Annotated in this window: 92 protein-coding genes, 4 tRNA genes, 1 other RNA gene and 1 other annotated feature; of the genes, 28 read left to right on the top strand and 69 right to left on the bottom strand. The window is 66.5% G+C overall.

The genetic code is table 11. From position 1 onward, the window contains the following. Positions 1-529 precede the first annotated feature (529 nt). Together G481_RS0114110 and G481_RS0114105 are read right to left on the bottom strand one after the other, a co-directional pair. A complete protein-coding gene (locus tag G481_RS0114110; protein ID WP_028030619.1) occupies positions 530-1,576 on the bottom strand; it encodes a DUF7146 domain-containing protein in 1,047 nt (348 codons plus the stop codon). Then, on the bottom strand, positions 1,576-5,895 hold the full coding sequence (locus tag G481_RS0114105; protein WP_028030618.1) for a strawberry notch family protein: 4,320 nt from the start codon (positions 5,893-5,895) through the stop codon (positions 1,576-1,578). The genes G481_RS0114110 and G481_RS0114105 overlap by 1 nt, the downstream gene beginning before the upstream one ends. A 235-nt stretch (positions 5,896-6,130) precedes the next feature. Here G481_RS0114105 and G481_RS0114100 point away from each other — a divergent pair, with 235 nt between their 5' ends. After that, on the top strand, positions 6,131-7,675 hold the full coding sequence (locus tag G481_RS0114100) for a Fic family protein (RefSeq protein WP_028030617.1): 1,545 nt from the start codon (positions 6,131-6,133) through the stop codon (positions 7,673-7,675). A gap of 11 nt (positions 7,676-7,686) precedes the next feature. On the opposite strand, the gene G481_RS0114095 is transcribed toward G481_RS0114100, so the two are convergent. The 23 genes from G481_RS0114095 to iscR form a co-directional block, all read right to left on the bottom strand. Then, positions 7,687-8,331 carry a hypothetical protein gene (locus tag G481_RS0114095; protein WP_028030616.1) on the bottom strand — a complete coding sequence of 215 codons (645 nt, stop codon included), beginning with the start codon at positions 8,329-8,331 and terminating at the stop codon, positions 7,687-7,689. Beyond that, the gene (locus G481_RS0114090; protein WP_028030615.1) at positions 8,324-8,740 is read right to left on the bottom strand and encodes a hypothetical protein; all 417 of its coding nucleotides are present in this window, start codon (positions 8,738-8,740) and stop codon (positions 8,324-8,326) included. Before G481_RS0114090 ends, G481_RS0114095 begins: the two co-directional genes overlap by 8 nt. A gap of 65 nt (positions 8,741-8,805) precedes the next feature. Beyond that, the gene (locus tag G481_RS0114085) at positions 8,806-9,354 is read right to left on the bottom strand and encodes a hypothetical protein (protein ID WP_028030614.1); all 549 of its coding nucleotides are present in this window, start codon (positions 9,352-9,354) and stop codon (positions 8,806-8,808) included. Between the two features lie 200 nt (positions 9,355-9,554). Continuing rightward, positions 9,555-9,719 carry a hypothetical protein gene (locus G481_RS26375; RefSeq protein ID WP_009573755.1) on the bottom strand — a complete coding sequence of 55 codons (165 nt, stop codon included), beginning with the start codon at positions 9,717-9,719 and terminating at the stop codon, positions 9,555-9,557. Positions 9,720-10,117: 398 nt separating this feature from the next. Beyond that, positions 10,118-10,441, bottom strand: coding sequence for a hypothetical protein (locus G481_RS0114075; protein ID WP_028030613.1), 324 nt, complete (start codon positions 10,439-10,441; stop codon positions 10,118-10,120). A gap of 65 nt (positions 10,442-10,506) precedes the next feature. Then, the gene (locus G481_RS0114070; RefSeq protein WP_028030612.1) at positions 10,507-10,728 is read right to left on the bottom strand and encodes a hypothetical protein; all 222 of its coding nucleotides are present in this window, start codon (positions 10,726-10,728) and stop codon (positions 10,507-10,509) included. A gap of 59 nt (positions 10,729-10,787) precedes the next feature. Beyond that, positions 10,788-12,917, bottom strand: coding sequence for a ParB/RepB/Spo0J family partition protein (locus tag G481_RS0114065; protein WP_028030611.1), 2,130 nt, complete (start codon positions 12,915-12,917; stop codon positions 10,788-10,790). Between the two features lie 116 nt (positions 12,918-13,033). Then, positions 13,034-13,510, bottom strand: a complete 477-nt coding sequence (locus G481_RS0114060) for a JAB domain-containing protein (protein WP_051294538.1) — start codon at positions 13,508-13,510, stop codon at positions 13,034-13,036. A gap of 122 nt (positions 13,511-13,632) precedes the next feature. After that, positions 13,633-14,028: a DUF2958 domain-containing protein gene (locus G481_RS0114055; RefSeq protein WP_028030609.1), complete on the bottom strand. Its 396-nt coding sequence runs from the start codon at positions 14,026-14,028 to the stop codon at positions 13,633-13,635. Continuing rightward, positions 14,025-14,987 carry an ArdC family protein gene (locus tag G481_RS0114050; RefSeq protein ID WP_028030608.1) on the bottom strand — a complete coding sequence of 321 codons (963 nt, stop codon included), beginning with the start codon at positions 14,985-14,987 and terminating at the stop codon, positions 14,025-14,027. The genes G481_RS0114055 and G481_RS0114050 overlap by 4 nt, the downstream gene beginning before the upstream one ends. Before the next feature lie 444 nt (positions 14,988-15,431). Then, a tRNA-Arg gene (locus G481_RS0114045) sits at positions 15,432-15,508 on the bottom strand. A gap of 224 nt (positions 15,509-15,732) precedes the next feature. Further along, a complete protein-coding gene (locus G481_RS0114040; RefSeq protein ID WP_028030607.1) occupies positions 15,733-16,953 on the bottom strand; it encodes a cysteine desulfurase in 1,221 nt (406 codons plus the stop codon). A gap of 145 nt (positions 16,954-17,098) precedes the next feature. Next, complete coding sequence (locus G481_RS0114030) at positions 17,099-17,524, bottom strand: YIP1 family protein (RefSeq protein ID WP_028030606.1); 426 nt, start codon at positions 17,522-17,524, stop codon at positions 17,099-17,101. Next, complete coding sequence (locus G481_RS0114025) at positions 17,521-18,021, bottom strand: hypothetical protein (protein WP_028030605.1); 501 nt, start codon at positions 18,019-18,021, stop codon at positions 17,521-17,523. The genes G481_RS0114030 and G481_RS0114025 overlap by 4 nt, the downstream gene beginning before the upstream one ends. 177 nt (positions 18,022-18,198) lie before the next feature. After that, positions 18,199-19,491 (bottom strand): Fe-S cluster assembly protein SufD, encoded by a 1,293-nt coding sequence (sufD, locus tag G481_RS0114020; protein WP_028030604.1) that lies wholly within the window; start codon positions 19,489-19,491, stop codon positions 18,199-18,201. Continuing rightward, positions 19,491-20,246 carry a Fe-S cluster assembly ATPase SufC gene (gene sufC / locus G481_RS0114015; RefSeq protein ID WP_028030603.1) on the bottom strand — a complete coding sequence of 252 codons (756 nt, stop codon included), beginning with the start codon at positions 20,244-20,246 and terminating at the stop codon, positions 19,491-19,493. The genes sufD and sufC overlap by 1 nt, the downstream gene beginning before the upstream one ends. A 131-nt stretch (positions 20,247-20,377) precedes the next feature. After that, positions 20,378-20,875 carry a hypothetical protein gene (locus tag G481_RS0114010; RefSeq protein WP_028030602.1) on the bottom strand — a complete coding sequence of 166 codons (498 nt, stop codon included), beginning with the start codon at positions 20,873-20,875 and terminating at the stop codon, positions 20,378-20,380. Between the two features lie 126 nt (positions 20,876-21,001). Then, positions 21,002-21,661 (bottom strand): hypothetical protein, encoded by a 660-nt coding sequence (locus G481_RS23840; RefSeq protein ID WP_342666588.1) that lies wholly within the window; start codon positions 21,659-21,661, stop codon positions 21,002-21,004. Further along, the gene (locus G481_RS0114000; protein WP_028030601.1) at positions 21,654-21,965 is read right to left on the bottom strand and encodes a heavy metal-binding domain-containing protein; all 312 of its coding nucleotides are present in this window, start codon (positions 21,963-21,965) and stop codon (positions 21,654-21,656) included. Before G481_RS0114000 ends, G481_RS23840 begins: the two co-directional genes overlap by 8 nt. 1 nt (position 21,966) lies before the next feature. Further along, positions 21,967-22,347 (bottom strand): hypothetical protein, encoded by a 381-nt coding sequence (locus G481_RS0113995; RefSeq protein WP_028030600.1) that lies wholly within the window; start codon positions 22,345-22,347, stop codon positions 21,967-21,969. Further along, positions 22,340-23,866, bottom strand: coding sequence for a Fe-S cluster assembly protein SufB (sufB, locus tag G481_RS0113990; protein WP_035026124.1), 1,527 nt, complete (start codon positions 23,864-23,866; stop codon positions 22,340-22,342). The genes G481_RS0113995 and sufB overlap by 8 nt, the downstream gene beginning before the upstream one ends. 35 nt (positions 23,867-23,901) lie before the next feature. Next, positions 23,902-24,954, bottom strand: coding sequence for a cysteine desulfurase family protein (locus G481_RS0113985; RefSeq protein ID WP_028030598.1), 1,053 nt, complete (start codon positions 24,952-24,954; stop codon positions 23,902-23,904). 113 nt (positions 24,955-25,067) lie between these two features. Then, on the bottom strand, positions 25,068-25,529 hold the full coding sequence (gene iscR, locus G481_RS0113980) for a Fe-S cluster assembly transcriptional regulator IscR (RefSeq protein WP_028030597.1): 462 nt from the start codon (positions 25,527-25,529) through the stop codon (positions 25,068-25,070). A 179-nt stretch (positions 25,530-25,708) separates the two neighbouring features. Between iscR and G481_RS0113975 the strand changes: the two genes are divergently transcribed. The 5 genes from G481_RS0113975 to G481_RS0113955 are packed head-to-tail and all read left to right on the top strand — an operon-like array spanning position 25,709 to position 28,719. Beyond that, positions 25,709-26,368 carry an alpha/beta hydrolase gene (locus G481_RS0113975; RefSeq protein ID WP_028030596.1) on the top strand — a complete coding sequence of 220 codons (660 nt, stop codon included), beginning with the start codon at positions 25,709-25,711 and terminating at the stop codon, positions 26,366-26,368. A 1-nt stretch (position 26,369) separates the two neighbouring features. Next, entirely contained in the window at positions 26,370-26,597 is a 228-nt protein-coding gene (locus tag G481_RS23835; protein ID WP_035026101.1) for a hypothetical protein, read from the top strand. Further along, positions 26,594-27,184, top strand: a complete 591-nt coding sequence (locus G481_RS0113965; protein ID WP_028030595.1) for an HD domain-containing protein — start codon at positions 26,594-26,596, stop codon at positions 27,182-27,184. The genes G481_RS23835 and G481_RS0113965 overlap by 4 nt, the downstream gene beginning before the upstream one ends. A gap of 55 nt (positions 27,185-27,239) precedes the next feature. After that, the gene (gene ppk2, locus G481_RS0113960) at positions 27,240-28,109 is read left to right on the top strand and encodes a polyphosphate kinase 2 (RefSeq protein ID WP_028030594.1); all 870 of its coding nucleotides are present in this window, start codon (positions 27,240-27,242) and stop codon (positions 28,107-28,109) included. Then, a complete protein-coding gene (locus G481_RS0113955) occupies positions 28,102-28,719 on the top strand; it encodes a TetR/AcrR family transcriptional regulator (protein ID WP_028030593.1) in 618 nt (205 codons plus the stop codon). Before ppk2 ends, G481_RS0113955 begins: the two co-directional genes overlap by 8 nt. A gap of 237 nt (positions 28,720-28,956) precedes the next feature. On the opposite strand, the gene hisA is transcribed toward G481_RS0113955, so the two are convergent. Further along, positions 28,957-29,676 carry a 1-(5-phosphoribosyl)-5-[(5-phosphoribosylamino)methylideneamino]imidazole-4-carboxamide isomerase gene (gene hisA / locus G481_RS0113950; RefSeq protein ID WP_028030592.1) on the bottom strand — a complete coding sequence of 240 codons (720 nt, stop codon included), beginning with the start codon at positions 29,674-29,676 and terminating at the stop codon, positions 28,957-28,959. Between the two features lie 171 nt (positions 29,677-29,847). Here hisA and G481_RS0113945 point away from each other — a divergent pair, with 171 nt between their 5' ends. Both G481_RS0113945 and G481_RS0113940 read left to right on the top strand, forming a co-directional pair. After that, positions 29,848-30,234, top strand: a complete 387-nt coding sequence (locus G481_RS0113945; RefSeq protein ID WP_035026088.1) for a DUF2147 domain-containing protein — start codon at positions 29,848-29,850, stop codon at positions 30,232-30,234. A 75-nt stretch (positions 30,235-30,309) separates the two neighbouring features. Continuing rightward, the gene (locus tag G481_RS0113940) at positions 30,310-31,179 is read left to right on the top strand and encodes a DMT family transporter (protein ID WP_028030590.1); all 870 of its coding nucleotides are present in this window, start codon (positions 30,310-30,312) and stop codon (positions 31,177-31,179) included. 79 nt (positions 31,180-31,258) lie between these two features. On the opposite strand, the gene hisH is transcribed toward G481_RS0113940, so the two are convergent. Both hisH and hisB read right to left on the bottom strand, forming a co-directional pair. Beyond that, complete coding sequence (hisH, locus tag G481_RS0113935; protein ID WP_028030589.1) at positions 31,259-31,897, bottom strand: imidazole glycerol phosphate synthase subunit HisH; 639 nt, start codon at positions 31,895-31,897, stop codon at positions 31,259-31,261. A gap of 78 nt (positions 31,898-31,975) precedes the next feature. Next, positions 31,976-32,563 carry an imidazoleglycerol-phosphate dehydratase HisB gene (gene hisB, locus G481_RS0113930; RefSeq protein WP_028030588.1) on the bottom strand — a complete coding sequence of 196 codons (588 nt, stop codon included), beginning with the start codon at positions 32,561-32,563 and terminating at the stop codon, positions 31,976-31,978. Between the two features lie 113 nt (positions 32,564-32,676). On the opposite strand from hisB, the gene G481_RS0113925 reads away from it, so the two are divergent. Next, the gene (locus G481_RS0113925) at positions 32,677-33,960 is read left to right on the top strand and encodes a helix-turn-helix domain-containing protein (RefSeq protein WP_028030587.1); all 1,284 of its coding nucleotides are present in this window, start codon (positions 32,677-32,679) and stop codon (positions 33,958-33,960) included. Positions 33,961-34,044: 84 nt separating this feature from the next. Here the strand turns inward: G481_RS0113925 and hemE are convergent, their stop codons facing one another. Continuing rightward, positions 34,045-35,073, bottom strand: a complete 1,029-nt coding sequence (gene hemE, locus G481_RS0113920; protein WP_028030586.1) for a uroporphyrinogen decarboxylase — start codon at positions 35,071-35,073, stop codon at positions 34,045-34,047. A 128-nt stretch (positions 35,074-35,201) separates the two neighbouring features. Between hemE and hemC the strand changes: the two genes are divergently transcribed. Then, positions 35,202-36,149 carry a hydroxymethylbilane synthase gene (gene hemC / locus G481_RS0113915; protein ID WP_028030585.1) on the top strand — a complete coding sequence of 316 codons (948 nt, stop codon included), beginning with the start codon at positions 35,202-35,204 and terminating at the stop codon, positions 36,147-36,149. Positions 36,150-36,478: 329 nt separating this feature from the next. Here the strand turns inward: hemC and G481_RS26715 are convergent, their stop codons facing one another. Both G481_RS26715 and G481_RS0113905 read right to left on the bottom strand, forming a co-directional pair. Then, the gene (locus G481_RS26715) at positions 36,479-37,156 is read right to left on the bottom strand and encodes a thioesterase family protein (protein WP_425402464.1); all 678 of its coding nucleotides are present in this window, start codon (positions 37,154-37,156) and stop codon (positions 36,479-36,481) included. A gap of 575 nt (positions 37,157-37,731) precedes the next feature. Then, a complete protein-coding gene (locus G481_RS0113905; RefSeq protein ID WP_028030583.1) occupies positions 37,732-38,520 on the bottom strand; it encodes an SseB family protein in 789 nt (262 codons plus the stop codon). Positions 38,521-38,729: 209 nt separating this feature from the next. Between G481_RS0113905 and G481_RS0113900 the strand changes: the two genes are divergently transcribed. Further along, positions 38,730-39,383 (top strand): ABC transporter ATP-binding protein, encoded by a 654-nt coding sequence (locus G481_RS0113900; protein ID WP_028030582.1) that lies wholly within the window; start codon positions 38,730-38,732, stop codon positions 39,381-39,383. Then, a complete protein-coding gene (locus G481_RS0113895; RefSeq protein ID WP_028030581.1) occupies positions 39,367-41,037 on the top strand; it encodes a KpsE/RkpR family capsule polysaccharide export protein in 1,671 nt (556 codons plus the stop codon). The genes G481_RS0113900 and G481_RS0113895 overlap by 17 nt, the downstream gene beginning before the upstream one ends. Before the next feature lie 194 nt (positions 41,038-41,231). Here the strand turns inward: G481_RS0113895 and G481_RS0113890 are convergent, their stop codons facing one another. Then, the gene (locus tag G481_RS0113890) at positions 41,232-41,486 is read right to left on the bottom strand and encodes a DUF2312 domain-containing protein (RefSeq protein WP_028030580.1); all 255 of its coding nucleotides are present in this window, start codon (positions 41,484-41,486) and stop codon (positions 41,232-41,234) included. 171 nt (positions 41,487-41,657) lie between these two features. Here G481_RS0113890 and G481_RS0113885 point away from each other — a divergent pair, with 171 nt between their 5' ends. Further along, positions 41,658-41,873 carry a hypothetical protein gene (locus G481_RS0113885; RefSeq protein WP_028030579.1) on the top strand — a complete coding sequence of 72 codons (216 nt, stop codon included), beginning with the start codon at positions 41,658-41,660 and terminating at the stop codon, positions 41,871-41,873. Between the two features lie 383 nt (positions 41,874-42,256). Here the strand turns inward: G481_RS0113885 and G481_RS0113880 are convergent, their stop codons facing one another. The 3 genes from G481_RS0113880 to G481_RS0113870 form a co-directional block, all read right to left on the bottom strand. Then, positions 42,257-44,344, bottom strand: coding sequence for a 3-hydroxyacyl-CoA dehydrogenase NAD-binding domain-containing protein (locus tag G481_RS0113880; RefSeq protein ID WP_028030578.1), 2,088 nt, complete (start codon positions 44,342-44,344; stop codon positions 42,257-42,259). A 72-nt stretch (positions 44,345-44,416) separates the two neighbouring features. Further along, positions 44,417-44,581 carry a hypothetical protein gene (locus G481_RS25935; protein ID WP_154664615.1) on the bottom strand — a complete coding sequence of 55 codons (165 nt, stop codon included), beginning with the start codon at positions 44,579-44,581 and terminating at the stop codon, positions 44,417-44,419. 75 nt (positions 44,582-44,656) lie between these two features. Further along, on the bottom strand, positions 44,657-44,974 hold the full coding sequence (locus tag G481_RS0113870) for a TraR/DksA family transcriptional regulator (protein WP_028030577.1): 318 nt from the start codon (positions 44,972-44,974) through the stop codon (positions 44,657-44,659). A 152-nt stretch (positions 44,975-45,126) separates the two neighbouring features. On the opposite strand from G481_RS0113870, the gene G481_RS0113865 reads away from it, so the two are divergent. The 4 genes from G481_RS0113865 (at position 45,127) to G481_RS0113850 (ending at position 47,378) form a co-directional block, all read left to right on the top strand. Beyond that, positions 45,127-45,990: an MBL fold metallo-hydrolase gene (locus tag G481_RS0113865; protein ID WP_035026119.1), complete on the top strand. Its 864-nt coding sequence runs from the start codon at positions 45,127-45,129 to the stop codon at positions 45,988-45,990. Between the two features lie 75 nt (positions 45,991-46,065). After that, positions 46,066-46,500, top strand: coding sequence for a YeeE/YedE family protein (locus tag G481_RS0113860; RefSeq protein ID WP_035026086.1), 435 nt, complete (start codon positions 46,066-46,068; stop codon positions 46,498-46,500). Position 46,501: 1 nt separating this feature from the next. After that, the gene (locus G481_RS0113855; RefSeq protein ID WP_028030574.1) at positions 46,502-46,936 is read left to right on the top strand and encodes a DUF6691 family protein; all 435 of its coding nucleotides are present in this window, start codon (positions 46,502-46,504) and stop codon (positions 46,934-46,936) included. 10 nt (positions 46,937-46,946) lie between these two features. Then, complete coding sequence (locus G481_RS0113850) at positions 46,947-47,378, top strand: protein tyrosine phosphatase family protein (protein ID WP_028030573.1); 432 nt, start codon at positions 46,947-46,949, stop codon at positions 47,376-47,378. On the opposite strand, the gene G481_RS25930 is transcribed toward G481_RS0113850, so the two are convergent. From G481_RS25930 to G481_RS0113805, 8 genes are all read right to left on the bottom strand, one after another. After that, positions 47,366-47,887, bottom strand: coding sequence for a hypothetical protein (locus tag G481_RS25930; RefSeq protein WP_154664614.1), 522 nt, complete (start codon positions 47,885-47,887; stop codon positions 47,366-47,368). The genes G481_RS0113850 and G481_RS25930 overlap by 13 nt on opposite strands. A gap of 1,261 nt (positions 47,888-49,148) precedes the next feature. Continuing rightward, positions 49,149-49,225, bottom strand: a tRNA-Asp gene (locus G481_RS0113835). Between the two features lie 216 nt (positions 49,226-49,441). Continuing rightward, positions 49,442-49,518, bottom strand: a tRNA-Asp gene (locus G481_RS0113830). 296 nt (positions 49,519-49,814) lie between these two features. After that, entirely contained in the window at positions 49,815-50,888 is a 1,074-nt protein-coding gene (locus G481_RS0113825) for an ABC transporter ATP-binding protein (protein ID WP_028030571.1), read from the bottom strand. A gap of 59 nt (positions 50,889-50,947) precedes the next feature. Continuing rightward, positions 50,948-51,757, bottom strand: a complete 810-nt coding sequence (locus tag G481_RS0113820) for an ABC transporter permease (RefSeq protein WP_028030570.1) — start codon at positions 51,755-51,757, stop codon at positions 50,948-50,950. Further along, a complete protein-coding gene (locus G481_RS0113815) occupies positions 51,754-52,641 on the bottom strand; it encodes an ABC transporter permease (RefSeq protein WP_028030569.1) in 888 nt (295 codons plus the stop codon). The genes G481_RS0113820 and G481_RS0113815 overlap by 4 nt, the downstream gene beginning before the upstream one ends. Positions 52,642-52,709: 68 nt before the next feature. After that, complete coding sequence (locus tag G481_RS0113810) at positions 52,710-52,970, bottom strand: hypothetical protein (RefSeq protein WP_028030568.1); 261 nt, start codon at positions 52,968-52,970, stop codon at positions 52,710-52,712. 106 nt (positions 52,971-53,076) lie between these two features. Further along, on the bottom strand, positions 53,077-54,462 hold the full coding sequence (locus tag G481_RS0113805; protein ID WP_035026083.1) for an aminotransferase-like domain-containing protein: 1,386 nt from the start codon (positions 54,460-54,462) through the stop codon (positions 53,077-53,079). A 90-nt stretch (positions 54,463-54,552) separates the two neighbouring features. Between G481_RS0113805 and G481_RS0113800 the strand changes: the two genes are divergently transcribed. Continuing rightward, the gene (locus G481_RS0113800; RefSeq protein WP_342666587.1) at positions 54,553-54,774 is read left to right on the top strand and encodes a DUF1127 domain-containing protein; all 222 of its coding nucleotides are present in this window, start codon (positions 54,553-54,555) and stop codon (positions 54,772-54,774) included. 257 nt (positions 54,775-55,031) lie between these two features. On the opposite strand, the gene rpsI is transcribed toward G481_RS0113800, so the two are convergent. From rpsI to G481_RS0113785, 3 genes are all read right to left on the bottom strand, one after another. Next, positions 55,032-55,517 carry a 30S ribosomal protein S9 gene (gene rpsI / locus G481_RS0113795; protein WP_035026079.1) on the bottom strand — a complete coding sequence of 162 codons (486 nt, stop codon included), beginning with the start codon at positions 55,515-55,517 and terminating at the stop codon, positions 55,032-55,034. 2 nt (positions 55,518-55,519) lie between these two features. After that, positions 55,520-55,984, bottom strand: a complete 465-nt coding sequence (gene rplM, locus G481_RS0113790; protein WP_028030564.1) for a 50S ribosomal protein L13 — start codon at positions 55,982-55,984, stop codon at positions 55,520-55,522. A 309-nt stretch (positions 55,985-56,293) separates the two neighbouring features. After that, positions 56,294-56,692: a hypothetical protein gene (locus G481_RS0113785; protein ID WP_028030563.1), complete on the bottom strand. Its 399-nt coding sequence runs from the start codon at positions 56,690-56,692 to the stop codon at positions 56,294-56,296. A gap of 46 nt (positions 56,693-56,738) precedes the next feature. Here G481_RS0113785 and hisF point away from each other — a divergent pair, with 46 nt between their 5' ends. After that, positions 56,739-57,500, top strand: coding sequence for an imidazole glycerol phosphate synthase subunit HisF (hisF, locus tag G481_RS0113780; protein WP_028030562.1), 762 nt, complete (start codon positions 56,739-56,741; stop codon positions 57,498-57,500). Further along, positions 57,497-57,817 (top strand): phosphoribosyl-ATP diphosphatase, encoded by a 321-nt coding sequence (locus tag G481_RS0113775; RefSeq protein ID WP_028030561.1) that lies wholly within the window; start codon positions 57,497-57,499, stop codon positions 57,815-57,817. Before hisF ends, G481_RS0113775 begins: the two co-directional genes overlap by 4 nt. Positions 57,818-57,955: 138 nt before the next feature. On the opposite strand, the gene G481_RS0113770 is transcribed toward G481_RS0113775, so the two are convergent. The 7 genes from G481_RS0113770 to G481_RS0113740 all read right to left on the bottom strand — a co-directional run bounded on the left by G481_RS0113770 (position 57,956) and on the right by G481_RS0113740 (position 69,158). After that, entirely contained in the window at positions 57,956-59,698 is a 1,743-nt protein-coding gene (locus G481_RS0113770; protein WP_028030560.1) for an ABC transporter ATP-binding protein, read from the bottom strand. A 229-nt stretch (positions 59,699-59,927) separates the two neighbouring features. Beyond that, positions 59,928-60,998, bottom strand: coding sequence for a DUF2235 domain-containing protein (locus G481_RS23825; RefSeq protein ID WP_051294536.1), 1,071 nt, complete (start codon positions 60,996-60,998; stop codon positions 59,928-59,930). Continuing rightward, complete coding sequence (locus G481_RS0113760; RefSeq protein ID WP_211235209.1) at positions 60,995-63,265, bottom strand: xanthine dehydrogenase family protein molybdopterin-binding subunit; 2,271 nt, start codon at positions 63,263-63,265, stop codon at positions 60,995-60,997. Before G481_RS0113760 ends, G481_RS23825 begins: the two co-directional genes overlap by 4 nt. A 103-nt stretch (positions 63,266-63,368) precedes the next feature. Continuing rightward, positions 63,369-64,574, bottom strand: coding sequence for an efflux RND transporter periplasmic adaptor subunit (locus G481_RS0113755; protein WP_028030558.1), 1,206 nt, complete (start codon positions 64,572-64,574; stop codon positions 63,369-63,371). 4 nt (positions 64,575-64,578) lie between these two features. Further along, a complete protein-coding gene (locus tag G481_RS0113750; protein WP_028030557.1) occupies positions 64,579-66,942 on the bottom strand; it encodes an ABC transporter permease in 2,364 nt (787 codons plus the stop codon). Continuing rightward, a complete protein-coding gene (locus G481_RS0113745) occupies positions 66,942-67,685 on the bottom strand; it encodes an ABC transporter ATP-binding protein (RefSeq protein WP_084450926.1) in 744 nt (247 codons plus the stop codon). Before G481_RS0113745 ends, G481_RS0113750 begins: the two co-directional genes overlap by 1 nt. A 132-nt stretch (positions 67,686-67,817) precedes the next feature. Further along, the gene (locus tag G481_RS0113740; RefSeq protein WP_028030555.1) at positions 67,818-69,158 is read right to left on the bottom strand and encodes a ferredoxin reductase family protein; all 1,341 of its coding nucleotides are present in this window, start codon (positions 69,156-69,158) and stop codon (positions 67,818-67,820) included. Positions 69,159-69,367: 209 nt separating this feature from the next. After that, positions 69,368-69,420 (top strand) — a sequence feature (sul1 is cis-regulatory element that is thought to sense ions involved in sulfur or methionine metabolism; They are found in Alphaproteobacteria). Between the two features lie 56 nt (positions 69,421-69,476). Between G481_RS0113740 and G481_RS0113735 the strand changes: the two genes are divergently transcribed. Then, positions 69,477-70,967 (top strand): SulP family inorganic anion transporter, encoded by a 1,491-nt coding sequence (locus G481_RS0113735; protein WP_028030554.1) that lies wholly within the window; start codon positions 69,477-69,479, stop codon positions 70,965-70,967. Positions 70,968-70,997: 30 nt separating this feature from the next. On the opposite strand, the gene G481_RS0113730 is transcribed toward G481_RS0113735, so the two are convergent. From G481_RS0113730 to G481_RS0113675, 12 genes are all read right to left on the bottom strand, one after another. Continuing rightward, positions 70,998-72,854 carry an SLC13 family permease gene (locus G481_RS0113730; RefSeq protein WP_028030553.1) on the bottom strand — a complete coding sequence of 619 codons (1,857 nt, stop codon included), beginning with the start codon at positions 72,852-72,854 and terminating at the stop codon, positions 70,998-71,000. 203 nt (positions 72,855-73,057) lie between these two features. Further along, complete coding sequence (locus tag G481_RS0113725) at positions 73,058-73,981, bottom strand: dihydrodipicolinate synthase family protein (RefSeq protein ID WP_028030552.1); 924 nt, start codon at positions 73,979-73,981, stop codon at positions 73,058-73,060. After that, positions 73,978-74,646: an aspartate/glutamate racemase family protein gene (locus G481_RS0113720; RefSeq protein ID WP_028030551.1), complete on the bottom strand. Its 669-nt coding sequence runs from the start codon at positions 74,644-74,646 to the stop codon at positions 73,978-73,980. The genes G481_RS0113725 and G481_RS0113720 overlap by 4 nt, the downstream gene beginning before the upstream one ends. After that, on the bottom strand, positions 74,643-76,070 hold the full coding sequence (locus G481_RS0113715; RefSeq protein WP_245594971.1) for an amidohydrolase family protein: 1,428 nt from the start codon (positions 76,068-76,070) through the stop codon (positions 74,643-74,645). Before G481_RS0113715 ends, G481_RS0113720 begins: the two co-directional genes overlap by 4 nt. Next, positions 76,070-77,503 (bottom strand): ABC transporter substrate-binding protein, encoded by a 1,434-nt coding sequence (locus tag G481_RS0113710; RefSeq protein WP_028030549.1) that lies wholly within the window; start codon positions 77,501-77,503, stop codon positions 76,070-76,072. The genes G481_RS0113715 and G481_RS0113710 overlap by 1 nt, the downstream gene beginning before the upstream one ends. After that, positions 77,500-78,519, bottom strand: a complete 1,020-nt coding sequence (locus tag G481_RS0113705; protein ID WP_028030548.1) for an ABC transporter ATP-binding protein — start codon at positions 78,517-78,519, stop codon at positions 77,500-77,502. Before G481_RS0113705 ends, G481_RS0113710 begins: the two co-directional genes overlap by 4 nt. Continuing rightward, positions 78,516-79,499: an ABC transporter ATP-binding protein gene (locus G481_RS0113700; protein ID WP_028030547.1), complete on the bottom strand. Its 984-nt coding sequence runs from the start codon at positions 79,497-79,499 to the stop codon at positions 78,516-78,518. The genes G481_RS0113705 and G481_RS0113700 overlap by 4 nt, the downstream gene beginning before the upstream one ends. Next, complete coding sequence (locus G481_RS0113695; protein WP_028030546.1) at positions 79,496-80,371, bottom strand: ABC transporter permease; 876 nt, start codon at positions 80,369-80,371, stop codon at positions 79,496-79,498. The genes G481_RS0113700 and G481_RS0113695 overlap by 4 nt, the downstream gene beginning before the upstream one ends. Further along, positions 80,372-81,337, bottom strand: a complete 966-nt coding sequence (locus G481_RS0113690; RefSeq protein ID WP_028030545.1) for an ABC transporter permease — start codon at positions 81,335-81,337, stop codon at positions 80,372-80,374. A gap of 56 nt (positions 81,338-81,393) precedes the next feature. Next, positions 81,394-82,953 carry an ABC transporter substrate-binding protein gene (locus G481_RS0113685; RefSeq protein WP_084450924.1) on the bottom strand — a complete coding sequence of 520 codons (1,560 nt, stop codon included), beginning with the start codon at positions 82,951-82,953 and terminating at the stop codon, positions 81,394-81,396. 53 nt (positions 82,954-83,006) lie between these two features. Continuing rightward, positions 83,007-83,402, bottom strand: coding sequence for a VOC family protein (locus G481_RS0113680; protein ID WP_028030543.1), 396 nt, complete (start codon positions 83,400-83,402; stop codon positions 83,007-83,009). A gap of 84 nt (positions 83,403-83,486) precedes the next feature. Beyond that, positions 83,487-84,140: a GntR family transcriptional regulator gene (locus G481_RS0113675; protein ID WP_028030542.1), complete on the bottom strand. Its 654-nt coding sequence runs from the start codon at positions 84,138-84,140 to the stop codon at positions 83,487-83,489. A gap of 136 nt (positions 84,141-84,276) precedes the next feature. Here G481_RS0113675 and hydA point away from each other — a divergent pair, with 136 nt between their 5' ends. After that, positions 84,277-85,689 carry a dihydropyrimidinase gene (gene hydA / locus G481_RS0113670; protein WP_035026072.1) on the top strand — a complete coding sequence of 471 codons (1,413 nt, stop codon included), beginning with the start codon at positions 84,277-84,279 and terminating at the stop codon, positions 85,687-85,689. Between the two features lie 323 nt (positions 85,690-86,012). On the opposite strand, the gene G481_RS0113665 is transcribed toward hydA, so the two are convergent. Continuing rightward, a complete protein-coding gene (locus G481_RS0113665; protein ID WP_028030540.1) occupies positions 86,013-86,456 on the bottom strand; it encodes an MmcB family DNA repair protein in 444 nt (147 codons plus the stop codon). A gap of 85 nt (positions 86,457-86,541) precedes the next feature. Between G481_RS0113665 and ssrS the strand changes: the two genes are divergently transcribed. The 4 genes from ssrS to G481_RS0113650 all read left to right on the top strand — a co-directional run bounded on the left by ssrS (position 86,542) and on the right by G481_RS0113650 (position 89,706). Further along, a non-coding RNA gene (gene ssrS / locus G481_RS25470) (6S RNA) lies at positions 86,542-86,698 on the top strand. Between the two features lie 296 nt (positions 86,699-86,994). Beyond that, positions 86,995-88,593, top strand: coding sequence for a peptide chain release factor 3 (locus tag G481_RS0113660; RefSeq protein WP_028030539.1), 1,599 nt, complete (start codon positions 86,995-86,997; stop codon positions 88,591-88,593). Further along, positions 88,590-89,066 carry a DUF6869 domain-containing protein gene (locus tag G481_RS0113655; RefSeq protein WP_028030538.1) on the top strand — a complete coding sequence of 159 codons (477 nt, stop codon included), beginning with the start codon at positions 88,590-88,592 and terminating at the stop codon, positions 89,064-89,066. Before G481_RS0113660 ends, G481_RS0113655 begins: the two co-directional genes overlap by 4 nt. A 10-nt stretch (positions 89,067-89,076) precedes the next feature. Continuing rightward, positions 89,077-89,706, top strand: coding sequence for a hypothetical protein (locus G481_RS0113650; protein ID WP_028030537.1), 630 nt, complete (start codon positions 89,077-89,079; stop codon positions 89,704-89,706). Positions 89,707-89,805: 99 nt separating this feature from the next. On the opposite strand, the gene G481_RS0113645 is transcribed toward G481_RS0113650, so the two are convergent. Further along, on the bottom strand, positions 89,806-91,116 hold the full coding sequence (locus G481_RS0113645; RefSeq protein ID WP_051294534.1) for a tetratricopeptide repeat protein: 1,311 nt from the start codon (positions 91,114-91,116) through the stop codon (positions 89,806-89,808). A 140-nt stretch (positions 91,117-91,256) separates the two neighbouring features. Here G481_RS0113645 and G481_RS0113640 point away from each other — a divergent pair. Then, positions 91,257-91,332 (top strand) — tRNA-Ile (locus G481_RS0113640). 499 nt (positions 91,333-91,831) lie between these two features. Here G481_RS0113640 and G481_RS25925 read toward each other — a convergent pair. After that, positions 91,832-92,143: a hypothetical protein gene (locus tag G481_RS25925; RefSeq protein WP_154664612.1), complete on the bottom strand. Its 312-nt coding sequence runs from the start codon at positions 92,141-92,143 to the stop codon at positions 91,832-91,834. Positions 92,144-92,209: 66 nt separating this feature from the next. On the opposite strand from G481_RS25925, the gene G481_RS25465 reads away from it, so the two are divergent. Beyond that, positions 92,210-92,731 carry an AAA family ATPase gene (locus G481_RS25465; RefSeq protein WP_084450922.1) on the top strand — a complete coding sequence of 174 codons (522 nt, stop codon included), beginning with the start codon at positions 92,210-92,212 and terminating at the stop codon, positions 92,729-92,731. On the opposite strand, the gene G481_RS0113625 is transcribed toward G481_RS25465, so the two are convergent. Continuing rightward, on the bottom strand, positions 92,695-92,970 hold a 276-nt coding region (locus G481_RS0113625; RefSeq protein ID WP_028030534.1), incomplete at its 5' end, for an integrase core domain-containing protein. The genes G481_RS25465 and G481_RS0113625 overlap by 37 nt on opposite strands.

Below are 92,970 nucleotides of genomic sequence, written 5' to 3'. Positions count from 1 at the left end.
CTTACAACGGTGGCCCTGGCCAACAAGATGGCACGGATCTGCTGGGCCGTGATGGCACGGAAAACCGTCTACGGAGAAGCAGCCGCATAGAATACGACGCACTGGCGTCGCAACAGTTCGGAGGGTCTGCCCAAGAAGCGTGATGACTACCGGTTTTGCCGGGGATCAGGAAAACCCGTTCGCGAGACAGCGCCCAAAAGCGCGATGATTTGATAGGGACCATGATCCGCGGATATCATCAGGGCCCGCGGCCAACCGGCCGCACTACGAGGCCGGACATATGCAAGCACCCAACCGGATTCGACGCGCTTTGAGGAAAGACTTGACGAAGGGGGTGTCCACATATGCTTCGCGCTGTAAAGGCGGGCTTGCCCGCCGACGGAAATCAGTCGGGCGCCGCCATTGCCGGGCCGGAGCGTTTGTGGGCCGCTCGCCCTCTCAAGAAGGCCAAGGCGCGGTCCCCTTGCCGAGGTGCCCCAACCCCTTGCCCATGGCGGGATCGGTTATCCCCGATCAAGGCCCTCTCTGGCTATGACGCAAGCGCCATAAAGCGGCTGACGTCCTCGGGGGCGATCTGCACCCGGATCTGCGCCCGAAGCGCCTCCAGGCCGAAGTTGACGAGGTCGTCGTTGAAATCCCCCAGCATGGGCGAGAGCGTGATCGCCTCGATTCCGACCTCGATAGCCCGGTCCACCAGGCTGTCCCGCGCGGCGTCACCTGCCGGATCATTGTCGCAGACGATATAGAGCCTGCGCAGATGCGGGGAGAACTGGATGGCGGAGAGATGCCCGGCTGAAAGTGCGGAGGCCATCGGCAGGATCGGCAATGCCTGCCGCAGCGAGAGGATGGTTTCGATCCCCTCGCCCGCTGCCATGACATCCCGCACCTCGCCAAACCGGACGGCGTTTCCGAGCAGGTCTCCCATCGCCTTTCTCGGCGGATCGACAGGTGCCTTGCCGGAACCGTCGCGTTGAATCCAGGTGCGATGCGCACCAGTGATCCTGCCGTCGAGGTCAGTGACGGCGGCGATCATGGCGGGCCAGGTTTCGGTGGGACCATCGTCCTCGGGGCGCCAATAGCAGTTCGGATGAAACCGCAGATTCGCGGTTCCGCGTAAATCCGTAATGCCGCGTCCGCGTAGATACGTCTCCGCGAGGCTGCCGATCAATGGCCGGGTCATGTGCCAGAGGCGGCGCGCCGCTTCGGACGAACCGGATGGTACCGGCGGTGTTCGGAACTTGCGGGACTGTGGCTCCGGTTCGGGATGCGGCAGGCTGAGGAAGCGGCGGGCTTCCTCGGCAACATCAGCAAAATCGATAAGGCCGAGGCTTTCGCCGATCACGTCGAGCAGATCGCCATGTTCCCCGCTCTGCGCATCGGTCCATTTGCCGGCCGCGCCCTTGCCCGATTCCGGCCCGGTCAGACGGACGAACATGGAGCGGCCGGGACTGTTCTGCACATCGCCGACCTGCCAGTAATTGCCCTGTTTGCGCCCATTCGAGAGATAGTGGCGGCACACCGCCTCGGCTTGGCGACCGAGACGCTGCGCCAGTTCGGAAGCGTTGAGACGCGCCATCACGCAGCCACCCGCTCGGAGATGCGCTCGACGGGGAAGCGGTCGAGGAGCTTGGCCGTGACCTCCGGGCCCGCTGCCCCGACCGGGACGAAGAAACGCAGCTTCCAGGAGATGATCTCGCTGAAAAGACCATAGGCCCGCAGGCGCTCGCGCATGGTATCGGTGAAGCCGGTCAGTTCGATCCGGTTCGCGCCCATGACGCGCGCGCGGCGCAGTTGCAGCCCCTCGGCCAGATCGAGGATGGTGCAACCTTCGATCAGCGCGCCATAGGCCGCATCGGACGTGATGCTGCTGACACCGCTGCTCGAGGCGTTGTCGGCCCATGCGGGCGAGACCCGACGACCGATAATGCGTTCGCCCTCGTCGGTCTGGAGCCGATAGACGCGGGAGGAGTCCTGCGGCAGGCGCTTCCAGATCGGCAGCAGGAGCCCGGTCACCATATGCAGGATGCTGTCGGTGAACTCCAGCATCTCTTCCAATTCCGCCCTCCAGGCCGTGGCGAAGTCGGTCCTGTCAGCCTCGAGCCAATGGGTCTCTTCCATCGCCCGCACGGGGAAGCTCACCGCTTCCATCGGCCGGATCAGGCGGACACGGCGCTCGATCTCGCCGTCATCCAGCATCACGCTGGTTGTCGGGATCTGCACCGCGGCGCGACAGGATCGCTCGTTGATGAGCAATCTTGCGCGGGGATCATCCAGTTCCGCCAGGGCTGCATCGAGCGAGATCGGCTGATTGCGTTTGCGCGCTGTCAGGGTCAGGAGCCGGGTTTCCGCCCCCGTGCCCGGATGGGTGTGGATCAGCTGCCGGTTGGTAACGACGAAGCTCTCCGCGCGCAGCGTCTCCAGCCCCATGTCATAGGTGCCGGATGCAATGGCCCCGTCGATCCGCGCCTGCAGAAGCTGCTCGAAGGCCGAGAACAGGATGCCCTGCAACTCGATGGTGAGGGCCAGAAGACGGTTTAGGAAAGTGGTGATCGGCGGCAGATCGTCCTTGATGCCGTTCGAGTCCATCAGCTTCAGGCCGGTGGCCGTTTCAAACCGTTCGAGCGAGCAGCCCTCGACCTTGCCGCGCACGATCAGCAGATAGAGCTGGCGCAGCGCATCGCGGGCATAGGCGGATTCCAGATTGTCCTCTGGCCGGAACAGGCCCTGACCGCCGGTCTGGCGCTGACCGCGGGTGATTGCGCCCAAGGTGTCCAGACGGCGAGCGATGGTGCTCAGGAACCACTTCTCGGCCTTCACATCCGTGGCGATCGGCCGGAAGAGTGGCGGCTGCGCCTGATTGGTTCGGTTGGTGCGCCCCAACCCCTGAATGGCGGTATCGGCCTTCCAGCCCGGTTCCAGCAGGTAATGTACGCGCAGCCGCTGGTTCCGCGCCAAAAGGTCCGCGTGATAGCTGCGCCCCGTGCCCCCGGCATCCGAGAAGACCAGGATGCGCTTCTGGTCATCCATGAAGGCCGAGGTCTCCACAAGGTTCGCGGACGGTGTACGGTTTTCGACTGCAAGGCGGGCCGATGCGCCATCGCCCTTGCGCACGATGCGCCGGGACCGCCCCGTGACCTCCGCCACCACATCCGTGCCGAAGCGCTGAACGATCTGGTCGAGTGCGCCCGGGACCGGCGGAAGCGACCCGAGTTGCTCCAGCATCTCGTCGCGCCGGGCGACGGCTTCTCGGCTTTCGACCGGCTGCCCATCGCGGAACACGGGCCGCGATGAGAGATTTCCCTCGCTGTCGGTGAAGGGCTCATAGAGTTGCACCGGGAAGGAGTGCTGCAAATAGGAGCCGACATATTCCCGCGGCGTGACATCGACGGAAATATCGTTCCATTCCTCGGTCGGAATCTCCGCCAGCCGCCGTTCCATCAGCGCCTCGCCAGTCGAGACGATCTGGATGACGGCCGCATGGCCCGCTTCAAGATCGGCGTCGATCGAGCGGATCAGCGTCGGGGTTTTCATCGAGGTCAGCAAGTGGCCGAAGAAACGCTGCTTGGTGCTCTCGAAGGCCGACCGCGCGGTGGACTTGGCCTGGCGGTTCAACGTGCCTTCACTGCCGGTGATATTGGCCGCCTCCATCGCCGCGTCGAGATTGTTGTGAATGACGGCGAACGCGGCCGCGTAAGCATCATAGATGCGCCGCTGTTCATCGGTGAGTTGATGCTCGACCAACTCGTATTCCACCCCATCGTAGGAGAGCGAGCGGGCGGTATAGAGGCCGAGAGATCGCAGATCGCGGGCCAGCACTTCCATGGCCGCAACGCCACCGGCTTCGATCGCTTCGACAAACTCAGCCCGGGTCTGGAACGGGAAATCCTCACCACCCCAGAGGCCGAGGCGCTGCGCATAGGCGAGATTGTGAACTGTGGTGGCGCCGGTCGCAGAGACGTAGACCACTCGGGCATCGGGCAGCGCGTGCTGGAGCCGCAGGCCCGCCCGTCCCTGTTGCGAGGCGGCGATATCGCCGCGGTCTCCCTTGCCGCCACCGGCATTCTGCATCGCATGGCTCTCGTCGAAGATGATGGCCCCATCGAAATCGGAGCCCAACCATTCGACGATCTGCCTGACGCGCGAAACCTTCTCGCCCCGGTCATCGGAGCGTAGGGTGGCATAGGTGGTGAACAGGATGCCTTCCGACAGCGTGATCTTTGCGCCTTGAGGGAAGCGTGACAGAGGCGTGACCAGCAAGCGTTCCATGCCGAGCGCCGACCAGTCACGTTGCGCATCCTCGATCAGCTTGTCGGACTTGGAAATCCAGACCGCCTTGCGCCGACCGCGCAGCCAGTTGTCGAGAATGATAGCGGCGGACTGGCGTCCCTTGCCAGCGCCGGTTCCGTCACCGAGCATGAAGCCCCGGCGGAAACGGACAGCTCCGGCGGCATCCTCGGCGGCGGCGCGCACGTTGTCGAATTGCTCGTCCACGGCCCAGGCACCGGCGAGGTGATCGGCATGGGCTTCACCGGCATAGATCACCGTTTCAAGCTGGGCGTCCGACAGACGGGTGCGGATGTCGGACGGCAGCATGGGCCGGTAGGACGGCTTTGGCGGCGCGACCGAGGCCATGGCAGCGGATTGCACCAGCCTGGTCGGGTGCGGCTCGGCGCAGGGGATGCGCAGCGATTGCAGCGCATATTCCTCATAGATCGCGTCCGACAAGCGCGCGCCCTCGGGCGGCGCCCAGTCCATGGTCTCATAGGCAAGTTCGACGCCATCGGGATCGTGGGCGGGAGCAGCGGCAGGTCGCGCCGCTGTCGCGCGGGCCAGATAGCCCCGCACGGTTTTCGGCGCGATGGTCGAAGCGGGCACGACGATCTTCGTCAATGATACCGGCGAACGCTGCGGGACATGTGCCTCGATCCATCCGATCAGCGTGGCAACATCAGGCGCGATCCCCGGTGAGGCCGGAAAACTGGTCGGGTCGTCGGTGGGTAGCTTGTCGATCACGGTCAGTCGCGTGTCGATCGTGGTGCCGTGCTTTGCATAGACTGCGCCATCGACGGCAGCGCTGAACACCACGCGACCACGGGCCTGCAAGCGGATGAAAGCGTCCCGCCATGCCGGAGCCTCGGGGCAAAAGCCTGCGCCGGTGATCGTCACCAACCGGCCACCGGGGGCAAGACGGGCCAGTGCCGAGGCAACATGGCGGTAGGCCGCATCAGCGACGCGCCCGCTGACATTGGCCATGACCGAGAATGGCGGGTTCATCAACACCACGGAAGGCACCGCATCCGGGACCAGATGATCGTCGATCTGGGCGGCGTCGAAGCGGGTGACGGGAAAGGCCGGAAAGAGGGAAGTGAGAAGATCGGCGCGGGTCTCGGCGAGTTCGTTGAGGATCAGCGAACCGCCGACGCTCTGGGCGAGGATCGCCATGAGGCCGGTGCCCGCCGAGGGTTCCAGCACCACGTCATCAGGCCTGATCCCGGCCGCCGCCAGCGCAGCAAGGCCGAGAGGCAGAGGCGTGCTGAACTGCTGGAAGCTCTGGCTTTCTTCGGAGCGGCGGCTCTGCGTGGGCAGCAACCCAGCGATCTTCGCCAGCGGAGCGAGCCGGGAAACCGGAGAGGCGGCTTTACGGAAGAGCGTCTTTCCGTACTTGCGCAGGAACAGAACCGTGGCGACCTCGCAAGCCTCATAGGCAAACTTCCAGTCCCAGGCGCCGCTGGCGTCGGACGCACCGAAGGCGGTTTCCATCGCACAGCGCAGGATCGCGGCATCGACGCGTTGACCGCGTTCGAGATGGGGAAGAAGGAGATGGGCGGCGGCCAGGATCGCGGGTGCGGCGCCGAACGGCGTGACCGGATCGGTCACGGGAGACGAGATGTTCATGTCGGGAAACCTCAGAGAGCGGGAACGGGGAGGACCCGGACGGCGCTCTCTCTCGACCACCCGGTCTCACCCCGTCCCGGCCCCTCTCTGACTCGGCACCTCATGCTCCATCACCTCGCAGACCCGAGGGCGACAGCGCTCCGCCATCAAATTTCGCAAGACCTCATTGATTGTAATCAATATTCATGAGATATACCGACTTGAAATCAATCATCGGGACCAAGAACTGAATTTCATGGAACAGGCGCAACGGAATCCGTTTTCAGGTGCCGTAACCGTTTTTCACGAGCGCTGGCTTCCCGAGGAGGCCACACCTGCGGGCTATGCTGCGCTGATCGATGCCTATGCGCTCGCAACGCCCCTGCCCCGGACACTTTCCGCTATCGGCCCACGTCACAAAGTCTACGCGGCCGACGGCTGGCGCCTCTACACGCCCCGCCATGAACCCGAGGCGAGCCTCATCGGTCATCTGACCTTCGCGCTGCGCTACGAGGGGCTGGATCTGGCAGTTCTCAAGCGGCTGTTCAAGGCAACCGGGCCGGAGCCGATCCAGGCCATTGTCGAGGCTGCCCCGACGGGCAGCTACGCGCGCAGGATCTGGTTCCTCTACGAATGGCTCCTCGGCGAAGCATTGGATCTGCCCAACGCCACGCGCGGCAATTATGCGCCCGTGGTCGATGCCAAGCTCCAATGGGATGCAGAGGGCGCCCCCTCGCCGCGCCACCGGGTCCGCAACAACCTGCCCGGCACCCCGGATTTTTGCCCGATGATCTTCCGCACTCCGGCAATCGAGGCCTTCATCGCCCGCGATCTGGCGGCCGAGGCCCGTGCGGTGCTGGCCGAGGTGCCCGCCGATCTGCTGGCGCGCACGGCGGCCTTCCTGCTGCTCAAGGATTCACGGTCGAGTTTCCAGATCGAAGGCGAGAACCCGCCCCAGGATCGTATCCGGCGGTGGGGCCAGATCATCGGTGAAGCCGGGCGCCATCCGATCGACCGGGCAGAACTCGAACGCCTGCAACGCATCGTCATCGGCGATGCCCGCTTCGTCCATCTGGGCCTGCGGCAAGAGGGCGGCTTCATTGGCGAGCACGACCGCACGACCGGCGCCCCCCTGCCCGATCACGTCAGCGCCCGGCATGAAGACCTGCCTGCGCTGATCGCCGGGCTCGAAGCGTTCGACCGCGATATCGCCCCGGGGCTCGACCCTGTTCTGGCCGCCGCCGGCCTCGCCTTCGGCTTCGTCTATATCCACCCGTTCGAGGACGGCAACGGGCGCCTCCATCGCTACCTGATCCACCACGTGCTTGCTGCACGCGGCTTCAATCCGCCCGGGCTGGTCTTCCCGGTGTCGGCGGTGATCCTCGAACGGATCGAGGCCTACCGACAGGTGCTCGAGAGCTATTCGCGTCGACTTCTGACCCATATCAGCTGGCGCCCAACCGATCGCGGAAACGTCGAGGTGCTGAACGACACAGGCGATTTCTATCGCTTCTTCGATGCCACGCCCCATGCCGAATTCCTCTTCGCCTGCGTGGCCCAGACAATCGACCATGACCTGCCAGCAGAGACCCGGTTCCTGCGTGCCTACGACGGGTTCAAGTCCCGCGTCTCGGGCCTGATCGACATGCCCGACCGCGTGCTCGACCTGCTGTTTCGTTTCCTGCACCAGAACGGTGGCAGGCTTTCCGGACGCGCCAGAGCGAAGGAATTCGCCGCTCTGACCGACGCGGAGGCCGACCGGATCGAAGCCATCTATGCGGAGTTGCAGGACGAGTTCTGAGGCGTTGCACCTCACCCGAACCGCTGCCCCGCCTCGGTGAACGTGTAGCCGTTGGCGATGATGGCCTCATCGACAACGTCATCCGAGGACAGATAATCGTATTCGCGCTCGAGCTGGCGGTAGAGCCAGCGGGCGAGATCGCGCAACGCCTCGATCACGCCTTCCTCGGCATCGGCGGTCATGTCCTGATATGTCGGACTGTCACGCTCGACCGAGATCCCCATGCAATATTCGTGACAATAATGGCCGCGATGGCCGGCCTCGGCGCGAAGCTGGTAGAAATTGCGCCGCTGGATCGCCTGAAGGGCGTCGGCGATGCGGTGAAGCGCGGTGTCCTGAGGGGCGTATTCCCTGATCCGGCGCGGAGCGTGTTTCTGGTAGGAATACCACAATTCAAAGCAGGCACCGTCCCCCTGCGAGGAAAAGTCCCGGAACCAGATGCAGGGTTCCTGCCGTGTGCCACCGCCCATTAGCCGGACGGTGCGGGTCTTGAGGTTCAGCCCTAGGATTTCCGCGATGCGCTGGAAATCCTCATAGACGGCATCGTACCAGTCATCGTCGAAGCCACCTTCGCGATACCAGGCGCGGGCTTTGTCCCTGGCTGCATCGGAAAGCTCGTCGAGGCGATAGACAGTGATCTCGATGACCTCACTCATAGGGAGTGCCTCCCCCCAGCACGGTGGAAAGCCAGCCGTCCGTGTAGATCCAGTCCACCGTCTCGCCGACGGCGAGATCGAGGACGTGCGCTCCGCCGCCGAACCCGTCCACACGCGGCTTCGAGCAGGTGTTGGCGTATTGCATTCCCCAAAGGCCGGTCAGCCCGAACTCCTTCGCGCAGCGTTTGACGAATTGGATGACATGCTCGGGATCGCCGGTGCCATCATCGCGCATCCAGAGCTGGGTTCCGCCATGCTCGGGTTGAATGGAAAGCAGAAACCCGTCCGAAGGCGGATATTCGCCGGCATTGTCACCCGCCAGAGCGTTGTAGAGATCGAGTGCGCGGGCAGCGTTTTCGGGGGTGCCCACGTCAAGCAGGCAAGAAAAGTGCGTGAAATAGTCGGCCATGATGGTCTCCGGGCATGACATGGCCCGGCGTGACACCGAGCCGGATGGGATGGAAAGGGTGAAGCTCAGGCGGCCTGCGGCAGGCGGAGCAGATCGGCCGCGGTCTCGCGCCAGAAGGAATCGACCAACCGTGCCTCCAGCGCAGCGGCGCGGTAACGCAGCCGTCGCGCATCACCGGGCTCCGAGGCTCGGAATGCCATACCGCGCAGTCGGCTGGCCTCGGTCACAATCCTGCGTGCCTCGGCATCGGATGCGACCGGCTGTTGCCAGATGATAATGCCGGCGCGGATTTCGCCGGCGAGGACCAGGCGCTGATCGCGGTCCTGAATGAGCATGATGCGCGGCTGAAAATACGGAAAACTGTCCGGCCCCGTGCAAATTTCACCGCGCGACAGGCGCAAGGCCGCAGCCTGTATAGCCTCTTCCGGTGACGGGCATTCTCCAAGCGGGATCACGCGGTCGAAACTGTTCGCCACGTCACTGGCGTCATAGCTGGCCACGCCAAGGCACGAGATGAGTAGCGGCAGCTTTTGCGACCGATAAAGCGCGGGCAGAACATCGGCCGCCAGAATCTGGCCGATGGAACGGAAGGTTTCGGAACGGGCAAAGGTCATCGGGATCACTCCATGACGGGCGCCGGCGAGCCTCTCTCTCCAGCCCTCAACCCGTCACGGCCGAAAGGCCCGCACTCTTCCTCTCTGACCGGGATTGTTCCCGGTTCCGCTGCCGACGATGGGGGACCATCGTGAGGCACTGAAGGCCCGAAGCGCGGGTCTCCGCGCTCGGGTCGTTTGGGGTGAGGCGCTTTCGCGCCTTACTCCCATGGATCCAGTTCCAGCTTCACCATGTCTTCGTCGCCGTCGAACTCGTCGGCGGGCATGGCACCGTGGGTTCCGTCCCCGGCCTGGAACACGACGATCACGACCATCAGAGTGGTGGCGAGGCTGGCGGCGAAAGCGGTGGCATCTGCATAGGACATCGGGATTGGCTCCTGTCACTGGAGGCGGGGGACCATCCCCCGCGCGACAGGCGCCCGACGTGTCTGACCGGATCTGCACTCACCCTCGGGCGTTCGGACGTTTTTCGAATCCCCGAGGGCGGCACGTATGCGTAAGCCGACCCCTCCGGGGTTGAATGTCAAAGAGACGGATCAGACCAAGGTTAGCGAATGGAAGCGGGGGTGGTGTCTCGCATCCGACAGGCGCCGGATACCCCCTTGCAGATGCCCCGCCTGGCCAGCCCTTGCTGCCACGCTGGCATCAGGAGTGTGTTCGAGGACGGGGGTGGAAACCGATGCCGAACATGATGAGCGGCACTGTGGTGAAGCTGGAACTGGAGCCATACAAGCCGATGACAGGAAGACGGTGGCGGCTATCTTCAGACGTGGACGGGCCTGAAGTCCCAGACCCCATCGGCGATCTCGCGGGCGATCATGGCGCGCGCGGTCATCATCACGTCGTCACCGCTGGTGTCGATATGACCGTAGAACCGGGCATGGCCGCCGTTCGCGGTCCAATCGGCGTAGCTGCAATATTCGGGGGCTTCTAGACGGAAGGCGCGCATGTCGTCCGCCCAATGCGGCTTCGGCTCCACCACTACGGTGATGCCGTCGCAGGTTTCCTCCCAGGGCAGCGTGCGCTCCGAAGGCGGGTTGGCGCTGTCCTCGCGGAAGATCTGATCAGTATCGATATCTGCGGACATCGGATTTCTCCAAAGAAAAAGCCCGGTCACGAGGACCGGGCGAGTTGCGGAAACGGAAAGCGGGATCAGTAGCCGAAGCGCCAGGACGGCCATGCCTGTCCGTCATTGGCGTCGGTGACGGCCTCGGCAAGCAGGTCGCCGTCACCTTCGATCAGCGCGGAATCGCGGATCGGGGTTTCGTCGATGACGACAACATCGGCGACGATGCTGTCCTCGACCTCGACATGCACGGGGACGAGATAGGAAAAGACGATGCGCCGGTTCGGGGTTTCGGGTCTCAGGGTCATGTTGGGCTCCTGAAATTGAGGAAAAAGTGCGGGACGACCGTAGCCGCCCCGCGTGAGGATCATTCCGCAGCGACCATGCTCTGCGGGTCTTCGTCCACGGCGGCTTCGTCCTCTTCGCCGTCTCCCGCGAGGAACTCGGGCAGATCGTTGGCCTCGGCGTCGATCCCGGCATCCGCATCAACCTCGGCATCGCGAACCACCATGCGCAGCGGCTCAGGAAGCCAGCCGGTTTCAGCCAGCAGGCGCTCGGCCTCCTTCGCCATGTCACCCTTCTTCAGGTGATCGATGAGCTGGGCCGCCCGCTCGCCAACGCCCTCGCGCACTGCCTCGATGATCCGGGGCTTTGTCACACGGCCGAGATAGTTGCCGACGGTCGGCCGCCAACCCACCGCCACCATGTCGAGGCCCGTTGCCCGTGCCAGCCGGTCGGCCTGGGACAGGCGCAGGTCGAGCCCGTGCTGGCTGACGCCCATGCCGCCATAGGGGTTGGGCTTCTCGTGCAAGGCGTTGACGCCGAAGCTGATGCAATGGGCGAGCAACTCCATGCGGGTGTTGTCGTCCTGATTGACCACCCAGTCCCAGAGCGCCGCATCGTCGGCCGGGATATGATCGCCCCAGCGTTCGTGGCGGTCGGCGATGGCACGCGCCGAGACGCTTTCGCCGAGGTCATCGGCCTGCGCCGGGAAATGAACCTCCCGGACATGGGCTTCGAGGCACCCCCTGGTGGAGTGCGGAAGGAAGCAATCGGTGACCAGCCGGTGCAGCAGCGCCGTCATAGCCACATGCGGGTTGGTCGCGACGGCATCGCGGAGCGCCAGCGTGCGATGCGCGGTGAGCTCGCTGACCAGGCGGTCCGGCAGAGGCCGGATGGTTTCGACGTCCTCGTCCTCTTCGGGTTCGGTCGCCGTGCAACCCACCATGATGACCGCGCGCTGCACACCACCGGACTCGCCGCCCTCGGGAGAACACCCATCGGTACCCTGCCCTTCCTGACCTTCCATCGCCTCGTCGTCGGCACGGACATAGCCGCGCTCGACGGCGAGCTGGCCGTCATGGCGGATGCTGACGAAGACACCGGCGCGAGCCATCTGATCGGCGTCGTAGAGCATCGGTCGGGTCTCGAAGGCTTCCAGCGCATCTTCGATCTCGCCGAGCCGCGAGTCCACCTCGTCGGGCAGTTCGTCGGCCTCAGCATATTGCGCCTCCAACGCGTCGAACTCGTCGCGGAGCTTTTCGCGCTCGGCACGTTCCTCGTCGGTCAGGTCGATGGTGGTGCCGGCCAGACGGCGCATGCCCCCGGTATGGCCATAGGGGAAATCGGTCGCGACCTCGATCCACTTCCAGCCCTCGGCGGCGATGGTCTCCGCCTCGGCCTTCAGTTTCTCGCCCACCAGCCGGTCGAGCAGAACCGGGTCCTGGAGCCAACCACCATCGTCCTGCTGGAAGAGATCGCGCAGCACATAGCCGCCCGCCGCCTCATAGGCCTCAATGCCGACGAAGAGAGCCCGCTTGTCTGAGGCCCGCACCGTGGTCTCGGTCAGCATACGCCGGATCGTGTAGGGCTCCTTCTGCCAGCTGTCCTTGATCGCCGCCCAGACCTGTTCCTGCCGGGCATGGTCGTCGGAGACGGTGAAGGCCATGAGCTGTTCCAGCGTCACGCCGTCCTCCGCATAGGTCTCGAGCAGCGCCGGCGAGACCGAAACGAGGCGCAGACGCTGCTTCACCACCTTGGCGTCGACGAAGAAGGCGGCGGCGATTTCCTCCTCGCTCATGCCCTTCTCGCGCAGGACCTGGAAGGCGCGGAACTGGTCGAGCGGATGCAGTGGTGCACGCTCGATATTCTCGGCCAGCGACACCTCGTCAATCAGAATATCGTCTCCGGCCTCCGAGACGATGCAGGGCACCGGCGCAGTCTTGTTGAGGCGCTTCTGCTTGACCAAGAGTTCCAGCGCCCGGTAACGGCGGCCACCAGCCGGCACCTCGAAGAGGCCGGTTTCCTGCCCCTCGGCATCGAACTCGGGCCGGACATGCAGGGACTGGATCAGCCCGCGGCGGGCGATGGACTCGGCCAGTTCCTCGACCGAGATGCCGGCCTTCACGCGCCGGACATTGGACTGGCTGAGCACCAGCTTGTTGAAGGGGATGTCGCGCGAGGACGACAGGGTGATCTTCTGCGTGGCAGTGGCCATGTCAGGGTCTCCATGACGGACGCCGGGGAGCCTCTCTCTCCGGCAACCAGCCCGTCACGAAACCCCCACCCTCCTTTCCCTCTCCAGGCCGAGCCGCGGATGAACGCGCAGACCCATCAGAGCTCGCCGCGGGCACGCAGGCTGGTCTCCCGGCCGGCGCCGGTGATGATGTGGTCGTGCAGCACTACCCCCAGGGACGCACAGGCCGTCTGGATTTCCTTCGTCATCGCGAGGTCGGCGGCCGAGGGCTCGGGATCGCCGGCCGGATGATTGTGGACGATGATCAGCGCCGAGGCATTGAGCGCCAGGCAGCGCCGCAGCACCTCCCGGGGATAGACCGGGACATGATCGACCGTGCCGGTGGCGAGGCATTCGTCAGAGATCAGCCGGTTCCTGCGGTCGAGATAGAGGACATGGAAGCGCTCCACATCGCCCCGTATGGTCAAGGCGCAATAGTCGAGGACCGCCTGCCAGGACGTCAGGACAGGGTTCTGGTTGAGATGGCGCAGCAGGATCTGCCGGGCCTCATAGACCACGGCCTGCTCCTGGGCCGAGAACCGGAGCGGCTGTGCTTCGATGGCGGGTGTTCTCATCTTTCTTGTCATGGTGCTGTTCTCAGACGGGCAGCCGGCCGGGCGCCGAACTTTCACCGCGTCACGAGGAGAAGCGCCGCCCTCTTCCTGCGAAGCGAGCGGCGCCGAAGCTGCAGAACCCCTCAGGAACGCGGGGACTCCGTGTCGAGGCGTGTCCCGCCTGACAGGCGGCCCGAGCGATAAAGCAGGCGCTCGGCATCGCGAATGCTGCCGGCATCCCGGGCGGCCTTGGCCCAAACCGAGATCGGGAAATCCCCCGTGAACAGCAGATCCCGCTCGATACCCATGCCGAAGGGCAGCCGAATGGAGCGCAGTTCGTTGAGGCTCCAGGAGCCAAGTTCGGGGTAGCCAATGTCGGCCAGGCCAAACATGATGTCGCCGTCCTCGTCGAGCTCGGTCGCAAGCCAGACACCGGCGCCAAAGGGATTGAAGAACTTCACGACCGGAATGTGATCCTGATCGCGATCGCGTCCATTCGCCAGCAGCCGATTGCGCTGTGTAACGGTCAGGAGGATCATGCCGCGGCCCTCCCTTCCGTCGGGGTCTGCCGCTCAACATCGGTGCTGTCGCCGGGCAGATGGGCCAGCAGCCAGTCGGCCGCCTTGCTGGCCTGCGAGGCGGCGCGGACGATCGCGCGGGAATCCTCGCGCATCACCTCCAGCCAGGAGCCGATGTAATCGGCGTGGCGCACAGTCGGGACGATCCCGAGCGAGGCGCAACAGAACGCGCTCGAAATCTCGGCGATCAGTTCCTCGAAGGCGTATTTCTTCGTGCCGAAACCGCCCGAGAAGTCCCGCCCCAACCGTGAGGCATGTCCTGTCGCGTGCCCCATCTCGTGCAGTGCGGTCCGGTGCCAGTTGATCGGCTCGAAATAGGCCTGCGGAGGTGGCACCTGCACGTAATCGAGCGCGGGAACATAGAAGGCGCGGTTGCCACCGATCCGGAAGTCGATACCAGTCGCGGCGATCAGTGCCTCGACCCGCGGCTCGATCAGCCCGGGCGGCGGTGGCGGTGCCTCGACGGCGATGTCGTCGGGCAGACCCTCGCATTGCGCCGCGTTGAACACGGTAAAGCGCTTCAGGAACGGGATGCCGTTTGCATCTTCTCCGGTCTCCCGCGCGCGGCGCTTCTCGTCGTCAGGCGTGAACCGGTCGGCATAAACGACGGTTGTGCCGCGCTCGCCCTTGCGGACATTACCGCCGAGCGACAGCGCCTGGCGGAAGGTCAGCCAGTGCTGCGTTGGATAGCCCTGCTGGATGACCGCGCCCCAGAGGATCAGGACATTGAGCCCGGAATATTGCCGACCTGTGCTGGCGTTGCACGGCATGGCGAGCGGCGCTTGCGCCGCCGCCGTCCCCCAGGGCTGAACCCAGGGCAGCCGGCCTTCCTCCAGCTCGGCGATGATCTTGTCGGTGATGTCGTCATAAAGGTTCGTGCGCGGACCGCTCTTGCGGGCCGCGCGATGCTCTCTGGCCATCGGGATGATCTCCGCGACGGGCGCCGGAGGCCTCTCCTCCAGCCCTCAACCCGTCACGGAAAACCCGCCCGCACTTTCACTCTCAGGGGGCGTTTCGGGGTCTCCCCGCAGAAGGGGTAGGCCGAGATCAAGGCTCGGCCTCAGGGGAAGGCTTTCCCCATATCTGGCCTCTGTACGAGCGCGGAGCCTCACAAAGGCGGCCTATGGCTGACGTCTTCCTGCAGCTTTCAGTCGAAGATCACACGATGCGCTGGAGGCGTGCAGCCCATCATCGCGAACGCGCTGGCGGTCGAGGGGTTCGCCTGAGGTCGAGTCAAAGCAGAATCAAATCCAAGATATTGTTATAGCAAGATAAATGAGCATCTTTGCTTACGTGGACTCGCCAAGTAAGCAACATCCCTCAAAAAGAGGGAATTAATAACATTCTGATTTTAAAGGGAAAAATGGCGCACCCGAGAGGATTCGAACCTCTGGCCTCCGCCTTCGGAGGGCGGCGCTCTATCCAGCTGAGCTACGGGTGCATACCGTTCGCGATGTGCTTACGTCATGCTTACGCGCGTTTTTTGGCTTCTTAAAGAGCGAACCCGATATTCACTCAAGCCATTGTCAAATCGTTACCTTTTCCAAACACCCCTAACTTTCGCCGGACTTGACTACCGCCTTCGGAGGGCAGCACTCTATCCAGCTGAGCTACGGGTGCCTGAGCGCGTCTATAGCCGGTCAATGAACCGGCTGCAACACGCGATCATGCGAAAAGATCGTGGCACAGCTCCAAAGCTGAAACCAGAGCGTCCACCTCGTCCAGGGTGTTGTAAAGTCCAAAGGACGCCCGGCACGTCGCGCCCACGCCCATATGCGCCATGAGCGGCATGGCGCAATGCGTGCCAGCCCGCACCGCAACGCCCCGCTTGTCCAGAATGGTCGAGACATCATGCGCATGGGCGCCGCCTTGCAGGGTAAAGCTGAAGATCGCCCCCTTGCCCGCCGAATTGCCCTGCACGTTCAACCAGTTCAGCCCTGCCAGCCGCTCGCGCGCATAATCGCGCAAGGCCCGCTCATGCGCGGCGACATTGGCCATGCCAAGGCCCATCAGATACTCCAGCGCAACGCCAAAGCCGATCTGCTGGACGATGCCGGGCGTTCCGGCCTCGAACTTCATTGGCGGGTCGGCATAGGTGACGCCATCGCGCGTCACCTCGCGGATCATGTCGCCGCCGCCCAGAAAGGGGCGCATCTCGGCCTGGCGCGCGCGAGAGATCCAGATCGCGCCGGACCCCGACGGGCCATACAGCTTGTGCCCCGTCACCGCATAGAAATCGCAGCCCAGCGTCGACAGATCGACCGGCATATGCACCGCCGATTGCGACCCGTCCACCAGCACCGGCACGCCCTTGGCCCGCGCGCCTGCACAGATCGCGGCGACATCGACCACCGTGCCCAGCACGTTCGACATATGCGTGACCGCCACCAGTTTGGTGCGCGGCCCGATGGCGTCGATCACCGCCTGCGGATCCAGATCGCCGGTCTGATCGACCTCGACCCATTTCAGCACCACGCCCTGCCGCTCGCGCAGGAAATGCCAGGGCACGATGTTCGCGTGATGCTCCATCACCGACAGGACGATCTCGTCCCCAGGCTCCAGCCGCGGCGCGGCCCAGCCATAGGACACAAGGTTGATCCCCTCGGTCGAGCCGCTGGTAAAGACGATCTCATCTTCATGAGGCGCGTTCAGGAAACGCGCGACCTTGCCGCGCACCGCCTCGTATTTCTCGGTCGCAAGATTCGACAGGTAATGCAGGCCACGATGCACATTGGCATATTCCATCGAATAGGCCTCGGTCATCGCATCGATCACCACCTTGGGCTTTTGCGCGCTGGCCCCATTGTCCAGATAGACCAGCGGCTTGCCGTTCACCTGCCGCGACAGGATCGGAAAATCGCGGCGGATGGCCTGAACGTCGTACATGGCAGCCTCCTTAGCCAAGGGTCACAAAGGGCGTCAGCAGCAGCGACAGCACAAAGCCGACCACCAGCATGGCACCCAGAATTCCCAGAAATGTCAGCGGCAGCGACTGGAACCCGTGCAGCCCGGCCACCAGCCCCGTCGAAATTCAGCAGATCGCCACGACCGACCCAAGGCTGAGCAGCCCGGCCAGCGGCGGCAAGACCAGCATGGCGATCAGCTGCACGGCCTGCAACAGCACCATCAGCAACTGGATCCAGACGATGATGCGCAGCGATCCGGCAAAGCTGCCCTGCCCGCCGAACATCCGCCCGGCCTGTGCCAGCACGGCGGCCAGCAGCAGCATGGACCCCACCTGCATCAGTGCCAGCATGAAAGGCTGCGGCAAGAACTCGGCCTCAAGCCCTGCAAGCAGCGAGGCCGTATACAGCCCCAGCACCGACAGCGCCGAGACCAGGATCAACGCCAGCAGAACCGTCCGCTCCGGCAGCGACCATCCGACGATGCGCTGCGCATTGCGGCGCGGATCGCGCACCGCTTCTTCCAGCAACCCCGTCCACCAGCTTCGGTTCATTGCCCCGTCTCCTTGCGCGGCGCCTCGGCCACGACCAACGCATTGATCCACTGGAACAAGAACCCGGCCAGCACCAGCAGCCCGACCACCGTCGCCCCGGCCCCCGGCCCGACAAACCCCGCCACCAGCCCCTGAAGCAGCATCAGCGGCGAGATCACCAGCAACGACCAGAACAGCGCCAGCCGCGCCCCATACCAACTGCCCTGCCCGCCCATCGCCCGCGCCACCAGATGGCTGAGCCCGGCCAGCCCATAGGCCAGCGGCGGCACCAGAAACAGCGTGCCCATCAAGGCCCCGCCAATGCGCGCATCCAGCGGCACAGACGGGTCAAGAAACGCGGCCCGGCTCAGGCCCGGCCATTGCGCGACGAACATGATCAGGCAGGCGACCATCAGCACGACCAGCGCCCGGTCCTCGCGCTGGCCTGCGGCCAGCATCCCGCGCATCACCCCGCGCGGGTCGCGCCAGCTGGCCAGTATGCGCTGCGTCACCGACATGGACCTGCCTCCGACCGGCCGCACGGCCCCGTGCAGCCTCCCTTTGTCCCAGATACCCAAGCGCCCGAACCATCACAAGCGCCCGGACGGGGCAGCCGAAAGCCGCCTGCCCCTTTGCCTTTTTCCAAATACCCACGGCGCAGCGCCCGCCAGGGGGCGCGGCGCCAGGGCAAGGGCTCAGGCCGTCTTGTGCCGCGCCAGCCAGCTTTCGACGCGGGCGCGCACTTCCTCGGCCAGCGCCTCGTCCTCGATCTCGGCAATCGCCTCGGCCAGGAAGGCCAGCACCAGCAGCCCCTCGGCCTCGGCCTTGGGCACCCCGCGCGAGCGCAGATAGTAAAGCGCCGTCTCGTCCATCGCCCCCGAGGTCGATCCATGCGAACATTTCACGTCGTCGGCATAGATTTCCAGCTCGGGCTTGGCCAGGAAGTTGCTGTCGCCATCCAGCAAAAGGCTCTGGCTGATCTGATAGCCATCGGTCTTCTGGGCGCCGGGCTTGACCAGGATCTTGCCCTGGAACACCCCGGTCGCGCCGTTCTTCAGCACCTTCTTGTAGACCTGACGGCTTTCGCACCGCTCGGCCGCATGGGTGATGAAGACGGTATCGTCGTGATGGAAATCCCCGTCGCCCACGGCGGCGCCAGCGACATGGGCGATGGCATCATCGCCGGTCAGCTCGATCACCGCCTCGTTGCGCGTCATCCGGCCGTTCGAGGTCATGGTGAAGGACTTGAACACCGATTCCGTGCCAAGGCGCGCAAAGATATGGGTGATCGCCCGGCGCTGGTGATCGCGGCCCATGGTGCGCACATGGTGGAACCGCGCGCCATCGGCGACGTCCACCTCCAGCACCTTGTTCAGCCGCGCGGCACCGGGGCCGTTTTCCAGCAGCGTCATCTCGGCGCCCGGCTCCAGCCGGATCACATGGTGCAGCACCGCATCCGAGGTCTCGTCGCCATGCAGATAGACCAGCGAGACCGGACGCGCCGCCTTGCCGGTGACGCGGATCAGCACGCCATCCTGGGCAAAGGCGGTGTTCAGCGCGGCAAAGGGGCGCTGCACCGGGGTCTGCCCGCGGGCCTCCAGCACGCCGTAAAGATCGCGCGCCCAGTGAATGTCCACCTGCGCGGCCTCGGCCAGGCGGGTGATTTCCACGCCGGCCAGCTCGGGGCGGTCGGACTGCGCGGCATCGAATACGCCATCGACAAACACCAGCCGCACCCGCTCGATCGCCTCGAAGGGCAGCGCCTCGGGCACGCCGCTGAACAGCGCGGCGGGGGCCGGAACCGGCGCGTTGAACCCGCTCGGGTCGGTATAGCGCCAGTATTCATCGCGCTTGCCCGGCAGGCCCATGGCGGTCAGCCGCGCGCGCGCATCGTCCCGCGCGGCGGTGATCCACGTTCCCCCCGCAAGACGCGGGGCCGCGTCCAGCCGCGCCTCCAGCGCATCCTGTTTCGCTTTCGGCAGTGCCATCACTTCGCCTCCGCCAAGAGGTTGGCATAACCGTTGTGCTCGACCTCCAGCGCCAGTTCCGGCCCGCCGGTCTTGACGATGCGGCCATCGGCCATGATGTGGACGACATCCGGTTTGATATGGTCCAGCAGGCGCTGGTAGTGGGTGATCACCAGAAACGCCCGCCCTTCGGACCGCAGCGCATTGACGCCTTCGGACACCAGCTTCATCGCATCGACATCGAGGCCCGAGTCGGTCTCGTCCAGGATGCACATCTTGGGCTCCAGCATGGCCATCTGGAGGATTTCGTTGCGCTTTTTCTCGCCGCCCGAAAAGCCCACGTTGACCGGACGCTTGAGCATGTCGGCGTCGATCTTCAGCGCCTTGGCCTTTTCGCGCACCAGTTTCAGGAAATCGCCGGCCGACAGTTCCTCTTCGCCGCGCGCCTTGCGCTGTGCGTTCAGCGCGGTGCGCAGGAAGGTCATGTTGCCGACGCCGGGGATTTCCACCGGGTATTGGAACGCCAGGAACAGGCCGGCAGCGGCGCGCTCCTCGGGCTCCATGCCCAGCAGATCCTCGCCGTCCAGCGTGGCGCTGCCGTCGGTGACCTCATAGCCGTCACGGCCCGACAGCACATAGGACAGCGTGGATTTGCCCGAGCCGTTCGGGCCCATGATGGCATGAACCTTGCCGGCCTCGACGGTCAGGTCGACCCCTTTCAGGATCGGCTTGTCCTCTTCTTCCAGCTTGACGTGCAGGTTGCGGATTTCCAGCATGATGCGGTCCTTTCAGGCAATGCGGAAAGGGGCGCCAGCCTTGCGGCTGCACCCCGGATGGCGGAAAGGGGCGCCAGCCTTGCGGCTGCACCCCGATTGGTCAGGATCGGCCCCGCAGGGCCGGGACTGGATCAGTTCGGCAGAATGTCCATCGACAGCGTCATCGGCGCCGTGCTTGCAAGCACACCCTGCACCCAGTCGGGCGAGAAGAGCGATGCGAATGCCTCGGGCCAGACATGCACCGCGTTGTGCATGCCGAACACGGCGAAGGCCACGCCCATCAGTTGCAGCGCCAGCATCAGCGGCCCTTTCAGCCCCAACACCAGCCGCAGCAGCATCAGCCCCACGGCCGCCGCCAGCAGCGCAACCCATAGCTCGGTCGACCCCAGCAGGACCGGCAGCGCCCATTGCGCCCAGACCCAGGCCACGGCCCCGCTGAGCAGCGCCAGAGGCGAGGCCAGAACACTGCTGGGGGTCTGGCGCGGCTTGGCCCGGCCCAGAACGGCGCGCTTCAGCGCCGCTTGCGGCAACTGGTCGGCCATACCGATATGCAGCGTCGCATTGGTATTCCCGGTATGGGCCGCGATCCTTTCGAGCCGCGCCGCAAAGGTCTTGCGCTGATCCAGCATGTTCCGCTCCTGCCATGGGCTGCACATGCTTAGGTTGTTGATAACAACTTGGGCATTCCCATGGCGAAAGCCGGATGTTTTCGCGCCCATATGGCGCGGCGTGACGGTATGTTCCCCACATGTCGATCACAGCGGCCTCTGGTAAAGGCCCACCAGCCATTGCAGGCGGTCAGTCGGCAGCGCCATCGGCGTGACCTCGAAGCGCGCCATGCGGCCGACGATCTCGGCGGGGCGGATCAGCGTTTCCACCGAATGATAGGGCTTGCGGCCGATGTAGTCGTCAAACAGCACCGTCACCGGCCGGGTGCTGCGCAGGGCCACGGTCATCAGGCAGGCCGGGCGGAACCGGCCGTCGATCAGCACCACATCGGGCTGCGCGAACCCGTCCAGATCCCAGACCGACAGCGCATAGCCGGGCCATTTGCGAAAGGTCGCCTCGCTGGCCGGGCGGCCCCAGCCGGCGGTGGGGCCGATGTCGGCATGATGCATGCGAACGGCCGAGGCCGGTGGATTGGCCGCGAACCAGCCCTGCATCATGGCAACCCAGGCTGCATCGGATTCGACGCTGAAGATGGTCTTGCCCGGCATTTCGCCCGCCATCACGGTCGACCCGCCCGAACCATATTCCAGGATGACCGCAGCCCGCTCATAGGCCGCCCGCACAAGGGCCGCCTCGGCCTCGGGCAAGGTCAGCTCGGGCCGCTGCGGCGCTGCCCCGGCGCGTGCTGCTTCGGCCGCCGGATCGGCGGTCGGGGCAGCACGTTCAGGGGCAACGCGTTCAGCCAAGGCGCACCGCCGTGCCGCTGGCCGAGACCATCAGCATGTTGTTGATCACCTCATAGTCCAGATCGACCCCCACCACCGCATCGGCGCCCAGGCGTCGCGCCTCATCCTGCATTTCCGCCAGCGCAGTGCGCCGGGCCTTGCCCAGCTCCTGCTCATAGGCGCCGGCGCGCCCCCCCACGATGTCACGCACGCTGGCGAACAGATCGCGGAAGATATTGGCGCCCAGAATGGCCTCGCCCGTCACGATACCCAGATATTCGCGGGCAGGACGGCCTTCGACGGTGGGGGTGGTGGTGACGATCATTTCAGTTAAACTCATGCGCGGGCACACCGGCGTAGGAATACAAAACAACGAAGCCCGCAATCGTCGCGCCCAGAACCAACCAGACGATCCGCTTCTCTAGGAAACCCAACACCTGCTCCCTTCTGTAGCTTGGCCAATCTTGTGGCTGGAGATGCCGGAATTCCTCGATCACGCGTCTTTGCACCATACTGGGATGCACCGGCTGGGTCAGCACCCTCACGCCGATCGTGAGAATGAAGATCATGTTGGTAATCCCTGCCACCAACATAGGCATGTCAGTCAGCCATCGCGCCAACACCGTCAACGCGGCGCCGAGAAGGAAAGAGAGCCAAGGCGGCCCCCTCCTCAACACCGCCTCGATACTGTTGACCAGTCTAGCCAACACTGCCCTCCAGCGAAATCGCCACCAGGCTTTGCGCCTCCATGGCGAATTCCATCGGCAGGGCTTGCAGCACCTCGCGGCAGAAGCCGTTGACGACCAGCGCCACCGCCTCTTCCTCGTCCATCCCGCGCGAGCGGCAGTAGAACAGCTGATCGTCGTCCACCTTCGAGGTGGTCGCCTCGTGCTCGACGCGGCTCGAGTTGTTCTTCACCTCGATATAGGGCACCGTATGCGCCCCGCACTTGTCGCCGATCAGCAGGCTGTCGCACTGGGTATAGTTGCGGCTTTCGACCGCCTTGGGGTGCATCGACACCAGCCCGCGATAGGTGTTCTGCGCGCGCCCCGCGCTGATCCCCTTGGACACGATCCGCGACTTGGTGCGCTTGCCCAGGTGGACCATCTTGGTGCCCGTATCGGCCTGCTGGGCATTGTTCGCGATGGCGATGGAATAGAACTCGCCTTGCGAATCGTCGCCGCGCAGGATGCAGGACGGATATTTCCAGGTGATCGCCGACCCGGTTTCCACCTGGGTCCACATCACCTTGGCCCGCGCGCCCCGGCAATCGGCCCGCTTGGTGACAAAGTTGTAGATGCCGCCGCGGCCTTCCTCGTCGCCCGGATACCAGTTCTGGACGGTGGAATATTTGACCTCGGCATCGTCGAGGATGACGATTTCCACCACCGCCGCATGCAGCTGGTGCGTGTCGCGCTTGGGCGCCGTGCAGCCTTCCAGGTAGGACACATAGGCGCCCTTGTCGGCCACGATCAGCGTGCGCTCGAACTGCCCGGTGTTTTCGGCATTGATGCGGAAATAGGTCGACAGCTCCATCGGGCAGCGCACCCCTTCGGGCACATAGACGAACGAGCCATCCGAGAACACCGCACTGTTCAGCGTGGCAAAGAAGTTGTCCGACTGCGGCACGACCGAGCCAAGGTATTTCTTGACCAGATCGGGGTATTCGCGGATCGCCTCGGAGATGGAACAGAAGATGACGCCAGCCTTCTTCAGCTCGTCCTTGAAGGTGGTGCCGACCGAGACACTGTCAAAGACCGCATCCACCGCCACCTTGCGCGGCTCGCCCTCGGCACCTTCGACACCGGCCAGAAGCATCTGTTCCTTCAGCGGAATTCCCAGCTTGGCATAGGTTGCCAGCAGCTTGGGATCCACCTCGTCCAGCGACTTGGGCTTGACGGCCATGCTCTTTGGCTTGGCGTAGTAATACTGGTCCTGATAGCCGATTTCCGGGTAGTTCAGCATCGCCCAGCGGGGCTCTTCCATCTGCACCCAGCGGCGATAGGCGGCCAGGCGCCAGTCCAGCATCCACTCCGGCTCGCCGTTCTTTTCGCTGATCAGCCGGACGATGTCTTCATTCAGCCCTTTGGGGGCGAACTCCATCTCGATCTCGGTTTCCCAGCCGTATTTGTATTTACCGGCCATGGCCTGAACGGTTTCGATCGTCTCGCGGTCCACGCCCTCGCGGACTTCGATCTGGTCTTCGACTTGATCGGCCAGTGCCATCTGCATTCCCCTTCATCGCGCCGCACAGGGCGCTGTCATCCCATCCGCGCCCGTGCCCGGTCGCGGGCAGCGGCCCAGACCTCGGCAAAGCGCATCACATCTGCCTCGGCCGTGTCCGGCCCCAGCGAAACCCGCATGGCCGACGCGGCGGCCACCTCGTCCAGCCCCATGGCGCGCAGCACGCGGCTGGCGCGCACCTTGCCGCTGGAACAGGCCGAGCCCGCCGAGACGGCAAACCCCGCCAGGTCCATCTGCATCACCTGCGTCTCGCCCTTCCAGCCCGGCGTGACCAGGCACAGGGTGTTCGGAAGGCGGGGCGCGCCATGCCCGACTGAAATAGTCCCGCTTTCGCCGCCTGACAATGCTGAATCTAGAACATTTCTAATTCCAGCCACCCGCTCCCACAGGCCATCGGCCAGATCGCGCGCCGCCGCCTCGGCCGCGGCGCCAAAACCGGCGATCCCGATCAGGTTCTCGGTGCCTGCGCGGCGCCCCATCTCTTGCCCGCCGCCCTTCAGCTGCGGCGATATGTCCAGACCCCGCCGGATCACCAGCGCGCCAATTCCCTTCGGCCCGCCCAGCTTGTGCGCCGACACGATGCCCATCGCGACCCCGGACCAGTCAAAGGCAAAGGGGATCTTGCCAAAGCCCTGCGTCAGATCGGATACCGCCAGCCCCTCGGGCAGCGCCTGCACCACGCCGGTTTCGGAATTGGCCAATTGCAGGGCCGTCCGGCCCGGGTCGGCCACCGCCACCCGGCCCTCGGCATCGGGGACCAGCGCCTCCTCGCACCAGGCAGACACCGCCTCATGCTCGATCCCGGCACAGACCAGCCCGCGCCCCGCGCAGGCCAGCGCCGCCGCCTCGGTCGCCCCGCTGACAAAGACGATATCCGACCCTTCGGCCCCCAGCGCCGCCGCCACCTGCCCCCGCGCCCGCTCGATCAGCGCCTTGGCCGCCCGCCCCTCGGCATGAACCGAGGACGGATTGCCCGCCACATCCATCGCCGCGATCATCGCCGCCCGCGCCTCGGGGCGCAGCGGCGTCGTCGCATTCCAGTCCAGATAGACGCGCCCGGCCCTCGCCATCGCAGCTTCACCTTTCCCCAAATACCCTCCGCGAAGCGCCGCGCGGCACGCGCGGCCCGGCCCAAAGGGTCAAGCGCGCCTGGCGCGCGCAGGCCCTGCGGGAGCGCCGCCGCTCAGTCCTCGTCCACCACCCGGAACAGCGCCGGCACCGCGGGACAAGGCGTCAGCGCATTCTGCACCACATCCGACAGCCGCACCTGATGCAGGTAGACATAGACATTGGCGCTCAGCCCCTGCCACAGCCGGTTGCACATGCTTTGCGCCCGGCTGCCCGACTGCCCGCCCGAGGCCCCAGCCCCGGTATGGGTGGCATCCACCGTTTCCTCGACCGCTTCCAGCACTTCGGACACCCGGATCGCATCGGGCGATCGCGCCAGCCGATAGCCGCCGCCGGGCCCGCGCACCGATTCCACCAGCCCCGCCCGGCGCAACTTGACGAACAGCTGCTCCAGATACGGCAACGAGATGTCCTGCCGCTTCGAGATCTCGGCCAGCGAGACCCGGGCCTCGCCCGGATGCAGTGCCAGATCGGCCAGGGCCACCATGGCATAACGCCCCTTGGTCGAAAGCTTCATGCAATACTCCCTTGCACCCGTCCGCAAGGACCGGCGCACCATTGACGGCGAACGCCTCGACGCTTAACTCAATTGCGAACTGGCCGGAAGCCTTCCGGTCACCTGGAATGATTCTAAAGTATGCGCCGACACCCGTCAACCAGACCGGGCCGCGCCGCAAAAGGGAAGCCGAAGCCTCCATGCCCGAAGTGATTTTCCCCGGCCCCGAAGGCCGCCTCGAAGGCCGCTACCACCCGCAGAAGGACCGTGACGCCCCGATCGCCATCGTGCTGCATCCGCATCCGCAGTTCGGCGGCACGATGAACAACCGCGTCGTCTATAACCTGCACTATGCGTTCTACAACCTGGGCTTCACGGTGCTGCGGTTCAACTTCCGCGGCGTCGGGCGCAGCCAGGGCGAATACGACCAGGGCATCGGCGAGCTGGCCGATGCTGCCTCGGCGCTCGATTACCTGCAGTCCATGAACCAGAACGCCAAGCATTGCTGGGTCGCAGGCTTCAGCTTCGGCGCCTGGATCGGCATGCAGCTGCTGATGCGCCGCCCCGAGGTGACGGGGTTCATCTCGGTCGCGCCGCCTGCGAACATGTATGACTTCAGCTTCCTCGCGCCCTGCCCGGCCTCGGGCCTGATCATCAACGGCGCTGCCGATCGCGTGGCCCCGCCCAAGGATACCGTGAACCTCGTGAACAAGCTGCACGAGCAGAAGGGCATCACGATCACCCATACCCAGATCGAAGGCGCCGGGCATTTCTTCGAAGACGACGAGGCGCATATGAAGCCGATGATCTCCGAGGTCTCGGACTACGTCAAACGCCGGCTGACCGAAAGCACCCGCTGACATGGCGCTGATCGACGAGCTGGCCGACGCGCTTTCGGGCGATGTCTATGCCGCGATGCAGGAAACCGGCGACGACCGGCTGCATGAGCGGGTCGCCAAGTCGATCGGCCAGATGTCCCCGACGCTGGAAGAGGTGTTCATGACCTCGATGCGCCTGCGCCTTGCCGAACGGCGCGGGCGGCAGTTCTTCATGGCCGAGGTTGCCCGGCTCAAGGCCCAGCAACAGTGACCGACCGTCTGGCCGCCCAGCTTGCCTTCCTGACCGAGGCCGACAAGCTGAAATCGGTCCTTCGGGCCGGCACGTTGTGCGACCGCTCGCGGCGCGAGAATTCGGGCGAACACAGCTGGCATATTGCGCTTTATGCCATGGTGCTGGCTGATCAGGCCGATCCGGCAGTCGATATCGGCCGGGTGATCCGCATGCTGCTGATCCATGATCTGGTGGAAATCGACGTCGGCGACACGCCGATCCATGCGCAGAACGGCGCGCCTCATGGCTCGGCCGATCTGCTGGCGATGGAACAGGCGGCCGCCGCGCGCCTCTTCGGCCTGCTGCCGGCCGATCAGGCCGCCGAATTCCGCGCTCTGTGGGACGAATTCGAGGCATCCCAGACGCCGGATGCGATCTTTGCCAAATCGCTCGACCGGGTGCAGCCCGTCATGCAGAACCTGGCCACCGATGGCGGCACCTGGGTCGACTATGAGGTGACGCGCACCCAGCTGGAAACCCGCGTCGGTCAGCGCATCGCCCGCGGCGCGCCCGGCATCTGGGCCTATCTGTCCCCCATACTCGACCGCTGGTTCGCCCGCCGCTGACCATTGCCTCGGCGCGCAATCCGGCGATACTGCCCGCACAGCCCCGGAGGATCCCATGGACCTGCCCTTTGACGGCGCCATCAGCCGCTTTGCCGAAAAATCCGCCCCCGAAGAGATCCGCGAGCAGCTGAAGGGCGCAAAGAAAAAGGACGTCCTGTCGCCGCTTTATCCCTATCGGCGCGAGATGGATCAGGACGATTACGACAAGGCCATGAAGCCCCTGCAGATCGAACTGGTCAAACTGCAATCCGATCTGCGCGCCACCGGACGTCGCATGATCGTGGTGTTCGAAGGGCGCGACGCGGCCGGCAAGGGCGGCTGCATCCGGCGGCTGACGGAAAACCTCAACCCCCGCCATGCCTATGTGGTCGCGCTGCCCAAACCGACGGAACGCGAATCGACCCAATGGTATTTCCAGCGCTATATCGACTGGCTGCCGGCGGCCGGCGAAATGGCGATCTTCGACCGCAGCTGGTATAACCGCGGCGTGGTCGAACATGTCTTCGGCTTCTGCACCCCGAAACAGCGCCAGCATTTCTTCCACCAGCTTCCCGGCTTCGAGGAAACGCTGGTCGACGAAGGCATCCGGCTGGTCAAGATCTGGCTCAACGTCGGACAGGCCGAACAGCTGCGCCGGATGCTGGACCGCGAAGCCGATCCGCTGAAACAGTGGAAGCTCAGCTCGATCGACGTGGACGGGCTGGAAAAATGGGATGCCTATACCCAGGCCATCCGCGACACGCTGGACCGCAGCCATACCGTCGATGCCCCCTGGACCGTGATCCGCTCGGACGACAAGAACCGCGCCCGGCTGGCGGTGATCCAGACCGTGCTGGGCGCGATCGACTATGCGCACAAGAAGCCCGAGATCATCGGCACCCCCGATCCGGCCATCTGCGGCGGCCCCGACCTCTGGCATGGCTAAACAGGGCTATCACCACGGCAACCTGCGCCAGGCCCTGGTCGACGCCAGCCTGCGGCTGATCGAGGAGAAGGGCCCGCAAGGCTTTACCCTGTCCGAGGCCGCCAAGGAGGCTGGCGTGACCCCTGCCGCCGTCTATCGCCATTTTCAGGGCCGCGAGGATCTGATCGCCGAAGCCGCCCGGCAGGGCTTCGAGATTTTCGGCGATCTGATGGAACATGCCTATAATGGCGGCAAACCCTCGGCCCTTGCGGCCTTCGAGGCTACGGGCCGCGCCTATCTGTCCTTTGCCCGCAAGTTTCCAGGGCATTACGTCGCGATGTTCGAAAGCGGCGTGAACCTTGCGGGCAACCCCGACCTTGCCCGCGCCGCGGGTCGCGCCCGCGCAACACAAGAGGCCGCGGCCGCCACCCTCTCGGAACACCTGCCCCCTGACCGCCGCCCCCCGGCGGCCATGTTCGCAGCCCATGTCCAGGCCATGAGCCACGGTATCGTCGAACTGTTCGCCCGCGCCCGCCCCGGCACCCGCGCCCCCTTTGCCCCCGAGGACCTGCTGGAAACCGGTATAGGCATCTATCTGCGCGGGCTGGGCCTGCTGCCGCCGGATCGCTAGGCGCGCGGCTGTCCCATCACCTTCCCCAAATACCCTCGGGGGTGAATGGCCCGGCACGGGCCAGAGGGGGCTAAAGGCCCCCTTCCCCTGTCCAGACCGAATGTCAGGCGTCAAGGGCGCAGGGGGCTTTCAGCCCCCTCTTGGCCTTGCGGCCAATTCACCCCCGAGGGTATTTGAGAAAAGGCAAAGCACAGGCCGGTGCCTTCCCCAGGGCGGTGCGCCGAGGCCTGTCTTTGACTATGCCTTCAGCGCCGCAATCGCCTCGGCCAGATCGATCGCCCCGTCATAAAGCGCCCGGCCCGAGATTGCCCCGGCGATCACCCCGGTGTCGCGCAGCGCAATCAGATCCTGCATGTGGCTGACCCCGCCCGAGGCGATCACCGGGATGGTCACCGCGCGCGCGAGCGCCGCTGTTGCCTCGATGTTGGGGCCCTGCATCGCGCCATCGCGGTCGATGTCGGTGTAGATGATCGCGGCAACGCCGGCATCTTCAAAGCTCTTGGCCAGATCGGTGGCCTGAACCCCGGTCTCTTCGGCCCAGCCGCGCGTTGCGACAAAGCCTTTGCGGGCGTCGATCCCGACCGCGACCTTGCCGGGGAACTCGCGTGCGGCCTCGCGCACCAGATCGGGGTTTTCCACCGCGACCGTGCCCAGGATCACCCGGCTGAGCCCCCGCTCCAGCCACATGCCGATGGTCGCCATGTCGCGGATGCCGCCGCCCAGCTGGCAGGGCACCGTGACCCGTGCGAGGATCGCCTCGACCGCCGGGGCATTGACCGGCCGCCCGGCAAAGGCGCCGTTCAGATCCACCAGATGCAGCCATTGGCACCCCGCCGCCACAAAGGCCGCTGCCTGCGCCGCCGGGTCATCGCCAAAGACCGTCGCCGCCTCCATCTCGCCGCGCAGAAGCCGCACGCACTGGCCGTCCTTCAGGTCGATGGCAGGATAGAGGATCATGGGCCGGCTCCTTTTCCGATGGTGCGCGCCTCTTGCCACGGGACGGCGCCGATGCCAAGCACCCGGCAGCATCGGCCGGTCCGCAGATCGGGAAGTCACGTCACCCTTGCCCGAATCCTGTCATTCCGGGATCGTGCCGCAGCGGCACGCAAACGCCGCCAGGAGACACCGATGATGAAATTTGCAGCCGCCACCGTGCTCGCCCTGATGGCCGTGCCCGCCTTTGCCGCCGATCCGGTCGAGGGACTATGGCAGACCCAGACGGACGATGGCGCCTATGCCCATGTCCAGCTGGCGCCCTGCGGCCCGGCGATCTGCGGCACGATCGCGCGCACCTTCAATGCAAGCGGCGAATACAAATCGCCCAACCTTGGCAAGCAGCTGGTCATCGACATGATGCCGCAAGGCGGCGGGCGGTATCAGGGCCAGGTGTGGCGCCCGTCCAATGACAAGGTCTATGTGGGCAAGATCGAGCTGAACGGCAACAGCCTGAGCCTTGCCGGTTGCATCGCGGGCGGGCTCTTGTGCTCGAAACAGACCTGGCAGCGGGTGAAATAGCCAAAGCGCAGCTTTCGGGTCGCGCCGTAGCGGGTGAGCTGGCATACCCGGCCCGAGCCGCGAGCAGAGCCCCCCATGACCCGCACCGACTGGACCTGCCTGATCTTGCTGTCCTGCTTGTGGGGCGGCTCGTTCCTGTTCGTCGAGCGGCTGGTCGCCGAACTTGCGCCGCTGACCATCGTTCTGGGCCGCGTGGGGCTTGGAACACTGGTTCTGCTGGTGGCGCTGCCTGTGCTTGGCATCCCATGGCCCCGCGGACAGAACGTCTGGGCGGCGCTGGCCGTGATGGGGCTGTTGAACAACATGATCCCCTTCACGCTGTTCGCCATCGCGCAGGGCGGCATTTCGGCCGGGCTTGCCGCCATCGTCAATGCAACGACACCGCTGTTCACCCTGCTGGCGCTGCGCGTCTTCACCAGGGCGCCGCTGGGCGGGCTGCGGCTGGGCGGGGTGGCTGCAGGCTTTGGCGGGGTTGCGATCATGATGGGCACCGCTGCGACTGGCGGAACGCAGCTGGCCATCGTCTGCTGTCTGCTCGCCGCCGGCTCTTACGGGCTGGCGGCGGTCTGGGGGCAAAGGCTCCGCGGGATGGGTGTGGAGCCGCTGCAGGCGGCCTTCGGCCAGATCGCCTGCTCGACCGCCCTCATCCTGCCGCTCGAGCTGTGGATCGACCGGCCATGGACCCTGGCGATGCCCAGCCCCGGCGCCTGGGGCGCATTGGCTGGGGTTGCCACTTTGTCAACCGCGCTGGCCTACCTGCTCTATTTTCGCATCGTCGCGTCGGCCGGGGCGGTGGCGATCTCGCTTGTGACGTTCCTGATCCCGGTCAGTGCCCTGGCGATGGGCGCGGCGCTCGGCGGCACCCTGCCCCAGCCGCACCATCTGGCCGGCATGGCGCTGATCGCCCTTGGCCTTGCGCTGATCGAAAAGGCCCGCCGGGCCTGAGCGCACGTTGCATCATCTTGCCCCCAAATACCCCCGCCGGAGGCATCCACAGCCCCCGCACGGCGCGCACGCCGGGGGGTCAGGGCACCCAGCGCAAGAAGTTCCCGATCAGCCGCAGACCCGTGGCCTGGGATTTTTCAGGATGGAACTGGGTGCCGACAATGTTGTCCCGCCCGACAATCGCGGTGACGGGCCCTGCATAGTCGACGTGGGCCAGCAGCTCGGCCGGGTCGGCAACGCGCATCGCGTAGGAATGCACGAAATAGGCGTGATCGCCGGTCATGATGCCGTCCAGCACCGGATGGGGACGGTCGATCACCAGGTCATTCCAGCCCATATGCGGCACCTTGAAGGTCGGATCTGCCGGCGCGATCCGGGCGACCTCGCCGGCGATCCAGCCAAAGCCGGGGGTCTCGCGGTATTCAAGGCTGCGGGTCGCCAGCATCTGCATGCCGACGCAGATGCCCAGGAACGGCACACCCCGGCGCGTGACGCCCTCGTGGATCGCCTCGAAGAGGCCGGTATGATCGAGCAGCGCCTGACGGCAGGCCGGAAAGGCCCCGTCGCCGGGCAGGACAATCCGGTCGGCGCGGGCGACATCCTCGGGGTGCGAGGTCACGATGACCTCGCCTGCCCCGGTTTCTGCGGCCATCCGCTGAAAGGCCTTTTCGGCGGAATGCAGGTTGCCGCTGTCATAATCGACGAGAACGGTCAGCATCGCGGTTCCTTTCGGCGGAAGCACTGGCGGCGCCTGAGGACGCCTCCGGCGGGGGGGTATTTGGAAAAAGGCAAAGCCCTAGAGCATACCCTTGGTCGAGGGGATCGCATCGGCCTTGCGCGGGTCGGTTTCCACCGCATCGCGCAGCGCGCGGGCGACGGCCTTGAAGGCGGCTTCGGCGATATGGTGGCTGTTGAAGCCGGCCGCCTGCGTGACATGCAGGGTGATGCCGCCATGGGTGGACAGCGCCTGAAAGAATTCGCGCACCAGTTCGGTATCGAAGGTGCCGATCTTCTGGGTCGGGAAGGTCACGTCCCAGACCAGGAACGGGCGGCCCGACAGATCCAGCGCTGCCTGCACGCGGGCATCGTCCATCGGCAGGGTGCATTCGCCATAGCGGCGGATGCCGCGCTTGTCGCCAAGTGCCTGGGTCAGGGCCTGACCCAGCGCGATGCCGCAATCCTCGACGGTATGGTGATCGTCGATATGCAGATCGCCCCGGGCGGCAAGGCTGATGTCGATCAGCGAATGGCGGGCCAGCTGGTCGAGCATGTGGTCGAAGAAGCCGACGCCGGTCGCCATGTCATAGCGGCCGGTTCCATCAAGGTTCACCGTCACGGAAATATCGGTTTCGGCGGTGGTGCGGGTGATCGAGGCCTCGCGCATCCCTGGCTCCTTCGGCTGACCGGGGTCTTATAGGCGCGGGGGGCGCGCGATGCCAAGGGCCTGCGTGACGGGCGCGCCGATTGGCCCTATGCTGGGCGCGCAGGAGGAGCCCCATGCCGCTGAATGCCCTGACCGGCACCCGCATCCGCGAACGCCGCGCCCGCAGCGGGCTGCGCCAGGCCGAGCTTGCGCGGGCGGCGGGGGTATCGGCCAGCTACCTCAACCTGATCGAGCACAATCGCCGCCGGGTTGCGGGCGATGTGCTGGGGCGGATCGCCGCCGCGCTGGGGGTGCCGCCCGAGGCGCTGGCCGGCGAGGCCGAGGCCGATGCGGGGGCCGCGCTGCGCGAGGCCGCCGCCGCCGCCGGTGTTCCGGCCGAGCTGGACCGGGCCGAGGAATTCGCCGGCCGCTATCCTGGCTGGGCCGCGCTGATTGCTGCGCAGAACCGGCGCATCGTGCAGCTTGAGCAGGCGGTCGAGGCGCTGAGCGACCGGATGAGCCAGGATCCGCATCTGTCCGCCGGTCTGCATGAGTTGCTGTCGGCCGCGGCTTCGGTGCGGTCCACCGCCGCCATTCTGGCCGACACGCCGGACATCGAGCCCGACTGGCGGGCCCGCTTCGAGCGCAACCTGGCCGAGGATACCGCGCGCCTCGCCAATGGCGCCGAGGCGCTGGTGGGCTATCTGGACGGGGTGGCCGCGCAAGAGACCGGCATCGCGTCGCCCCAGGAAGAGCTGGAAAGCTGGCTCGAGGCGCAGGGCTGGCATTTGCCCGCATTGGAGGCGGGGGCCGATCCGGCAGCCTTGGCCGAAGGCGCGCCCGAGCTGGCCAGCCGGGCCGCGCGGGCGCTGGCGCGGGACTGGCTGGAGCAATATGCCGCCGATGCGGCCGTACTGCCGCTGGCGCCGTTTCTGGCCGTTCTGCGCCAGGACGGGCTGGATCCGGGCCGCCTGGCCGCGCGGTTCGGCACCGATCCTGCGGCGGTGTTCCGCCGTCTGGCGACCTTGCCGGCCGAGGCCGGGCCGGTCGGGCTGGTGATCTGCGACGGGTCCGGCACGCTGGTGTTTCGAAAGCCGCTGCCGGGTTTTGCCCTGCCGCGCTTTGGCGCTGCCTGCCCGCTCTGGCCGCTGTACGAGGCGCTGAGCCGCCCTGGCCAGCCGATGCAGGCGCGGGTCGAAATGGCAGGCCGGCTGGCGGCGGGTTTTGATTGCTGGGCCTGGGCGCAGACCAGCTATCCCGAAGGGTTTGCCGGCCCCGGTGTGATCCGGGCGCATATGGTGCTGGTGCCCTCGGTTCGCGAGGCGGCGGCGCGCCCGGTCGGCACCTCGTGCCGCATCTGCCCGCGCGAGGGATGCGCCGCACGGCGCGAGCCGGCAATCATGGGAGAAGGGCGGTAGCGGGGGCGCTGCCCCCGGTCCGCTGTCGCGCAGCGTCACGGGCGCGCCTGCCCCCGGGATATTTTCGTCAAGTCGAAAGGCAGGTCAGCCCCGGATCGCCTCGAGCAGGCGGTGAACGTTTTCGGGGTCGGCATCAGGGGTGATGCCATGGCCAAGGTTGAAGATATGCGGGCCACCCGAAAAGGCGCGGACGATGCGCTTTGCCTCGGCCACAAGGTCCGGCCCGCCGGTCACCATGTGGCGCGGGTCAAGGTTGCCCTGCACGCAGCCATCGGGTTGCAGATGCTCGGCCGCCCAGTCGGCGCTGACCGAATTGTCGACGGCGATGCAATCGGCCCCGGTTGCGCGGGCAAAGCCGACATAGCCCTGGCCAGCCTCGCGCGGGAAGGCGATGACGGGAATGCCGGGGTGGCGGGCCTTGAGCGCCGCGATGATCCGGGCGGTGGGCGCAAGCGCGAAATCGGTGAAATCCTGGCCCTTGAGGCTGCCGGCCCAGCTGTCGAACAGCTTGACCACCTCGGCCCCCGCCTCGATCTGGGCGGAGAGGTATTCGACCGTGGCCGCGGCGATATGGTCGATCAGCGCGGTAAAGGCGGCGCGGTCGGCGGCCTTGAAGGCATGGGCGCCGGCCTGGTCGTCCTTGCCGCGCCCGGCGATCATGTAGGTGGCGACCGTCCAGGGCGCGCCGGCAAAGCCGATCAGCGTGGTTTCCCGCGGCAGCTCGCGCGAGAGGATGCGGACGGTTTCATAGACGGGCGCAAGGGTTTCGTGGATCGCCTCGACCGGCCTTAGCGCCGCGACACCGGCCGCATCGGTGATAGTCGACATCCGCGGGCCTTCGCCTTCGGCGAACCACAGCTTCGCGCCAAGCGCCTGGCCGATCAGCAGGATATCGGCAAAGAGGATCGCGGCATCAAAGCCGAAGCGGCGGATCGGCTGCAAGGTCACTTCGGCCGCAAGGTCGGGCGTATAGCACAGCGTCAGGAAATCGCCCGCCTTGGCCCGCGTGGCGCGGTATTCCGGCAGATAGCGCCCGGCCTGACGCATCAGCCAGACCGGCGGCACGGGCTGGGTTTCGCCGCGCAGGGCGCGCAGGATGGTCTTGTCGGTCATGGCGGCCTCCGTCGCGGGTGTCGGGGGTTCGTCCCTTGTGGGGGCGCGGTTGTCAAGGCCGGGGATCGGCCTGCGGCACTCGGTCCGAGGTGCTGGACAGGGCTTTGGGGCACCAGTAGACAGGGCTCATGACGCACGCCCTGCCCTCCCCCGCCCAACCGCTGCGCATCGGCACCCGCGGCTCGCCGCTGGCACTGGCGCAGGCGCATGAAACCCGCGACCGGCTGATGGCCGCGCATGAGCTGCCCGAGGACGCCTTCGAGATCGTGGTGATCAAGGTCACCGGCGACCGCATCCAGGACCGTTCCTTGCGCGAAGCCGGCGGCAAGGGCCTGTTCACCCGCGAGATCGAAGAGGCACTGCTGGACGGCAGCATCGACATTGCGGTTCATTCGACCAAGGACATGCCGACCTTGCAGCCGGACGGGCTGGTGCTGGACTGCTATCTGCCGCGCGAAGATGTGCGCGATGCCTTCCTGTCGGATGTGGCCGGGGGGCTGGCCGATCTGCCACCGGGGGCGGTCGTCGGGTCATCCTCGCTGCGCCGGCGCGCGCAGCTGATCCATCGCCGGCCCGATCTGGTGGTGGTGGAATTCCGCGGCAATGTGCAGACGCGGCTGCAGAAGCTGCGCGATGGCGTGGCGGGGGCGACGTTCCTTGCGATGGCCGGGCTGAACCGGCTGGGGCTGGCGCATCTGGCGCGTTCCGCCATCGAGCCGGACGACATGCTGCCCGCCGTCGGCCAGGGCGCCATCGGGATCGAGCGGCGCGCGGGCGACGCGCGGGTCGCGGCGCTGCTGGACCCGATCCATCATGCGCAGACCGGCCTGCGGCTGGCGGCCGAACGCGCGATGCTGCGTGTGCTGGACGGATCGTGCCAGACGCCGATCGCGGGGCTTGCGCTTGTCGAGGGCGGGCAAATCCGGCTGCGGGGCGAGGTTCTGCGGCCCGATGGCTCTGAAGCGATCCAGCTTGAGGGCAGCGCCGGATCTGGCGATGCGGTGGCCCTGGGCGAGGATCTGGCCCGGCGCCTGCTGGCGGCAGCGCCCTCGGGCTTCTTCGACTGGCAACGCTGAGCGGCAACGGTCGCGCAGCTGGCCGACGGAGGACCGGGGCCCTGCCCCGGACCCCGGGATATTTCAGGACAGATGAAACAGGCGAGCCGCGGTGCGAGACAATCCACGGCAGCTTGGCGCACAATCCTGCGAGCAAGGGAGATTGACATGTCGCCCGCCCCCGAGCCAACGGGAGCGGGAAACTTCACCTGTCGCGGTCATCGGCGTCCCCGCCTGTACCGCACAATCATGCTTTCACGATCAGGGTTAAGAAGGGATTAAGCCAGCTTCATCTGTCTCAAAATATCCCGGGGTCCGGGGCAGCGCCCCGGCCTGTCCCATCCATCCGGTCAAGACGCCGGAGCATCGCGCCTTTGGCCGACATGCCGGCCCGCGCCTTCCGGCACGGGCAAAGCCGCATGGGCTGCGGCGATCGGCATCAGCCGCGCCAGCACCGCCGGATGGGCTGGACAGGCGCGGTTGGCGCGCATGTCGACGTGCAGCAGCATCTGTTCCAGCGTCGCGACCACATCTGCGCCGCGGCATAGCGTCGTGAACAGGTGAAGCCGTTTGGGATCGGCCGCCAGCACCTGAACCCGGCCCATCAACCGCTCGCCCAGTTTCGATTCCCCAAGATGGCGGATGTGGGTCTCAGCGCTGTAATAGCTGAAGCCTGTCGCCACATAGTCGAGGCCCGCGCCGATCCGGCGCAGGAAGGCATCGGTCACCTCGGAGCAGGCGAACAGATAGCGGCTTTCTGTCATGTGGCCATTATAGTCGATCCAGGCAGGCAAGACCTGCAGCTGGACCAGATCGCCGGTTTCCGTCGACAGCGCCCCGGCGCGCCGGCGATCCAGGCGGGCGAGCAGCCTGCCCAGCCCCAGATCCCGATCCTTGAGGCTGCGCAAGAGACCGGCCAGAGCGGCGGCGCGGTCAGGCTCGGGGATGGTCGCGCAGGCCGCAAGCAGACCGGAACAGGCCGCAAGGGCGGCTTCGGCAGGCATGTCCGTGCAGACTTCGTCCCCCATCCAATGGCACCCACCATCGGCTGAGCGCCAGACGGGAAAGACCCCGCAGTCATTCAGGATTTCGCAAGCTATATCAGATAGATGCGCGCCATGATTACCACCAGGTGTGAACTGCGCCACCGGCAACAGCCAGGCCATGCTTGCCCCCGCATCAGGCGAAGGCGCGGCTTGCAAAGCGCCGCCTGCAGGCTGCGGGACAACCACGGGAATTCCGGCGCTTGCAAGGTGCCCCATCTGGGGTGGCAACGGCGCAAGGCCGTCGGACATTTCGAAAACCATAGCGAAATCAATATCCTGATGCGCCTTCTCAAAGTCGCGCAGGAACTCGATCGTCCCTTCCTTGGGCATCGGCCCGTCGTATAGGGTCGGCACCCAGCGCCGGGCCGTTTCAAGGGGTCCGGCCAGTCGCTGCCGCCCGGCAGGCGAAGGGTCGAGGATGGCAACATCGACCCCATGCAGGGCAAGACGGGCAGCCCAGCCAGCGCCCGGATCACTGCAACCAACGATCAACACCCGTGCCATAATCCGCCCCCCTCTTTGCGCCAGAATACCGGCCAGCGGGGAAAGGCCAAGCCCTAGCGCAGGCGCGGCGGGCGGGCCGGGTCCATGCCGGGGGGGGTGGGCGGCGCGCGTTCAGGGGGCGCGGCGGGTGGCTCGGGCAGCGCAAGGGGTTGGCCCAGCGACAGGATCTGCCGTGCGGCCGGATCATCGGGCGCCAGGAACACCATGTCGACCGACGCCTGGTCCAGCCCCGAAAAGGCCAGCGCCTCGGACAAAGCACGGGCCAGCGCCGGCTCTGCCCCCGCACCGGCGCCCAGCCAGGCCAGCAAGAGGCCGCGCGTTCCATCGGCCCAGGCCGCCTGGGCCAGGACGGCCGCAACCGCCAGCCCGCCCGCCCCCGAGACCGCCACCGCCAGCGCCTCGGCCAGTTCGGGCTCCAGTGCGCCCGGGGCATGGACAGCCACGGGGCGCCCGCGCGCCTCGGCCGGGGCCTGATCGAGCACACCGCTCAGCCAGTCGATGGCATGGGCCCCCATCAGCCAGGCGCTTTCGGACGATCCCAGATTAAGGCCAAGCCCGGTCGCCTGCCCCGCCAATTGTGACACGATCACCCGCCCCGGCAGCGCCGCATAGGGCACCGGAACGCCCGTAAAATCGGCCATCCGTTCCTCGGTATCGAAGGCCAGCACCACCGGGCCATCTTCCAGCGGGAAGACGCGCGGGGACAGGGAGTCGCCCGTCGGCTCGTCCTCCAGCAGCAGGAACAGTTCGGCATCGGCCAGCGTGCGATAATAGCGCAGCCGCGCCGCATCGTCGTCGGGATCGGCCAGCATGGCTGCGTGGGCGGTATCGAGCGGGGTCATCGCGGGCCTCCTGGATCACTTGCCCCGGCATAGGGCCGGCTTGGGGCCGGGCGCAAGACCCATCGCGCCGCGCAGGGCGCCGGTTCCCCCTTGCCCGCCCGGGCCGCCTAAGCCTTAATACTGCCGCATTGGACAATTAACCCTGCGCCAAGGAAAACCTGTGAGAAAGGTCACAGGAAACGGGCCGGCAACAAGCCCGGAGCAGCATGATGATCGAGTTCGAATCAGTTTCAAAGAGTTTCTGGACCGGCAAGTCGCGCAAGGTGATCCTTGACCGTGCCTCCTTCCGGGTCGAGCTTGGCAATTCGCTGGGCATCCTGGCGCCAAACGGCACCGGCAAGACGACGATCATCAACATGATGGCCGGCCTTGAAAAGCCGGACGAAGGCAAGATCACCCGCACCAGCCGGATCAGCTTTCCGCTGGGGTTCATGGGCGGGGTGGTCAACCGGCATACGGCGACGGAAAATTCCCGCTATATCGCGCGGCTGTATGGCCTTGATCCCGACTATGTCGAGGCGTTCTGCCGCTGGCTGTGCGACATTGCCGAATATTTCGACATGCCGGTCGGCACCTACAGCCAGGGGATGCGGGCGCGGTTTTCCTTTGCGCTGATGCTGGCGATGGAATTCGACATCTACCTGATCGACGAGGGGATGCCCTCGACCACCGATGTCAATTTCAACCGCAAGGCCGGGTCGATCCTGCGCGACCGGCTGAAAAGCGCGACCGTTGTGATCGTCTCGCATCAGGCGCAGACGCTGGAAAAATTCTGCCGATCGGCCGCCGTGCTGATGAACGGGCAGCTTGTCATGTTCGATTCCCTGGAAGAGGCTAAGCGGCTCTATGACTACCATGCCTAAGGCCACCCGGTTCCGCATCCGCCTGCCGGTCTCGTTGTCGCCAACCGGGTCGCCAACCGGCAAGGCCCGCCCCATAGACGACCCCTCTGCCCTGCTGGAGCCGCAAGACGATGGCTTTGGCCCCGAGGCCTTTCCGACCGCCGGCAAGGCAACGCCTGCGGCCACGACCGGCGAGGTGACGGCGCCGCAGGATCTGGCACAAGATGCCGAAATCGACGCCATCCGGCGCGAGGGGCTGACGGGCCGGCAATTGCGCCTGGCCCGCCGCATGGCCGAGAAATACCAGCTTCCTGCCACATCGGATTTCGATGCCGTGCGCCTGCTGCGCAAGGCCGGGATCGATCCGTTCGGGCGCAGCAGCGTGCTGGATATGGTGACCGCCGGGGCCAGCGCCGAGGTGCCGGGCGGATCGCGCGCCCTGACCCAGGTGCCGCAGGATGCGAACCTGCCGCAGACGGCCAGCCCGACCCAGTTGCCCTCGCCCGAGGTGCGGATGGAACGCCCGAACCCGGTGTCGGATATCGAACGGATTCAACGCGATATCGGCCGCAGGCGGCGGCGGCGGATGCTGCTGCTGTGGGCGCGGCTGGCGGTGTTCGTCGGGCTGCCGACGCTGATCGCCGCCATCTATTATACCGTCATCGCCACGCCGATGTATGCCACGCGTTCGGAATTCGTGATCCAGCAGGCCGAAAGCCCGGCCGCAGGCGGGCTTGGCGGGCTGTTCTCGGGCACGCAATTCGCCACATCGCAGGATTCGATCGCCGTGCAGGGCTATCTGCAATCGCGCGATGCCATGCTGCGGCTGGATCAGGCGGTCGGGTTCCGGCGCCATTTCGCCGATCCCTCGGTCGATCCGCTGCAGCGATTGCAAGATCCCAATTCGATCGAGGCGGCCTACAAAATCTACAAGAAGACCATGCAGATCTCGTATGACCAGACCGAAGGGATCATCAAGATGGAGGTGTCGGCCCCGACGCCCGATCTGTCGGCCGCCTGGAGCCGCGAGCTGATCCACTATGCCGAGGAACAGGTGAACCACCTGTCGGAACGGCTGCGCACCGACCAGATGAAGGGCGCGCGCGAAAGCTATGACGATGCCGAGGCCAAGCTGATGGCCGCTCAGCAGCGCGTGGTGGAATTGCAGGAACGCAACAAGGTTCTGTCCAGCGAGGTGGAAATCACCCTGCTGTCCAGCCAGATCACCGCGCTGGAAACCCAGCTGACCCAGGAACGGCTGGCGCTTGCGCAGATGCTGTCGAACTCCAGCCCGAACAGGGCGCGGGTGGAACCCGTGCAGCGCCGCGTCGCGACGCTGGAGCAGGAAATCGCCAATCTGCGCGCCCGCCTGACCCAGGATGGCGCGGGCGGGCGGTCGCTGGCCAAGGTGCAGTCGGAACTTCTGGTGGCCGAGGCCGATGTGCAGACGCGCCAGCTTCTGTTGACGCAGGCTGCCCAACAGCTCGAAATCGCCCGGATCGAGGCGAACCGCCAGCAGCGCTATCTGTCGCTTGCCGTGGCGCCGGTCGCTCCGGATGTGCCCAGCTATCCGCGGGCATTCGAGAATACCTCGGTCGCGCTGCTGATCTTTGCCGGGCTCTATCTGATGATCGCGCTGACCGCCTCGATCCTGCGCGAGCAGGTCTCGAACTGACAGGCCCGCGCCGTCCTGCCCATCGAGAGCAGGACGGCGCGGCGCAAGCGCAGAGCCAGGGCTCTGCCCTTGCGCGGGCACCCGGATTGCAAAAGGCGGCCCCGCAAGAGACCGCCTTTGCATTTTGGACACCAGGGGGTGCCGGGTGGGCACCTTGATCGGGCCGGTCCCCGACAGGCGCAAACGCCGGCCGTTCAGCCCATCCCGAGCGCGGCCTTGTACATGTCAAGGATCGCGTCTTCCTCGGCAATGTCATCGGGCTTGCGCTTGCGCAGCGCGATCACCTTTTTCATCACCTTGGTGTCATAGCCGCGCCCCTTGGCCTCGGCGAACAGTTCCTTTTCCTGTTCGGCGATGTCCTTCTTTTCCGCAGCAAGCTGTTCGGCGCGTTCGATGAACTGGCGCAGCTCGTCGGCGGTGACGGCATAGGCATCGGTCGGGTTGCTCATGTCAGCCTCGTTCTGATGGTTTGCCCTGTCCTACCGTTGCGGGCGCGGCGGTTCAAGGCGCCTTGCCAGACACCGGCGGACAAGGGTAGACCCCGCCGGGCAGCGGGCAGATGATCCCGCGCCCGCTTGATCTGTCAGGCGGCAAGATGGCTGTGGCAGAGGGATGACAGAATGCAGGCGCTGATCTGGATCGGAGCGGCCATGACGCTGGCAGGGCTGGCGGGCATCGTCTGGTGCATCGTCACCGTCAGTCAGGCCCGGCGGCGCAAGCTGGACGACGAGGCGATGAAGGCAACCCTGCGCCGCGTGGTCGCGGTGAACCTTGGCGCCTTTGCCCTGTCGGCACTCGGGCTTGGGGCGGTCGTCGCGGCGCTGCTGCTGGGCTAAGGCTGAGGGCACAGGCAAAGGGTCGCCGACGGGATCGGCCGGCCCCTGCCGATCCTGGCCGCCATTGCCAGGATCAGACCCGGCTCGCCTTGGGGCTGCAAACCCTGATACGGGCCAGACGCTTTGAACCGCATGGGCGCATCGCAGGGCACCCCCGCTGCCCTCAAGGTCGCGCCCTCATCTGCGGGCGCGCGGTCAGCGCCTCTCTTGCGAGCGAGGCGCCCACCGCCCTGCGTGCAGGGGCCTATGCCCTGCCCTTCGGGCAAGACCTCGGAACCCAGGGAACATGGACCAACACAGTGGGCGACCGCGGCGCGCCCATGGCGCGCCGCGCGGCCCAAAGCCTCGGGCCGCCCGTCAGGGCGGTCCGAGGGTGCGGGAGCTTACCCCTCGTTCAGATCGGCAAAGCGGGTGCCATTGACGATCATCTCGTCAAGGTTGGGCGCCACCTGCCAGAAATCCGGGGCCTGCGACGCATAGTCCAGCACAGCGTTCTTCAGCTGCAGGATGCCGAAGCGGTCCGCCCAGTGCATCGGCCCACCTTCCCAGCGCGGGAAGCCATAGCCGAACAGCTTGACCACATCGATGTCCGAGGGCCGCAGCGCGATCCCTTCAGCAAGGATCTTGGCCCCCTCGTTGGCCATGGCAACCAGCAGACGGGTTGCGATCTCGTCGTCGGTAAAGCTGCGGGCGGTGATCCCCTTGGCCGCGCGCTCGGCCTCGATGATGGCCAGAACCTCCGGGTCCTCGACCGGCTTGCGCCCCTCGTAGCGATACCACCCCTTGCCGGTCGACTGGCCAAAGCGCCCGGCCTCGCACAGCCGGTCGGCCACGGCCACATAGCGCCTGGCCGGATCGCGGGTGGCCGCAAGGCGCTTGCGCCGGGCCCAGGCGATCTGCAGGCCCGCCATGTCCGACACTTCGAACGGCCCCAGCGGCATCCCGAAGGCGCGCATCGCACGGTCAACCTGCGAGGGCGTCGCGCCATCCTCGATCAGGAATTCGGAGACCTGACGATAGGCAGTCAGGATGCGGTTGCCGATGAACCCGTCGCACACGCCCGAACGCACCGCGACCTTGCCCAGCTTCTTGGCCAGGGCAAGACCCGTGGCCACCGCCTCGGGGGCCGTTGCCTTGCCGACGACAATCTCCAGCAGCCGCATCACATGGGCGGGCGAGAAGAAGTGCAGCCCCACCACATCTGCCGGACGCGAGGTGACAGTGGCCAGCGCGTCAACATCCAGATACGAGGTGTTGGTCGCCAGCACCGCACCAGGCTTGAGCACCGCATCAAGACCGCGCAGCACATCGGCCTTGACGTCGAAATCCTCGAACACTGCCTCGATCGCCAGATCGGCATCGGCGAGCTGCGCCATGTCCATGACGCCCGAAAGCCGCGCCCAGTCGGCCTCGCGCTGTGCGGCCGTCATGCGGCCCTTGTCCACCGCGCCTTCCTGCAGCTTGGCGATCCGCTCCAGCCCGCGGGCCAGACCTTCGCGGTCGCGGTCCATCAGCGAGACGGTATAGCCCGCCGAGAGGCAGGCATAGGCGATGCCCGCCCCCATCAAGCCGCCACCGACCACCGCAACCTTGGCAAGCGGGCGCGCGGCGGCCTTGGCCTCGGGCATCTTCGCCGCCCGGCGTTCGGAAAAGAAGGCATGGCGCAGGCCCGCCGCCTCGGGCGAGCCTACCAGTTCCGAGAACGCCGCGCGTTCGTATTGCAGCCCCTGATCGAAGGGCAGCAGCAGCGCGGCCTCGACGCAATCGACGATGCGGCGCGGGCCTGGCAGACGGTTCGACGCCTGCGCCTTGCGGGCGGCGGCAACGGCAGCCTCATAGGCCACCGCATCGCGCATCCCGTCGCGCCGCTCGCGCGTGGGGCGCGGGGCGGCGCCTTCGGCGATCAGCTTGCGGGCAAGGCGCAGGGCAGCGCCGGGCAGGTCATCCTCGACCACCTCGTCCAAGAGACCCATGGCCAGCGCCTTGGCAGCCGCCACCGGCTTGCCCGAAATCATCATGTCCAGCGCCTGTTCGGCGCCGATCAGCCGCGGGGTGCGCTGCGTGCCGCCTGCGCCGGGCAGAATGCCCAGCGTCACTTCCGGCAGGCCCACCTTGGCCGAGGCCAGCGCGATGCGCCAATGCGCGGATAGCGCCACCTCGAACCCGCCACCAAGGGCGGTGCCATGCAGGGCGGCGATCACCGGCTTGGCGCAGGCCTCGATCTGGTTGCACACTTCGGGCAGCCAGGGGTCTTGCGGGGGCTTGCCGAATTCGGAAATGTCGGCGCCTGCCGGAAACGTGCGCCCGTCGGCGCGGATCACGATGGCCTTGACGGCATCATCGGCAGCCGCAGCCGCGATCCCGTCGGCCAGACCGGCACGCACCGCCAGACCCAGCGCATTCACCGGCGGGCTGTCTATCACCAGCACCGCAACCTCGCCCTCGCGTTCCAGACGCACCGCTTCCGCCATCCCCGGCCCTCCAAATCAAGTTCGAGGGCATTAACAGGTGCAGGGGGCGGTTTGGCAAGGCCGCCGCGTCAGTTACACAGGCATGTTGTCGAACAGATCGTCCACCACCTGATCGGCCCGATCCGGGCCGGCCGAGGCGGGCAACAGCTGCGAGAGCGCCTCCAGCTCGGCGCGCAGCGCCTCGAGCGCAGGATCGCCCTGCGACAGGCGGGCGGCACGTTGGGCAAGTTCAGCCATGCGATCACTCAACTCTTTCGGTGTCATCGGTCTTCCTCCCTTGTGCGGTGCCCGCAAGGCGCGCGCTGTACCCCGTCAGGGCGCACAATTGCGGCAGAACGGCGTATGCGGCAGCGCATCCAGACGTTCGTTGGCAATCTCGGCCCCGCATTTCGTGCAATAGCCATAGTCGCCATCGGCCATACGTTGCAGGGCGGATTCGATCTGGCGCATTTCCTGCAAACCCGAATGGCCCATGCCTTCAAGGACCTCATCGGTTTCCTGCTCGATCGCCATGTCTTCCCAATCCTTGGACTGGTGGGAACTCAGCTCGTGTTCAATCCCTTGAAGCCGGGTTCTCAGCGTGGCCAGACGGCCTTCCAGCATGGATTTGCGCTCGGCATTCGTCGTCATCGCGGTCTCCCTTTGCTGCGACAACGCTGGCAGCATACGCCTGTTGCTGCCTTGACGCATGTCAATCGGGATCACAAATTTCATATTCAAATCTTGAAATATATCTTCAGGAAGCGCATATTGGCCGCAACGCAACCCACGAGGCCATGACCATGACCCCGAAAATCCACGCCTTCTTTGACGAAGCGACCAACACCATCACCTATGTCGTGCAGGAACCTGCCGGCCGTGCCTGCGCCATCGTCGATTCGGTGCTCGATTTCGACTATGCCTCGGGCCATACCGATACGCGCTCGGCCGATGCTGTGGTGGACTTCATCCAGAAGGAAGGGCTGGAGGTTGCCTGGATCCTGGAAACCCATGTTCACGCCGATCACCTGTCGGCCGCGCCCTATCTGCAGGAACGCCTGGGCGGCAAGATCGGGATTGGCGAAAAGATCACCGTGGTGCAGGACACCTTCGGCAAGATCTTCAACGAGGGCACCCGCTTTCAGCGCGATGGCAGCCAGTTCGACCAGCTGTTCAAGGAAGGCGACAGTTTTCACATTGGCCAGCTGCGCGGCGATGTGCTGCACACCCCGGGCCATACCCCGGCCTGCCTGACCTATGTGATCGGGGACGCGGCCTTTGTCGGGGACACGCTGTTCATGCCCGATTTCGGCACGGCGCGCTGCGACTTTCCTGGCGGCTCGGCAGAAACCATGTGGGATTCGATCCAGAAAATCCTGGCCCTGCCGGATGATACGCGGATCTTCGTCTGCCACGACTACAAGGCCGAAGGGCGCGACCAATACGCCTGGGAAACCACGGTCGGCGCGCAAAAGCGGCTGAACAAGCATATCGGCGCCGGCAAGTCGCGCGAGGATTTCATCCGCATGCGCACCGAACGCGATGCCCAGCTGGCCATGCCCAAGCTGATCATCCCCTCGCTTCAGGTGAACATGCGCGCAGGCCAGATGCCCGAGCCCGAGGATAACGGCATCAGCTATCTCAAGGTGCCGGTCAACGGGCTGTAAGGCCCAAGGGGCCGGACGCGCGGCCGGCCCTGCCAAAGGGGGGCAAGTGCCCTCGAACCAACAGGAAAACAGGACATGCTTATCAATCCGATCGACTGGGTCTATGGCCTGGTTGGTGGCCTCATCATCGGGGTCGCCGGTTCGGTCTATCTTTTGCTCAACGGGCGCGTGATGGGGGCCTCGGGCATTCTGGGCGGGCTGGTGGACCGCACGGGCTGGGCCACCTGGGCCGAACGTGCGTCCTTCATCGCCGGCCTTGTGCTGGTGCCGGCCATTGGCGCCGCGCTGGTGGGCGGGGCGCAAACCCATGTGACGTCAAACCTTTGGGTCGTGATCGTCGCCGGGCTGCTGGTTGGCCTTGGCACACGGCTGGCCAATGGCTGCACCTCGGGCCACGGGGTGTGCGGCATCTCGCGCCTGTCGCTGCGCGGGATTGCGGCGACCTTTGCCTATCTGCTGGCAGGCGGGGTCATCATGGTGGCGGCACGGCACTGGCTGGGGATCATCTGACATGAAGCGCAACCTTTTTGCTGCCCTGTCGGGCGGGCTGTTCGGTCTGGGCCTGCTGATCTCGGGCATGGTGGACACGACCAAGGTGCAGGGCTGGCTGGACATCTTCGGTGCCTGGGATCCGACGCTGGCCTTCGTGATGGGCGGCGCGATCATCCCCATGGCCATCGCCTGGCGCGTGGCCGCGCGGCGGCGCGTCGCGGTTCTGGGCAATGCCCTGCCCGAGCCCCCCGCACAGCGCCTGAGCACGCGGCTGATCGTCGGCTCGCTGCTGTTTGGCGCGGGTTGGGGTCTGGCGGGGCTGTGCCCGGGCCCGGCCATGGCCTCGCTGTCGTTCGGGGGGCTGGGCGGGCTTGTGTTCATGCTGGCCATGATGGCAGGTATGGGTATCGCGCCCGTGTTCAACGCCCGGGCGCCCCAGCCCAAGACCGCCTGAGGACCAGCCCATGGACATTCGCCAGATCACGCCCAGCTATTCGGTCAGCCCGCAGATCGACCCCGAGGATTTGCCGGCCATCAAGGCCGCCGGCTTCGTGCGCATCATCGACAACCGACCCGACGCGGAAATCCCGCCCAGTCACCATGCCGCAGCCATGAAGGCCGCAGCCGAGGCGCTGGGGCTGGAGTTCGTGGCGAACCCGGTCGTTGGCGGTGCGATCACCATGGACAACGTGACCGCCCAGGGCAGCGCGATCGCGGGCGCCAACGGCCCGGTGCTGGCCTATTGCGCCTCGGGCAACCGCTCCTCGATCGTCTGGGCGCTGAGCGAGGCGGGCAAGCGCCCGACCGATGACATCATTGCCCTGCCCTCGCGCCATGGCTATCAGATGGAAATGTGGCGCGACCAGATCGACACGCTGGCCGCTCAGCAGGCCTGACCCGCGACAAGACGCAAGGCGCCGCTGCCCGGCCGGGTGGCGGCGCTTTGCGTTTCATCGCCGAGCCGGCGGATCGGCCACCCCGGGCGCGCCCCCGAAGACGCCGCAGACAAGCGCGCAATCCGCACACGCAGCGCGGTGGCCTGTTCGGCCAGACTGTCCAGTTCTGCAAGCAGCGGTGCAAGGTCGGAGGCGGGGTCAACAGCAGGATCGGGCAAAGGCTTCTCCTTCGGCTCTGGTTCCCTGTCAGAGTGCCGCAGCCGGGTTAAGGAATGGCAAAGCCGACCCGGGCCCTTCAGCCTGGCGACAGGAATGCCCCCGGGGGCGGGGCCACCATCGGTCACCGGCGCAGGTTCGACACCGGGCACGACAGGGTGACCGTATCGGGCAACAGCGCGAGGCAGCGCAACCCGGGGCGTTATTCCGGACAGACTGTCCTGCAAGGCGACCATCTGATCCGCCCTGGTCTCAAACAGCGCCTCGGCCAGGAACGGCACGGTGACCTTCATGCCGGAAGGCCGCCAGCGCGCCGCGCATCCTCTGCCGACTGGGGGCCATGTCAGCGGGCAGCAGCCAATTGGCGCGCTCTTCCATAGAGACAATCGCCTTGCCCGCCCACGCAGACCCCGAAATGGCGGGTCGCTGAACGGCCGCAGCGCCGCCGTCTGATCGTCCCGTGGCGCAGCATCATCGCCGTTCCGCCAGGCATCAAAGGACGCAAGCGTGATCCGGCCTCGATCGCCTTGGTGATGGTGTCATCTCGGCGGGTCGTCGGGGGGCTGGCAACGGCACATGGCCGAACTGGACGCAGCCGCAGAGCTGGTTCATGCCGAGGCCCCGCCCCCGCGGTATCACTGGCCCCCGCCATCGGCGCGCAGCGCGACGCTTGTCGAGAGACGGTGGGTGCAGAGTGCCCCCCGCATCCTCACGGCCAGGCGCGGCCATCACGGGAAAGGCGAGGCCCTCTCGGTAACGGCGAGGATCCTGCGCGCGGGGGTCACATGCCACGGGAACTCGCGTGGAAAAGAACGCTTTCATAGGACTTTACGGGGCAAAGCTGCACAAGGACGGAAAGACCTTTAACAAGGCCAACCCCGTCGCCGCAGGCTTGTCCGCGGCGTTGTGGCCCATGGGCTGCAGTGGTCCACCGGCCGATCCGGATATGGTTCATCTTGCGATCAGCTGCGGATCGGGCACCTGCGGCGTGAATGCAGCGCAGGATGCGCCGGGGCTGCATCAAGGTGTTGGCCATCGTATCGGCCCATGCGGGCAAAGCGACGCTGTCATCCGAGGCCCGCACCCTTGCCGACGGGCACACCCTGAGCTCGCCTGTGCGGGCGACGCTGGACATTCATGGTGCCTGGCCTGGCCACGGACGCGCCGCAGATCACCGGCGCCGCGCGGTTTGCCCGGCTGGCCCCCGCAAGCTTGCCAAGGGCGCGCAAGCGGCAACGCTTGCAGGCTGTTGCCTGAGCGCAGCCATAAGGCGGGCCGGCGGGTGGCCACGGTCGTGTCGGGCGAAAGCGGCGGCCCCATGACATTTGCCAGCGATCCGACGGGCGAAGCGCCGCCACATGGTACAGCTGGCCCGCTCGTGCGGCTGGCCGAGGTGCTCCCGCACCCCCGAGCCGGGCCATGGCCCGGCACGGGGCTTTGGGCCAAGCGCCGCGCAAGCGCGGCGCGCCTCCTGCACGGGATGTGGAGCGAAACAACAGGACTGGCATGCAGCAGACACCACATATGCTCAGTCGTTTGATTTTGGAAGAAAAGTGGCGCGGTTGACGGGGCTCGAACCCGCGACCCCCGGCGTGACAGGCCGGTACTCTAACCGACTGAGCTACAACCGCGCGTGGGGGGTGAAGTATAGGATGCGCCGGGGGGCGTCAAGCGGAAGGTGACGGATTTTTCACGGAAAATTCGCAGCCTCTGGCAGCTGCTGGATCGCGATGCCCTGGGGCGCGTGCAACCCGCACCCACCAAGGATTTCACCAAAGGGTGACGCCACAGGCAGACAGATCCAAGGATGCGAAACCCTGCGGAAGCCTTTGATGGAAGAAGGAAAGTGGCGCGGTTGACGGGGCTCGAACCCGCGACCCCCGGCGTGACAGGCCGGTACTCTAACCGACTGAGCTACAACCGCGCGTGAGGGGTGAACTACAGGATGCGCCGGGGGGCGTCAAGCGGCCAAAGACAGATTTTCGCGGGAAATTTTGCGCCCCCATTCAGAGAGCCTGTCCACCTTGCAAGCCTGCCATCAGCCTGGCCTGCCCCGGCAGGCTTTGCCTTTTTCCAAATACCCCCGCCGGAGGCACGCCGCGCTTGCGCGGCGCCCGGCCCAAACCCTTGTGCCGCCCTTGGGCGGCGCAAGGGTGCGGGAGCGCGACGAACTGCCGAGTGCGTCCCGACGGGTTCATGGCGCCGTGGCCCGAGACGGATCTAGCGAAACAGAACCAGCGCGCCGGGCGACCAGGCGACGCGCGTGCGCGTGCCGCGATCCAGCACCGGGCGGCCAAAGACGTTGCGCATCGACAGCCGCACCGGGACGGCCACGCCGTCAAGCTTGACGTCGTAATAGGTCATGTCGCCGTAATAGACGACTTCCTCGATCACGCCGGGGCTTTCGCGGTCGGTAGCCTGCTGGCCTTCATACAGCAGCGTCAGCGTCTCCGGCCGGAAGCCGACCGACACCTCGCCCGTCACCGCGCCGGGGGACTGGCGGGCGCCGATGTGGCACCGCCCCAGACCTGCCACATCGACATCGAATCCATCCGCGGTTTGCGCCGCAATCGTTGCCGGCAGGAAGTTCATCGTGCCGATGAAATCCGCCACCTGCCGCGATTTCGGCAGCCGGTACAGCGTTTCGGGATCGTCCAGTTGCGCGATCTGGCCTTCGAACATCACGGCTATCCGGTCGGACATCACCAGCGCCTCTTCCTGATCATGCGTGACCAGAATGAAGGTGATGCCGACCTGACGCTGCAGCTTGATCAGCTCGACCTGCATCTGCTCGCGCATCTTCTTGTCAAGCGCCGACAGGGGTTCGTCCAGCAGCAGCACCTTGGGCTTGAGGATCAGCGCCCGCGCCAAAGCCACACGCTGACGCTGGCCGCCCGAAAGCGCATGGGCGGCGCGCTTGCCATAGCCCTTGAGGCCGACCATCTCGAGCGCCTCTTGCACGGCGCGGTCCTTTTCGGCGGCCGAACGCGGATCGCGGCGCAGGCCGAAGCCGACATTCTGCTCCACCGACAGATGCGGGAAGATGGCATAGGACTGGAACACCATGTTGGTCGGGCGCCGGTTCGCCGGCACCCCGTCCATGCTGCGCCCGTCGATCTTCAGGATGCCCGAAGATACCTCCTCGAACCCCGCGATGGTGCGCAAAAGCGTGGTCTTGCCGCAGCCCGACGGCCCCAGCAGCGAAAAGAACTCGCCTTGCCGGATCGTTGCGGTGATCCCGCGCAGGGCGTGGTAATCGCCATAGTATTTCTGGATGTTCTCCAGCTCGATCAGCGGCTTGCGGGCGGCACGTTCGGCTTCGGAGGCTTTGGCGAGGGAAGGTGCAGGCGTGCTCACAGGAAACCTCCGGTATCCTTGCCGCCGGATTTCGCGATACCGCGGCGGCGGAAATATTCGGCGACAGTCAGAAGGACGATGGACAGCAGCACCAGGATGGTCCCCAGCGCCATGATCACGGGAACCGATTGCGGGAACCGGAACTGCGAGAAGATGTAGACCGGCAGCGTGGGTTCGGTCCCTGCAAGGAAGAAGGCGATGATGAACTCATCAAGGCTGATGGTGAACGAGATCAGCAGCGACGACACGATCCCCGGTGCCACCAGCGGCAGGATGATCAGGCGAAAGGTTGACCAGCGCGTCTCGCCCAGATCATAGGCGGCCTCTTCCAGCGAGCGGTCCAGCGACTGGAAGGCCGAATTCAGGATCGCCACCGCATAGGGCGTGCAGATCAGCACATGGCCCAGGATCACCGTCCAGATCGTCAGCGGAATGCCAAGGCCCAGCAGCACCCCGAACAGCGACACCGCCACGATGATTTCCGGCAGCACCAGCGGCAGCATGACCAGCCCGGCGATGCCCCCCTTGCCCGGAAAGTTGTAGCGCGTGGCCGCGCGGGCGGTGAAGATGCCAAGGCAGGTCGCCAGCACCGCCGAGGACACCGCGATGATCAGCGAATTCTTCACCGCCGTATGCAGCGTGGGGGTGGACACCATCGCCTCGAACCACTTGGTGGTGAAGCCTTGCAACGGAAAGGCGATGATCGTCCCATCGTTGAAGGCAAAGATCGGCAACAGGATGATCGGCGCATACAGGAACAGCAGGTAGGCGACCGCATAGGTCTTGAACAGGCGGCCGCCGCTCATTTCGGACCCCGCAGGAAACGACGGTTGAGGAACAGGAAGATCAGGCTGATCGCCGTGACCATCAGCATGGCGGAAACCGCGATGGCCGAGCCGGCCGGATAGTTGTCAAGCCGCAGATATTGCAGCTGGATCAGGTTCGCGACCATCCGCCCTTCGGGCCCGCCCAGCAGCTGGGGCGTGACGTAATCGCCAATGGTCGGAATGAACACGATCAGCACCGAGGCAATGACGCCCGGCATGGCCAGCGGCAGGGTGACGCGCCAGAAGGTCATCAGCTGGCTTTCGCCCAAATCCTGCCCCGCCTCGAGCAAGGAACGGTCGATCTTTTCCAGCGCCACGAAGATCGGCAGGATGGCAAAGGGCGCATAGGCATGGGCCAGCGTGATCACCACCGAATTGACGTTATACAGAATGAAGGTCAGCGGCTCGTCGATGATGCCAAGGCCGATCAGCCCCGAATTGATCACCCCGTTGAAGCCCAGGATCACCTTCCACAGGAAGACCCGGATCAGATAGCTGGTCCAGAACGGAATGGTGATCAGGAACAGCCACATGCTCTTGCGCGAGGGCTGGACATGAAAGCTGACGAAATAGGCGACCGGAAAGGCCAGCACCACCGTCACCAGCGTCACCATCATGGCGACCCACAAGGATCGCAGCATGACCGTGCGCACCAGGGGATCGCCCCAGGCATCGATGTAGTTCTGCAGCGAGAATTCCCAGATGATGGTCAGATAACCATCCTTCAGGAAGGAATACAGGAACAGCAGCCCAAGGGGGGCGGCCAGCAGCAGCACGGCATAGATCGCCGGAGGGCTGATCAAAGCCAGCCCGTTTGCTGCCTCGGACCGGCGAAGCCGGTGCAGCGCGCCTTCGGAACTCATGACGCCCCCTGTCGGACGGATCGGTGTTTCCATTCATCTTGCACAGGGTCGGCGCGAAGGGAAGTGATTCAGCGCGCGATGGCCTCGATCGCGATGGCGCGGCGTTTCAGTTCCGCGTAAAGCGCGGGCAAGACGCGCATTTCTGCCACCGCGCTTTCCAGCGCCTCGCGCAGCGGGGCCTCGTCCGGCACCTCTGTGATGACGCGCCAGACGATGCGGCAGGCGATGCCATCGTCATAGACAATCTCGGTCTGCCCGCGCCGGCTGCGGCGAAGGCCCAGAAAATCCGAAGCGCCGCGGGCGCTGTGATAGGAGAAACTGGCGGCCATGTTCTGGTCTCGTTGCTGCTCTGTTCGGCAGACTTTCGCCGCTTGCTGACCATGGGTCAACGGGGCGGCGAAAATCCGCCGGCGCCCGAGTCTTTCCTGCCACACATCAGACCGGCAGATCGGCCGGCGGCGCGCCCAGAAGCCGGGTCAGCACCGCAAGGCCCTGCTCGAACCGCTCGCGGCTCACATCTCCGGGGATGGCAAGGCGCACGGCATTGGGCGCGCGACCATGAACCAGGGCATATTCATCGGCGGTGCGCAGCAAGACGCCCTCGGCCTCGGCCGCGCGGGCAAAGGTCGAGGCGCGCCAGCCGATCGGCAGATGCAGCCAGGCAAAGGGCAACCCCGCCTGCCAGGCCAGATCAAAGGCGCCAAGGGCATTGACCATCGCCTCGGTCCGCGCCGACAGCTCCTCGCGCACGCCATCGCGCAGGCGCCGGGCGGCGCCCGACAGCAGCAGTTCCTCGCAGATCGCGGTCAGCGGGCGCGACAGGGCGAATTGTCCGTGCTGCACGGTCAGACGGCCCGCATCGCCCATGCCGACCGGGCACAACACCCAGCCCAGCCGCAGCGCGGGCGAGACCGATTTGGACAGGCTGCCGACATAGAAGGTGCGTTCTGGGGCCAGGGCCCGAAAGGCCGGCAGGCGATCGCCCGCGACCGAATAGCAGTCGTCCTCGAGCACAAAGACCTCATGCGCCCGCGCGATCTCGGCCAGATCGGCGCGGCGCTGCACCCCCATGCGGGCGGTCGTCGGGTTCTGTGCCTCGGTCGTCAGGCAGACCAGCTTGGGCATGTGGCGCCGGCACGCAGCCTCAAACGCATCGGGGCGCATCCCCTGATTGTCGGTTTCAACGCCCACCGTTTCCGCCCGCACCAGCCGCGCGGCATGGCGCAGGCCCGGATAGGCCAGATCCTCGGTCAGCACGACCGGACGCTCGCCGCGCAAGACGCATTGCATCACCACGTTGATGCCATGCTGCCCCCCGTTGACCAGCGCGATATCCTCGGCCGCGACCGGCCCAAGCACCAGATCGGACAGCCAGCCGCAAACCGCATGGCGCAGGGGCATTTCATCGCGCTGCGCCGGATAGCCAAGCCAGGCCCCTTCCAGCCGCCCGGCCGCCGCGCGCATCGCCTGGGCAATGGCATCGCCCTGCCCGACCTCGGGCATTTGCGGCGAGCGCATGTCGATCACGCGGGTATCGGGTTCGACATGCAGCGGAACGCGCGGGCCAGGGCGCGAAGGTTCGGCGATGAAGGTGCCGCGGCCCACCACGGCCTCGGCCAGCCCCTCTTGCGTGGCCAGCTGATAGGCGCGCGCCACCGTTCCCGGCGTGATGCCCAACCGCCAGGCCAGATCGCGCACGGTGGGCAATTGCGCGCCCGGCGGCAGATCGCCCCGCCGCACCGCATCGCGCATGGCCCGTGCAAGGGCCTGATACTTGGGCCCGTCAAAGGCCGACAGATCGGGAGTCCAGATTGTATTCATCACAAAGTTTCTCTGGTGGCTGCCATCAGCACAATGTATGGGATTGATACGAGCTTTATCGGATTGTATCAATACAAAAGGTGGATGATGATGCCGTCGACTCATGCAGGCATCGCCCTTGACAGCGCGATGCGCCCCTTGCCCCCACTCTCGCGGATCGTTCTGGCGATCGCGCTGATCGTCGTGGCTTGGGAAACCCGTCGCCGCACCCGCCGCGCGATCCGACATCTCGACCCGCATCTTTTGCGCGACATCGGGCTGGACCCGGTCGATGCACGGGCCGAATCGCTCAAACCCTTCTGGCAGGGCTGAGACCCGCCGCAAAAGTCCCCTTCCTGGGCCGGAGCAATCCGGCCTTCTTTTTTTGTGCGTCGCGGTCTGTCGCGGCATTGGCTGACGACCCAAGGCAGGCCGGACACCTGCCCGGCTGACTGGCTGGCCTTGCAGGCGCCGACGCGTGTCGCCCCTCTGGTCGCTGACACACCGCCAAGGGCGAAAACCACATGGCCCCGGAACGCAAAAGGCCCGCCAGAACGGCGGGCCTTTCGATACAGTCCTTGCGGAACCGATCAGCGCTTCGAGAACTGGAAGCTGCGGCGGGCTTTCGCCTTGCCGTATTTCTTCCGTTCCACGACGCGGCTGTCGCGGGTCAGGAAGCCGGCGGCTTTCAGCGCACCGCGCAGGCTGGGTTCATAAAGCTGCAGCGCCTTCGAGATGCCGTGCTTGACCGCACCGGCCTGACCCGACAGACCGCCGCCCTTGACGGTGGCCAGCACGTCGAACTGGCCTTCGACATTGGCGATCTGGAACGGCTGCTTCAGGATCATCTGCAGCACCGGACGGGCGAAGTAGACCGACATGTCCTTGCCGTTGACGATGACCTTGCCGGTGCCGGGCTTGACCCAGACGCGGGCGACGGCGTCCTTGCGCTTGCCGGTCGCGTAGGAACGGCCGAGCGAATCGCGCACCGGCTCACGCGGGGCTTCTTCGGGGGCGGCGGCCGAGGTGCCGGCCACGGCTGCCTTCAGGTCGTCGAGCGATTTGATGTCCGACATGATCAGGCGCTCCGGGTGTTTTTCGGGTTCAGGGCTTTGACGTCCAGCACTTCGGGCTGCTGAGCCTCGTGCGGGTGGTCAGCCCCGGCGTAGACGCGCAGGTTGGTCATCTGCTGACGGCCAAGACGGTTGCGGCTGATCATGCGCTCGACGGCCTTGGTCACCACGCGCTCGGGGTGGTTGCCTTCGAGGATCTGGCGCGCGGTGCGGCTCTTGATGCCGCCCGGGTGGCCGGTGTGCCAGTAATAGACCTTGTCGTCGCGCTTGGCGCCGGTCATCTGGATCTTGTCGGCATTGATCACGATCACGTTGTCGCCCATGTCCATGTGCGGCGTGAAGGTCGGCTTGTGCTTGCCGCGCAGGATCTTGGCGACAATCGTGGCGAGGCGGCCCAGAACGACGCCCTCGGCGTCGATCAGGATCCACTTCTTCTCGATGTCCGCAGGGGTTGCGGTGAAGGTTTTCATGGTCTGACCTGTGCTTGCATCGGGGGCACTGGACCCCCGGCGTGAAAGGATGCTGCCGTATGCAGGATTGAAGGCGCACAGTCAAGCGCGGCAACTCGAATAGTTTACATACATTTCAATGACTTATGCATTAAGGTATCCAGATACCACAATTTTCCCGGTCCGCGCCCCGATTCCCGCCGACACCGCCCGTGGCAAATGCCGGATGCCTCCGGCGGGGATATTTGCATCAAGCCGAAATGGGGAGGCGTAGCGCGCTGCTTCACCTTTCTTCAAATACCCTGCAACGCCAGCCGCAGGGCCGAACGCCTAGACTTTGGCGGCGGCGGCAAACAGCGGGCCCCGGGCGACATGGGCCGCGACCGCCTCGGGCACGCCGCGGGTGATCATGCGCCGATAAATCCGTGCGCCCTGAGCCCCGCTGGCCACGACCTCGGGGGGCAGGATCGCGGCATTGGCGGCCCGCAGCGCGGCCGTCTGGGCCGCCAGCGGCATGGCATCGCGCAGCGTCTCGTGCCCCGGGCAGCCGACCAGGATGTCGGGCGGCGCCATCAGCCCGCGCGCAAGCGTTTCGGCATGGGCCTGTGCCAGCATCCGGCATTCGGCCGCGACCCTCGCTTCTCGCCCCGAAGGCGGCGGGGCAGGCTGCGGCACGGGCATTGCCGCCGCGCAACCGCCAAGAACCAGCACCAGACCCATCACCCGCATCGCACGCTCCCTTGCCCTTTTTCCCTGCATGGCCCTATATCGGCGCATGCTCAAGACCCGCATCATCCCCTGCCTCGATGTCGCTGATGGCCGCGTGGTCAAAGGCGTCAACTTCGTCAACCTGATCGACGCCGGCGACCCGGTCGAGGCTGCGCGCGCCTATGATGCCGCCGGTGCCGACGAGCTGTGCTTTCTCGACATCCATGCCACGCATGAAAACCGTGGCACGATGTTCGATCTGGTCACCCGCACGGCCGAGCAATGCTTCATGCCGCTGACCGTGGGCGGCGGGGTGCGCACACATCAGGACGTGCGGGCGCTGCTGCTCGCGGGGGCGGACAAGGTCTCGTTCAACTCGGCCGCTGTCGCCAACCCCGACGTGGTGGCAGAGGCGGCGGACCGTTTCGGCAGCCAGTGCATCGTGGTCGCCATCGACGCCAAGACGGTCGCCCCTGGCCGGTGGGAGATTTTCACCCATGGCGGGCGCAAGTCGACGGGCATCGACGCGGTGGACTTCGCCCGCACGGTCGCGGCCAAGGGCGCGGGCGAAATCTTGCTGACCTCGATGGACCGGGACGGCACGAAACAGGGGTTCAACCTGCCGCTGACCCGCACGATTGCCGATGCCGTGGATATCCCGGTGATCGCAAGCGGCGGCGTCGGCACGCTGGACCATCTGGTCGAAGGCGTGATCGAGGGCCATGCCAGCGCGGTTCTGGCCGCCAGCATCTTCCACTTCGGCACCTATACCATCGCTCAGGCCAAGGCGCATATGGCGGCCGCCGGCATCCCGGTGCGCCTGACATGAGCGATACCCTCACCCGCCTGGCCGCCACGATCGCGGCGCGCAAATCCGCCGATCCGGACAGTTCCTGGACGGCCAAGCTGCTGGCCAAGGGCCCGGAAAAATGCGCCGAGAAGTTCGGCGAAGAGGCGGTCGAGGCGATCATCGAGGCGGTCAAGGGCGACCGCGACAAGCTGGCCTCCGAGGCGGCGGATGTGCTTTATCACCTGCTGGTGATGCTTGCCGCGCGCGATGTGTCGCTGGATCAGGTGATGGCCGTGCTGGACGCGCGCGAAGGCACCTCGGGGATTGCCGAAAAGGCCGCACGCCCCAAAGGCTGAGCGGCCCCTTTCATCTGTCCGGAAATATCCTCGGGGGTTTCCAAAGGGGGCAGACAGCCCCCTTTGGCGGGGGGGGCGTCATTGGGGCGCCATTGGTTCGAGGCCCGATGACGACGGGGGGCTGGCCCCCTTGCCCGCTCAACCATCTGCAAATTGCAGCCGGCACAGGTCCGCATACAGCCCGCCGCGGGCCAGCAGTTCGGCATGGGTGCCCTGATCGACCACCTGCCCCCGGTCCATCACCACGATCCGGTCCGCCCCCTGCACCGTCGCAAGCCGGTGCGCGATGACCAGCGTGGTGCGCCCGGCCGCCAGCCGGTCCAGCGCCTCGCCGACCAGCCGCTCCGAGGCCGCATCCAGCGCGCTTGTCGCCTCGTCCAGCAGCAGCACCGGCGCATTGCGCAAGATGGCGCGGGCGATCGCCACCCGCTGGCGCTGTCCCCCCGACAGGGCCGAGCCGCGCGGGCCGACCGGGGTGTCCAGCCCCATCGGCAGACGGTCGACGAACTCGGCCGCATTCGCAGCTTCGAGCGCGGCGCGCAGATCGCTCTCGCTCAGATCGCTGCGCCCCATCGTCAGGTTCTCGCGCAAGGTCTCGTCGAACAGCCACGAATCCTGGCTGACCACCGCGATCTGGCTGCGCAGATCGGCCGGGTCGAAATCGGCCACCGGCACGCCGCCCATGGAAATCCTGCCCGATTGCGGATCGACCAGCCGGGTCAGCAGGTGGAACAGCGTCGACTTGCCCGCGCCCGACGGGCCGACGATGGCGGTGCGCTGCCCGCCCTCGGCGGTCAGCGACAGGCCCCGCAAGACCTCGGCCTCGCCATAGGACAGGCTGACATCGTCAAAGACCACCGTCGTTTTGGCCGGCAGGCGGGCAGGATGGGGCGGGGCGACGACGGCAGGGCGCAGATCCAGAAAGGCATAGATCCGCTCAAGGCTGGCCGCCGCCGTCTGCCAGGTCCCTGCCAAAGCACCCAGACGGCGCAGCGGCTGAAAGGTCAGGCTCATGGCGGTGAAGAACGACATGAACTCGCCCACCGTCCGCTCGCCCTCGATGATCTCGCGCCCGCCAAGGATCAGCACCAGGAAAAAGCCAAGCCCGGTCACCAGGTCAATCAGCGCCGGGATGAAGCTTTGGCCAAAGGCCATCTTGACCTGACCGCTGACGATATCGCCCACGATCCGTTCGAACCGCGTGGCCTGATAGCCCTCCATCCGGTTGAGCTTGACGGTGGCGATGCCGTGGAACACCTCGTCAAGCCGGGTCGCCCGCTCGCCCGAGCGGACCCGCAGCGCCGCGGTCTTGCGGCGGATATAGCGCTGCACGGCCAGCGTGGGCAGCAACAGAAGCGGCGCCCCGACCAGCGCGGCAGCCGTCCAGCGCCAGTCGATCTGCAAGGCCACCCCCATCAGCCAGACCAGCGCGATCACATCGCGCCCGATCCCCATCAGCATGACCTGCCAGATGCCCTGCACCGCCAGCGTATCGCCTTGCACCCGCTCGATCAGCGCGCCGGGCGGGTTGTCCTGAAAGAAGCGCATGTCCAGCGTCAGGATGCGGCGCAGCAGATCGACCTGCATCTGCGTGGCCGACCGCAGCGAGATGGCCGTCAGCAGCGTCTTGGAAACCACCGAGGTCAGCGCCCGCACCGCGAACAGGCCGAAGATCGCCCCACCCACCCACCAGATCGCCGCACCGTCCCCGGCGACGAAGACACGGTCGAACAGCGGCTCGAGCATCCAGGCCAGCAGGGCCAGCGTGCTGCCCTCGATCAACAGGACCACAAAGGCAAAGGCCATGCCAAGGCGATGGGGGCGCAGATAGTCGGCCCACAGACGGGAAAACAGGCGCGGCCTGCGGGGGTCATTGGCCATGGCGGGCTCCGGGCGCTTGGGTTGGCCGATGGACTAGCCTGCCAGACGCCCAAGGGCAAGCTGGGCACTTCGGCCACGCGCTACCACCGTATCTTTCATGCGAGGTGCCGGTCCTCGCCCCCGCCGGCTTTCGCCTTGATCCAAATATCCTCGGGGGTGAATTGGCCGCCAGGCCAAGAGGGGGCAGAAGGCCCCCTGCGCGCTGCTTCCGCCAAAGCCGCCCCCGCCGTCAGGGGCTGGCCAGCGGCAGCCCAAGAGCGCCCGAAGGCGCCTGCGGGCCCGACGGCGTCACGGCGGTCGGATGGATGCGTTCGGACGGATCGCGCCCGATGATCCGGCGATGACGGTTGAGGAAAATCTTGCCCCAGGCCTGCCAGGTCCCGACCATGGGCGCCGCCGGATCGCACGGAAACCGGGCGCGCCAGCCTGACGGCAACGGCAGGCCGCAGCCTTCGGCCTTGTCCAGCATCCAGGTCAGCGGAATATTGGCCAGCGGCCGCGCCGCGACAAAGCCGCCGATCTGCCCGCCAATGTCGCCATGGGCGCCGCGGAACCAGACCTGTTCGATGCGACCGGGCCAATCTTCGCGGCTCGTCCACAGGACAGGCTCGAACACGGCGCGCGTCTCGTTCAAGGCCAGCGCCTGATAGCCGCGGCGCACCGATGGGCCAAGCTCGTGATTGTGAAAGCGGTGCGGCGTCTCGGTGAAACGCCACAGGACCGGCAGTTGCAGCCCCAGCGCCTTGACCGTATCCCACACCCCGATCATCTCGATGCTGGCATCGGGATGGCACAGGCGGCGCGACAGGCGGCGGGCGGCGGCACTGTGCGGGTTGGTCTGGTAATGCCGGTAAAGCAGCAGGACCGCGCGCTCCGTCGCCTCTTCGCGGCGCAGCAGGCCCATGCGGTCGATCAGCCCTGCCAGCGAGCGCACCGCATAGGCCCCGCGCGAATAGCCGAACAGGAAGATGCGATCACCGGGCCGATAGCGGCTGGCCAGCACGCCATAGGCCCGGCGGATCTGGCGGTTGATGCCGCGCCCGGCCGCCACATCCAGCGCCTGCCCCCAGCCCTGCCATTGCAGGCCGGGTTCGTAATACAGCGACAGGCGCGCCGTGCTGCGCGCCTCGTTCAGCAATTGCCAGGTGATCCCGGCGTTGGTTTCGTGGCCAGGATCAAGCGAGGACATCGTGCCATCAAGGATCACCACATGAATGGCGGGTCCGCGGCCGGGCTCCGGGCTGGTCGCGCGGATGGGCGGGCGTTCCAGCCAGTCGATGATGTCCCCGATGCGGATCATGAGGGCGCGGCCTGCAAGGCAGCCCAGACGCGCGCGGGGGTAAAGGGCATGTCAGCCCAGCCGATCCCCTGCCCGGCCAGCGCATCGCGCACGGCATTCGCCACCGCCCCCATGGCCCCGACCGTTCCCGCCTCGCCGCAGCCCTTCATGCCCAGCGGGTTGCCGGTGGCCGGAACCGGGGCAAACGAGATGGCAAAGAACGGCATGTCGGTTGCGCGCGGCATGGCGTAATCCATGAAGCTGCCGGTCAGCGGCTGGCCCAGATCGTCATAGACCACCTGTTCCAGCAGCACCTGCCCCGCGCCTTGCACGACGCCGCCATGCACCTGGCCCAGCACCAGTTCGGGCGCCAGCAGCGTGCCGAAATCATCGACGATCGTATAGCGGTCAATCGTGACGCGGCCGGTTTCGGGATCGATCTCCACCTCGGCCAGATGGGCGCCGTTGGGGAAGGATCGCTGGGTGATCCGCGCCTCGGTCCGGTGCGAAAGCAGATCGGTCCGGCCGGCCGCACGGGCCATCTGCGCCGCATCCAGCATGGAAATGCTGCGGTTGGCGCCGGGCACGCGGAAGGCGCCATCTTCAAAGGCGGGGGTATCGCCCAGTTCCGGCGTCAGGAAGTCGGCATAGGCCGCCACCATCTGCGTCACCGTGCTGCGCGTCGCCGTCGTCTGGATGGTGACCGACCGCGAGCCGCCCGTGCCGCCGCCTGCCGGGATCTGGTCGCTGTCGCCTTGCAGGATGCGGATGCGATCTTCGGGAATGCCGGTTTCCGAGGCAAGGAACCGGGCATAGACCGTTTCATGCCCCTGCCCGTTCGACTGCGTGCCGACCCGCAGGGTGACCCCGCCATCCTCGTCGAAATCGACCTGCGCATGTTCGGTCGGCTGGCCCAGGATCGCCTCGATGTAACAGGCAAGGCCCATGCCGCGCAGCTTGCCCGCCGCTTCGCTGCCAGCGCGCCGGGCGGCAAAGCCGGTCACATCGGCTTCGGCCACCAGCTTGCCCAGAAGGCCCGAGAAATCCCCGACATCGTAGTTTTCCCCGGCCACGGTACGATAGGGAAAGTCGCGGATGAAACTGCGCTGGCGCAGATCGAAACGGTCAACCCCCAGAACGCGGGCCGCATGATCCATGGCCGATTCCAGCGCATAGATCGCCTCGGGCCGGCCGGCGCCGCGATAGGCATCGACCTGCGTGGTGTTGGTATAGATCCCCTGCACCGCCAGATGCGCCACCGGAATGTCATAGACCCCTGTCATCACCTTGGAAAACATCTCCGACTGGATGCCCTGCCCGAATTGCGAGTTGTAGGCCCCAAGGTTTGACAAGGTGTTGACGCGATAGGCCGTCAGCTTGAGCCCGGCGTCAAAGGCCAGCTCCACCTCGGAGACCAGATCGCGGCCGGCATTGTCGGTCAGCATCGCCTCGGATCGGTCAGACATCCAGCGCACCGGCTGGCCCAGCACCCGCGCGGCATGGCTGATGACGAAATATTCCGGATAGGCCATGGCCTTCATGCCAAAGCCGCCGCCCACATCGGGGTTGGTGACGCGCACCTGATCGGGGTCCAGCCCCAGCTGGGCGCAAAGCTGCGCCTTTTGCCCCCAGACACCCTGCCCGTTCACGCACAGATGCAGCCGCCCATCTTCCCATTCGGCAAAGGCGCCGCGCGGCTCCATGCTGGCAACGATGATGCGGCTGTCCTCGATCCGGGCGCTGACCCGGTGAGCGGCAGCGGCAAAGGCGGCTTCGGTGGCCGCAGCATCGCCAAGTTCGAACCGATAGCCCACATTGTCCGGTGCCTCGTCATGGATCGGCGTGCCACCCGGTGCGGTATCCAGCTTGGGTTCCAGATCGTGGAAGTCAACCGCGATCGCCTCGAGCCCGTCGCGGGCGGCGGCGGCGCTGTCGGCGATGACGCAGGCCACCGGCTCGCCGACAAAGCGCACGCGGCCACGGGCCAGCACCGGGCGTTCGGGGGCCGCGCCGGGCCGGCCATCGGGGCCGGTCACCGCATAGCCGCGCATCCCCAGCTTGACGCCCGCCGCCAGCAGGTCATCGGCGGTCAGCACCAGCCGCACACCGGGCACGTCCAGCGCCGGGGCCGTGTCCAGCCCGGCGATCTGCGCATGGGCCACGGGGGCGCGCAGGAAGGCGGCAAACAGCGCCCCGGCCGGCGCGATGTCATCGACATAGCGGCCTTCGCCCTTGAGAAACCGGATATCCTCGCGCCGTCCACCTTGCGCCGTGCCGAAAGCGTCCATCATTGCGTCTCCCTCTTCGCGAGGGCGAGGTTAGGTCAGCGCGCGAGGCTTGAAAACCTCTCTTGCACCACGATGGGCAGCATAAATCGCGATCGCCTGTCGCTTAGTCGCGCGCCGCGATGGCCGCGCCTTCGGCGATGCGGTTTCCGGGATAGGCGACGACCAGATCGCCATCGGCCAGACCGCTTTCGACCGCGACCATGCCATCTTGCGCCTGACCGATGGTGACAGGGGTCAGGCGGGCGCGGCCTTCCACGGCGCGGAACACCGCCCAGCCGCCCGCATCGCGGAACAGCGCGCTTTCGGGGATCTGGCGCACCGCATCCGTCGACCAGACCACGACCCGCACAAAGACCCGGTAGCCATCGCCGAGGCCCGCGCGGGCTTCGGGGGGCGTGACGAAATCAAGATGCAGACGCACGCGCTGTTCCTCGATCCCGAGGGCCGAGACGCGGGTAAAGCCGGCCGGGTCCACGCGATCGACCCGCGCCTCCAGCACACCGGGGCCGCCCCAACGCTCGATTCGCGCTGCCGCGCCGGGACGCACCCGGACGGCATCGGTGGACAGCAGATCCACCTCGACCTTCAGATCCTGCAGATCGGCCATGGTCATCAGCACCTCGCCCGCCTGCACCGGCCGGGCGTTCAGGTCGGTCACTGTCAGCACCGTGCCGGTCTGCGGGGCGCGCAGGCGGATGCAGCAATCGCCGGCCTCGGCCGTGCCAGGGACGATCCGGGGGCCGTCCAGCTGTGCCTTGACCCGCTCCAGCGTCGCACGGTGCAAATCCAGATCGAATCGCGCGGCTTCCAGCGCGGCAGTGGCGGTGCGCATGGTCTGCAGGCTGTCCTCGAGCGCGCGGGCGGAAATCGTGCCGCGTTCTGCCAGGGCCCGGTCGCGGGCCAGCTGCGCTTCGGCATGATCGGCATTCGAGACGGACTGGGCCAGCGCGACTTCGGCCTGGCGCACGGCCGCCTCGGCCTCGGTCACCGCCGCCTCGGCCTGGGCACGGGCGCGGGCATCCAGCAAGGGCGCGGCGGCCGGCAGGATCTGCGCAACCTCGGTCACGTCCTTGGTCACGGCATCGCCCTCGCGCACGGGCGAGCGGGTCAGCGTGCCCGAGATCGGCGCCGTGACGGTCCAGGTCTCGCGTACCCGGGTGACCCCTTCGGCCGAGACCATGACCACCATCGGCCCGGTCGCCACGCGCACCAGATCGACCAGCAGCGGACGCGGCCACAGCGCCCAGACCGCCGCCCCGATCGCGGCTGCCCCCATGCCGGCAGCCAGTGCCATTCTGATCAGCCGCATGATCCTACGTCCTTTGCTTGAGCGCCATGACCAGATCCACCTTGTCAAGACCGCGCCGCACCCACAAGGCCGCCAGCAGCGCCGAGCCCAGCACCAGCACGGCCGCCAGCGCATAGCTGTGCCGGGTGATCCCGAAGGGCAGATTGACCAGATCCGACGAGAACCCGCGGTGCAACAGCACCGCCAGCCCCCAGCCGCCCAGCCAGCCGACCGGAATGGACAGCACGGACAGCAGCATCATCTCGCCCACCAGGACATAGCCCACCTCGCGCCGGGAAAAGCCCAGCACGCGCAGGGTGGCCAGCTCATGCGCGCGTTCCGAAAGCTGGATGCGGGCCGCATTGTAAACCACACCCAGCGCGATCAACATGCCAAGGCCGGAAAAGATCGTGGTGACGACACGCATGGATCGGTCCATCGTGGCGTCGATCTCGGCCTTGACGTCGGTCCACAGGGTCAGGCCCGCAATCGCCGGGGTGGCCTTGACCTGGGCATGAAGCGCCGGCAGGCCCGCCGGGTCGATCCGCAGATGCAGCATGTTCACCTGCGGCGGCTGGCGCATCAGGCGAAACAGCGCGTCATTGGCCATATAGGCCTGCTCGCCCAGGCTTTGGCGGATGATGGCGGCGACCCGCACCTCCCATGTCTCGCGCGATCCGGTCAGAAGTTCGACCGCGACCCGAGCGCCTTGTCGCACGCCCAGGCGCTCGGCCAGCCGATCGGGCAGCACCAGCCCGTCACCGGGCAAGGTGGCGGGCTGGCCTTCGGGCGTCAGCAGGCGGGTCAGTTCGGCACCGGGGCGGAAATCCTGCAAGGTCGTCGTGCGGCTGACGGGCCCGCTGTGCAGCCGCACCGGCACGGCAAAGGCGCCCTCGGCCAGCCGCACCCCCGGCAAGGCCAGCGCATCGACGATGGCGACATCATTGACCGGCTGGCTCAGCGCCAGGGTGGCATCTTGCCGGTTCGACAGTACAAACACCTCGTCCATGAAGATCGCCACCACGTCGAACATGTAGAAACAGGCGACCAGCACAGACACCGAGGCACCGACGCCAAAGAACGTAACCGCCGCGCGTCCGGGCCAGCGGATGATCGAACGCAGGATCATCATCGTCGTCTGCCGCAACCCCGCCCCATGCCCCAGACGGTCCAGCCAGCCCTGACGGAACAGGGGCGGCGGGCTGGGGGCCATTGCCTCGGCCGGCGACAGGCGCGCGGCGGCCAGCACGGCGCGCAACACGCCGCCCGTCACCGTCGCCATGCCTAGCACGGCCGACAGCACCACCGGCCCTGCCCCCGGCGCATAGATCAGATAGGGAAAGCGGAAGTAGTCGCCATAGAGCGCGGTCATCCAGTGCCCCGCCAGCCAGCCCAGCGACAGGCCCAGCGCCACGCCCAGCACGCCAATCCCGGCGCTCATCTTGATGTAGTGCAGCGCCACATCGCGGGTCGAATAGCCAAAGGCCTTGAGCAAGCCGATCTGCCCCCGCTCCAGTCCGATCAGCCGGCCCAGCACCATGTTGACCAGAAAGGCCGAGACGATCAGGAACACCGGCGGCATCAGGCTGGCGATGGTGCCAAGTTGCTGAAGTTCACCATCCAGAAAGACATGGCTGGTCTGCCGGTCGCGCCCATGGGCGCCGATGCCGCCATAGGGCGACAGCAGCCGGTCCAGCGCCGCGATCACCGCCCGTTCATCGGCCCCGCGCGCAAGGCCCAGCGCCAGCGTGTTGAACGCCCCTTGCAGATCGGCACTTTCGGCCATGGCCGCTTCGTTCATCCAGATCAGGCCAAAGTGCCGGTCATCCGGTGTCATCGACCCCGGCGCGATGGCATAGACATATTCGGGCGACAGCACGAGCCCGGTCACGCGCAGCTCGTGCCGCTGCCCGCTCAGCGTGATGGCAATGGCCTCGCCCGGACCAAGGCGGCTTGCGGTCGCAAAGGCCTCGGACAGGGCCACCTCGTCGGGGCGCGCGGGATCGGGCAGCCGGCCGGAGCGCAGCAGCGGCAGGTTCAGCGCGGGCTGGCCCGCCTCGGGCAGCGACATGACGCGGGCCGTGGCGGCTTCGGTCATGCCTGGCAGATCGACGATGGCCGGCAGCACGATCCCGGCTTCGACCGCGGCCACGCCCTCGATCCCCGCAGCCTCGTCGGCGATGGCCTTGGGCGCGCGGGTCAGCGTGGCAAAGACATCGGCAAAGCGCTGGCGTTCATAAAAGGCCGCCCGCGTTTCCGAAAGCGATTGCAGCGTGCCCGTCGCCATCACCAGCACCGCGACACCGCAGGCCAGCACCAGGGCGATGGCCACCGATTGCGGCCATATCCGGCGCAGATCGCGCAGCAGCTTGCGATTCAGCGCCCGCATCACCAGCTGACCTTTGAGGGCGCTACCGGATGGGCGTTGCGCGTATCGCCCGAAATCCGCCCGTCGGCCATGGTGATGACCCGGTCGGCAATCGCCTGGATCGCGGCGTTATGGGTGATCAGCACCGTCGAGGCGCCCAGCTCGCGGTTCACCCGCACCAGCGCCTCCAGCACGGTGATGCCGGTCTTGCTGTCCAGCGCCCCCGTCGGCTCGTCGCACAGCAAAAGGCCCGGGCGCTTGGCGATGGCACGGGCAATGGCGACGCGCTGTTGTTCGCCCCCCGACAGCTCGGCCGGGAAATGATCCATGCGGGCAGTCAGGCCGACCCAGCCAAGCGCCTCTTCTGCGGGCATGGGGTTGGCGGCGATCTCGGTCACCAGCCCGACATTCTCGCGCGCGGTCAGCGAAGGCACGAGGTTGTAGAACTGGAACACGAACCCCACGTTGTCGCGCCGATAACGGGTCAGGCCCGCATCCGACAGATGGGTCAGGTCCTGCCCCCCGAACCAGACCTGCCCGCTGGTCGGCCGGTCAAGCCCGCCAAGGATGTTGAGCAGCGTCGACTTCCCCGAGCCCGAGGCCCCCAGCAGAACCACCAGCTCGCCCTGATGCAGCGCCAGATCGACGCCGCGCAGGGCATGAACCTCGACAGGGCCGGTGCGGTAGACCTTGGCAAGCGCCTCGGCACGCAGCACGACCTGCGGTGCCGGGGCGGTCTGGGGCGGGGTCGGGTTTGCACACACCGGGCTGGCCCTTGATCCGGGCGGCCCGATGATCGGGCCGCGACACGCTCAAGTTAGGCGGTCCGGCCCCGGGCGGACAAGGCTGATATGCGCCAAGGCCGCAGGCGCCCCGCAATGGCCCGCCATCCGGGCCTAGCGCATCTGGAACAGTTCCTGATGGAACCGGCGCGCGACCGGCAGCCCATGGGCCGCCATGTCCTTGCGGATCGCGGCGCCAAAGCCTTCGGGGCCGCAGAACCAGATGCTCGCCTTGCGCCAGTCGGGCACGGCCTCGCGGATGCGCGCGCCGTTCAGCCGCCCGTCGCGCGCATCGATCAGCAGATGCAGCGTCACCCCTGCGGCTTCGGCATCGGCGCGCACCCTGGCCAGCGCCTCTTCGTCGACCTCGGCGGTGGTGTGGAACAGATGGATCGTCTTGCCCCCCGTGCCGCCAGCCGCCGCCCGCGCCTTCATCGCCCCGATGAAGGGCGTGATGCCGATGCCCCCGCCAATCCAGATCTGCACCGGGCACTCGTCGTCAAAGGTGAAGCGGCCATAGGGCCCCTCGACCGTCACGGGCTGACCCACCTGCAACTGCGTCCCCAGCCGGGCCGTATGATCCCCAAGCGCCTTGGCGACAAATCCGATCTGCCGGCTGGCCGGATCCCAGGCCGAGGCGATGGTATAGGGATGCGCCCCTTCCCGCGGGTCCGAGGTGACAAAGGCGAACTGCCCCGGCTGATGCCCCGGCCAGCCGGGGTCCAGCGTGATCAGCTTTTCCAGCGCGCGAACGCCGGGGAACTGCGTCAGCCCGCTGATCTTGCCTGGAACGCGCCGCCCCGCCCCGATCCGGCCCAGAATCGAGATGACAGCCGCATAGCTGCCCGCCAGCAGCAGCACCGCCAGCACGATGCCCACCGGCTGGGTCCAGTAGCTGACTTCGGTCAGGATCACCGTGTGAAACGCCAGCGCCAGATAGATCGGCGCCAGCAGCCGGTGCAGGCGGCGAAAGATGCCATAGGGCACCAGCTTGACCAGCGCGATGACGATCAGCGCGACGGCCGCATAAAAGGCCCATTCCCCGACGCCCTCGGCCGCTGAGCGATAGCCGGACAGAAACGCGGCAACCGGATCCTCGATCTCGGGGCGCGGGCCGCGCTGGGGTCGCTGGGCCAGCCCCCAGCCAACCGCCCATTTCGGCGCCTCGACCCAGAGCCAATGGGCGATGGACAGCACCAGCGCGCCACTCCCCAGCCACTTGTGCAGGCGGTATTCCTTGTCCAGGCCGTCCAGCCAGCCTTCGGGCCAGCGCGGGCGCAGCGACAGGATCATCGCGATGCTCATCATGCCAAAGGCCAGAACCCCGGTGTATTGCTGCATGAAGGCGCGCAACGCAAAGAGGCCCGAGGCCCCGAACACATCCGGCGCCGCCGCAAGCCAAAGCCCCGACAGGACGACAAGGCTGCCCCAGAATACCAGCTTGACACGAAACATCCGATTTCTCCGCAAATTTCGCCCCGGGCCGAATGCTAGCCGACGGGCGCAATCATCGTACAGGGCAAACGCCCGCCCCGCTGCATTCCGTCGCGCCAGCACCATGCTGCGCCGCGACGTCACATCGCCCGGCCCCCCTGTCGTTTCGGTACAAACCGGCTCTGCCGGGTTGGCATTCGGGCCGCCAGACCCTATGCTGCACCGCAGCGCATGGACCCCGCCCCCCGGGTGGCTCGTGCGGCCGCCGACCCGCCGGACAACCCGAAAACGCCAAAGATCAACGCCGATGGCCACCAGCATCGGCAGGAGACCCTATTGATGAGCACGCGCCCCTCATATCGTGACCAGTGGTTTTGCAACATCCGGGGCGATCTGCTGTCAGGACTGGTCGTCGCACTGGCGCTGATCCCCGAGGCGATCGCCTTTTCGATCATCGCGGGGGTCGATCCCAAGGTGGGCCTGTATGCCAGCTTTTCCATCGCGGTGCTGCTGGCCTTCACGGGCGGGCGCCCGGCGATGATTTCGGCGGCGACGGCGGCAACGGCAGTGCTGATGGTCACGCTGGTGCGCGACCACGGGCTGCAATACCTGCTGGCGGCGACGGTGCTGGCGGGGCTCATCCAGGTGGGCGCGGGGGTGCTGCGGCTTGGCTTCGTCATGCGCTATGTGTCGAAATCGGTGATGACCGGCTTTGTCAACGCGCTGGCGATCCTGATCTTCCTGGCGCAGCTGCCGGAACTTGACCCGCGCCGCGTCAGCTGGCTGACCTATGCGATGGTCGCGGGGGCGCTGGCGATCATCTATCTGTTCCCGCGCCTCACCCGCGCCGTCCCCTCGCCTCTGGTGACGATCATCGTGATGACGGCGCTGACCATGGTGTTCGGCTGGGATGTGCGCACGGTGGGCGACATGGGCGCACTGCCCGACACGCTGCCGGTGTTCCTGATCCCCGATGTGCCGCTGACGCTGGAGACCTTGCAGATCATCCTGCCCTATTCGGTCGCCGTGGCGGTCGTCGGCCTGCTGGAAAGCCTGATGACGCAGAACATCGTCGATGACATGACCGGCACCCGGTCCGACCGCAATCAGGAATGCATCGGCCAGGGCATCGGCAACATGGCGACCGGGTTCATCGGCGGCATGGCAGGCTGTGCGATGATCGGCCAGTCGGTGATCAACGTCAAATCGGGCGGGCGCGGGCGGCTGTCGACCTTTACCGCCGGGTTCGTGCTGCTGATCCTTGTGGTGTTCCTGGGCGACTGGGTGGCCCGGATCCCGATGCCCGCGCTGGTCGCCATCATGATCATGGTGTCGGTGGGCACCTTCTCGTGGACCTCGCTGCGCAACCTGCGCACGCATCCGCGCTCGTCCTCGGTCGTCATGCTGTCCACCGTGGTCGCGGTGGTCTGGACCCACAACCTTGCCATCGGCGTTCTGGTCGGCGTGCTGCTGTCGGGCATCTTCTTCGCCGCCAAGATCGCCCAGCTGTTCCGGGTGGACATCGTGACATCCCCGGACGGGTCGACCCGCACCTATGTGGTCGAGGGCCAGCTGTTCTATGGCTCGGTCGAGGATTTCGCCAATGCCTTCGACTATGCCGATGTGCCCGCGCGCGTGGTGATCGACGTCAGCCGCGCGCATATCTGGGACATCTCCAGCGTGCAGGCGCTGGACCTGGCGGTGCTGCGGTTCCGCGGGGCTGGCGCGCAGGTCGAGATCGTCGGCATGAATGCGGCCTCGGAAACCATAGTCGACCGGCTGGCCCTGCATCACAAGCCCGGCGCGCCGGACCAGCTGCCCGCGCATTAGGCCGCGCGGCGGCCGCGCAGGGGATCTGGCCTAAAGCGGCCAGAACACCAGCAAGAGCGGCAGGCTGACCGCCACGACCAGCGCCTCCAGCGGCAGGCCAAGGCGCCAGTAATCGCCAAAGCGAAAGCCGCCGGGGCCGAGGATCAGCGTGTTGTTCTGGTGCCCGATCGGCGTGAGGAAGGCACACGAGGCGCCAATCGCCACCGCCATCAGGAAACTGTCGGGATTGACCCCAAGCGAGGCGGCGATGCCAATGGCGATCGGGCACAGCACGGCCGCCGTTGCCGCGTTGTTCATCACATCCGACAGGAACATCGTCGTGACCAGCACCACGGCCAGCGCGGCAACCGGACTGCCCTGCGCGATGGTCTCGACCAGAAAGCGCGACAGCAGATCGGCGGCCCCTGTCGTCTGCATCGCATCGGCCACCGGCATCAGCGCGGCCAGCAGCACGATGACCGGCCAGTCGATGGCGGTATAGACCTGCCGGGGCGGCACCGTGCGCAGCAGCATCGAGGCCAGCACCCCCAGCGCAAAGGCGACCGAGGCCGGCAGCAGCCCCAGCGTGACGACTGCCACCGCGCCCAGCATGATCGCTGCGGCCATCGCGGCCATGCGGCGGTCCGGGATGAACAGATCACGTTCGCCCAGCGGCACGCAGCCGGTGTCCTGCACGAAAACCGCCATCACCTCGGCCGGCCCCTGCATCATCAGCAGATCTCCCGAACGCAGCGGCAGCGTGCGCAGCCGCGCGCGCGGCGGCAGGCCTTCGCGCGACACCGCCAGCAGGTTCAGCCCATAGCGCGTGCGCAGCCGCAGATCGCTGGCCGATTGCCCGACAATGGTCGCCCCCGGCAGAACCACCAGCTCGCGCAGGACCAGATCATCCTCGCGCTCGGTGCCGGAGAGCGGATTGTCGGCGCCGTCCTGTCCCTTGTCCGCCGCCCTGGCCTGCGGCTTTGCAGGATCGGGGGCCTTGCCTGCGTCCGGTGCGGGTTTGACCTGTTCTTCCAGCGCGATGCCATAGGCGGACAGCGCCTGCCCCAGCGCGCCTACATCGGCCTCGAGCACCAGAATGTCGCCGGCCCGGATGCGCCGCCCGCCATGGGGGGCCATCATCCGCACCTCGTTGCGCACCAGCCCGATCAGCTGGGCGATGCCGCCGTCGATGCCTGCCTCGAACTGGCGCAAGCTCAGGCCAACCGCCTTGCTGCCTTCGGGGACGCGCACTTCGGTGAAATAGCTGCCGGTCTCGAACCCTTCGCGGCCTGCGGGCTTGCGGGCGGGAACCAGCCGCCAGCCGATCAGCACGATGAAGGCAACGCCGATCAGGGCAACCGCCACCCCGACCGGGGCAAAGTCGAACATCACAAAGGGCGTGCCGGTGGCCTGCGCGCGAAACCCGGCCACGATCAGGTTGGGCGGCGTGCCCACCAGCGTCATCATGCCGCCAAGGATGGTGCCAAAGGCCAGCGGCATCAGCATCTGCCCCGCTGTCAGGCCCAGCCGCCCGGCCAGCCGCAAGGCGACCGGCATCAGCAGTGCCAGCGCGCCGACATTGTTCATGAAGCCCGACAGCGCCGCCGCCAGCCCGACCAGCGCCGCCATGCTGCTCAGCCGTCCTGCCGATTGCGGCAGGACCGAACGCGCCAGCCAGTCCACCGCGCCGGTGTTTTGCAAACCCTGGCTCAGCACCAGCACGCAGGCCACCGTGATCACCGCCGGATGGCCGAAACCGGCAAAGGCCGCCCCGGCGGGCACCACCCCCGCAACGACACAGGCCATCAGCGCGGCCAGCGCCACGACGTCATGGCGCAGCCTGCCCCACAGGAACAGCGCCATGGTGGCGGCAAGAATGGCGAAGACGGCGATCTGGGCTGCGGTCATGCGGGCTCCTGCAAGGCGGTGCTGGGGACATGATGGCAGGTTCCGGCGCCAATTGTCAGGGGGCGCGCCATGATCGCGGGGCCGCATGGGGGCGATCCGTCAGACAGACGATCTGCATGGGCCCGGGGGCTGGCGCAACTCCGGCCCGGCGGGGTCAGGGCGCGGTGGGCCGGCGCGTCGCCGTTGCGCCGCCTGTTGCGCGGTCAGGCCAGCTGGGCCAGGCGCCGGGCCTGTCGGTCGATCAGCAGGTCAACCTCGGCCCGCGCGGCGGGGCTGAGGGCAGCGCCGGGGCGGCGCTGGGTATCATGGGCGATGATCCCGCGCTTCATCATCACATATTTGCGCACCGCCAGCCCCAGACCGGGCTGCTGTTCATAGCGCGCCAGCGGCAGATAGGCATCGAACAGATCGCGCGCCCGTTCGGACTGGCCCGAAGCTGTCAGCCGGACCACATCGACCATCATCTCGGGATAGGCAAAGCCCGTCATCGCCCCATCGGCGCCCCGGCCCATTTCCTCGGGCAGGAACACGCCGCCATTGCCGCACAGAATGGAAATCCGCCGGTCCAGCCGCCCCGGCGCGCGCAAGGCGGTGATCTTGTCCAGCCCCGGCCAGTCTTCGTGCTTGAGACAGACACAGCTGGGCAGGTCGGCCACGATCCGGGCGATCACCGGCACGCTCATCTGAACGCCTGTCGCCAGGGGGAAATCCTGCAAGACAAAGGGGGTGTCGCCGATGAATTCGGCTGCATTGCGGTAATAGGCAACGATCTGGTCATCGGTCCGCAAGGTGCCGGGCGGCGCGATCATCACGCCTGCGGCCCCCGCGTCCATGGCCGCGGCGGTCAGATCGGCCATGGCGGCAAATCCGGGGGCTGAAACGCCCACCACGACCGGCACCTGCCCGTTCACCCGGGCAAGGACACGGGCCACGATGCCTTGGGATTCCGCGGCGGTCAGCTTGGGGGCCTCGCCCATCATGCCAAGGATGGTCAGCCCGGTCGCGCCCGCCGAGAGATAGAATTCGACCATGCGGTCCAGGCTGGCATGGTCCAGCGCGCCATCGGGCAGAAACGGGGTTGCAGCGATGACATAGACACCGGCGGCGGTTTCGCTCAGGCGGCTCATGCGCGCAGTCCTTCGGTCTGGGCCAATGCCACGCGGCCGATGGCCATGGCACAGGCGGCCTGCGAGGGGTCGATCACCGGGCGGCGCAGTTCGGCCGCAAGGTCGGCGCGATAGTCGGCCATGCCGGCGCAGCCCAGGATCAGCACTTCGGCACCATGCCGGGTCAGATCGCGGCCCACGGCAACCAGCCGGTCCCAGGTGCGTTCGCGGCTGGCAAGCTCGGCCACGCCCAGTTCCAGCGGCAGATCGGCGGCCAGCCGGTCCATCACCCCCATGGCGCCCAGATAGCGCATGTGCCGCGGGATCGACCGCGACAGGATCGAGATGATGCCGAACCGCTGCCCCATGGTCATCGCCGTCAGCACGGCCGATTCCGCAATGCCCAGAACGGGCCGCGCGCTTTGCTCGCGCAGCGCGGCAAGGCCGGGATCCGAGAAACAGGCGACGACAAAGGCCGAAGCCCCCGATTCCAGCCCGCGCGCCTGCGCCAGCAGGGGGCCGACGACACCATCGACATGGGCCTGCGTCTCGATCCCCGGCGGGCCTTCGGCCAGGCTGTGGCACTGGATCGCAACGGGGCTGGCCGCGCGCATCGGATCAATCGCCCGGTCGATCCCGGCGGTGACATGGGCGCTGGAATTGGGGTTGAGGATATGAATGGTCATGCGTGCTGCCCTTTGCGCACAAGGGGTTGACCCCAGAACCCTGGGGGAAGTGCCAGATCGGCCTGCCCGCCGATGCGCGCGATCATCGCCTCGGCCTCGGCCTGTGCCTCGGCCAGGACGCGGGCGGCATCGACATGCAGCGGGCGCCCGCCTTGCATCAGCACCCGGCCGGCCACGACGACGGTATCGACATCGTTGCCATTGGCAAAGCAGGGCACGCGATAGGCGGGCATGTTCAGCGGGTAAAGATGCGGGCGGTGCATGTCGATCAGGATCATGTCCGCCTCCTTGCCCACCTCCAGCGACCCGATGCGGTCGTCCATGCCAATGGCGCGGGCGGCATCAATGGTGGCCATGGCCAGCGCCTCGCCCGGCGGCAGGACAGAGGCGTCGCGGAAATGGCGGCGATGATAGTGCATGGCCTGCTGGATGTGGCGGAACATGTCGGACGAGCGGTCCGGCGCCGTGGCATCCGACCCAAGCGCCACCGTGACCCCGGCTGCGCGCAGCTCGATCACCGGGCAGCGCCCCCGGATCGAGGCAATGGCCGACGGGTTGTGCGCGATCCGGGTATCGGTTTCGGCGCAGATCCCGATTTCATCGTCATGCAGGTTGATGGCATGCGAGAGCAGCGCATCGGGCCCCAGCAGACCAAGCGCCTCTGCCCGGCGCACCGATCCGCCTTCGTGGCCATCCTGGGTGAACAGCACCCCCAGATCCCGCGACAGGGCGCGTGTCGCCTGCGCCTGATGCACGGCCGTGGCATAATCCGCAAAGGTCATCCCGGCCTGATGTTCGTCGCGCAGCACCGGATAGAGCAGCGCCATCTGGATGCCATCGCGGCCATGATGCCGGTCGATCAGCGCGCGGCAGGTGGCCAGCTGGTCGTCGAAGCTGACAGGATAGCGGTTTCCATCGTCGCCATAGATGCGCGGATGCGGCGCGCGGGTTGGCCCCACGGCCACAACGCTGCGGGTGCCGATGCTGGCCACGCCCTCGCAATGCGCCGTGCCATGGTCGGGCCGGTCCGTCCGCATGATGGTATCGCCCCCGCCCAGCAGCGACACGCCACAGGTCACGCCAAAGCGCAACCGCTCCAGCGAGGCAAGCCGGGCCTCGGCCCGCCAGAACGAGGGGGGCGAGGCAACCGTATAAACCTCGCCGCAGATCTCTTCCCAGCGGTTGCCGGTGTCCATGCCCATGGTCTTGATCAGCCCGTGGCCCGCGTGGGCATGCACGTCGATCAGGCCCGGCATCAACACGTTGCCCCCTGCGTCAATCACCTGTGCGGCGGTCTGCGGCAAGTTGGCGGCCGGGCCGATGGCCGCGATCCGGCCATCCTTGACCGCAACCGCGCCACGGTCGATCACGCGGCGGGCCGGGTCCATGGTCAGGATCGTGGCATTGGTGATCAGCAGGTCCATCATAGCCCCCCGAGCTGAGGCAGATCGGCCACGCGGATCACGGCATCCACCGGCAGGGCAAAGCCCGGATGGCGCCCGCGCAGACCCGTGATCTTGATCGGATTATACAGCGTCAGCCACGGCGGATCGGCCTGCATCAGCGCATAGGCCCGGGCATAGATCGCGGCGCGGGCAGCATCGTCGGTGGTGGCGCGGCCCTGGTCGATCAGGGCTTCGACCTTGGGGTTATGATAGCCTTCCCACCAGGAACCCGCGATGCGGGCATCGATCTTTTCATGAAGCACGCGGAAGGTCGACAGCGGGCTGGAATCGAACACGCACAGATCGCGGATCTCCTTGCGCCGGACCATATGGGCATAGTCCTCGCGCTCGGGGTGGATATGCACATCCAGCGTGACGCCGATTTCGGCCAGCTGGCCGGCCAGCGCGGCGGTCAGCCGCTCGGCCTCGTCCGGCAGGCGGGTGGGGCAGTCAAGGCCCAGCGTCAGGCCATCGGGGTAGCCTGCCTTGGCCAACAGCGCACGGGCAGCCGACAGGTCGCGGGCAGGTGCCGGGGCGGTGCCCGCGCCGAAATGCAGCGGGCTGACAAAGCCGTGCAGCGGACGGGCGCCGCCATGGACTGCAGCACCGATCAAGGCCTCACGATCCACCGCAAGGGCCAGCGCCAGCCGCACCCGCGCATCGGCCAGCGGGCCATGCGCGGCATTCAGAAGATAGATGATCGCCACCGGCGACAGGGTTTCCAGCCGCGTGCAATCCGGGCCCAGCCCCTGCGAGGCGCGATAGTCCAGCGCCGCCGCCAGATGGGCGCGCCCGTCCTGCACCGCGGCCAGCCGGCGCGCAGGGTCGGGTTCGGCCTGCCAGCGGATGCGCGCACTGGCGGGGGTGCCGGCGAAATGCGCCACGGCTTCGGCCTCGATCCAGTCCTTGCCCATGGCGGTCAGGCGGTAAGGCCCGGTCCCGACAGGGCGCGTCGTCACCCCTGCCTCGAGATCCGCGACCGAGGATGGCGCCACGATATAGCCCTGCACCAGCACATCGGGCAGATCGGCCATCGGGTGCGACAGCGCAATCTGAACCGTCTGCCCGTCGGGCGCGGTGATCCGCGCATCGCCCAGATACTGCGCCCAGACCCCCGGCGCGCCCAGCGTGTAGCCCTTGTCGGGCCGCGCCATCCGCATCAGCGAGGCACAGACGGCGGCGGCGTCGCAGACCGTGCCATCATGGAACCGCACCCCGCCGCGCAGCGTGAACCGCCAGGTCCGGGCATCGGGCGAGACCGTCCAGGATGTGGCCAGCCGGGGGGCATAGCCGGTGCCATCGCGCCGGACCAGCGTGTCAAAGAATGCCTCGTAGAGGCACAGCTCATCCGCCCCGTCGGTGCAGTCATGCGGATCGCGCAGCGGCAGGCGGGCTTGCAGCAAGGTTATCATGGGCGGTCCCGTTCAGGTTCGTCGATCAGATGGCAGGCGACGGATTGCCCGCCGCCCAGATCGCGCAAGGTGGGGCGTTCGGCCGCACAGCGGCCCCACGCCAGCGGGCAGCGGGTACGGAAACCGCACCCCGAGGGCAGGTTCAGCGCGCTTGGCACCTCGCCCTTCAGCTCGATCTCGGGCCGCGATCGTTTCGGGTCGATCGACGGCGCGGCCGACAGCAGCGCCCTTGTATAGGGATGGCGCGGCCGGGCGAACAGCTGATCGCGCGGCGCGGTTTCCACCAGAAAGCCCAGATACATCACCCCGATCCTGTCCGCGATATGATGCACCACCGACAGGTCATGGCTGATGAACAGATAGGCCAGACCGAATTCGTCGCGCAGATCCAGCATCAGGTTGAGGATCTGCGCCTGGATCGACACATCCAGCGCCGAAACCGGTTCATCCGCGATGATCAGGCCCGGATTGACCGACAGCGCCCGGGCAATGCCGATGCGCTGGCGCTGGCCGCCGGAAAACTGATGCGGATAGCGTTCGGCCTGTTCCGGGTTCAGCCCGACCCGCGCCAGCAGATCCAGCGTGCGTTCGCGCACTTCGGCGGCGCGGCCGCTGCCCAGTTGCTGCAACAGGGGCTCGGCCACGATGTCGCGCACTTTCTGGCGCGGGTTCAGCGAGGCAAAGGGGTCCTGAAAGATCATCTGCATCTTGGCCCGCACCGGCAGCAGGGCGCGCGGGGTCAGGCGCGTGATGTCGGTGCCATCGACCTGCACTTGGCCGCCGGTCGGCGGATGGATGCGGGCAATGGTCTTGGCGACGGTCGACTTGCCGCAGCCGGATTCGCCGACCAGCGCCAGAACCTCGCCGCGCGCGACCGAAAAGCTGACACCGTTGACCGCATGGACCAAGGGATTGCGCAGGCGCGGGATGCCGCCCTTGAACGTCACGCGGTCCAGCAGCCCCTTGGACAGGCGGAATTTCTGTTCCAGCCCGGTGACTTGCAAAATGGCGCTCATGCGGGCTCTCCGGGGGCGACGGGGAAATGGCAGGCGGCGGATTGTTCCCCCCGGTGCGGGCGCAAGGCCGGCGCGTCGGTGGCGCAGATCGCCTGCGCGCGCGGGCAGCGGGCGCGAAAGGCGCAGCCGGCCGGCAGGGCGCGCACATCGGGCACCGTGCCGGGGATCTGCTTGAGCCGCGGCAGCCGATGCGCGGGGTTGGGAATGGAATCGATCAGACCGCGCGTATAGGGATGCGCGGGCGTGTCGATCACCTGTCGCACCGGGCCGCTTTCCACCACCTTGCCGCAATACAGCACCGTCACCCGGTCCACCATTTCGGCCACCACGGCCAGGTCATGCGTCACAAGGATCATCGAGGCGCCATCCTCGGCGATCCGGCGGCGCATCAGGCGCAGGATCTGCGCCTGGATGGTCACGTCAAGCGCGGTGGTGGGTTCATCCGCGATCAGCAGGCGCGGGCGGGCCAGCATCGCAATGGCAATCACCACACGCTGGCGCATCCCGCCGGAGAACTGATGCGGATAGGCGCGCAGGCGATCGGCCGCCTGACTGATCCCCACGCTTTCCAGCATCTCGATGCAGCGCGCCTTGCGGGCGGCGGCATCCAGATCGGTGTGCAGGCGCAGCACCTCGTCCATCTGGGCGCCCACGGTCTGCACCGGGTTCAATGATGTCATCGGGTCCTGAAACACCATCCCGATCTCGCGCCCGCGGATGCGGCGCAGGCGATCCTCGCTGGCGCTGGCAAGGTCTTCGCCGTTGAACAGGATCTGCCCGCCCTCGATCCGGCCCGGCGGGTCGATCAGGCCAAGGATGGAAAAGCCGACCACCGACTTGCCGCCCCCGGATTCGCCCACCAGCCCCATCACCTCACCGGGGGCCAGATCGAAGCTGACGCCGTTCACCGCCTTTACCGTTCCGGCAAAGGTGTGAAACCATGTCCGCAGGTCGCGGACCGACAGAAGGGGCGCGGTCATTTCAACCTCGGATTCAGTTCGTCGCGCAGGAAATCGCCCAGCAGGTTGATGCCGAACACCATGGCCATGATCATCAGACCCGGAAACACCGAGGTCCACCACAGGCCCGAGAACAGCACGTCGAACCCGTTCTTGATCAGCAGCCCAAGCGACGGCTGGGTGATCGGCACACCGACGCCCAGAAAGGACAACGAGGCCTCGATCAGGATGAAGGTGCCGACCTGAACGGTGGCAATCACGATCAGCGGGGTCAGCACGTTGGGCAGGACGTGCTTCACGATGATCCGCGCGTTCGACAGACCGGCAACGCGGGCGGCCTGCACATATTCCTTCTGCACCTCGCCCAGGGTGGATCCGCGCACGGTGCGGGCATAGACCACCCAGCCGACAGCGGTCAGCGCGATCAGCACCTTGTCGATGCCGGTGCCAAAGGCCGACATCAGGAACAGCGCGATCAGCATCGACGGGAACGACAGCTGCACATCGGCCACCCGCATGATCAGCGCATCCACCCGCCCGCCATAGAACCCCGCGATCAGCCCCAGCGTGGTGCCGATGGTGCAGGCCAGCGCCATGGCCGACAGGCCGATCAGGGCCGAAATGCGGGCGCCATGGACGATGGCCGCCACCAGATCGCGCCCCTGCCCGTCGGTGCCCAGCAGATAGGCGGGGTTGCCCCCATCCAGCCAGGCGGGGGGCAGGAAGCTGTCCATCAGGTTGAGTTGCGTCAGGTCATAGGGGTTCTGGCGCACCAGAAACGGGCCGAACACCACCAGCCCCGTGCAGACCACAAGGATCAGCGTGCCCAGAATGGCCGGCGGATTGCGCCGCCAGTTGAAGACAAACTGCGATTTCAGGAACGTAGCCGCCATCTATTTCACCGTGATGCGCGGGTCGATCATGGTGTAAAGCAGATCGACGACGAAATTGACCACCACAAAGATCAGGGCCACCAGCATCAGATAGACCACGATCACCGGCCGGTCGGCGCGGTAGATGCTGTCGATCAGCAGCTTGCCCATGCCGGGCCAGGCAAAGATGGTTTCGGTGATGGTGGCAAAGGCGATCAGATCGCCCAGTTGCAGGCCAAAGATCGTGACCACCGGGATCATCCCGTTGCGCAGCCCGTGCCCATACAGCACGCCGCGCCGCGATGCGCCCTTGGCGCGGGCAAAGCGGATGTAGTCCTGGCGCATCACCTCCATCATGCCGGCGCGGGTGATGCGCAAGATGATGGCCGTGGTGCCAAAGGACAGCGTGATGGCTGGCAACAGGATGTGATGCCAGCCGTTCGCCGTCAGCAACGATGTGCGGATGCCCAGGAATTCCAGCGTCTCGCCCCGGCCCGACGAGGGGAACAGCCGCAGTTCGACCGCCAGGACATAGATCAGCATCATCCCCACCCAGAACCCCGGCAAGGAAATGCCTAGCAGCGAGCCCGACATGATGAAGCGGCTGACCGGATGCCCGGGGTTCGCCCCTGCAAAGACGCCCAGCGGAATGGCCACGATGGCGGCGATCGCCATGGCGACCAGCACGATTTCCAGCGTGGCCGGCAGGCGTTCGACAATCAGATCCAGCGCAGGCTGGCGAAAGACATAGGAATTGCCGAACTCGCCCTGCATCAGGTTCGTCAGGAAGAACCAGTATTGTTCGGGCAAGGACCGATCCAGCCCCAGGATGCGGCGGGCGTTTTCCACCTCGGCATCGGTCGCGTCGATACGCACGACCATATAGACCGGGTCGCCGGTGAAGCTCATCATCAGAAAGACCAGCACCGACACTGCCCAGAGCACGAAAAGCATCTGGAACAGCCGTTTGACGGTATAGGCGAACATCAGGGGATTCCGTTCGGGAAAAGCGACGGGGGCAGTTGCCCCCGCCCGACAGGCGATCAGCCGTCGATGTCCATTTCATAGGCCCACAGGAACTTGTCGGTGCGCGGCGTGAACTTGACCGACTTGTGCGCGGCGTAGATGTCCTGTTCGTAATGCACCGGGATCATCGGGATGTCCTTCATCAGGATCTCGGTGACCTTTTGCAGCGTCTCGTGGCGCTGCTGCGCGTCCGGTGTGCTGTCGGCCTCGATGATCAGCGCATCGACCTCGGGGTTGGAATAGGCGCCGCGGTTGACCTGACCATAGCCGTCGCGGATGCCCCGGGTGTGGAACATGGCCGCATACATCGACCCGGCATCGCCCGACGGCACATCCCAGCCCGACATGATGAACGAGGAATTGTCCGACGGCACACGGATATAGCCAAAGAAGTTGGCTCGCGGCATCAGGTTCAGATCCAGCGTGATGCCGATCTGCGCCAGCATCTGCGCCAGCGCCTGGGCAATCTGCTGATCGTTCACATAGCGGTTGTTGGTCGCATCCAGCGTCATCTTGAAGCCGCCGGCATGGCCTGCCTCGGCCATCAGTTCCCTGGCGCGGGCCACGTCGAACGGATACATCTCGCGGAAGCTGGCGCCGGGCAGATAGCCCAGATGGGTGGCCGGCACATATTGCTCGGACGGGGTGGACAGCCCGTTCATGATGGCCCGCTGAATCGCGTTGACGTCGATCGCGCGGGCGATCGCCTCGCGCACGCGCCGATCCTTCATCGGGTTGACGTCCAGCGGAATGGTTGGCGATCTGTCGCGCGTATCCAGCGCCAGCACCAGGTTCAGCAGGCTGGGGCGGGTGATGACGGAATAGTCCGCCTCGCGCTTGACCCGTTCCACGTCGCGCACCGACAGATCCTGCACGATATCGACTTCGCCGGTCAGCAGGGCAGCCGTGCGGGTGGCCGGGTTGGTGATCGGGCGGAAGGTGACGGTCTTGATGGTTGGCGCGCCGGCCCAGTACTCGTCGAAGGCCTCCAGCACCAGGCGGTCTTCCTTGGTCCATTGCGCCAGGCGATAGGGGCCGGTGCCGACAGGCTGCAGATCGACCTGCGCCTCGCCCACCTCTTTCACATGCGCCTCGTTCAGGATCAGGATGCCGGCCAGATCGTTCGGCAGCACGGCATAGGGCCTGAAGGTCTTGATCTCGACCGTGCTGGCATCGACCTCGCGGAAGCTTTCGATGTTGCGCCCCAGCGTCGACATCAGCGAGGCCTTGAGCCGTTCCAGCGTGAAGACCACGTCGCGCGGGGTCAGGGTGTTGCCATTGTGGAACCTGACGCCCTGGCGCAGCTTGAAATGCCAGGTCACGTCATCGACCAGCGCCCAGCTTTCGGCCAGACCGGGTTCGAACGTCAGATCGGCGCTGCGGCGCACCAGCGGGTCATAGATGTGGTAGAACATGATGTTCGACGACAGTTCCTCGCCCGCCTGCGGGTCGAGGTGCACGGCATCGGCGATCAGGCCGATGGTCAGATCCTTGGCGAGGGCACTGCCCGTACCAAGCGCCAGCGCCAGCGCGGCCGTGGCCATCAGCCGGCGCAGCGGGAAAAGTGGGGTGGTCATCGCATATCTCCTTGCTGGGGCGGAACGGGGCGTTGGTCGCCCTCTGGATCGGGTCAGTCGAGCGCGCTTTGCACCTCGATCTGGTAGCCTTCGGGGTCGTTGAACACGAAGGCGCGGATGCGCAGCGCCTCGGACGAGCGGGGCGCGCTCAGCCCATCGACACCCTGGGATGCGGCCCAGGCGTGCCAGGCATCGACGTCAGGCACACGGATGCAGATCTGCACGGGTTTGGGATCGGCGGCGCGGTGCATCCCGCGGGTCTCGTCGACCAGCCCGACATGCGCCTGCCCGGCGATACGGTAGATCCTGGACCAGCCCTGGTCGATGGCCAGCGTCAGGCCAAGCACCCGTTCATAGAACGCGCAGGCCCGCGGCAGGTCGCGGTAATACAGGAAGGTGATGGCCAGTTCGACCGGACCGGGGGGTGACGGGGGGGCGGGTGTGGACATTCGGCACTCCGACTCGAACGGTGTTCGATATGGATGCAGACGGTATACACAAAAAATCCCAAGTCAACGACCAAGGGCGCCGATTCAGAAAAGGCGCGCCAGATGGGCCAGAATGGCGGCGCGGGCGTTTTCCAGATGGCTGCGCATCTGCGCCTCGGCCAGGGCCGGATCCCGGGCCAGGATCGCATCGATGATGGCAATATGTTCGTGGCAGCCGGGCTCGAAGCGTTCGGGGATCGAGCCGTTGTCGAACATCCGCGTCTTGACCTTGAGCGAGCCCACCAGTTCGCGCAAAAGCTGCGAGCCCGAGGCGGCCGCGATCAGGTCGTGCAAGCGTTCATCCACCTCCAGATGCTCTTCGGCCGAGGGACGCTCGCCCTGCAAGAACCGGTCGATCCTTGCACGCAGGGCCAACAATTGTTCGACCGGGGGCTGCCCATGTGCGGCCTGCCGGGCGGTTTCGCATTCCAGCAACCTGCGCACATGCAGGATTTCCATGATTTCACCGACCGTTATCTTGTGAACCACGGGGGTGCCGCCATTGGGCCGCGCAACCAGCCCTTCGGCGGTCAGTCGGCCGATCGCCTCGCGCACGGGGGTGCGAGAGACGCCCAGCTGTTCGGCAAGCACCTGTTCCTGCAACCGGGTGCCCGCGGGCAGACCGCCACTGAGAATCATCCGGCGCAATTGTTCATAGGCAGATTGGCCGAGGGTGCTGGTTTCGTGCAAAGATGTCATGCACAGTCCGATCAATAAGCAGGCCAAGTTGGCATCCCCTGATCATGCACTTGGCAGGCCGGCTGAAAAGGGGTTGTGTGACGGTATACCGGCAATATACAGGATTGACAATCCGCAGGTGTTCAAGGGGGTTGAAATGGATGATCTGATCGTGGCTGGCGGCACGGTAATCGGCCCTGACGGGCGGATGGCAGCCGATGTGGTGATCCGCGATGGACGCATCGTTTTGCTGGGGGACGCCGCCGGTTTGCCCGGCCGCCGGATAGACGCGACGGGTCATCTGGTCATGCCGGGCGGGGTGGACAGCCATTGCCACATCGAACAGCTGTCCGGCGCCGGGCTGATGAACGCCGACACCTTTGAAACCGCGACGCGTTCGGCCCTGCGCGGTGGCACCACGACCACCGTTTCCTTTGCGGCGCAGCACCCCGGAATGCGGCTGGCCGATGTGGTCGCCGACTATGAGGCCCGGGCGGTCCGTGGCGCGCTGGGGGATTATGCCTTTCACACCATCGTCTCGGACATCTCGGGGGACAACCTGTCGGTCGATCTGCCGGCGCTGCTGGCGCGGGGGCACAGGTCGGTCAAGATCTTCACCGTCTATGACAAGGTGCGCGTGGCGGACGAGGCGATCCTCGATATCCTGCACACCGTGCGTCAGGGTGGCGGCATCGTCTGCGTTCATGCCGAAAACGATGGCATGATCCGCTGGATGATGCGCAACCTGGTCGCGGCAGGTCAGACGGCGCCGCGCTATCATGCGCTGGCCCCCCCCCGGCTGGCCGAGGTCGAGGCGCTGAACCGGATCTGCCGCTTTGCCGAGTTCATGGGCCAGCCCGTCATGCTGTTCCACATCTCCTGCGCCGAGGGGCTGGCCGTGGTGCGCGAGGCTCGCGCCCGCGGTGTGCCGGTGGTGGCCGAAACCTGTCCGCATTACCTGTTCCAGACGGTCGATGTGCTGGAGGGTCCTGACGCGGCCGGCTATCTGTGCAGCCCGCCGCAGCGGCTGGCCGCCGATCAGGCCGCGCTGTGGGGCGGGCTGGAAACCGGGGATCTGGCGGCCATCACCTCGGATCATGCGCCCTATCGGCTGGATGCCAGCGGCAAGTTCGCCCATGGCGCCGATGCGCCGTTCCCCAGGCTGGCGAATGGTCAGCCGGGGCTGGAAATGCGCCTGCCGCTGATGTTCGATGCCATGGTCAGCGACGGACGCCTCGGCCCCGAGCGCTTTGTCGAGCTGACGGCAACCGCCCCTGCCCGCATCTTCGGCCTGACAGGCAAGGGCCGGATTGCGCCAGGCATGGACGCCGACATCGCCATCTGGAACCCTGCGCGTCAGGTGACATTGGGCAAGACGCTGGACGGCGCGGGCTACAACCCCTGGGCTGGCCGCCAGGTGACGGGCTGGCCCGAGACCGTGATCCGCCGCGGCGACATCGTGGTGCAAGAGGGCCGGGTTCTGGCCAGCCCCGGATCGGGACGGCGCATCCCCATGGCGCTGAGCCCCGCCATGGCGCCCCGCCCCCCGATGCACGGTCTGGGGGGCTGATCGGGCGCGCCCTGCGGATCGACCAGCCGTCCGGCGGGACCATGGCGGCGGCTTGCCATCGCGCGGCCATCCTGCAAGTCGGCCGGCCAACCCCTCATGCCAAAGGGAATGATCGCCCCCCCCGGTCGCGACGGTCAAGGCGCCTACCCCGGCCAATATCACCGATCAACCGCGCCTCGCGGGCGGTCCAGCGCCCCCAAGACCGAGCGGGCTGGTCTGCGGATACCAGGGCGAAACCTGTCGCTCTTTCGTGCCAAACGCTATCGCAGTGGCGCCCGGGCTGTCGTATCTGGCGTGGCACTGGCCAGTCCAACGATATGCGGCTAGCCCTGCCTTGGGTCGCGCAGGCCCAGCAGCGCCCGCGCCGCCGCCCGGGCAAAGCCGCGCGTCACCGCCGCACGCCGCGCGCCCGCCAGACGATGTTCGGGCGGCATCCGCAAAATCTCGCCGCCCCAGGCGTCTGCGATGATCAGCCCGGTGCCCTCGGGCAGCAGATCCACGGGAAAGTCGCTGTCCACCGCCCAGAAATAGCGATCGCACCAGTCCAGATAGCCTTGCCACTTGCGGTCCGAGGTGAAATCCGCCCGGCCGGATTTGCATTCGACCACCCAGATTTCACCCTTGGGCCCCAACGCCATCACATCGACCCGCAGCCCGGCCGCCGGGACATGTTCGGTCAGCGGGGCAAATCCGTGATCCACCAGCGCGCGGCACACACCGCGCGCGATCAACTGGCCGGGGCGAAGGGAGGCGGCAGGATCAGGCATGGCGCCACGATGAATGAAACGGGAACATTTGTCGAGCCGCCGGCCCCTTGCAAGCGGACCGTCCCATGCCTAGATTGCGCCTTGGCGGTTACTGCTCTTCGCGTGCGAGGCCCTTTTCCAGTGGCCGATAAGCATTTCCGAGGGAGCTGGCTCTGCCAGGATCCTGGTCCTGGTATCTGGCGCCCACCTGATACGTCAGGCTCTCGGGAAATTCACGCCTTCACGGTCGCTGCGGTTTCCGCCGCCTATGCCCGCGCCTGACAGGAATGCCTCTGACAGGAAGGGGGGCCTTCTGCCCCCCTCTTGGCCCATGGGCCAATTCACCCCCCGAGGATATTTGGACAAGGCGAAACATGGGGTTGGCCGCGCCCATCGGTGGTGGCCCTGACGCTGTTGACGTGATGCGGATATCATGCCGGGCGCAGATGCGGCGCCGTCGGGCCCCGCCCCGCCAATGCGCGGACATGGCCCGCGCGCCCCACCGACATTCGGCGCAAGCGATCTTGCCGCAGATGCGGCTGCACCGTATATCCGCGCCATGCTGGACAATCGCCCCACCCTTCCGCCCGAAATCGCCCGCCGCCGGACCTTTGCGATCATTGCGCACCCGGATGCGGGGAAAACCACGCTGACCGAAAAGTTCCTGCTGTTCGGGGGCGCCATCCAGATGGCCGGTCAGGTGCGCGCCAAGGGCGAGGCGCGGCGCACGCGGTCGGACTTCATGAAGCTGGAACAGGACCGGGGGATTTCGGTCTCGGCCTCGGCCATGTCGTTCGATTACCGCGAGTTCCGCTTCAATCTGGTCGATACGCCCGGTCACAGCGATTTTTCCGAGGACACCTATCGCACGCTGACCGCCGTGGATGCGGCGATCATGGTGATCGACGGGGCCAAGGGCGTCGAAAGCCAGACCCGCAAGCTGTTCGAAGTCTGCCGGCTGCGCGATCTGCCGATCCTGACGTTTTGCAACAAGATGGACCGGGAAAGCCGCGACACCTTCGAGATCATCGACGAGATTCAGGAAAACCTGGCCATTGACGTCGCACCTGCCAGCTGGCCCATCGGGTCGGGGCGCGAGTTTCTGGGCGCCTATGACCTGATCAACGACCGGCTGGAGATCATGGACCGCGCCGACCGCAACCGGATTGCGGAAACCGTGCAGATCACCGGCCTCGACGATCCGAAGCTGGCGGAGCATATCCCCGCCGATCAGCTGGCGAAGCTGCGCGAAGAGGTCGAGATGGCGCGCGAGCTGCTGCCGGCCTTTGACCGCGCTGCTTTCCTGAACGGGTCGATGACGCCGATCTGGTTCGGATCGGCCATCAATTCGTTCGGCGTCAAGGAGCTGATGGAGGGGATCGGCAATTTCGGCCCCGAGCCCCAGCCGCAAAAGGCCGCCGAGCGGATGGTGGGGGCCGAGGAAACCCCCGTCACCGGCTTTGTCTTCAAGGTGCAGGCCAACATGGACCCCAAGCACCGCGACCGGGTGGCCTTTGTGCGCCTGGCCTCGGGGCATTTCGAGCGGGGGATGAAACTGCTGCATGTGCGCTCGAAAAAGCCGATGGCGGTGACGAACCCGGTGCTGTTCCTGGCCGCCGACCGCGAGCTGACCGAAGAGGCCTGGGCCGGTGACATCATCGGCATTCCGAACCATGGCCAGCTGCGCATCGGCGATGCGCTGACCGAGGGTGAGACGCTGCGCTTCACCGGCATCCCGTCCTTTGCGCCGGAACTTCTGCAGACGGTGCGCGCGACCGACCCGATGAAGGCCAAGCATCTGGAAAAGGCCCTGATGCAATTCGCCGAAGAAGGCGCGGCCAAGGTGTTCAAGCCGATGATCGGCTCGGGCTTCATCGTCGGCGTGGTCGGCGCGCTGCAATTCGACGTGCTGGCGAGCCGCATCGAGATCGAATACGGCATCCCCGTGCGCTTTGAAGGATCGGGCTTCACCTCGGCGCGCTGGATTTCCGGCCCGCAGGACGAGATGGACAAGCTGATCAACGTCAACAAGCAGCATGTCGCGGTCGACAATGATGGCGACATGGTCTTTCTGACGCGCCTGCAATGGGACATCGACCGCGTGATCCGCGACTATCCGGCGCTGAAGCTGACCGCCACCAAGGAGATGATGGTGTGACAGCCATCCCGCGCGATCTGGTGGCCGAGGCGCTGGGGCTTTCCCCCGATGCCTTGCCGCCGGGCGATCTGCCCGTCGCGCGGTTTGCCGAACGCTGGATGGGCTGGCTGCGCGCCACCCAAGGCGATGCGGCACCTGAACAGCACCCTGAATTCTGGACCTTTGCCCTGTACGGCGCGCTGGCCAGCCGCGCGCCCGATCTGTGTCTGGATGCGGTGCTGGCCAGCCTTGCCCTGGCTGCGAGCCCCGACGAGGCCGCGCTGATCGCAGCCGGCCCGCTGGAAGATCTGATCGCCGCAAGTGGCCCCGCCATCATCGACCGGCTCGAGGCCGAGGCGCCCGCGCAGCTCCGCCTGCGCTATGCCCTGACCGGGGTCTGGGCCGAAGGCTCCGCCGGCACCCCGCTCTGGCGCCGGATCGAGGCGCTGCGGGCGGGCATCCCCGGCCTTGACGATGGCGCCCCGCTGCCATGATCGGCATCCGGTGAGCCGCGCGAGCCGCGTCCAGCCCGATGGCAGCTTCCTTGCCACCCCGGCGCGGGGGCAGTTCACCGGCAATCGCGGCATCTTGCATGATGGCTCGGGCAATCTGGGCCGCGCGCGCTGGCGGCATAAAAGCTGGATCACCTGCACGGTCAAGCCGCGCCCAGGCCGGTGCCCCCTGCCCATGGCGGCACCCGGCCACTATACCCCGCTGTTCTTTCTGGACGAAGCGGTCGCCTGCGCCGCAGGTCACCGCCCCTGCGCCGAATGCCGCAGGCAGGCCTATCAGGCGTTCAAGGCCGCTTGGGCAGCCGCCTTTGGCGCCGCGCCCTTGGCCCGGCACATCGACGCCACCCTGCACGCAGCCCGCATAGACCCGGCAACCCGGGGACAGCAGCGCCACAGGCGCCCCGCGCACAGCCTGCCAACCGGCAGCTTCATCTTGCTGGACGATCAGCCCCATCTGGTCCGCGATGGCGCTGCCCTGCCCTACAGCCCCTTTGGCTATGCCGCCCCGCGCGCCCTGCCCCGGGGCGATGCCACCGTCCTGACCCCCGCCCCGCTGATCGAGGTGATGCGCGCCGGCTGGCGCCCGGTCCTGAACGCCCGGGACGACCGCCCAAGCTGGTAAAGGCCCGCCCGCCCCGCGACACCGTGCGCCTTTTCACCTTTCTACAAATACCCATGCAACGGCGCCGCCCCGCGCGGCCATCCGGCACGGAGGCCCCCCTCAGGCCGCGCGCAACGCCACCGCCCGGCGCAGGAAGGCACGGTTGACCGGCGAATGTGGCCGCGTCGCCAGTCGCTCGCGCGCCAAAGCCTCGGCCAGGCCGGGCATCCGGCCCCGGATGGCGGCCTCGGTCAGCGTCCAGTCGATCACATCGCGCTGCGCATGGCTGCCGCCAAAGCCGCCCGCGATATGGCGTGCCTGCATCAGCCGGTCCGCCGCCGTGTCATAGGCTCCCCGGCGAAAGGCAATCACCCCCTCGATCAGCGGCAGCCCATAGCGGCGCATCCAGCCCGCGGCCTCGCTCTCCCCCGAAGCCCCGGCCAGCAGACGCTGCGCCCGGTCAAACCGACCAGCGCCCACATGGGCCATCGCCGCGTGCATGTCGTTGAAGGCATACTGCCCCGGCGCCTCATGCGCCTGCCATTTCTCGGACAGCTCGTCCCAGCGGTTCCCGATATCGGCGCCCTGCATCTCCAGCCGCCACAGCAGCGCCGCCCCGTCGGCCAGCGGCAGCGCCATCCCCAGCCCCCCGCGCCGCACCGGCCCATCATAGAGCCGCAGCGCCCCGGCCAGATCGTCGGTTTCCACATGACACAGCGCCCGGTGCCACCAGTTGTGCACCTGCAGATTGTCATCGTCCGAGGCCCACCACGGCTCGCGCGCTGCCATCCAGCCAAGGCCATCCTGGGGGCGGCCCATCATCTCCATCACATGCGCCACCGCATGATGGGCCCAGGAATCGCGCGGATCGCGCTCGACCGCTTCACGGCCCAGCTCCTCGGCGCGGGCATAATCGGCAGCTTCCTCGAACCCGAAGGCGGCCATGCCCATCACCCAGCTTTCCCCCGGAACATCGCGCCACAGCGGCAACACCCGCGCCACCCGGTCGCGCAACGACCGCGTATTGGCGGCGAAGAAGTCGATCAGATGACCCGATTGCAGCGCCAGCAGGTCATGCGGCGCCGCTGCCTGCCAGCGTTCCAGGACAAGGCCCGCCTCGGTCCAGTTGCCCGCCAGCAGCCGGGCCAACGCCTCGCCATGGGCCGCCTCGCGCGCACCACCTGGCAAGGATTGCGCCGTCGCGACAAACGCGCGCGCCATGGCCGTCGCCCCGGGTTCGGTCGCCAGCGCAAACAGCCAAGCCTTGGCCAGCCACAGCATGGCACAATCTGGCGTTGCCGCAATCGCGCGGTCCAGCGCCCCGACCGGATCGCCATGATAGGTCGCATAGGCCCTGAGCGCCTCATCGAACGCCGCCGCCGACTGCGCATCCGCGCCCATCAGAGGATTACCTTGAAGATCTTGCGACATGACGTCTCCCGTGATGGACATCCGGGCCGCACGAGACACCCTGCCGCGCAAAAGGTCAACGCCCCGCCGCACCATGCCCGTCACCGCGTCGGCAATCCGTCTTGACCACCGCCGCGCGATCTGCCACCCATGCCCGGGCCGGGCCTGTAGCTCAATGGTCAGAGCAGGGCGCTCATAACGCCTTGGTTGGGGGTTCGAGTCCCTCCGGGCCTACCAGGCAACCCACTCATAGCCAAGAATCCCTTTGATCTGACAGGGGGGTTACCCCATCAACTGACCCCAAATCCGACCCTGGAACGGATCTGGGATCATGCCTCGGTCGCCGACGTATCTGCATGACAAGCGCGGCCTGTTCTCAGCGAGAATCGTGGGCCCGGGCGAGCAGCATGTAAATGTCGTCAGGCGCGCAAACACCGACTTGAGGCAATAGGGACTCATTTAGAATCAGAGAGTTATGCATGGTTCCGGCGTTTGATATTCCAACCTCGGGCGCTCAAAAACCGACTTGCGGCGCGTAAAACCCAACCCCGGGCCTCCCGACGCCAGGTCCGAGGCATGAAAAAAGCCGCCCTCACGGGCGGCCGAGGAGCTCGGAAGGGGATCCTGGTTTATTTCTTCCTGCGCTCCTTCTTCCGGGGGTCCGGTTTCTCAGAGTTTACCCGGTCCATCACCTTCGTCGTATCGATGCCCCGCCAGTGCGGGGTCATGAACGGGTTCATGTCATCATCGTTGTTCGTCCGGTTGAAGTATGCGCCGGCGAAATGATCCAGCTCCAAGGTCCGAGCAACCGGGTCACCAGCGACACCTTACAGGAGCTGCTGGATTTCCCCAGCTCCATCTTCATCAGGTGGGACCGGGAGACCTCGAAAGGATCGCTCGGATCCGCTGCCGGCGGATGATCGACGGTTGATACGCGCGCGACCCGCGGCAGAGCTCCGTAACGCACCGGGTAGCGGGTCTGGATATTGTTTTCGGACTGACGCTCCCCGTGGATACGAATCCTCGGATCGTCGGTGGGGATCGCCAACGCGGTGCCGTGGCGGGAGCGGAAGGGAAGGGAAGCTGCGGGGCTCCGCAGTCGTCAGAAGAAGTCATGGTTCAAGGTGATTTTTTGCGCGAGCTAAATGCGTCCGCGGATCGCGCGCAAGCTGGCGCGCCGGCGGAGTGGTTCGTGGATGAGATCGACTCTTTTCATCATCGTGGTCAGTCGGCCACCGGGTACATGGTGGGGGTCGTGAACGGATTTCTGACGACCTTGGAGCGGCTATCTGCCACTGAAGGTGTCATCCTTGTCGCCGCTACAAACGATATCAGCCGGATCGACCCTGCTGTTATCCGGGCCGGGCGCTTCGATAAGCATATCCGGGTCAATCCTCCGGACCGAGGCGGCGTGCGGACGTTCCTCTCGTCAGCCCTCGCGGGCACGGTGACAGCGGATCATCTAGATCGCCTCGCGGATCAGTTGATGGGGCGGACCGGTGCCGAACTCACTGCACTCGTGCTAGACGCCCGGACCCGGGCGCGTGCAGAGGGGAAGCCTGAACCGCACCGGGTTCTCCGGAGGCTGATTTCGGTTAGTTACGCGGCCATGGGTTCTGTTTCCAGAGTTGCGTAGAAGTTTGCCTCGGCTTCTGCGGGCGGGATGTTCCCGATCGGCTCGAGCAGGCGGCGGTTGTTGAACCAGTCCACCCATTCGAGGGTTGCATATTCGACGGCTTCGAAGCTGCGCCACGGGCCACGGCGGTGAATGACTTCGGCTTTGAAGAGGCCGTTGATCGTCTCAGCAAGCGCATTGTCATAACTGTCGCCGACGCTGCCGACAGAGGGCTCGATGCCCGCTTCGGCCAGTCGCTC

The organism is Gemmobacter nectariphilus DSM 15620 (assembly GCF_000429765.1).
GTDB classification, from domain to species: domain Bacteria; phylum Pseudomonadota; class Alphaproteobacteria; order Rhodobacterales; family Rhodobacteraceae; genus Wagnerdoeblera; species Wagnerdoeblera nectariphila.
This window is presented reverse-complemented; position numbering and strand designations above follow the sequence as displayed.

What these genes read in the sequence shown, in the direction of transcription:
- G481_RS0114110 (WP_028030619.1), bottom strand. Translation starts at nt 1,576, where the DNA reads ATGGCGCGTCTCAACGCTTCCGAACTGGCGCAGCGTCTCGGTCGCCAA.
- G481_RS0114105 (WP_028030618.1), bottom strand. Translation starts at nt 5,895, where the DNA reads ATGAACATCTCGTCTCCCGTGACCGATCCGGTCACGCCGTTCGGCGCC.
- G481_RS0114100 (WP_028030617.1), top strand. Translation starts at nt 6,131, where the DNA reads ATGGAACAGGCGCAACGGAATCCGTTTTCAGGTGCCGTAACCGTTTTT.
- G481_RS0114095 (WP_028030616.1), bottom strand. Translation starts at nt 8,331, where the DNA reads ATGAGTGAGGTCATCGAGATCACTGTCTATCGCCTCGACGAGCTTTCC.
- G481_RS0114090 (WP_028030615.1), bottom strand. Translation starts at nt 8,740, where the DNA reads ATGGCCGACTATTTCACGCACTTTTCTTGCCTGCTTGACGTGGGCACC.
- G481_RS0114085 (WP_028030614.1), bottom strand. Translation starts at nt 9,354, where the DNA reads ATGACCTTTGCCCGTTCCGAAACCTTCCGTTCCATCGGCCAGATTCTG.
- G481_RS26375 (WP_009573755.1), bottom strand. Translation starts at nt 9,719, where the DNA reads ATGTCCTATGCAGATGCCACCGCTTTCGCCGCCAGCCTCGCCACCACT.
- G481_RS0114075 (WP_028030613.1), bottom strand. Translation starts at nt 10,441, where the DNA reads ATGTCCGCAGATATCGATACTGATCAGATCTTCCGCGAGGACAGCGCC.
- G481_RS0114070 (WP_028030612.1), bottom strand. Translation starts at nt 10,728, where the DNA reads ATGACCCTGAGACCCGAAACCCCGAACCGGCGCATCGTCTTTTCCTAT.
- G481_RS0114065 (WP_028030611.1), bottom strand. Translation starts at nt 12,917, where the DNA reads ATGGCCACTGCCACGCAGAAGATCACCCTGTCGTCCTCGCGCGACATC.
- G481_RS0114060 (WP_051294538.1), bottom strand. Translation starts at nt 13,510, where the DNA reads ATGAGAACACCCGCCATCGAAGCACAGCCGCTCCGGTTCTCGGCCCAG.
- G481_RS0114055 (WP_028030609.1), bottom strand. Translation starts at nt 14,028, where the DNA reads ATGATCCTCCTGACCGTTACACAGCGCAATCGGCTGCTGGCGAATGGA.
- G481_RS0114050 (WP_028030608.1), bottom strand. Translation starts at nt 14,987, where the DNA reads ATGGCCAGAGAGCATCGCGCGGCCCGCAAGAGCGGTCCGCGCACGAAC.
- G481_RS0114040 (WP_028030607.1), bottom strand. Translation starts at nt 16,953, where the DNA reads ATGTACGACGTTCAGGCCATCCGCCGCGATTTTCCGATCCTGTCGCGG.
- G481_RS0114030 (WP_028030606.1), bottom strand. Translation starts at nt 17,524, where the DNA reads ATGAACCGAAGCTGGTGGACGGGGTTGCTGGAAGAAGCGGTGCGCGAT.
- G481_RS0114025 (WP_028030605.1), bottom strand. Translation starts at nt 18,021, where the DNA reads ATGTCGGTGACGCAGCGCATACTGGCCAGCTGGCGCGACCCGCGCGGG.
- sufD (WP_028030604.1), bottom strand. Translation starts at nt 19,491, where the DNA reads ATGGCACTGCCGAAAGCGAAACAGGATGCGCTGGAGGCGCGGCTGGAC.
- sufC (WP_028030603.1), bottom strand. Translation starts at nt 20,246, where the DNA reads ATGCTGGAAATCCGCAACCTGCACGTCAAGCTGGAAGAAGAGGACAAG.
- G481_RS0114010 (WP_028030602.1), bottom strand. Translation starts at nt 20,875, where the DNA reads ATGCTGGATCAGCGCAAGACCTTTGCGGCGCGGCTCGAAAGGATCGCG.
- G481_RS0114000 (WP_028030601.1), bottom strand. Translation starts at nt 21,965, where the DNA reads ATGATCGTCACCACCACCCCCACCGTCGAAGGCCGTCCTGCCCGCGAA.
- sufB (WP_035026124.1), bottom strand. Translation starts at nt 23,866, where the DNA reads ATGGCACTGGCCGATCAAGTCGAAGACCAGATCGAAGTCCGCGAGGGC.
- G481_RS0113985 (WP_028030598.1), bottom strand. Translation starts at nt 24,954, where the DNA reads ATGGCGAGGGCCGGGCGCGTCTATCTGGACTGGAATGCGACGACGCCG.
- iscR (WP_028030597.1), bottom strand. Translation starts at nt 25,529, where the DNA reads ATGAAGCTTTCGACCAAGGGGCGTTATGCCATGGTGGCCCTGGCCGAT.
- G481_RS0113975 (WP_028030596.1), top strand. Translation starts at nt 25,709, where the DNA reads ATGCCCGAAGTGATTTTCCCCGGCCCCGAAGGCCGCCTCGAAGGCCGC.
- G481_RS23835 (WP_035026101.1), top strand. Translation starts at nt 26,370, where the DNA reads ATGGCGCTGATCGACGAGCTGGCCGACGCGCTTTCGGGCGATGTCTAT.
- ppk2 (WP_028030594.1), top strand. Translation starts at nt 27,240, where the DNA reads ATGGACCTGCCCTTTGACGGCGCCATCAGCCGCTTTGCCGAAAAATCC.
- G481_RS0113955 (WP_028030593.1), top strand. Translation starts at nt 28,102, where the DNA reads ATGGCTAAACAGGGCTATCACCACGGCAACCTGCGCCAGGCCCTGGTC.
- hisA (WP_028030592.1), bottom strand. Translation starts at nt 29,676, where the DNA reads ATGATCCTCTATCCTGCCATCGACCTGAAGGACGGCCAGTGCGTGCGG.
- G481_RS0113945 (WP_035026088.1), top strand. Translation starts at nt 29,848, where the DNA reads ATGATGAAATTTGCAGCCGCCACCGTGCTCGCCCTGATGGCCGTGCCC.
- G481_RS0113940 (WP_028030590.1), top strand. Translation starts at nt 30,310, where the DNA reads ATGACCCGCACCGACTGGACCTGCCTGATCTTGCTGTCCTGCTTGTGG.
- hisH (WP_028030589.1), bottom strand. Translation starts at nt 31,897, where the DNA reads ATGCTGACCGTTCTCGTCGATTATGACAGCGGCAACCTGCATTCCGCC.
- hisB (WP_028030588.1), bottom strand. Translation starts at nt 32,563, where the DNA reads ATGCGCGAGGCCTCGATCACCCGCACCACCGCCGAAACCGATATTTCC.
- G481_RS0113925 (WP_028030587.1), top strand. Translation starts at nt 32,677, where the DNA reads ATGCCGCTGAATGCCCTGACCGGCACCCGCATCCGCGAACGCCGCGCC.
- hemE (WP_028030586.1), bottom strand. Translation starts at nt 35,073, where the DNA reads ATGACCGACAAGACCATCCTGCGCGCCCTGCGCGGCGAAACCCAGCCC.
- hemC (WP_028030585.1), top strand. Translation starts at nt 35,202, where the DNA reads ATGACGCACGCCCTGCCCTCCCCCGCCCAACCGCTGCGCATCGGCACC.
- G481_RS26715 (WP_425402464.1), bottom strand. Translation starts at nt 37,156, where the DNA reads ATGGGGGACGAAGTCTGCACGGACATGCCTGCCGAAGCCGCCCTTGCG.
- G481_RS0113905 (WP_028030583.1), bottom strand. Translation starts at nt 38,520, where the DNA reads ATGACCCCGCTCGATACCGCCCACGCAGCCATGCTGGCCGATCCCGAC.
- G481_RS0113900 (WP_028030582.1), top strand. Translation starts at nt 38,730, where the DNA reads ATGATCGAGTTCGAATCAGTTTCAAAGAGTTTCTGGACCGGCAAGTCG.
- G481_RS0113895 (WP_028030581.1), top strand. Translation starts at nt 39,367, where the DNA reads ATGACTACCATGCCTAAGGCCACCCGGTTCCGCATCCGCCTGCCGGTC.
- G481_RS0113890 (WP_028030580.1), bottom strand. Translation starts at nt 41,486, where the DNA reads ATGAGCAACCCGACCGATGCCTATGCCGTCACCGCCGACGAGCTGCGC.
- G481_RS0113885 (WP_028030579.1), top strand. Translation starts at nt 41,658, where the DNA reads ATGCAGGCGCTGATCTGGATCGGAGCGGCCATGACGCTGGCAGGGCTG.
- G481_RS0113880 (WP_028030578.1), bottom strand. Translation starts at nt 44,344, where the DNA reads ATGGCGGAAGCGGTGCGTCTGGAACGCGAGGGCGAGGTTGCGGTGCTG.
- G481_RS25935 (WP_154664615.1), bottom strand. Translation starts at nt 44,581, where the DNA reads ATGGCTGAACTTGCCCAACGTGCCGCCCGCCTGTCGCAGGGCGATCCT.
- G481_RS0113870 (WP_028030577.1), bottom strand. Translation starts at nt 44,974, where the DNA reads ATGACGACGAATGCCGAGCGCAAATCCATGCTGGAAGGCCGTCTGGCC.
- G481_RS0113865 (WP_035026119.1), top strand. Translation starts at nt 45,127, where the DNA reads ATGACCCCGAAAATCCACGCCTTCTTTGACGAAGCGACCAACACCATC.
- G481_RS0113860 (WP_035026086.1), top strand. Translation starts at nt 46,066, where the DNA reads ATGCTTATCAATCCGATCGACTGGGTCTATGGCCTGGTTGGTGGCCTC.
- G481_RS0113855 (WP_028030574.1), top strand. Translation starts at nt 46,502, where the DNA reads ATGAAGCGCAACCTTTTTGCTGCCCTGTCGGGCGGGCTGTTCGGTCTG.
- G481_RS0113850 (WP_028030573.1), top strand. Translation starts at nt 46,947, where the DNA reads ATGGACATTCGCCAGATCACGCCCAGCTATTCGGTCAGCCCGCAGATC.
- G481_RS25930 (WP_154664614.1), bottom strand. Translation starts at nt 47,887, where the DNA reads ATGAAGGTCACCGTGCCGTTCCTGGCCGAGGCGCTGTTTGAGACCAGG.
- G481_RS0113820 (WP_028030570.1), bottom strand. Translation starts at nt 51,757, where the DNA reads ATGAGCGGCGGCCGCCTGTTCAAGACCTATGCGGTCGCCTACCTGCTG.
- G481_RS0113815 (WP_028030569.1), bottom strand. Translation starts at nt 52,641, where the DNA reads ATGAGTTCCGAAGGCGCGCTGCACCGGCTTCGCCGGTCCGAGGCAGCA.
- G481_RS0113810 (WP_028030568.1), bottom strand. Translation starts at nt 52,970, where the DNA reads ATGGCCGCCAGTTTCTCCTATCACAGCGCCCGCGGCGCTTCGGATTTT.
- G481_RS0113805 (WP_035026083.1), bottom strand. Translation starts at nt 54,462, where the DNA reads ATGAATACAATCTGGACTCCCGATCTGTCGGCCTTTGACGGGCCCAAG.
- G481_RS0113800 (WP_342666587.1), top strand. Translation starts at nt 54,553, where the DNA reads ATGCCGTCGACTCATGCAGGCATCGCCCTTGACAGCGCGATGCGCCCC.
- rpsI (WP_035026079.1), bottom strand. Translation starts at nt 55,517, where the DNA reads ATGTCGGACATCAAATCGCTCGACGACCTGAAGGCAGCCGTGGCCGGC.
- rplM (WP_028030564.1), bottom strand. Translation starts at nt 55,984, where the DNA reads ATGAAAACCTTCACCGCAACCCCTGCGGACATCGAGAAGAAGTGGATC.
- G481_RS0113785 (WP_028030563.1), bottom strand. Translation starts at nt 56,692, where the DNA reads ATGCGGGTGATGGGTCTGGTGCTGGTTCTTGGCGGTTGCGCGGCGGCA.
- hisF (WP_028030562.1), top strand. Translation starts at nt 56,739, where the DNA reads ATGCTCAAGACCCGCATCATCCCCTGCCTCGATGTCGCTGATGGCCGC.
- G481_RS0113775 (WP_028030561.1), top strand. Translation starts at nt 57,497, where the DNA reads ATGAGCGATACCCTCACCCGCCTGGCCGCCACGATCGCGGCGCGCAAA.
- G481_RS0113770 (WP_028030560.1), bottom strand. Translation starts at nt 59,698, where the DNA reads ATGGCCAATGACCCCCGCAGGCCGCGCCTGTTTTCCCGTCTGTGGGCC.
- G481_RS23825 (WP_051294536.1), bottom strand. Translation starts at nt 60,998, where the DNA reads ATGATCCGCATCGGGGACATCATCGACTGGCTGGAACGCCCGCCCATC.
- G481_RS0113760 (WP_211235209.1), bottom strand. Translation starts at nt 63,265, where the DNA reads ATGGACGCTTTCGGCACGGCGCAAGGTGGACGGCGCGAGGATATCCGG.
- G481_RS0113755 (WP_028030558.1), bottom strand. Translation starts at nt 64,574, where the DNA reads ATGCGGCTGATCAGAATGGCACTGGCTGCCGGCATGGGGGCAGCCGCG.
- G481_RS0113750 (WP_028030557.1), bottom strand. Translation starts at nt 66,942, where the DNA reads ATGCGGGCGCTGAATCGCAAGCTGCTGCGCGATCTGCGCCGGATATGG.
- G481_RS0113740 (WP_028030555.1), bottom strand. Translation starts at nt 69,158, where the DNA reads ATGTTTCGTGTCAAGCTGGTATTCTGGGGCAGCCTTGTCGTCCTGTCG.
- G481_RS0113735 (WP_028030554.1), top strand. Translation starts at nt 69,477, where the DNA reads ATGAGCACGCGCCCCTCATATCGTGACCAGTGGTTTTGCAACATCCGG.
- G481_RS0113730 (WP_028030553.1), bottom strand. Translation starts at nt 72,854, where the DNA reads ATGACCGCAGCCCAGATCGCCGTCTTCGCCATTCTTGCCGCCACCATG.
- G481_RS0113725 (WP_028030552.1), bottom strand. Translation starts at nt 73,981, where the DNA reads ATGAGCCGCCTGAGCGAAACCGCCGCCGGTGTCTATGTCATCGCTGCA.
- G481_RS0113720 (WP_028030551.1), bottom strand. Translation starts at nt 74,646, where the DNA reads ATGACCATTCATATCCTCAACCCCAATTCCAGCGCCCATGTCACCGCC.
- G481_RS0113715 (WP_245594971.1), bottom strand. Translation starts at nt 76,070, where the DNA reads ATGGACCTGCTGATCACCAATGCCACGATCCTGACCATGGACCCGGCC.
- G481_RS0113710 (WP_028030549.1), bottom strand. Translation starts at nt 77,503, where the DNA reads ATGATAACCTTGCTGCAAGCCCGCCTGCCGCTGCGCGATCCGCATGAC.
- G481_RS0113705 (WP_028030548.1), bottom strand. Translation starts at nt 78,519, where the DNA reads ATGAGCGCCATTTTGCAAGTCACCGGGCTGGAACAGAAATTCCGCCTG.
- G481_RS0113700 (WP_028030547.1), bottom strand. Translation starts at nt 79,499, where the DNA reads ATGACCGCGCCCCTTCTGTCGGTCCGCGACCTGCGGACATGGTTTCAC.
- G481_RS0113695 (WP_028030546.1), bottom strand. Translation starts at nt 80,371, where the DNA reads ATGGCGGCTACGTTCCTGAAATCGCAGTTTGTCTTCAACTGGCGGCGC.
- G481_RS0113690 (WP_028030545.1), bottom strand. Translation starts at nt 81,337, where the DNA reads ATGTTCGCCTATACCGTCAAACGGCTGTTCCAGATGCTTTTCGTGCTC.
- G481_RS0113685 (WP_084450924.1), bottom strand. Translation starts at nt 82,953, where the DNA reads ATGACCACCCCACTTTTCCCGCTGCGCCGGCTGATGGCCACGGCCGCG.
- G481_RS0113680 (WP_028030543.1), bottom strand. Translation starts at nt 83,402, where the DNA reads ATGTCCACACCCGCCCCCCCGTCACCCCCCGGTCCGGTCGAACTGGCC.
- G481_RS0113675 (WP_028030542.1), bottom strand. Translation starts at nt 84,140, where the DNA reads ATGACATCTTTGCACGAAACCAGCACCCTCGGCCAATCTGCCTATGAA.
- hydA (WP_035026072.1), top strand. Translation starts at nt 84,277, where the DNA reads ATGGATGATCTGATCGTGGCTGGCGGCACGGTAATCGGCCCTGACGGG.
- G481_RS0113665 (WP_028030540.1), bottom strand. Translation starts at nt 86,456, where the DNA reads ATGCCTGATCCTGCCGCCTCCCTTCGCCCCGGCCAGTTGATCGCGCGC.
- G481_RS0113660 (WP_028030539.1), top strand. Translation starts at nt 86,995, where the DNA reads ATGCTGGACAATCGCCCCACCCTTCCGCCCGAAATCGCCCGCCGCCGG.
- G481_RS0113645 (WP_051294534.1), bottom strand. Translation starts at nt 91,116, where the DNA reads ATGTCGCAAGATCTTCAAGGTAATCCTCTGATGGGCGCGGATGCGCAG.
- G481_RS25465 (WP_084450922.1), top strand. Translation starts at nt 92,210, where the DNA reads ATGGTTCAAGGTGATTTTTTGCGCGAGCTAAATGCGTCCGCGGATCGC.